96 protein-coding genes and 2 tRNA genes (2 of these 98 running past the window's edge) are annotated in these 115343 nt (G+C 32.6%); 32 read left to right on the forward strand and 66 right to left on the reverse strand.

The window, feature by feature from the left end; genetic code table 11:
* The 8 genes in view from purM to purE are tightly spaced (at most 2 nt apart) and all read right to left on the reverse strand, a layout consistent with a single transcriptional unit that may run on beyond the window.
* On the reverse strand, positions 1-842 hold the 5' portion of the coding sequence (purM, locus tag ACM591_RS10305; protein ID WP_029379091.1) for a phosphoribosylformylglycinamidine cyclo-ligase. The gene continues 187 nt to the left of window position 1, outside the view; only the first 842 of its 1029 coding nucleotides appear in the window; its start codon is at positions 840-842; its stop codon lies off the left edge, out of view.
* Positions 835-2322 (reverse strand): amidophosphoribosyltransferase, encoded by a 1488-nt coding sequence (gene purF, locus ACM591_RS10310; RefSeq protein WP_029379092.1) that lies wholly within the window; start codon positions 2320-2322, stop codon positions 835-837. Before purF ends, purM begins: the two co-directional genes overlap by 8 nt.
* Entirely contained in the window at positions 2301-4490 is a 2190-nt protein-coding gene (gene purL / locus ACM591_RS10315; RefSeq protein WP_029379093.1) for a phosphoribosylformylglycinamidine synthase subunit PurL, read from the reverse strand. Before purL ends, purF begins: the two co-directional genes overlap by 22 nt.
* Entirely contained in the window at positions 4483-5154 is a 672-nt protein-coding gene (purQ, locus tag ACM591_RS10320; protein ID WP_029379094.1) for a phosphoribosylformylglycinamidine synthase I, read from the reverse strand. The genes purL and purQ overlap by 8 nt, the downstream gene beginning before the upstream one ends.
* Positions 5154-5414, reverse strand: a complete 261-nt coding sequence (gene purS, locus ACM591_RS10325; protein WP_017724119.1) for a phosphoribosylformylglycinamidine synthase subunit PurS — start codon at positions 5412-5414, stop codon at positions 5154-5156. Before purS ends, purQ begins: the two co-directional genes overlap by 1 nt.
* Positions 5415-5416: 2 nt before the next feature.
* Complete coding sequence (purC, locus tag ACM591_RS10330; protein WP_029379095.1) at positions 5417-6118, reverse strand: phosphoribosylaminoimidazolesuccinocarboxamide synthase; 702 nt, start codon at positions 6116-6118, stop codon at positions 5417-5419.
* The gene (gene purK / locus ACM591_RS10335) at positions 6118-7251 is read right to left on the reverse strand and encodes a 5-(carboxyamino)imidazole ribonucleotide synthase (RefSeq protein ID WP_038678261.1); all 1134 of its coding nucleotides are present in this window, start codon (positions 7249-7251) and stop codon (positions 6118-6120) included. The genes purC and purK overlap by 1 nt, the downstream gene beginning before the upstream one ends.
* The gene (gene purE / locus ACM591_RS10340; RefSeq protein WP_029379097.1) at positions 7238-7720 is read right to left on the reverse strand and encodes a 5-(carboxyamino)imidazole ribonucleotide mutase; all 483 of its coding nucleotides are present in this window, start codon (positions 7718-7720) and stop codon (positions 7238-7240) included. Before purE ends, purK begins: the two co-directional genes overlap by 14 nt.
* 202 nt (positions 7721-7922) lie before the next feature.
* Between purE and folD the strand changes: the two genes are divergently transcribed.
* Positions 7923-8780, forward strand: a complete 858-nt coding sequence (folD, locus tag ACM591_RS10345; RefSeq protein WP_029379098.1) for a bifunctional methylenetetrahydrofolate dehydrogenase/methenyltetrahydrofolate cyclohydrolase FolD — start codon at positions 7923-7925, stop codon at positions 8778-8780.
* Positions 8781-9191: 411 nt separating this feature from the next.
* Here the strand turns inward: folD and ACM591_RS10350 are convergent, their stop codons facing one another.
* Positions 9192-10337, reverse strand: coding sequence for a globin domain-containing protein (locus ACM591_RS10350; RefSeq protein ID WP_038678257.1), 1146 nt, complete (start codon positions 10335-10337; stop codon positions 9192-9194).
* Positions 10338-10578: 241 nt separating this feature from the next.
* Between ACM591_RS10350 and ACM591_RS10355 the strand changes: the two genes are divergently transcribed.
* The 6 genes from ACM591_RS10355 to rihC all read left to right on the forward strand — a co-directional run bounded on the left by ACM591_RS10355 (position 10579) and on the right by rihC (position 16238).
* Complete coding sequence (locus tag ACM591_RS10355; protein ID WP_029379100.1) at positions 10579-10896, forward strand: immunoglobulin-like domain-containing protein; 318 nt, start codon at positions 10579-10581, stop codon at positions 10894-10896.
* A gap of 264 nt (positions 10897-11160) precedes the next feature.
* Positions 11161-12282: a cytochrome aa3 quinol oxidase subunit II gene (qoxA, locus tag ACM591_RS10360; RefSeq protein ID WP_029379101.1), complete on the forward strand. Its 1122-nt coding sequence runs from the start codon at positions 11161-11163 to the stop codon at positions 12280-12282.
* A complete protein-coding gene (qoxB, locus tag ACM591_RS10365) occupies positions 12282-14270 on the forward strand; it encodes a cytochrome aa3 quinol oxidase subunit I (protein ID WP_029379102.1) in 1989 nt (662 codons plus the stop codon). Before qoxA ends, qoxB begins: the two co-directional genes overlap by 1 nt.
* Positions 14260-14865 (forward strand): cytochrome aa3 quinol oxidase subunit III, encoded by a 606-nt coding sequence (gene qoxC, locus ACM591_RS10370; RefSeq protein ID WP_029379103.1) that lies wholly within the window; start codon positions 14260-14262, stop codon positions 14863-14865. The genes qoxB and qoxC overlap by 11 nt, the downstream gene beginning before the upstream one ends.
* Positions 14862-15152 carry a cytochrome aa3 quinol oxidase subunit IV gene (gene qoxD / locus ACM591_RS10375; protein WP_017724109.1) on the forward strand — a complete coding sequence of 97 codons (291 nt, stop codon included), beginning with the start codon at positions 14862-14864 and terminating at the stop codon, positions 15150-15152. Before qoxC ends, qoxD begins: the two co-directional genes overlap by 4 nt.
* A 177-nt stretch (positions 15153-15329) precedes the next feature.
* The gene (gene rihC, locus ACM591_RS10380) at positions 15330-16238 is read left to right on the forward strand and encodes a ribonucleoside hydrolase RihC (RefSeq protein WP_029379104.1); all 909 of its coding nucleotides are present in this window, start codon (positions 15330-15332) and stop codon (positions 16236-16238) included.
* A 108-nt stretch (positions 16239-16346) separates the two neighbouring features.
* Here rihC and ACM591_RS10385 read toward each other — a convergent pair whose 3' ends face one another.
* The gene (locus ACM591_RS10385) at positions 16347-17522 is read right to left on the reverse strand and encodes a serine hydrolase domain-containing protein (RefSeq protein ID WP_029379105.1); all 1176 of its coding nucleotides are present in this window, start codon (positions 17520-17522) and stop codon (positions 16347-16349) included.
* A gap of 19 nt (positions 17523-17541) precedes the next feature.
* Positions 17542-19203, reverse strand: coding sequence for a phospho-sugar mutase (locus ACM591_RS10390; RefSeq protein WP_326025697.1), 1662 nt, complete (start codon positions 19201-19203; stop codon positions 17542-17544).
* Positions 19204-19648: 445 nt separating this feature from the next.
* On the opposite strand from ACM591_RS10390, the gene ACM591_RS10395 reads away from it, so the two are divergent.
* The 4 genes from ACM591_RS10395 to ACM591_RS10410 all read left to right on the forward strand — a co-directional run bounded on the left by ACM591_RS10395 (position 19649) and on the right by ACM591_RS10410 (position 26802).
* A complete protein-coding gene (locus ACM591_RS10395) occupies positions 19649-20977 on the forward strand; it encodes an LCP family protein (RefSeq protein WP_326025696.1) in 1329 nt (442 codons plus the stop codon).
* A gap of 21 nt (positions 20978-20998) precedes the next feature.
* Entirely contained in the window at positions 20999-21469 is a 471-nt protein-coding gene (locus ACM591_RS10400) for a DUF2538 family protein (protein WP_017724104.1), read from the forward strand.
* A gap of 70 nt (positions 21470-21539) precedes the next feature.
* The gene (locus ACM591_RS10405; RefSeq protein ID WP_326025695.1) at positions 21540-21962 is read left to right on the forward strand and encodes a GNAT family N-acetyltransferase; all 423 of its coding nucleotides are present in this window, start codon (positions 21540-21542) and stop codon (positions 21960-21962) included.
* 232 nt (positions 21963-22194) lie between these two features.
* On the forward strand, positions 22195-26802 hold the full coding sequence (locus ACM591_RS10410; RefSeq protein WP_418354376.1) for a GW dipeptide domain-containing protein: 4608 nt from the start codon (positions 22195-22197) through the stop codon (positions 26800-26802).
* 97 nt (positions 26803-26899) lie between these two features.
* Here ACM591_RS10410 and ACM591_RS10415 read toward each other — a convergent pair whose 3' ends face one another.
* On the reverse strand, positions 26900-27322 hold the full coding sequence (locus ACM591_RS10415) for a MarR family transcriptional regulator (RefSeq protein WP_029379110.1): 423 nt from the start codon (positions 27320-27322) through the stop codon (positions 26900-26902).
* Positions 27323-27529: 207 nt separating this feature from the next.
* On the opposite strand from ACM591_RS10415, the gene ACM591_RS10420 reads away from it, so the two are divergent.
* Positions 27530-28534 carry an acyltransferase family protein gene (locus tag ACM591_RS10420; protein ID WP_029379111.1) on the forward strand — a complete coding sequence of 335 codons (1005 nt, stop codon included), beginning with the start codon at positions 27530-27532 and terminating at the stop codon, positions 28532-28534.
* A 123-nt stretch (positions 28535-28657) separates the two neighbouring features.
* Positions 28658-29821 carry an aminotransferase class I/II-fold pyridoxal phosphate-dependent enzyme gene (locus ACM591_RS10425; RefSeq protein WP_326025693.1) on the forward strand — a complete coding sequence of 388 codons (1164 nt, stop codon included), beginning with the start codon at positions 28658-28660 and terminating at the stop codon, positions 29819-29821.
* Between the two features lie 164 nt (positions 29822-29985).
* On the opposite strand, the gene ACM591_RS10430 is transcribed toward ACM591_RS10425, so the two are convergent.
* The 5 genes from ACM591_RS10430 to ACM591_RS10450 all read right to left on the reverse strand — a co-directional run bounded on the left by ACM591_RS10430 (position 29986) and on the right by ACM591_RS10450 (position 35408).
* On the reverse strand, positions 29986-30444 hold the full coding sequence (locus ACM591_RS10430) for a MarR family winged helix-turn-helix transcriptional regulator (RefSeq protein WP_029379113.1): 459 nt from the start codon (positions 30442-30444) through the stop codon (positions 29986-29988).
* A 332-nt stretch (positions 30445-30776) separates the two neighbouring features.
* Positions 30777-31595, reverse strand: a complete 819-nt coding sequence (gene menB / locus ACM591_RS10435; protein ID WP_029379114.1) for a 1,4-dihydroxy-2-naphthoyl-CoA synthase — start codon at positions 31593-31595, stop codon at positions 30777-30779.
* Entirely contained in the window at positions 31588-32394 is an 807-nt protein-coding gene (menH, locus tag ACM591_RS10440) for a 2-succinyl-6-hydroxy-2,4-cyclohexadiene-1-carboxylate synthase (protein WP_029379115.1), read from the reverse strand. The genes menB and menH overlap by 8 nt, the downstream gene beginning before the upstream one ends.
* Complete coding sequence (gene menD, locus ACM591_RS10445; protein WP_081224914.1) at positions 32381-34063, reverse strand: 2-succinyl-5-enolpyruvyl-6-hydroxy-3-cyclohexene-1-carboxylic-acid synthase; 1683 nt, start codon at positions 34061-34063, stop codon at positions 32381-32383. Before menD ends, menH begins: the two co-directional genes overlap by 14 nt.
* On the reverse strand, positions 34056-35408 hold the full coding sequence (locus ACM591_RS10450; RefSeq protein ID WP_081224913.1) for an isochorismate synthase: 1353 nt from the start codon (positions 35406-35408) through the stop codon (positions 34056-34058). Before ACM591_RS10450 ends, menD begins: the two co-directional genes overlap by 8 nt.
* 186 nt (positions 35409-35594) lie before the next feature.
* On the opposite strand from ACM591_RS10450, the gene ACM591_RS10455 reads away from it, so the two are divergent.
* Entirely contained in the window at positions 35595-36533 is a 939-nt protein-coding gene (locus tag ACM591_RS10455; protein ID WP_029379118.1) for a 1,4-dihydroxy-2-naphthoate polyprenyltransferase, read from the forward strand.
* A gap of 73 nt (positions 36534-36606) precedes the next feature.
* Here the strand turns inward: ACM591_RS10455 and ACM591_RS10460 are convergent, their stop codons facing one another.
* Complete coding sequence (locus tag ACM591_RS10460) at positions 36607-37176, reverse strand: GNAT family N-acetyltransferase (RefSeq protein WP_029379119.1); 570 nt, start codon at positions 37174-37176, stop codon at positions 36607-36609.
* A 180-nt stretch (positions 37177-37356) separates the two neighbouring features.
* Here ACM591_RS10460 and ACM591_RS10465 point away from each other — a divergent pair, with 180 nt between their 5' ends.
* Positions 37357-37569: a TM2 domain-containing protein gene (locus ACM591_RS10465; protein ID WP_029379120.1), complete on the forward strand. Its 213-nt coding sequence runs from the start codon at positions 37357-37359 to the stop codon at positions 37567-37569.
* 570 nt (positions 37570-38139) lie between these two features.
* Here the strand turns inward: ACM591_RS10465 and isaB are convergent.
* The 4 genes from isaB to ACM591_RS10485 all read right to left on the reverse strand — a co-directional run bounded on the left by isaB (position 38140) and on the right by ACM591_RS10485 (position 40475).
* Positions 38140-38631: an immunodominant staphylococcal antigen IsaB family protein gene (isaB, locus tag ACM591_RS10470; protein ID WP_058625864.1), complete on the reverse strand. Its 492-nt coding sequence runs from the start codon at positions 38629-38631 to the stop codon at positions 38140-38142.
* 961 nt (positions 38632-39592) lie between these two features.
* Positions 39593-39681: transfer RNA gene (locus tag ACM591_RS10475), tRNA-Ser, on the reverse strand.
* A gap of 2 nt (positions 39682-39683) precedes the next feature.
* A tRNA-Asn gene (locus ACM591_RS10480) sits at positions 39684-39758 on the reverse strand.
* 153 nt (positions 39759-39911) lie between these two features.
* Positions 39912-40475 carry a competence protein ComK gene (locus ACM591_RS10485; RefSeq protein ID WP_029379122.1) on the reverse strand — a complete coding sequence of 188 codons (564 nt, stop codon included), beginning with the start codon at positions 40473-40475 and terminating at the stop codon, positions 39912-39914.
* A 252-nt stretch (positions 40476-40727) separates the two neighbouring features.
* On the opposite strand from ACM591_RS10485, the gene ACM591_RS10490 reads away from it, so the two are divergent.
* Positions 40728-40946, forward strand: coding sequence for an IDEAL domain-containing protein (locus tag ACM591_RS10490; protein ID WP_029379123.1), 219 nt, complete (start codon positions 40728-40730; stop codon positions 40944-40946).
* 99 nt (positions 40947-41045) lie between these two features.
* Here the strand turns inward: ACM591_RS10490 and ACM591_RS10495 are convergent, their stop codons facing one another.
* The gene (locus ACM591_RS10495; protein ID WP_029379124.1) at positions 41046-42032 is read right to left on the reverse strand and encodes a lipoate--protein ligase; all 987 of its coding nucleotides are present in this window, start codon (positions 42030-42032) and stop codon (positions 41046-41048) included.
* Positions 42033-42231: 199 nt separating this feature from the next.
* On the opposite strand from ACM591_RS10495, the gene ACM591_RS10500 reads away from it, so the two are divergent.
* Entirely contained in the window at positions 42232-42417 is a 186-nt protein-coding gene (locus tag ACM591_RS10500; protein WP_002483735.1) for a YkvS family protein, read from the forward strand.
* A 5-nt stretch (positions 42418-42422) separates the two neighbouring features.
* Positions 42423-43025 carry a type II CAAX prenyl endopeptidase Rce1 family protein gene (locus ACM591_RS10505; protein WP_029379125.1) on the forward strand — a complete coding sequence of 201 codons (603 nt, stop codon included), beginning with the start codon at positions 42423-42425 and terminating at the stop codon, positions 43023-43025.
* 66 nt (positions 43026-43091) lie between these two features.
* Here ACM591_RS10505 and ACM591_RS10510 read toward each other — a convergent pair whose 3' ends face one another.
* From ACM591_RS10510 to ACM591_RS10540, 7 genes are all read right to left on the reverse strand, one after another.
* The gene (locus ACM591_RS10510; RefSeq protein WP_029379126.1) at positions 43092-44600 is read right to left on the reverse strand and encodes a bifunctional metallophosphatase/5'-nucleotidase; all 1509 of its coding nucleotides are present in this window, start codon (positions 44598-44600) and stop codon (positions 43092-43094) included.
* A 544-nt stretch (positions 44601-45144) separates the two neighbouring features.
* The gene (locus ACM591_RS10515) at positions 45145-46503 is read right to left on the reverse strand and encodes a TrkH family potassium uptake protein (RefSeq protein ID WP_326025691.1); all 1359 of its coding nucleotides are present in this window, start codon (positions 46501-46503) and stop codon (positions 45145-45147) included.
* A gap of 18 nt (positions 46504-46521) precedes the next feature.
* A complete protein-coding gene (locus ACM591_RS10520) occupies positions 46522-48309 on the reverse strand; it encodes a S1C family serine protease (protein WP_081224912.1) in 1788 nt (595 codons plus the stop codon).
* Positions 48310-48558: 249 nt separating this feature from the next.
* Complete coding sequence (locus tag ACM591_RS10525; RefSeq protein WP_029379129.1) at positions 48559-49356, reverse strand: TerC family protein; 798 nt, start codon at positions 49354-49356, stop codon at positions 48559-48561.
* A gap of 363 nt (positions 49357-49719) precedes the next feature.
* Complete coding sequence (locus ACM591_RS10530; RefSeq protein ID WP_029379130.1) at positions 49720-51282, reverse strand: peptide chain release factor 3; 1563 nt, start codon at positions 51280-51282, stop codon at positions 49720-49722.
* A 12-nt stretch (positions 51283-51294) separates the two neighbouring features.
* On the reverse strand, positions 51295-51534 hold the full coding sequence (locus ACM591_RS10535) for a YueH family protein (RefSeq protein ID WP_029379131.1): 240 nt from the start codon (positions 51532-51534) through the stop codon (positions 51295-51297).
* Positions 51524-53008: a UDP-N-acetylmuramoyl-L-alanyl-D-glutamate--L-lysine ligase gene (locus tag ACM591_RS10540; RefSeq protein WP_029379132.1), complete on the reverse strand. Its 1485-nt coding sequence runs from the start codon at positions 53006-53008 to the stop codon at positions 51524-51526. Before ACM591_RS10540 ends, ACM591_RS10535 begins: the two co-directional genes overlap by 11 nt.
* Positions 53009-53449: 441 nt before the next feature.
* Between ACM591_RS10540 and ACM591_RS10545 the strand changes: the two genes are divergently transcribed.
* Both ACM591_RS10545 and ltaA read left to right on the forward strand, forming a co-directional pair.
* The gene (locus tag ACM591_RS10545; protein ID WP_029379133.1) at positions 53450-54625 is read left to right on the forward strand and encodes a diglucosyl diacylglycerol synthase; all 1176 of its coding nucleotides are present in this window, start codon (positions 53450-53452) and stop codon (positions 54623-54625) included.
* A complete protein-coding gene (ltaA, locus tag ACM591_RS10550) occupies positions 54603-55790 on the forward strand; it encodes a lipoteichoic acid biosynthesis MFS flippase LtaA (protein WP_326025690.1) in 1188 nt (395 codons plus the stop codon). The genes ACM591_RS10545 and ltaA overlap by 23 nt, the downstream gene beginning before the upstream one ends.
* A 385-nt stretch (positions 55791-56175) precedes the next feature.
* On the opposite strand, the gene ACM591_RS10555 is transcribed toward ltaA, so the two are convergent.
* The 3 genes from ACM591_RS10555 to ACM591_RS10565 form a co-directional block, all read right to left on the reverse strand.
* Positions 56176-56685, reverse strand: a complete 510-nt coding sequence (locus tag ACM591_RS10555; protein ID WP_029379135.1) for a YjcG family protein — start codon at positions 56683-56685, stop codon at positions 56176-56178.
* Positions 56686-56770: 85 nt separating this feature from the next.
* Positions 56771-57517, reverse strand: coding sequence for an esterase family protein (locus ACM591_RS10560; protein ID WP_029379136.1), 747 nt, complete (start codon positions 57515-57517; stop codon positions 56771-56773).
* A gap of 95 nt (positions 57518-57612) precedes the next feature.
* The gene (locus tag ACM591_RS10565; protein ID WP_029379137.1) at positions 57613-59184 is read right to left on the reverse strand and encodes an alanine/glycine:cation symporter family protein; all 1572 of its coding nucleotides are present in this window, start codon (positions 59182-59184) and stop codon (positions 57613-57615) included.
* A 334-nt stretch (positions 59185-59518) separates the two neighbouring features.
* On the opposite strand from ACM591_RS10565, the gene cozEa reads away from it, so the two are divergent.
* The gene (cozEa, locus tag ACM591_RS10570; RefSeq protein WP_029379138.1) at positions 59519-60604 is read left to right on the forward strand and encodes a lipoteichoic acid biosynthesis protein CozEa; all 1086 of its coding nucleotides are present in this window, start codon (positions 59519-59521) and stop codon (positions 60602-60604) included.
* A 345-nt stretch (positions 60605-60949) separates the two neighbouring features.
* On the opposite strand, the gene fabI is transcribed toward cozEa, so the two are convergent.
* The 7 genes from fabI to ACM591_RS10605 all read right to left on the reverse strand — a co-directional run bounded on the left by fabI (position 60950) and on the right by ACM591_RS10605 (position 68063).
* Positions 60950-61720, reverse strand: coding sequence for an enoyl-ACP reductase FabI (gene fabI, locus ACM591_RS10575; protein WP_326025688.1), 771 nt, complete (start codon positions 61718-61720; stop codon positions 60950-60952).
* A 401-nt stretch (positions 61721-62121) separates the two neighbouring features.
* Positions 62122-63966 (reverse strand): monovalent cation:proton antiporter family protein, encoded by a 1845-nt coding sequence (locus ACM591_RS10580; protein ID WP_029379140.1) that lies wholly within the window; start codon positions 63964-63966, stop codon positions 62122-62124.
* Positions 63967-63975: 9 nt separating this feature from the next.
* Entirely contained in the window at positions 63976-65361 is a 1386-nt protein-coding gene (mgtE, locus tag ACM591_RS10585) for a magnesium transporter (RefSeq protein WP_029379141.1), read from the reverse strand.
* Between the two features lie 27 nt (positions 65362-65388).
* On the reverse strand, positions 65389-66243 hold the full coding sequence (locus ACM591_RS10590; RefSeq protein ID WP_038678240.1) for an RluA family pseudouridine synthase: 855 nt from the start codon (positions 66241-66243) through the stop codon (positions 65389-65391).
* On the reverse strand, positions 66243-67052 hold the full coding sequence (locus tag ACM591_RS10595) for an NAD kinase (protein WP_029379143.1): 810 nt from the start codon (positions 67050-67052) through the stop codon (positions 66243-66245). Before ACM591_RS10595 ends, ACM591_RS10590 begins: the two co-directional genes overlap by 1 nt.
* Before the next feature lie 11 nt (positions 67053-67063).
* Positions 67064-67699, reverse strand: a complete 636-nt coding sequence (locus tag ACM591_RS10600; RefSeq protein WP_017722299.1) for a GTP pyrophosphokinase — start codon at positions 67697-67699, stop codon at positions 67064-67066.
* 16 nt (positions 67700-67715) lie between these two features.
* The gene (locus ACM591_RS10605) at positions 67716-68063 is read right to left on the reverse strand and encodes a hypothetical protein (RefSeq protein ID WP_326025686.1); all 348 of its coding nucleotides are present in this window, start codon (positions 68061-68063) and stop codon (positions 67716-67718) included.
* Positions 68064-68251: 188 nt separating this feature from the next.
* On the opposite strand from ACM591_RS10605, the gene ACM591_RS10610 reads away from it, so the two are divergent.
* The 3 genes from ACM591_RS10610 (at position 68252) to yjbH (ending at position 70101) form a co-directional block, all read left to right on the forward strand.
* Positions 68252-68836, forward strand: coding sequence for a CYTH domain-containing protein (locus ACM591_RS10610; protein ID WP_029379145.1), 585 nt, complete (start codon positions 68252-68254; stop codon positions 68834-68836).
* Positions 68837-68923: 87 nt separating this feature from the next.
* Positions 68924-69295, forward strand: a complete 372-nt coding sequence (locus ACM591_RS10615; RefSeq protein ID WP_029379146.1) for a truncated hemoglobin YjbI — start codon at positions 68924-68926, stop codon at positions 69293-69295.
* Between the two features lie 17 nt (positions 69296-69312).
* Positions 69313-70101, forward strand: coding sequence for a protease adaptor protein YjbH (gene yjbH, locus ACM591_RS10620; RefSeq protein ID WP_326025685.1), 789 nt, complete (start codon positions 69313-69315; stop codon positions 70099-70101).
* Between the two features lie 399 nt (positions 70102-70500).
* Here the strand turns inward: yjbH and pepF are convergent, their stop codons facing one another.
* The 4 genes from pepF to spxA all read right to left on the reverse strand — a co-directional run bounded on the left by pepF (position 70501) and on the right by spxA (position 75018).
* Positions 70501-72309, reverse strand: coding sequence for an oligoendopeptidase F (gene pepF, locus ACM591_RS10625; RefSeq protein ID WP_029379148.1), 1809 nt, complete (start codon positions 72307-72309; stop codon positions 70501-70503).
* Between the two features lie 53 nt (positions 72310-72362).
* Positions 72363-73361, reverse strand: a complete 999-nt coding sequence (locus ACM591_RS10630; RefSeq protein WP_029379149.1) for a competence protein CoiA — start codon at positions 73359-73361, stop codon at positions 72363-72365.
* Between the two features lie 205 nt (positions 73362-73566).
* Complete coding sequence (gene mecA, locus ACM591_RS10635) at positions 73567-74283, reverse strand: adaptor protein MecA (RefSeq protein ID WP_326025684.1); 717 nt, start codon at positions 74281-74283, stop codon at positions 73567-73569.
* Positions 74284-74622: 339 nt separating this feature from the next.
* Positions 74623-75018 (reverse strand): transcriptional regulator SpxA, encoded by a 396-nt coding sequence (gene spxA, locus ACM591_RS10640; protein ID WP_002483765.1) that lies wholly within the window; start codon positions 75016-75018, stop codon positions 74623-74625.
* A 304-nt stretch (positions 75019-75322) separates the two neighbouring features.
* Here spxA and trpS point away from each other — a divergent pair, with 304 nt between their 5' ends.
* Positions 75323-76312, forward strand: a complete 990-nt coding sequence (gene trpS, locus ACM591_RS10645) for a tryptophan--tRNA ligase (RefSeq protein WP_029379151.1) — start codon at positions 75323-75325, stop codon at positions 76310-76312.
* A 69-nt stretch (positions 76313-76381) separates the two neighbouring features.
* Here trpS and ACM591_RS10650 read toward each other — a convergent pair whose 3' ends face one another.
* Genes ACM591_RS10650 through opp3b form a run of 5 tightly spaced genes read right to left on the reverse strand, consistent with a single transcriptional unit; the run spans position 76382 to position 82086 of the window.
* Positions 76382-78037: a peptide ABC transporter substrate-binding protein gene (locus tag ACM591_RS10650; RefSeq protein WP_186335350.1), complete on the reverse strand. Its 1656-nt coding sequence runs from the start codon at positions 78035-78037 to the stop codon at positions 76382-76384.
* A gap of 20 nt (positions 78038-78057) precedes the next feature.
* Positions 78058-79002, reverse strand: a complete 945-nt coding sequence (locus ACM591_RS10655; protein ID WP_029379153.1) for an ABC transporter ATP-binding protein — start codon at positions 79000-79002, stop codon at positions 78058-78060.
* Positions 78992-80074 carry an ABC transporter ATP-binding protein gene (locus tag ACM591_RS10660; RefSeq protein ID WP_038678235.1) on the reverse strand — a complete coding sequence of 361 codons (1083 nt, stop codon included), beginning with the start codon at positions 80072-80074 and terminating at the stop codon, positions 78992-78994. The genes ACM591_RS10655 and ACM591_RS10660 overlap by 11 nt, the downstream gene beginning before the upstream one ends.
* 18 nt (positions 80075-80092) lie before the next feature.
* Positions 80093-81160 carry an oligopeptide ABC transporter permease gene (gene opp3C, locus ACM591_RS10665; protein WP_029379155.1) on the reverse strand — a complete coding sequence of 356 codons (1068 nt, stop codon included), beginning with the start codon at positions 81158-81160 and terminating at the stop codon, positions 80093-80095.
* Positions 81160-82086 (reverse strand): oligopeptide ABC transporter permease, encoded by a 927-nt coding sequence (gene opp3b, locus ACM591_RS10670; protein ID WP_017722312.1) that lies wholly within the window; start codon positions 82084-82086, stop codon positions 81160-81162. The genes opp3C and opp3b overlap by 1 nt, the downstream gene beginning before the upstream one ends.
* Before the next feature lie 244 nt (positions 82087-82330).
* Here opp3b and ACM591_RS10675 point away from each other — a divergent pair, with 244 nt between their 5' ends.
* Positions 82331-82705, forward strand: a complete 375-nt coding sequence (locus ACM591_RS10675; protein WP_029379156.1) for a DUF3899 domain-containing protein — start codon at positions 82331-82333, stop codon at positions 82703-82705.
* Between the two features lie 231 nt (positions 82706-82936).
* Here ACM591_RS10675 and ACM591_RS10680 read toward each other — a convergent pair whose 3' ends face one another.
* The 3 genes from ACM591_RS10680 to ACM591_RS10690 form a co-directional block, all read right to left on the reverse strand.
* Entirely contained in the window at positions 82937-84169 is a 1233-nt protein-coding gene (locus ACM591_RS10680) for an MFS transporter (RefSeq protein ID WP_326007552.1), read from the reverse strand.
* A gap of 354 nt (positions 84170-84523) precedes the next feature.
* Positions 84524-85768 carry a beta-ketoacyl-ACP synthase II gene (fabF, locus tag ACM591_RS10685; RefSeq protein WP_058626073.1) on the reverse strand — a complete coding sequence of 415 codons (1245 nt, stop codon included), beginning with the start codon at positions 85766-85768 and terminating at the stop codon, positions 84524-84526.
* 11 nt (positions 85769-85779) lie between these two features.
* On the reverse strand, positions 85780-86721 hold the full coding sequence (locus tag ACM591_RS10690) for a beta-ketoacyl-ACP synthase III (RefSeq protein WP_029379159.1): 942 nt from the start codon (positions 86719-86721) through the stop codon (positions 85780-85782).
* Between the two features lie 194 nt (positions 86722-86915).
* Here ACM591_RS10690 and ACM591_RS10695 point away from each other — a divergent pair, with 194 nt between their 5' ends.
* Positions 86916-87110 (forward strand): YjzD family protein, encoded by a 195-nt coding sequence (locus ACM591_RS10695; RefSeq protein WP_029379160.1) that lies wholly within the window; start codon positions 86916-86918, stop codon positions 87108-87110.
* Between the two features lie 219 nt (positions 87111-87329).
* On the opposite strand, the gene clpB is transcribed toward ACM591_RS10695, so the two are convergent.
* The 3 genes from clpB to ACM591_RS10710 form a co-directional block, all read right to left on the reverse strand.
* Positions 87330-89939, reverse strand: a complete 2610-nt coding sequence (gene clpB, locus ACM591_RS10700; protein WP_326026927.1) for an ATP-dependent chaperone ClpB — start codon at positions 89937-89939, stop codon at positions 87330-87332.
* Positions 89940-90426: 487 nt separating this feature from the next.
* Complete coding sequence (locus ACM591_RS10705) at positions 90427-92256, reverse strand: acyltransferase family protein (protein ID WP_326007551.1); 1830 nt, start codon at positions 92254-92256, stop codon at positions 90427-90429.
* A gap of 222 nt (positions 92257-92478) precedes the next feature.
* Entirely contained in the window at positions 92479-92787 is a 309-nt protein-coding gene (locus tag ACM591_RS10710; RefSeq protein WP_017722322.1) for a metal-sulfur cluster assembly factor, read from the reverse strand.
* 113 nt (positions 92788-92900) lie between these two features.
* Here ACM591_RS10710 and ACM591_RS10715 point away from each other — a divergent pair, with 113 nt between their 5' ends.
* Positions 92901-93743: a Cof-type HAD-IIB family hydrolase gene (locus tag ACM591_RS10715; protein WP_029379163.1), complete on the forward strand. Its 843-nt coding sequence runs from the start codon at positions 92901-92903 to the stop codon at positions 93741-93743.
* 32 nt (positions 93744-93775) lie between these two features.
* Positions 93776-95098, forward strand: a complete 1323-nt coding sequence (locus tag ACM591_RS10720) for a CoA-disulfide reductase (RefSeq protein ID WP_029379164.1) — start codon at positions 93776-93778, stop codon at positions 95096-95098.
* A gap of 73 nt (positions 95099-95171) precedes the next feature.
* Here ACM591_RS10720 and ACM591_RS10725 read toward each other — a convergent pair whose 3' ends face one another.
* From ACM591_RS10725 to ACM591_RS10765, 9 genes are all read right to left on the reverse strand, one after another.
* A complete protein-coding gene (locus ACM591_RS10725; protein WP_029379165.1) occupies positions 95172-95561 on the reverse strand; it encodes a YisL family protein in 390 nt (129 codons plus the stop codon).
* A 230-nt stretch (positions 95562-95791) separates the two neighbouring features.
* Entirely contained in the window at positions 95792-96697 is a 906-nt protein-coding gene (locus ACM591_RS10730) for a fumarylacetoacetate hydrolase family protein (protein ID WP_418354377.1), read from the reverse strand.
* A 224-nt stretch (positions 96698-96921) separates the two neighbouring features.
* A complete protein-coding gene (locus ACM591_RS10735) occupies positions 96922-98058 on the reverse strand; it encodes a DUF418 domain-containing protein (protein ID WP_099265848.1) in 1137 nt (378 codons plus the stop codon).
* Positions 98059-98083: 25 nt separating this feature from the next.
* Positions 98084-101740: a helicase-exonuclease AddAB subunit AddA gene (gene addA, locus ACM591_RS10740; RefSeq protein WP_326025680.1), complete on the reverse strand. Its 3657-nt coding sequence runs from the start codon at positions 101738-101740 to the stop codon at positions 98084-98086.
* Positions 101737-105204: a helicase-exonuclease AddAB subunit AddB gene (addB, locus tag ACM591_RS10745; protein WP_418354378.1), complete on the reverse strand. Its 3468-nt coding sequence runs from the start codon at positions 105202-105204 to the stop codon at positions 101737-101739. Before addB ends, addA begins: the two co-directional genes overlap by 4 nt.
* Positions 105205-105530: 326 nt before the next feature.
* Entirely contained in the window at positions 105531-106124 is a 594-nt protein-coding gene (lepB, locus tag ACM591_RS10750; RefSeq protein ID WP_029379170.1) for a signal peptidase I, read from the reverse strand.
* Positions 106125-106142: 18 nt separating this feature from the next.
* Positions 106143-106661 (reverse strand): signal peptidase I, encoded by a 519-nt coding sequence (gene lepB / locus ACM591_RS10755; protein ID WP_029379171.1) that lies wholly within the window; start codon positions 106659-106661, stop codon positions 106143-106145.
* A 4-nt stretch (positions 106662-106665) separates the two neighbouring features.
* Complete coding sequence (locus tag ACM591_RS10760) at positions 106666-107241, reverse strand: TVP38/TMEM64 family protein (RefSeq protein WP_029379172.1); 576 nt, start codon at positions 107239-107241, stop codon at positions 106666-106668.
* A 475-nt stretch (positions 107242-107716) separates the two neighbouring features.
* Positions 107717-109048, reverse strand: a complete 1332-nt coding sequence (locus ACM591_RS10765; protein ID WP_038678222.1) for a glucose-6-phosphate isomerase — start codon at positions 109046-109048, stop codon at positions 107717-107719.
* Positions 109049-109387: 339 nt separating this feature from the next.
* Between ACM591_RS10765 and ACM591_RS10770 the strand changes: the two genes are divergently transcribed.
* The 3 genes from ACM591_RS10770 (at position 109388) to ACM591_RS10780 (ending at position 113167) form a co-directional block, all read left to right on the forward strand.
* Complete coding sequence (locus tag ACM591_RS10770; protein WP_029379174.1) at positions 109388-110593, forward strand: argininosuccinate synthase; 1206 nt, start codon at positions 109388-109390, stop codon at positions 110591-110593.
* Positions 110583-111959, forward strand: coding sequence for an argininosuccinate lyase (gene argH / locus ACM591_RS10775; protein ID WP_418354379.1), 1377 nt, complete (start codon positions 110583-110585; stop codon positions 111957-111959). Before ACM591_RS10770 ends, argH begins: the two co-directional genes overlap by 11 nt.
* Positions 111960-112192: 233 nt before the next feature.
* Positions 112193-113167 (forward strand): glycerophosphodiester phosphodiesterase, encoded by a 975-nt coding sequence (locus ACM591_RS10780; protein ID WP_029379176.1) that lies wholly within the window; start codon positions 112193-112195, stop codon positions 113165-113167.
* Between the two features lie 103 nt (positions 113168-113270).
* On the opposite strand, the gene ACM591_RS10785 is transcribed toward ACM591_RS10780, so the two are convergent.
* The gene (locus tag ACM591_RS10785) at positions 113271-114515 is read right to left on the reverse strand and encodes a Glu/Leu/Phe/Val family dehydrogenase (RefSeq protein WP_029379177.1); all 1245 of its coding nucleotides are present in this window, start codon (positions 114513-114515) and stop codon (positions 113271-113273) included.
* A 110-nt stretch (positions 114516-114625) separates the two neighbouring features.
* Positions 114626-115343, reverse strand: partial view of an ornithine--oxo-acid transaminase gene (locus ACM591_RS10790; RefSeq protein WP_029379178.1) — the 3' portion only. 473 nt of this gene lie beyond the right edge of the window; 718 of the gene's 1191 nt are visible here — the last part of the coding sequence; the start codon falls outside the window, past its right edge — the gene reads right to left on this strand; its stop codon occupies positions 114626-114628.

Below are 115343 nucleotides of genomic sequence, written 5' to 3' on the forward strand. Positions count from 1 at the left end.
TGCAACCAATCAAAAATTGGTAATGTCGGGAATTTAGTTACGTCTATTTTGGCAGTGACACCCTCTGGTAATGCTCTAGGAATATTTTCATAAAATCCACCGCCTGTAATGTGTGTCATAGCATGAATGTTAACAGCTTCTTTAACAGCTAATACTGGAGTAACATATAATCTTGTTGGTTCTAAAAACGCTTCTAAATATGTTTGTTCATCATTGTAGTTATCTTGTAAATCAATTTTAGATTTTTCGATTAATTTTCTCACTAAGCTGTAACCATTGGAATGAATACCACTAGATTCAAGTCCTAAGATAACTTGACCTGGCTTTACGGAAGAACCATCAATATATTCACTTTTTTCAACAGCACCTACAGCAAATCCTGCCAAATCATATTCACCTTCGTGATACATTTCACCCATCTCTGCAGTTTCTCCACCAATTAAAGCAGTATGTGTCTCTTCACAACCGTCACTTACCCCTTTGACAATTTGTTCGATGACTTCTGGGACAACTTTATGTGTTGCAATATAATCTAAGAAATACAGTGGCTCAGCACCTGTAGTTAAAATATCATTGACGCACATTGCAACGGCATCAATACCAATTGTGTCATGTTTATCGTTATCTATTGCTAATTTTAATTTTGTACCTACTCCGTCTGTACCTGAAACGAGTAATGGTTCTTTCATGTTTAATTGTGATAGGTCAAATGTTGCCCCAAAGCCACCTAAACCACCAAGTACTTCTTTACGCATTGTTCTCTTAACGTGACTAGACATACGATTTACTGCTTCATAACCTGCATTAATATCTACACCGGCTTGTTGATATGCTTTAGACATTTAAATTACCCTCTCTATCAAAGAATTGTTTATGATCTGCTATATATGCTTTTTGGCGGTCACTTAGATGTGCTATATAATCTTCTTCATAGTCATAAAGTCCTGCTGGATAGTCACCAGTAAAACTTTCTACACATAATCCACTGTATGGTGCATCTACTTCAAGTCCGATGGAATCGATCAATCCATCAACCGATAGATAAGCTAACGAATCTGCACCAATATGTTCGCTTATTTCTTCTGGCGATTTGTTGGCAGAAATAAGTTCAGCTGTTGTCGAAACGTCGATACCATAAAAGCTCGGGAACATAAACTCAGGCGACGCGATGCGTACATGTACTTCTCTTGCACCAGCATCTTTCAACATTTGCACGATGCGTCTACTAGTTGTACCTCGAACAATTGAATCATCTACAAGTACGATATTTTTATCTTGAACAATATCCTTAACCGCTGATAATTTTACGCGTACACCTTGTTCACGTAATTCTTGGGTCGGTTGTATAAATGTACGTGCAACGTATTGGTTTTTAACTAGGCCCATTTCATAAGGTAGCCCACTTTCTTCTGCGTAACCAGAAGCAGCAGATAATGAGGAGTTCGGCACTCCAATGACCATATCTGCGTTGTTAGCTGGACTTTCTTTAGCTAGTTGCTTCCCAGATTGCTTTCTAACAGCGTGAACATTTTTACCAGCAATTGTAGAATCAGGTCTAGCAAAGTAAATATATTCCATAGCAGAAATAGCTGTCGTCGTGTGTCTCGTGTATGACTCTACTCTAATACCTTCGTCATTAATCACAACGTATTCTCCTGCATGAATATCGCGTACAAATTCAGCACCTAATACATCAATCGCACATGTTTCACTCGCAATCATGTAAGAACCGTTTTTCATCTTACCTACAGCTAATGGTCTAATTGCATTAGGATCAACTGCACCATATAATGCATCTTTAGTTAAAATAGCAAAAGTAAATCCACCTTTTATCTTTCTCAAGCTTTCTTGGAATGCGTCTTCAAAGGTCGGCGCTTTACTTCTTCTAATTAAATGCATGATAACTTCTGTATCCGATGATGAATGAAAAATAGACCCCTGATGTTCTAATGAACGCTTTAAACTTTGTGCGTTTATCAGATTTCCATTATGACAAACTGCAACACTCATATCATAAAAGTGGTATAAAAACGGTTGGATATTTTCAATACCTTTATTACCAGATGTTGCGTATCTCACATGACCAATAGCATGCTGGTATGATTTGAAAGTTTCAAGTTGAATATCAGAGATTGCTTCTGTTAACAATCCTAAACCACGTTCACCAATTAACTTTTCACCATCAGAGCATACTATACCAGCACCTTCTTGCCCACGATGTTGTAAACTGTGTAAGCCCATATAAGTTAATTGTGCAGATTCAGGATGATCCCAAATTCCAAATACACCACATTCTTCATTTAGTCCGTTGCTGTCATACATTTAGGTATTGCTCCTTCCCATATATCAGTAAGGTTTTGAACATCACGTGTTACTTGAACCTCATCATTAGCTACTTTAAATTGACCATCATTTGTTAACTGACCAATTTCTACAGCATTTTCAATTTCTAACGTTTGTCCTTCTTTTACTGCAACAATATAGCGCCCTTGTGTTTCACTAAATAATTGCGCGTTCGTTACGTTTAATTGTACGTTTAATCCAAGTTGGTAATGTGCGCTCATACGTGCTAAAGTCAACAATAATCCGCCTTTTCCAACGGTTTGAACATGTGATGCAACACCATTACGAATCACTTGTTTAATAGATTCACCCTTTTGTACTTCATTAGATAAATCAATCGCTTCAAATTCATGATTTACTTTCTTATAAAGTAATTTCTCAACTTGGCTACCACCAAAGTCATCTTTTGTGTCACCTACTACATATAAAGTGTCGCCAGCACTTGGTTGGAAATCATTTAAATAATCGATGTCTTCGATTAATCCGACCATGCCTACAACTGGCGTAGGGAAGATAGATGTCTCTCTAGTTTCATTATAAAGTGATACGTTACCTGATACGACTGGCGTACTTAATACTTCACACGCTTCTGACATACCTTTCGTTGAATCCGCTAGCTGTTGATAAATTTCTTTCTTTTCTGGTGAGCCATAGTTTAGGCAGTCAGTCATTGCTAAAGGCGTAGCACCTACAGAAATCAAATTGCGGTATGCTTCTGCTACAACCATTTTTCCACCCTCATAAGGGTTGTTAAATACATAACGCGCTTCACCATCGATCGTAGAAGCGATTGCTTTATTCGTACCTTCTACTCGAACTACAGATGATTGTAACCCTGGTTTCACAATTGTATTTGCACCAACTTGTTGATCATATTGTTCATATAAGTAACGTTTAGATGCAATAGTTGGATGTTGTAATAGTTCATCAAATACAGACTCTACATCCACTTTGCTATAATCATTTTTACTCTCATTATAGTTTGGCGCTTCACCTTCTAATACATAAACAGGTGCTTCATCTGATAAAGGTTGTACAGGAATATCTGCAAACACTTCATCTTCGTACGTTAATACAAAGCGATCTGTATCCGTTACTTCACCTATCACAGCACTATCTAATTCGTGTTTATCAAATAAGTCTAAGAATTTTTGTTCTGTACCTTTTTCAACAACAAGCAACATACGCTCTTGTGTTTCTGATAACATCATTTCGTATGGTGATATACCTTTTTCTCTAGTTGGAACTTGTTCTAAACGCAGATGTAAACCACTACCACCTTTTGCAGCCATCTCTGAAGAAGATGAAGTTAAACCAGCAGCTCCCATATCTTGTATACCTACAAGTTCATCAAACGTAATCGCTTCTAATGTTGCTTCCATAAGTTTCTTACCAACAAATGGGTCACCAATTTGTACTGATGGTCGTTTACTTTCACTATCTTCACTTAGTTCTTCAGAAGCAAAAGTAGCGCCATGAATTCCATCACGGCCAGTTTTTAGTCCTACGTATATCACTGAATTACCTACACCTTTTGCTGTACCTTTTTGAACCATATCATGATCGATGATACCAACACACATAGCATTTACTAAAGGATTTCCATCATATCTATCATCAAACTCTATCTCGCCAGCAGTTGTTGGAATACCTATACAGTTACCATAACCACCGATACCAGCAACCACACCACGTAATAAACGGCGATTTTGTTTTTCAGTTAATTCACCAAAGCGTAAGCTGTTTAATAAATTAATAGGTCTTGCGCCAATAGACACGATGTCTCTAATAATACCGCCGACACCAGTTGCTGCACCTTGATAAGGTTCTACAGCAGATGGATGGTTATGAGATTCTACTTTAAATACGACAGCTTGATTATCACCTATATCCACAACACCGGCACCTTCACCCGGTCCCATTAATACATGTTCACCAGAAGTTGGAAATTGTGTTAAGAATGGCTTAGAGTGTTTATAAGAACAATGCTCGCTCCACATTACAGAGAAGATACCTATTTCTGTAAAATTAGGTTCTTTACCTAAAATTTCACAAACTTTTTCATATTCTTTTTCACTTAAACCCATATCTTTGTACAACTGTTCTAATTTAATTTCTTCTGCACTTGGTTCAATAAACTTAGACATTTTGTTCCCTCCAACTATTTACCATTGCTTCAAATAACTTCACACCACTGTCAGTACCTAAAATGGACTCAATTGCGCGTTCTGGATGTGGCATCATACCACAGACATTCCCCTGTTCATTTACAATACCAGCGATATCATTAAATGAACCATTTGGATTATCAACATATTTTAAAATAATTTGATTGTTTTGATCTAAAGCTTCATACGTATCTGGCGTGCAGTAATAGTGTCCTTCACCATGTGCAACAGGGTATACTACCACTTCATTTTCATCATATAAATTTGTAAATGCTGTTTGATTATTAACAACTTTTAAAGATTCGTTACGGCTGACAAACAAGTGCGAGTCATTATGTAATAACGCGCCAGGTAATAGCCCTATTTCTGTTAATATTTGAAATCCATTACAAACACCTAATACCGGTTTACCTTCTGATGCAAGTCTTTTCACTTCTTCAGTAATTGGTGCAACACTAGCCATTGCGCCCGAACGCAGATAGTCTCCAAATGAAAAACCTCCTGGAATTAACACACCATCAAAACCATCTAAAGAAGTGTTTCTATAATCAACATATTCTGCTTGTACACCAGACTTTATCGCCGCATTATACATATCTCTATCACAATTGGACCCTGGAAATTTCAGCACTGCAAATTTCATTATGCTTTCTCTCCTTCTTCCAATACTTTATAGCTATATTCTTCAATTACAGTATTAGCAAATAGTTTTTCACTTAATGTCGTAACCACATTGTGCACTTCAGCATCTGTAGCTTCATCGACCGTCATATATAAAACTTTCCCAACACGAATATCATTAACTTGTTTATAACCTAAATCATGTACCGCACGGTTTAACGCTTGTCCTTGTGTATCTAATACTTGTGGTTGTAATGTGATGTGTAGTTCAATTGTTTTCATTTTTATAAAGCCTCCAGTTTATTTAAAAAAGTTTGATATGTTTCAATGATTGATCCTCTATCTTCTCTATATACATCTTTATCAAAATTTGTATCGCTATCTTTATCCCAGATACGACATGTATCTGGAGAAATTTCATCAGCTAATAAAATTTGACCATCAGTTGTACGGCCAAACTCTATTTTGAAGTCTACTAATCTTAAGTTCATTTCATTCATTAATTGAACTAATACTGCGTTGACTTCTTTTGCCGCTTCTTTTAATATATTAATTTCGTTATCTTCAGCTAGATGTAGTAACTTAATATGATCTTCAGTAATTAATGGATCGTTTAGATCATCATTTTTATAAAAGAACTCAACAAGCGGTTCGTCAAATTCATGTCCTTTATCAAAACCAAGTCTTTTTGTTATAGACCCTGCAGCAATATTTCTTACTACTACTTCTAAAGGTATAATTTCAACTGATTGTACGAGTTGTTCTGTTTCAGATATCTGCTCGATAAAATGACTTTTAACGCCTTTTTCTTTTAAGTAATTAAAAATGTGAGAAGTGATTTGGTTATTTAAACGCCCTTTCCCTTCTATCAAATCTTTTTTAGCACCATTTCCTGCAGTCACTTCGTCTTTGTATTCAACGCGTAATACATCATTTTCACCAGTTGAAAATATTCTTTTTGCTTTACCTTCATATAATAAAGACATTATTCAGATCTCCCTTCAAATTTATCAAGTAGCATTTGTTCGTATCTATTTATGTCAGTAGTCAACACTGTTAGATGACCCATTTTTCTATTTGGTTTTCTAGATGTTTTACCATATATGTGCACATGCCACTCAGCATGATCACTAAATTGATCCTCTAACACATCTAAATCTTTACCTAATAAGTTCATCATTATTGCTGGCTTCAATAATTCAATTTGTGGTGGTAACTTTTGTCCAGTAATTGCTAGTATATGTGTATCAAATTGTGAAAAATCACAGGCCTCTATTGAGTAATGCCCAGAATTATGTGGTCTAGGTGCGATTTCATTTACATATAAACGATTTTCACCATCTATAAAGAATTCCACAGTAAAAGTACCTACGAAATGTATTTTTTTGATTATTTTATCAACTTCATTTCGAGCTTCTGCTTCTTTTTCATGTTCTGTACGCGCAGGTACTATTGTTTTAAACAGAATTTGATTTTGATGTTCATTTTCTTGCAGTGGAAAATACGTTATTTGGTTATCACTACCAATGGTTACTGTTAGAGATACTTCTTTCTCTAGTTGCAAATATTGTTCAGCAACACATTCTTGTTTTTCTACAAGTGCTTTTGCTTCATCTATATCTGATGTTGACTTAACTAATATTTGACCCTTACCATCATAGCCACCAAATCTTGTTTTCACGATAAAAGGATAACCAATTGTTTCAATTGCAATGTTCAAATCATCCGGCTCAGATAATTGTACAAATGATGCAATTTTACAATCTGCTTCTTGTAATGTTTGCTTTTCAGTCAATCGATCCTGAAGTAGCTGTATAGCTTGATACCCTTGAGGAATATTATATTTTGAAACAAGTGTCTTTAATTGATCTGCTGATATATTTTCAAATTCATAAGTGATGACATCAGATAACTCACCAAGTTGTTCCAATGCTTCTTGATCGTCATAGTCAGCATTGATAAATTCGTGTGCGACATGTTGGCATGGACATGATTTGTCAGGATCAAGTACGATCACTTTATATCCCATCTTTTGAGCTGATTGTGCCATCATCTTTCCTAACTGGCCACCACCAATAATGCCGATTGTTGAACCGAACTTTAATTTATTGAAGTTCATCTTGCATTTCACTCACTTTCTGAACCAATGATTTTTCATAATTTTCCAAATTCTTTTGGATTGATTGATTACCAATACTTAGTATTCTTGCAGCTAATACACCTGCATTTTTAGCACCAGCTTTACCTATAGCTGTAGTAGCAACAGGGATACCTCCTGGCATTTGGACAATTGATAATAAAGAATCTAAGCCTTTTAAACTTTTTGACTCAATTGGCACACCAATTACTGGTAATGTTGTCATCGATGCAACCATACCTGGTAAATGAGCGGCACCACCTGCGCCTGCAATAATGACATCATAACCATTCGCTCTTGCTTCTTTAGAAAAATCAACCATTAATTGTGGCGTACGATGTGCTGAAACAACTTTCTTATCATACGGAATTTCCAATTGGTCTAACATAGAACAACTTTCTTTCATAGTTTCCCAATCTGACGAACTACCCATTATGACTACCACTTTCAAAACGAACACCCTTTCAGAAATTTGAAATGTTACTACTATTAGATGTATATTACAGTTATAGCATAACAATTAAACTATGCTTTTTCAATCAAAAATCGAACTATAACCAAAAAAAAGTAATTAATTTACGTCTTTTGAGTGTTAATCGCTATAGTTTTTGTGTTAATGTTAAGTAAAGTTCATACATATAAGGAGGATTTTTATGGTCGCAAAGATTTTAGACGGAAAACAAATTGCTAAAGATTACAGACAAGGGCTCAAAGATCAAGTTGAGGCTTTACAATCTAAAGGTTACACACCTAAATTATCAGTAATTTTAGTAGGTAATGATGGTGCTAGCCAAAGTTATGTCAATTCAAAAAAGAAAGCTGCTGAAAAAATCGGTATGATTTCTGAAATTGTACATTTAGATGAATCAACATCTGAAGAAGATGTATTGAAAGAGCTTAAACGCTTAAACGAAGATGATAGTGTCAGTGGTATATTAGTTCAAGTGCCATTACCTGAACAAGTAAGCGAACAAAAAATATTGGAGTCTATAAATCCTGCTAAGGATGTTGACGGCTTTCATCCAGAAAATATCGGTAAGTTATACATTGACCAACAAACTTTTGTACCATGTACACCACTTGGAATCATGGAACTTTTAAATCATGCTGATATTGATTTGGAAGGTAAAGAAGCTGTTGTAATTGGCAGAAGTCATATTGTAGGTCAACCTGTTTCTAAATTATTACTTCAAAAAAATGCAACTGTTACAATCTTACATTCTAGAACGAAAGATATGCATAGCCACTTAAAAAATGCTGATGTTATCGTCAGTGCAGTGGGACGTCCAGGCCTAGTAACTAAAGATGACGTCAAAGAAGGTGCAGTCGTAATAGATGTTGGTAATACTCCAGATGAAAATGGTAAATTAAAAGGCGACATCGCTTATGATGAAGTTAAAGAAGTAGCTGGTGCAATTACTCCAGTTCCTGGTGGCGTTGGCCCAATGACAATAACTATGGTATTAAACAATACACTAATAGCTGAAAAAATGCGTAGAGGTATTGAATAATCGAATAATTAACGACTGTTGATTACTTAATAAGCTATGAACATCATTAATTTATGATCATATTAAAACAGGATAAATGAACAGACTCACTAGAATAGCAATTACAACTGATTGTCAAGCGTTTGTAAGAAACGTTTAAACACGCCTTACCTTGACTTTCTACTATTGCTAATACAAAAACAAAGAGGTTGAGACATAAAGTTTTCTACCTAAAAAATAAACGTCAATTTCTATTGGAACATTTTAGAAATTGACGTTTATTTGTTTTATGATGTTTATAACTTGTAGAATCCAGATGAATAATGAACAAACTACAGAATCGCACCACATAATCCTTTGGCAATCATGCACATCTATAATAGTAAAATTATAAAGAGTTTTTCATCAGTAAAGCATATTAATTATTTACAGTTATACGCCTACGCTTAATCTTGGAATAAATGATTCAAAATGTATACGTTGTTCTTCAATACCTATTTCTTTCAATGTAGTAATAATTGATTGAAGGAATTTAACTCCTCCGCAAACGTAAATTTCAGTATCTGTTGAAATAAACTGCTTTAGATAAGTTGCGTCCATATATCCACTTTTATGTTTATCGTGAATTATATACGACGTATTATCACTATTGTTTGCAATGTGTTCTATTTTACTGTTAAAAGGGATCTCTTGTACACTTTCAACATTTTGAATAAAGTCTGCTTTTACATTTGATTTTGCAGACTCATTAAACATTGAAATTAATGGAGTCACCCCTATACCTGAACCTATAAACAACTGAGGCGCTGTGCCATTAACTATTCCAAATCCTCCTACAGGAGCAGACAAATCTATCGTCCCACCTACTTGCATCTCATCATGTAAAATCGTCGATACTTCTCCCTCATGTGAATCTGTTACATCTCTTTTCACAGCAAAAGTTAATGTATGTTCACTACCTTCAATAATTGAATAGTGTCGTTTGGCACGATATTCCAATTTATCACTTTCTACATCAACTGTAATATATTGTCCAGCTTCAAATTTACTTAGATCATATTTATCTGACTTAACAGTAAACATTATTATATCTGAAGTGATTGATTTTATATTGATAATTTCAAATGGTTTAAAGCCCTCCCAAGCCATTTCATTATAAATATCTTTCTCTACATTAATAAATACTGAAGCTATTTCACCGTATGCTTTCGCCCACGTAGCAATAATCACATCATCTTCTGGAAGATGTAATACATTTTGAATAGCTGCTAACAAATTTTCTCCTACTATATCATACCCAGCTTCTGGCACTTGTAGCGCACAGTGTTTATAAGCTATTTCTTTAACAACTGGCATGATCCGCGTCAAATCATCTATATTAACCGCTGCAGCTAGTACACTTTGTGCTAATGCAGTAGACTGTAAACCTTTTTTCTGATTAGTCTGGTTGAACATATTCTTCAACTCAGGGTGTCTGGTAAACATTCTATTGTAGAAGTATGAAGTGATTTCTTCTCCCTTTTGTTGTAATACAGGAACTGTCTCTTTAATTATATCTCGTTCTTTTTCATTCAACATTTAATCAACCCCTAATTTTATTTACTCCTTTTTACATTTTTATCTTATTACAAAATTAAATATTGCAAAAGGTTTATGTGATAAAATTCACAAAAAGTTCAATTTACATAATTTTAATCGGAAATTACAATGAAATTTATAGAAATAAGATATATTAGGACTATAGTATGATGTGTATTGTAGCAAATTAAAGTATAGTAAGATTTAATAAAATTAATGTTTTGCGTTCGGAGGTTACGTAATGAATAAATTAATACAATCTTTGTCTGCATTAGGTGTATCTGCTACGCTTGTGTCACCTAACTTAAGCGCAGAAGCTACTGACAATTCAATTCCAGAACTTAAAGGAATTAATGATACAATTATCGATAAAGGCGACGACTACAATATATTAAATGGCGTACGTGCTTATGATAAAGAAGACGGAGATCTTACACACAAAATCACAGTTGATGGTAATATTAATACCAAAAAAGCTGGTAAATATAAGATTGAATATAAAGTTGAAGATTCAGATGGCGCAACTAATAAATCTATTCGTTATATAGAAGTAAAATGATTTTCCAAATTTAATACATATACCCCTAAATGATAATGTTTATCACTATTTTGTGAGTAATTTTGGTTTATTGTCTTAAATATGACACTTTTCACAAAATGTACACATAATTTTAACAAATCTTTAAAAGCCCACCAGACGTTGAGTTTGTTGGGTTTCTTTTAATTTTACAATATTTTTTTTCGCACAAACACTTGTAAATATTGCGTAATATCTTAAAATTGATGGTAAGCCCTACATTTGTAGTATTAGGAGGTCAAAAAAGTGTCAAAATTTAAGTCTTTGCTTCTACTCTTTGGCTCGCTAATTTTGCTTAGTGGTTGTTCTAACGTAGAAGTTTTAAACCCAAAAGGGCCGATGGCAAGCGATACGAAGTTTTTGATTATGTATTCAATCATCTTCATGCTTGTTATTATTGCCGCTGTTGTTATTTTATTCACAGTTTTCCTATATAAATATAGAATAGGAAATACAAAAGAATCAGGAAAGATGCACCACAATTCTTTAATGGAAACAATTTGGTTTATTATTCCTGTAATTATTGTAATTGCTTTAGCTATCCCAACGGTTAATTCGCTTTACAATTATGAGGAAAAACCACAGAAAGAAGACGATCCACTTGTTGTTTATGCGACAAGCGCTGGTTATAAGTGGTTCTTTAGTTATCCTGAACAAAAAATCGAAACAGTTAATCATTTAACTATTCCGAAAGATCGCCCTGTTGTCTTCAAACTCCAATCAATGGATATGATGACAAGTTTCTGGATTCCACAATTAGGTGGCCAAAAATATGCGATGACAGGTATGACAATGGACTGGACATTAACAGCTAGTGAAGAAGGTACGTTCAGAGGACGTAACTCAAACTTCAATGGTGAAGGCTTCGAACGTCAAACATTTGACGTTAACTCTGTAAGCCAAAGTAAATTTGAGGATTGGGTAAAAGATGCGAAAAGCAAAAAAGTATTGGACCAAGATACATTTGATAAGCAACTTTTACCAACAACTGAAAATAAAAACTTAACTTTCAGTGGTACGCATTTAGCATTTGTTGATCCTGCAGCTGATCCAGAGTATATTTTCTATGCTTACGATCGTTACAATTATGTGCAGAAAGATCCAAACTTTAACACTAAAGACGAAATGAAAGCTGATGTGTTAGATAAACCAGATAAACCTGCACGTAAGCCACAAATCACAAATGCAAACTATGAGCGTCATGGAATGAAAGCCATGATTCTAGGCAATAATGAACCATATGATAGTGAATTCAAAGATAATGAATCACATAATATGGACGAAATGGAAAAAATCTCTGAAGGTGTTAAAGATGAAAAAGCATCTAAAATAGAGAAAAAAGACCATGAAAATGGAGGTGGACATTAATGAATTTTCCATGGGATCAATTACTCGTTCAAGGTAACTGGATGATTACGATGGCACAAATTGGTGCACCATTTGCAGTCATTGCTGTGATCGCAGTAATTAGTTATTTTAAATTATGGAAATATCTATACAGAGAATGGTTCACATCTATTGACCATAAAAAAATTGGTGCGATGTACTTAATCTGTGCGGTATTAATGTTCGTACGTGGCGGTATCGATGCGTTAATGATGCGTACACAATTAGCAATTCCAGATAACACATTTTTAGAAGGAAACCATTACAATGAGGTCTTTAGTACACATGGTGTAATAATGATTATCTTTATGGCAATGCCTTTCATCTTTGGTTTATGGAATGTCGTAATACCATTACAAATTGGTGCACGCGATGTTGCATTCCCTGTATTAAATAACGTAAGTTTCTGGCTATTCTTCTCAGGTATGATTTTATTCAATCTTTCATTTATAGTCGGAGGTTCACCTGCAGCTGGTTGGACAAACTATGCACCACTTGCAGGAGAATTCAGCCCAGGACCTGGGGTTAACTATTACTTAATAGCAATACAAATTTCTGGTATCGGTACATTAATGACCGGTATTAACTTCTTTGTTACTATACTTAGATGTAAAACACCAACTATGAAATTCATGGAAATGCCAATGTTCACGGTTACTACTTTCATTACGTCATTAATCGTTATCTTGGCTTTCCCTGTATTAACAGTTGCATTAGCACTATTTACGACGGATAGAATATTCGACACTGCATTCTTCTCTGTCGCAAATGGTGGTATGCCGATGCTATGGGCTAACTTCTTCTGGGTATGGGGGCACCCTGAAGTGTATATCGTTATCTTGCCAGCATTTGGTATCTACTCTGAAATTATTCCGACATTTGCACGTAAACGTCTATTCGGTCATCAAAGCATGGTCTGGGCAACTGCAGGTATCGCATTCTTAAGTTTCTTAGTTTGGGTTCACCATTTCTTCACTATGGGTAATGGTGCATTAATCAACTCATTCTTCTCAATCTCAACCATGCTGATTGGTATACCAACTGGTGTTAAAATCTTTAACTGGTTGTTCACGCTTTATCAAGGCCGTATTACCTTTGAATCACCTATGCTATTTGCTTTAGGTTTCATACCTAACTTCTTAATAGGTGGTGTAACTGGTGTAATGCTTTCTATGGCAGCAGCAGATTACCAATACCATAATACGTACTTCTTAGTAGCGCATTTCCACTACACATTAGTGGCTGGTGTTGTATTTGCTTGTCTAGGTGCTTTAATTTTCTGGTGGCCTAAGATGACTGGATTTAAGTTAAACGAAACATTAAATAAATGGTGTTTCTGGTTATTCATAATCGGATTTAACGTTTGTTTCATACCACAATTCATTCTTGGTTTAGATGGTATGCCACGTCGTTTATATACTTATATGCCAGAAGATGGTTGGTGGTTACTAAACGTAATTTCAACTGTCGGTGCCCTAATGATGGCATTAGGCTTTATGTTCTTAGTTGCAAGTATCGTTTACAGCTTCTTCAAAGCACCACGTGAAGCTACTGGCGATAACTGGGATGGTTTAGGTCGTACTTTAGAATGGTCAACTGCAGCTGCAATGCCACCTAAATACAACTTCGCTATCACTCCAGATTGGAATGACTATGACACATTTGTTGATATGAAAGAACATGGTCGTCATTATTTAGACAACCATAACTATACTGATATCCATATGCCAAATAACACACCTGTTGGTTTCTGGATGGGAATTTTCTTCACTATCGGTGGATTCTTCCTTATCTTCGAAACAATTATTCCAGCAGTCATTTGTTTATTAGGTATCTTCGGTACAATGATTTATCGTAGTTTCCAAATAGACCATGGTTACCATATACCAGCGTCTGAAGTAGCAGAAACTGAAAAACGTTTACGTGATGCACGTATTAAAGAAAGGGAGGCTGTAAGTCATGAGTCATGATGCAAACACAATTGATCAACGTTCGCATGAAGGTAATTTAAATAGACTTGGCTTTTGGATTTTCCTTACAGCAGAATTCTCATTATTCGGTACGTTATTTGCAGCATTATTAACACTTCAACATGGTGGCGATTATGCCGGCAAAATGACTACTGAATTATTTGAATTACCACTTATATTAATAATGACATTTGCATTATTAATTAGTTCTTACACTTGTGGTATAGCAATATACTATATGAGAAAAGAAAAAGAAAAATTAATGATGATTTGGATGATTATCACAGTTCTTTTAGGTGCAGTATTCGTAGGCTTTGAAATATACGAGTTTGCGCATTACGTACACGAAGGTGTTAATCTAACTATTGGTTCTTATTGGTCTAGCTTCTTTATTCTATTAGGAACTCATGGTGCCCACGTATCATTAGGTATTGTTTGGATTATTTGTTTATTAATTCAAGTTGCAATGCGAGGATTAAATAAAGACAATGCTCCTAAATTATTTATAGTAAGTTTATATTGGCACTTTTTAGATGTTGTATGGATTTTCATCTTTACTGCCGTATATATGATAGGGATGGTGTTTAGCGGATGAATACAATTGTAAAACATACAGTAGGTTTCATTGCCTCAATCGTTCTAACAATCTTAGCAGTATTCGTAACCTTATACACATCTATGGCACTTAATGCTAAGATTACCATCATCTTTGGTTTCGCTTTTATACAAGCTGCAGTTCAATTATTAATGTTCATGCATTTAACTGAAGGTAAAGATGGGAATTTACAAGGATTCAAAGTTGTATTTGCGATTATCATTACTTTAATTACTGTCATCGGTACTTATTGGGTAATGCAAGGTGGACACTCAAGTCACTTATAATCTTAAAAAAGGCTTCTCTTCGGAGAAGTCTTTTTTTATTAATATCTTTAAAAGTTAAATTACATTACTCTCCCCTTTTCTTATTTCTATTATATTTAATACATTTTTTAAGCATTTAAACTACAAAAATTGTAAAATAAATATACACCCTATTTACTTAAAGGAGGTTAATTAATAATGAAACAACCTATAATTATAGACACTGATCCAGGTATCGATGATGCCGCGGCAATCAGTATAGCTTTAAATCACCCTGCATTTGATCTAAGAATGATTACTACTGTTAATGGAAACGTAGGAATTGAAAAAACAACAGCAAATGCATTAAAACTTAAGCAGTTTTTCTCAAGTAATGTCCCTATACATAGAGGTGCTTCCCAACCCTTACTTTCAAACATAGTAGATGCAAGTACAGTCCATGGAGAATCAGGCATGAACGGATATGACTTTCCCGAACCTAACTATAATGATTTAACTTCAGTGCATGCTGTGGAAGCCATGTATAAAGAATTAAAGACGAATGAGAAGCCCGTAACACTGATTCCTATTGGTCCGCTAACGAATATTGCGCTATTACTATCTACATATCCTAAAGCTAAAGATTATATTAAAGAAATTGTATTCATGGGTGGTTCCGCTGGTCGAGGTAACATAACGCCATCTGCAGAATTTAATATTTATTGTGATCCAGAAGCTGCACAAATTGTATTCAATTCAGGTTTGCCTTTGACTATGGTTGGCCTTGATGTTGCAAGAAGTTCCACATTAAGTCATAGTACAGTAAATGAACTTCAGGCATTAAACCAAACTGGATATATGCTACATCATCTTTTCAAACATTATAAAGGTGATGATTTTGAAAAAGGTATTAATGTTTATGATGTTTATACTGTACTGTATCTGCTTCATCCTGAAAAGTTTGAAGTAGAAGAAGCAGACGTTCAAGTTGAAACTAATGGCACATTGACGAAAGGCGCAACAGTTACAGATTTCAAATCCGCTTTCCCTAATTGTAGTGTAGTCATGTCTATTGAACCTAAAGTATTCAAAGAGATTTTTATAGATGCACTCAAGTATTGTAAATAACCCACAGTTTATTAGTATATAAAAAGACACTCCTTTTATGCTATTTAATCTATAAGTTTTAAACTTTGATTAAATAGTAAAGGAGTGCTTTTTTATATAAGTTTTACTTTAATATTTTTGACCGACAATATTATAAGGCCCGCCTTGTTTTAAGATGTCATAATAAATATGCTTGATTTTCTTTTCATTATTAGTCTGGCTATTTTCATAATTAGTGCCTAATACTATTATATATTTGTTGTTAAAATAAGCTGTGAATACTTGTCCAAAAAAGCCACCATTAATTCTATTTTTATCTGGAAGTGAATAAAAACCATATCTATATGGTTCAGGATACTGTGATGTTAAACTTTCATGTAAAAGTGGTTGAGTTATTTTATCATCAAAAATTTCGTTTTTTTGTAAGCTTAAAATTAATTGGCCCATATCGTATGGCGCCATAAAGAGGTTACCGGCACCATAATACTGGTCTAATATATTAGGTGTTTGCTTTACCGGATTACTAGATGCTTTATCTTTTTTATAACCAATTGCCATATTCTTTCGATAATCTTTATCATTGAAAAATGCTGTAAAATTCAAATTATATGGATTAGCTAGTCTATTTTCAAAGTTCTTTACATATGACTTACTAGTCGCCTCTTCAATAACACGTGATAATACTAAATAATTCGCATCGTTATATCTATTTTTATTATAATATTTGGGCTCTATTCCTTTTTCCTGTATAGCATGTACAGCTTCATCTAAACTCTTATATTGAGGTGAAGCACTATATTTATATAAACCACTTTTATGCTGCATCAATTGATTTAATGTGATAGGTTGAGCTGTTTTAAACCAAGGTAAGTATTTTGTGACTGGATCATTCATATTTAGTTTCTTTTCATTTACTAGTTGCTTTAGCATTAATCCGGTAGTGAATTTTTGAGAAGAACCAATTAAATATAAAGTATCCGCCCTATTCTTTTCATCTTCTTTAAAATTTTTCATACCGTAGCCTTTATTTAGTTTTAATTGTCCATTTTCAAATACAGCAGCTGTACCATTAAACTTGGTCTGCTCTAAATATCTATTAATTTCTTCTATGTCATGATTATTTGAATCAACAACGGTTTTTAATTCACCTATTTTTTTGTGATCTTTTGATGTCTCTTCATAAGTTTTAGTAGTATTATATTCTTGATTATAGCGTTGATAATGTTTATATATGATTAAAAATGTTATTGCAACAAGCAGTATGGTTAAAATAATCGTTACTCGTTTTAGTTTTTTCGTAGTCATCTTTTTTCCTTTGTTGTGCTCAGTCTATATGATTAATATAGTCTTTTTCAAATTGACCTGTTATGGCATCAATGTCATTTACATTAAGCGAGAAATATAGTTTGATTTTTGGTTCTGTTCCAGAAGGTCTTAGTGCAATAAAACCCTTGTCAAATATAAACCTAATTAAGTTAGTATTAGGCAATGATAATGATTCAGTTGTTCCCTCTTTCACATTCCTAATTTTACCAATTTGATAATCCTCAATTTGTTTGACATCCATACCACAAATTGAATCAATATCTTTATTTCTAAACTGGCTCATTATTTTAGAAATTTTTTCATTACCTTTTGAACCTTCAAAGCTTGGCGCGATTGTTCTATCTTTAAATTCACCAATATTTTGATAAATATCATTAATTGTATCTTTAAATGTTAAACCATTTTTGTTTAATAAATTTTTATATTTAATTAGAAGTGGTACCATTTGAATTGCATCTTTATCTCTGGATATTGGTTTTGCTAGGTATCCATGACTTTCTTCAAATGCTAACAACAATTGCTTATTAGATGTGTTATGATTTTGTTCAATTAAGTCCGAAATAAATTTAAACCCAGTTAATACATTCGCAACTTCAACGTCTAATGAGCTGGCTAATCTCTCGGCTAACTCACTCGTAACAATCGACTTTATAATATATTGAGGTTCATCAGATTCTACTAAATCTTGAAACCTCAATTTCATAAATAATAGCCCTATTTCATTGCCATTAAAATACCTATAATCGTTATCTCCATAACGTTCGATAAATCCTAATCTATCTGCATCTGGGTCTGTAGCAATAATGAGCTGTGCATCTGTTTCATCTGCCAATTTTTTCCCTAGTGCAAACGCATCTTCGTCTTCCGGATTAGCAATTGCTATAGTTGGAAAATGACCATCTGGTTTTGACTGATTTTCTTCTATTACATAATTATGATAATCCAACTCTGATAATATATCTGACATTAATGGTAAACTCGTACCATGTAAACTTGTGAGTATAACTTTTGCATCTTTTTCTTCGATTGTCCCTACTAATGATTTAACTTCAGCTTTGTATTTATCTGTCACTTCATTAGACATTAATTGAATTTTTTCTTCATTTAGCAATGTTTCAAAATCACCTTTTTCAATTAATAGTGGCGATTCAATTGAATTGATATAAGAACTTAACACTTCTGATGCTTCTGGTAATAGTTGTCCACCATGAACATCATAAATTTTTATACCATTATAGTTTTTAGGATTATGACTAGCAGTTATCATGACGCCAGCACTTACATTTAATTCTCTTACAGCAAAAGATAACTCTGGAGTAGACTTATAATTTTCTGATACTATTGTATTTACACCATTTTCAGCTAATACACTTGCCATTTCTCTAGAAAATTCCTTTGATAATAATCTAGTGTCAAAATGGATAACCACTGACGGCTCGATACTAACCTTATTTTTTAGAAATTGTGCTAACCCTAATGCAACTTTTCGGACTGTAAAAGCATTTAACCTTCCAGGTCCTAAACCAAACGTACTTCTTATACCTGCAGTACCAAAAGATAAAGTAGTTTCAAAACCTTCATTTTTTTCTTCTTCTGTTTGTAATTGATAAAATTCTTTAACTAAACTCTCATCAATTTTCTCTAACCAAGCTTGTTTCACGTTACTGTTTCCTCCTTATAGCTTTCAAAATAAAGACATATCTAATTTTTAAAAAGCTAATTCTTAATAAATCATCTCATACATTTTCTAACCAACTAAAACCTATTAATTATTCATTAAAATTGATATTGTCTACAAGTTTATATTTCCAATGTATATTATATCCTATGTTTTAAAATAAATCATTTTTAATCAAATGACATAAATGTAACGTCTATACCTAAACCTTATCTAATCAAGTCTTAACTATCACGAATATCTTTATATTTTACTTCAAATTTGTAAATAACATATTGATAGTTGATATTTTTTAATTATAGTAATAAAATTATAAGTTATAGTACATTTTCTTCTTTACAAATATTTAACAAAGTTAAAAACTATAACAACTTCAAAAAAATGATAGTTATATGTACCAAATCTTATTACATGGGGAGCTCCAAACATGAATAAATTTTTAAAATATTTTTTAATATTCCTATCTTTACTTCTTGTGGTTGTTCCAGTGATATTTGCCGTTATACTATTAAAATCTTCTCAAGGTGCTTTTGAACATTCTTACAATGATCAAGATTCAGCGAGACAGTCTAACATTCGTGAATCAAAAGTTGATCCTTCAAAAGATCCTATCTCTATCTTATTCTTAGGTATTGATGATAATAGTGGTCGTGAAAAAAACGGGCAAAGTACTGAACAATCAAGATCAGATGCAATGATTTTCTCTACACTCAACACCGAGAAAGAACAAATAAGAATGTTAAGTATCCCACGTGATACTGTCAGTTATATCCCTAAAGTAGGTTATTACGATAAAATCGCTCATGCACATGCTTATGGAGGTCCAAAATCATCAATGGACTCTGTAGAAGCGACGTTAAATGTGCCTGTAGATTACTATGTAAGAATTAATATGGAAGCTTTTGTCGATGCTGTAAATGAACTTGGCGGTATCGAATACGATGTCCCTTATGACATTGACGAGCCAAATACTGATGATTCAGGGAAAATAAAAGTTAAAAAAGGTCACCAAAATTTAAATGGTGATGAAGCATTAGCCGTTGCGAGAACAAGACATCAAGATTCTGATTTAAAGCGTGGTCAACGTCAAATGGATTTAATAAAAAAACTATTTGCTAAAGCTCAAAAAGCAGATTCAATTAGTAAATTAGATGATGTTGTTGAAATTGTTGGTAAAAATGCCAAACACAATTTAAGTTACAAAGAAATTAAAGTACTTGCAACATCATATCTAAAAGATGATATTGATATTAAGAGTACGCAGCTAGAAGGTAAAGATGACTACTTAAATGGTATATACTATTACAATCCTGATATAAAAAATATTCAAGATACTTCAAATCTTTTGCGTGATGACCTAGAATTACCTAAAATAAAAGATAAGTTAGAATTTTTAAACCAACGTGTTATTGATTTTTATGGTACACTCATACCACAAACTGAGATAGATAGTTCATTGCTAAGAAAATCTCAGAACGACAGTACGAGTGATGATGATAATCAATCGTCAGATTCTAATGCTACTGATTCAAACAATCAAGAAAATAATAATAATGATAATAGCCAACAACCTGAAGCTAATCAATATGAAAATCAGCAAGACAATTCGAATCAACAAGACAATTCGAATCAACAAGATAATTCGAATCAACAAAATAGCGAACAAAACACACAACAACAGATTGATCCAAATCAGCAACAGCCTGATCCAAATCAACAACCAAATTCACAAGAAACACCTACAAATCAATATTAACTTTAGAGAGGAGCTCACTGTATGTCACGTAAAACATATGACAAACTTAACCAAATTAATGGTATGTTTAATGTATTAGAACAACAATTGATTCACAGCAAAGATATGGCACTTTTCAGGAATGAATTTTTCTACGTCAATCATGAACATCGGGAGAATTATGAAGCACTACGAATTTATTATAAAGATAGTGACAATAATCCAATTGTTGATGGTGCGTGTTATATTGTTGCGCTTCCAGAAATTTTTGAAAAAGTTGATGTTTTTGAATCAGAACTCCCCTTCACATGGGTTTATGACCAAAACGGCATTACAGAAACAATGAAACAAATTAGTGTGCCAATTCAATATCTAATTGCTGCTGCTTTAGAAGTAACTGATGTAAACTTGTTTAAACCCTCCGGCTTTGCCATGGGAATGAATAATTGGAACATCGCGCAAATGCGTATTTTTTGGCAATACACTGCAATTATTAGAAAAGAAGCGTTATAAATACATTACCCTACCATATAATTTATGGTAGGGTATTTTTAATAATAAAAAATTGAAATGAGGATTATTTATGTTTGAAATTGTTACAACTCAAAATATGATGGAAGAAGCTCACAATATACGAAAGAAAGTCTTTGTTGAAGAACAAGGTGTGCCTTTAGAAAACGAAATAGATCTATATGAAACTATTGCGACACATGTAATTGGCTATGACCAAAATAATGTGCCATTTGCTACTGGTAGACTACGTCCTATAGCTAATGGCGTAAAAGTAGAAAGAGTGGCTATTTTAGCTTCGCATCGTAATAAAGGTTACGGAAAATTGTTAATGGGATTTTTAGAAACTGTAGCAATAAATAAAGGTGATGAAAAGTTAATGCTCAATGCACAATGTCATGCACAATCATTTTATGAATCACTTGGGTATGAATCTTTTGGAGAAATTTTCATGGAAGAAAATATCAAACATATTGCAATGTCAAAAATAATATAATATTATTCGTCTTATTTTTACAGTAATATTTCATCTAAGTTTTGTAATATACTTCAGTGTGTATTTTTTCAATATATTGTGAATAAGGCGTTATAACGCTTTAAATAGTATGTTAAATCTTTCCCAAAACTTAATAAGATTAATTTTATATTACAAATCGGTAAAAACACGTCGCTCAATCCATAGTCGTATTATAATGAAATTAAATTTATAAAGTTAAAGGGGCAGTTTAATGGCTAAGAATAAAAACACTTATAAGGTACCTTCAATTATAGCACTTACATTAGCAGGTACAGCTTTGACAACTCATCACGCACAGGCGGCAGATAAAACACAAGATCAATCGCCTAACAAGAACTTTTTAAATGATGATAAAGCACTTAATCAAAGTGAAGAAATTAAGTCTGAAATCAGTAAATCAACAACAAATATTTCAGGAACACAAGTCTATCAAGACCCTACACAAATCAAACAGACATCTACAGATTTAGAATCAAACTATGATGCTCAAATTGATGAGTTAAACAGTCAAACCTCTAATCAAACGCCAACTCAAGATACATATAACCAAAATGGCGAAGATCAAGAAGCGCAACATGATGATAATCACAATGTAGAAACAAATCAAAACACTGTTGAAAGTGATGTTAATTCTGGTGAAACAACTAATAATGATAGCACGTCAGATAATATGACAGAACAAGATACTGATGCTAGTCAAAATAATAGCGCTGTTACTGATAAAGATGATGTTACTTCTGACGACAATCAAGATGTAGCTAAAGACAGCGACAATTCTGATACTACTTCTACTGTACAAGATACTGACGCTGTTAAAGAGGATAACACAGACACTTCTGATAAAGATGACGTTACTTCTAACGACGACAATCAAGATGTAGCTAAAGATAGTGACAATTCTGACGCTACTTCTAATGTACAAGATACTGACTCTAGTCAAGAGGATAACACAGACACTTCTGATAAAGATGATGTTACTTCTGACGACAATCAAGATGTAGCTAAAGTCAGCGACAATTCTGATACTACTTCTACTGTACAAGATACTGACGCTGTTCAAGAGGATAACACAGACACTTCTGATAAAGATGACGTTACTTCTAACGACGACAATCAAGATGTAGCTAAAGATAGTGACAATTCTGACGCTACTTCTAACGTACAAGATACTGACGCTAGTCAAGAGGATAACACAGACACTTCTGATAAAGATGATGTTACTTCTGACGACAATCAAGATGTAGCTAAAGTCAGCGACAATTCTGAGGCTACTTCTAATGTACAAGATACTGACGCTAGTCAAGAGGATAACACAGACAATTCTGATAAAGATGATGTTACTTCTGACGACAATCAAGATGTAGCTAAAGTCAGCGACAATTCTGACGCTACTTCTAATGTACAAGATACTGACGCTAGTCAAGAGGATAACACAGACACTTCTGATAAAGATGGCGTTACTTCTGACTACAATCAAGATGTAGCTAAAGATAGCGACAATTCTGACGCTACTTCTAATGTACAAGATACTGACGCTGTTCAAGAGGATAGCACAGACAATTCTGATACTACTCCTACTGTAAAAGATACTGACGCTGTTCAAGAGGATAGTACAGATGACTCTGATAAAGATGACGTTACTTCTGACGACAATCAAGATGTAGCTAAAGTCAGCGACAATTCTGACGCTACTTCTAATGTACAAGATACTGACGCTAGTCAAGAGGATAACACAGACACTTCTGATACTACTCCTACTGTAAAAGATACTGACGCTGTTCAAGAGGATAGCACAGATGACTCTGAAGCAGCGAATGTTGCTTTCTATAGTGCACAAGCGACACCTAAACTTAGAATGGCTAGAAGTGCTGATTCAACAGTCGCAACACGTTCTGCAATTACACAAGAAGCAACAACACGTTCAACATTACCAAAATATTCGCCAAAAGTAAGTTCTTCAATTAACAATTACATCCGTAAGAACAACTTTAAAGCACCTAGTTACGAACAAGACATAGCATCATATTTACCAAAGTATAATTATCGCTATGGTAAGCCAGAAGGTATCGTTATGCATGATACTGCAAATGATAATTCAACAATTACTGGCGAAATCAATTATATGAAGAATAATTATCAAAATGCTTTCGTACATGCCTATGTAGATGGTAACCGTATTATTGAAACAGCAAATACTGATTACTTAGCTTGGGGTGGCGGAGCTGTAGCTAACCAACGTTTCATACATGTTGAATTAGTTCATACTCATGACTATGATTCATTTGCACGTTCAATAAATAACTATGCTGATTATGCAGCAACAAATTTACAGTATTATGGTTTAGTCCCTGATAGTGCTGAATATGATGGAGCTGGAACTGTTTGGACGCATAAAGCCGTGAGTACTTACTTAGGTGGAACTGACCATACTGATCCTCATGGTTACTTAGCTGCACATAATTATAGTTACGATGAATTATACGACCTTATTTATGAAAAATACTTAATTAAGACAGGTCAAGCAGCTGCATGGGGCACATCTTCTTCAGGTAGTACGAGTGGAAATAACTCAAATAATACAGGTTCAAGCAATACTGGTGTAACTTCCCCTACTAAAACAGGTAGCGTAAAAGTTACAGCGAACAATGGCGTTGGACGAATTAATACTACTAACGATGGTTTATATACTACTGTATACGACCAAAATGGTAAGAAAACTGATCGTACAAACCAAACACTTAAAGTTACAAAATCAGCTACTTTAGGCAATGAAAATTTCTATTTGGTTTCTGATTTTAATAAAGGTACATTAATTGGTTGGGTACATCAAGGCGATGTTAATTATAATACTGCTAAAACAGCAACTAGCATCAATAAAACTTATCAAATCAAACCTGGAGAAACGATTTATACTGTTCCTTGGGGTACAAGTTCTCAAAAAGCAGGTACAGTTTCAGGGAAATCTACACAAACGTTTAAAGCAACAAAACAACAACAGATTGGTAAGACTAACTATATTTATGGAACTGTTAACAATTTAACTGGTTGGGTAAGCTTAAGTAAGTTATCTTCAACTAGTAATACAGCTACATCCCCTACTACAAATTCAGGGAAATTAACTGTAAATACACTTACAAATCAACAAGGTACTGTTGCCAAAAACAATCACGGCGTATATACAACTGTATATGATAAACAAGGTGTCCAAAAACCATATGTTAGTGGCCAAACATATAAACTAAGTAAAAAAGCAACACTAGGCAATAATGCATTTTACTTAATTACTGATAATAAAACCAATACTAATTTAGGTTGGATGCAAACTGGTGACATTACAGTTAAAGAAGTAGCAAAAAAAGCGACTACTAACCCAACACAAAGTGTAAATAAAATTGGTCAGTTAAACACTAAAAACCCTGGCATTAAAGCGACAGTTTATGATCAAAAAGGTAAAGACGCAACAAAACTAGCCGGAAAAACTTATAACGTTACAAAACAACGAACTGAAGGAAATAACACTTATGTATTAATACAAAATGTTAATCAAAATACGCCAATAGGCTGGATTAATACAAAAGATATTAATACTCGTAATTTAAGCCAAACTAATGCTAAAAATGGTCAATATACTGTTAAAGCAACTAATAATGGTCTATACGCAGTGCCGTGGGGTACAAAATCACAACAACTTGATAAACTAAATAACCTTAAAAATAATCAATTCAATGCATCTAAATCTGTCTATGTTGATAAAGACGAATACGTTTATGGTATTGTAAATAACAAAACTGGTTGGATAGCTGCTAATGATTTGAATAAGGTACAACCATCTAATAATGCTAATGTTACAAATTCACAAAGTGTTACTAAATCAGCTGTAACACCGTATAAATACGATTATGTGATTATTAATAGAAATGGTAACTATTATTTAGATCCTACATCTAAGACTGCATCAGGTTCACTTAAAGATTTCTATCAAAGTATTTTCACAGTATATGAAACTCAAGTGATTAATGGTACTACTTGGTATCATGGTAAACTATCTAATGGTAAAGTCGTTTGGATTAAAGAAGCTGATTTACGTAAAGAATTAGTAAAATACTATGATTCAGGCATTACTTTAGATCAAGCTGTTGCTATCCAAAAAGGATTAACTGCTAAACCACAAATTCAACATACACCTGGAAAATGGGAAGATGCTACAGCAAATGAAATCAAAAATGCTATGGACTCAAGTAAGTTAATAAAAGATGAAACTCAAAAATATCAATTTTTACGTTTAGATAAAACTCAAAACATTGGTGCAACTGATTTAGATAAATTACTTGTTGGCAAAGGTATTTTAGAAGGTCAAGGTGCGGCTTTTAGTGAAGCAGCTCAGACTTATGATATCAATGAAGTGTATTTAATCTCTCATGCACTACTTGAAACTGGTAATGGTACATCAAAACTTGCAAATGGTGGCGATGTTGTAGACGGTAAAGTTGTTACTGATGGTAAAAACAAATATTATAATATGTTTGGTATCGGCGCAGTTGATAGTGACGCTGTAAAACAAGGATTTATAACAGCTAAAAATAATGGCTGGGATACAGTTAAAAAAGCTATAGTTGGCGGTGCTAAATTTATATCTGAATCGTATATAGATAAAGGTCAAAACACACTTTATAAAATGCGTTGGAACCCTGAAAATCCAGGTGTTCACCAATATGCAACAGATGTAGCATGGGCCTCTCATAATGCTACTCGTATTAAAGGGTTCTACGATTCTATGGATAAACTAGGTAAATATTTCGACGTAGATACGTATAAATAGTATTAGTTTAAAATATTGAATCAATTAAAAGAAGCGTACTAATGACAATGCTTAACGCAAGTTATTGTCATTATGTACGCTTTTTTTTATTAATTATCTAATGCATATATACTTGATGTACATTTAACTTATATAATAATTGATTTAAATTTTCTATATCTTTAGATGTAAGGTTTTGACAACGCGCTTCAATCAAAGCTACTCTAACCTCATTAATTTGCTGTACTAATTCTTTCGCCTTATCTGTAACCATCAAATCCTTACATCTCATGTCTTTATTAGATTGCTTACTCGTTATATACCCCATATGACATAACTTTTTTATCCAACGTGAAACAATCGATTGTTCTTTATTAATTTTCATAGTCAAATCATACTGAGATAACACTTCATAGTTATATAATATTCTTAACATTTCTAATTGTTCAGAAGTCAAATCAGTTCTCTGACCAAATCTTCTACTTACTAAATTTAAATCATTACCTGTAAGTGTAATTAACTGTTCTAGTTGTTTGTACATGTTGCTCATCTCCACTATCATTAATTTAACTTAGATAAAACCATAAGTTTTTCACACAATTTTATTCCTTAATATTATAATAGCATCCGTCATTATATACAATAATAAAAGACAAATTGTACTCTTTTGTTGCATTTCTCATAGGTTTTATAATAGATTAGAACTAGTGTATATAAAATTTATCGTACTACTTAAAGGAGAAAACGAATGTCACAATTGAAAGAAAGAGATTACTTTTTCGATAATGCTAGAGCTGTGCTGATTTTTCTTGTAGTCTTTGGCCATCTATTACAGCCATATACAGAAGCCAGCCCTCATTTATCTTCATTGTATTTAACAATATACAGCTTTCATATGCCAGGATTTTTATTTATTTCAGGCTATTTTGCGAAAAAAGCAGGTCAAGCTGGGTATTTAGAAAAAGTATCAAAAAAACTATTAGTTCCATATGTTATATTCTTTGGCTTTTTCTCTGTTTACTATTACTTAACTGGTAAAGAAGATAGTGTTCAGTTTGATCCTTTTGATCCGGTGTTCGCGTTATGGTTTTTACTCACATTATTCTTTTTCCATGTCATATTAGTAATAGTTAAGGATTATAAACCGTATTATGTACTACCTATAGCAGTAATCATTTCAATATTCGCTGGCTATTCAGAGAATATTGACAATTACTTAAGCTTTTCTAGGACGATTATGTTTTTCCCAATATTCTATATAGGCTATTTATTTACAAATAAACATACACAGCTTTTAAGAAATAAAAAGTTTCTACCTATAGCTATCATCACTTTACTAGCCTTTTATGTTATATACACCTATCATCCGATTAACTCCAATTGGTTGTTAGGCGATTCGCCCTATATGTCACTTGAAGGAAAGCTAGATTTCTACAGCCCAATCAAGAGATTGTTATTATACTTCATCGTTTTAATTTCGATGTTTGCTTTCTTTAATTTAATACCTGAAAAAGAAAAGTTTTTTACGTATATAGGTCGTAGAACCATGCATGTATATTTGCTACATGGTTTATTCATTGGTTTTATCCGTGGTTTTGGGATATATCCATTTAAAGATCATATCAGTATCTTAACTTATCTTTATTTAGTTATCGTTACATCTATAATTGTGTATATATTAACAACCAGATTAGTATCTAAATGGACAAACCCAATTATAAATTTACAATCTCCTTATAAATTCAAAGGGTAAATAAGTATTAAACCGAATTGTATTGATTTTAAATATGTTATGATAAATATTGAAGTACTTCCAATCAATCTATACATACAATAAATACAATTCGGTATTTTTAATTTTTGAGGTGAAAATATAATGCAACTTTCATTAAATAACAATTCTAAACATTTAACAGCCCCTAGCATCCGTCAATTTTCAAATCGCATTAAAGGAATTGAAGATTGTATTAACCTAACTATAGGTCAGCCGGACTTCCCTATGCCTAAAGAAGTTAAAGCTGCTTACATAAATGCTATTAATGAAGATCAAACGAAATATTCACATAATAAAGGATTAATTGAAACAAGGCATGCTGTGAGCCAATATTTTGAGCAACGCTATGGCTTTACATATAATTCAGAAGAAATCATTATCACTAATGGTGCCAGTGAAGCCTTAGATACTGCTTTAAGAAGTATCATAGATGAAGGAGATGAAATATTAGTTCCTGGTCCAGTATATGCTGGCTACATTCCACTCATCAAGACACTTGGTGGTATACCAGTTTATATTGACACGACAATATCTGACTACAAAGTAACACCTGAAGCACTTGAAAAACATATAACCAAAAACACCAAAGCGATACTACTAAACTATCCTACTAATCCAACTGGTGTAATATTGTCTTACAATGAAGTACAAGCTATTGCTAATATATTGAAAGATAAAGAGATTTTTATTATTAGTGATGAAATCTATGCTGAAAATACTTTCACTGGTAAACATACTTCTTTTGCCGAATTTGAAGTAATTCGCGATCAATTATTACTTGTTGGCGGATTAAGTAAATCTCATTCTGCTACTGGCATACGCATTGGTTTTTTAATTGGACCAGAGTATTTAATTGAAAAATTAACTTTTATGCATGCTTATAACTGTATTTGCGCCAATGTTCCTGCTCAAATTGCATGTATCGCAGCTTTAAATGAAGGTTTAGAAGCGCCGCAATACATGAATGAAGCCTATATTGAGCGACGGGACTTTTTGATTAATAAATTAGAGTCAATGGGATTTGAACTAAATGCTAAACCTGAAGGTGCATTCTATATTTTTCCTAGTATCAAGAATTTTACTGACAATGACTTCGACTTTTGTGTAGATGTATTAGAAAATGCACATATCGCTATTGTTCCTGGTTCTGCTTTTACCGATCTTGGTAAAGGACACGTACGTATTTCTTATGCATATGAACTTGATGCATTAAAAGAAGCTATGAGAAGACTGGAACAATATTTAGCCCTAAATTATAATTCATAACAAAAACCACCAACTAAATGTAAGTTTGAAATATGCCCTTGAAATTTCTTTTTAATAATTGATCTGGTGTAGATAAACTTCAACATTGATGTTGGTGTTTTCATTTTTAAATCGATATAATTATTAATTTACTTTGTTGTACTTATTAAATATAACTTTCATTTCTAAAGTTGCTCACTCTCATCTTTAGTATAGATATTTTTCTCAGCAAACGTTCTTAATATTCGATAATAAGCTAATGAATCTTCTTTCTCCATATCAAATTGCTGAATCACTTCTTCTGAAATTTTAGAAAATTCTTCCTTTAACTTTATCCCTTTTGTAGTTAACATTACTTTCACTCTGCGTTCATCATCTTCTGTTCTAAGACGACGAATCAATTCTTTTTTCTCTAGCCTTTTAATGATTGGACTAATTGTTCCTGAATCTAAGTACAATTCATCACACAACGTTTTTATGTATACTGGAATTTCGTTTTCAATATACAGCAAAACAATATAGTTAGGAAAACTTATATCATATCGTTTCAAATACTTATTAAATCTATTTACAATATCTTTGCTTGTTATATAAAACAAGTAACACATTTCTTTTCTCATTTGATCATACATATCTGTTGTCATATTTTCCTCCTTATCCCTTCTCAATTATAATATTAATCTAGGTTTTAATTTTAGTCAAATACAATAATTAAGTGTAAAAAAGTTTTCACATTAAAAATTTAACACTATATATTAGAGAGAGATTAGATTTATATTAACTTATCTATAATTTTTTGTATCTCTTATCATGTTACGTTGATAAAGTTAATAGTAAATAAATTTTTAACTTATATCACTTTTCTTAATAATATGTATCGTTTTACCTTTTTTACAAAAAAACTAGGTGAGGGATAGCCTCACCTAGTTAATCGGAATCTCATTATTGATTTTTAGTATTACTTTTCATTCAAATTCTATGGGAATTTTGGAAATTGGTCAAAGTCTGGATCGCGTTTTTCTTTAAACGCATCTCTGCCTTCTTTTGCTTCATCTGTTGTATAGTAAAGTAAAGTAGCATCACCAGCCATTTGTTGAAGTCCAGCTAAACCATCAGTGTCTGCATTCATAGCTGCTTTCAAGAATCTTAAAGCCGTTGGTGAATGTTGTTTCATTTCTTGACACCATTGTACTGTTTCATCTTCAACTTGATCTAATGGAACGACAGTATTTACTAAGCCCATGTCTAAAGCTTGTTGAGCATCATATTGACGACATAAGTACCAAATCTCGCGAGCTTTTTTGTGTCCTACTATACGAGCTAAATAACCTGAACCGTAACCAGCATCAAATGATCCAACTTTAGGGCCAGTTTGGCCAAAGATTGCATTGTCTGCTGCGATTGTTAAGTCACAAACGACGCTAAGTACATGCCCTCCGCCGATTGAATAACCTCTCACCATTGCAACTACAGGTTTAGGAATAACACGGATAAGTCTTTGTAAGTCTAATACATTTAAACGAGGAATTTGATCATCGCCTACGTAACCACCGTGGCCACGTACTTTTTGATCCCCTCCTGAACAAAATGCTTTGTCCCCTTCACCAGTTAAGATAATAACAGAAACACGTTGGTCATCACGCGCTCTTGTAAACGCGTCTATCATTTCTTGTACTGTATTTGGTGTAAATGCGTTACGAACCTCAGGACGATTAATCGTTACTTTTGCAATACCGTCATATATTTCATATTTAATTTCTTTATATTCTTTAATTGTTTCCCACTGTCTAGTCATTTTGCTCCTCCTTATGAATAAAACCTAATACTATTCTATCAAATTCTGCAAATTCTTCCACATGTACTGTATGACCACTTTGTTCTACTTCATTTAACTCCGAGTTATGAATCATAGTTTCCATTTGTTTAGCAATCTTACAGAATTTACCATCTAGAACACCTACTATAATACAAGTCGGTACTTTAATTTCCTTTAACTTTGGCCATAAATTAGGCATTTGTCCAGTACCGTAATCACGCAATGCCTTCGCTAAACGCAATGGATTTTGACGTAAGCGCATATCACGTATTTCTTTCTTAATAGATTTATCTAATTCATGCTGTGTATAGAAAAGCGGTAACTTTTCCCAATCATTAACAAAAATTTCTAAACCTGCAATTTCTAGTACTTTAGCTCTAGCCTGATCAACCAATTGCCTTTCATTACGGTCTTCTAATTCTTTAATTCCTGGTGATGTACTTTCTATAATCAATCCTGCTAAAGCGACTTGCCCTTCAATTCCATAATACAATGCAATTCTACCACCCATTGAATAACCGTGTAAAAACAATTGATAGCTTTGGAATGTTTTTAATAGCTCATCTAACTGGTCTGTAATAAATGGGAAATTCCATGTTTGATTTATATCTGAGTCATCTTGGCCGTGTCCAGGTAAATCTACAGTTAAAATATTCAACTTTTCTTGCAAGACATGCACATGTTTACTAAAAGCCTGTTGGTCACTGATAAACCCATGTAACATAACCAATAATTCATCTGTATCGCATTTTGATTGATAAAATTTATAATTTAACATTAACAATATCACTCAACTTTTTATAGAGTTTTAGATGCTGTTGTTTATTTTCTTCACGTTGTGTAATTATTTCGTAAATATGTGCACCAAATTTTGATAAATCAGCATATTTAAACGCTTCGATTGATTCATATCTATCAAATGCAAAATCATATAGCAAAGCTGTATGTTCAAAATTAAGTCCTGTTGGTGTACCAAACAAGCGTTCAAAATAATCTTCAGCTGATTCCTTTTGAGGTAAATATGAAAAAATGCCACCACCATCATTATTGAGTAGAACAATATTTAAATTAATATCATTCAATTTAGACATTAATAAGCCATTCATATCGTGATAAAACGCTAAATCTCCTATTAATAGAGTTACTTTTTTATGAACTGCCATGCCTAATGCTGTTGATATTACCCCATCGATACCGTTTGCGCCGCGGTTCGCAAATACTTCCGCATCACAATCGATAAAGAGATTATCAACATCACGGATTGGCATACTATTACTAACAAACAAGGCATCTGAAGTTGTTAATTTGTCTAATACATTCGCGACGTATGCAGCTTCATCTGTTGCCGTTCTTACATAATCTCTAATCTCAACAATAGCATGTTTCTCTAATGTCTGCCATTTCTCTAACCAACGCTTACGTTCGACAATTGGCGTTTCTGACAATTGTCTAAAGAAATCATTGGCTGACATTTCATAGGAAACATGTGGTGTGATTGGAAATGCATCCGGTTTATCATTATTTTGAATTAAAATTTGAAATGCTTCTGTTTCTTTTAACCATTGATTTAATTTTTTAGAAACAACTGGTTTACCAACTCTAATAATAAAATCAATATCTAACTGTAACCCTGCTCTAAATAATAAGTCATAGCTCGTCACAACATTAGGATGATGTTCACGTCTTAGTTGACTCAATGGATCAGCTAATATTGGTACATCATGTATCGTTGAAAAAGTTAGCACTTGATCAATATCTTGATGTTGCATGTCTCCAACGATAATCAAGCCCTTACTCTTTTTAATAATCGAACTAATTTCATTTAAACTAGTTGTTTTTTGATAATGTGGTAAGATTTTCATATCTGATGTTAACCATTCAACCTTCTCCATATTTGGAATTAATGGTTCTCTGAATGGTAAATTTAAATGAATTGGACCACGATGCGGTCCATATAAAAATTGACTCGCTTTTTGCAGTTGGAATTTGACGGTTTTCGTCATAAAATCTTCCGCTTCATTCGTATCAACTATTGGAAAATCAAATTGATATTGCACATAATTTTGAAACATATTCGTTTGGTTGATCGCTTGAGGCGCACCAATATTTCGGAGTTCATGTGGGCGATCACTTGTAAGCACTACTAAAGGTAAATGACTTAAACTACTCTCTGAAACAGCGGGTGTATAGTTTGCAGCAGCGCTACCTGAGGTACACAGAATAGCAACTGGACGTTCGCTTCCTTTCATTAATCCCATAGCAAAAAACGCAGCACTTCTTTCATCTGGATGAATCCAAGATTTTAATTTAGGATGTGCCTCAACTGCAATTGCCAATGGTGTTGACCGTGAACCTGGGCTTATTACTACTTCTCTTATGCCATAAGCATATAATTCTGAAACAAAAGTAAATACTTGTTTCGTTAGTGCATCTGTATGATTATTCATATTCCTCGACTCCTAAAGCTTTCATCATAGGGTTAAATTTAACTGCCGTCTCTTCTACTTCACTATCTGCATCAGAATCACTCACAATACCACAGCCGGCATACAATGTGGCTTGGTTGTTTTTAATCAACATCGAACGAATTGCCACAATAAACTCACAGTTGTCATACATATCAATATAACCGACTGGTGCGCCATAAAGTCCGCGTGTACCGAATTCATTTTGTTCAATATATTCTAATGCTTCAACTTTCGGATAACCTCCTAATGCTGGTGTCGGGTGCAGATTATCCAATAAGCCTATATAAGATTCATATTTTAATTGACCTTTTATTTTTGTATATAAATGATATAAATGGTCATTTGTTAATATTTGTGGTTCTTCGTTATAAGCAACGTCTTCTACATAAGGTGATATATCATTTAATATACTTTCAACAACAAAGCGATGTTCATTCAAATTCTTTTCATCATTTAAAAAAGCTTGGATATTTTCATTATCTAATTCACCTTGATGTGTGCGTTTTATCGTCCCCGCCACTGCTTTCGTCGATAGTATTTCATCATTTATTTCCATTAATTGTTCTGGTGTCTGTGAAAAGAAAACACTATCTTGTGACTCTAAAATAAATAAATAACTATTATGTTCTCCTTGAGAAGCCTTTTTCAAAATATAAGGTATTTTAATCTGTTTATCAAAGATTATTAAACGTTTTCTCGCTAATACAATTTTTTTATTTTCATCTAATATGTCAATCGTATCTTTTACTAAATCACGCCACTCATCTTTATATATGTCTTCAATACGCTTAATATCCCCTATTTCAAAGTCAGGATAAATATTTGTTTGAGTTAATTTATCTATAATCGATACAAACGTACCAATTTCAAATTGATCTGCTTTCACTGTATAAGTTATATAGGTATATCCTTGCTCCATTGTTACTAATACTTCAGGTAAGATAAAATGATTAATACCAAATTCGCGCCATTCATCACCAGATTTATGCGTAGAGAACTGGAAGCCTCCACATATTTTCAAATGATGTTTATCAGAATTTGGATGAATTAATTCAATGTCATTTTTATATTTTTCCCATTCACGGAAAATAGATTGTTTATTTTCAAAATCATTTTTAAATCTTGTAATAGCATGATAGCCAAAGAATGAAGTTTCGTTGTCATTTTTCTTAAAATAAAAACGGTCTCCCGCACAATCTTCCGTTATATGAAATAATATTGTAGGATCTAATTCATAATTCAATTTTGCTTCTACAGAGACCCAAGTATGATTACTTTCGTATACCGCTTCGACAATTTCACTTTCCTTGACGTCAAAAGTCATCTATTTCACTTCTTTCATTTATCAGTTTGTACTCATTATGATATTGTACCACTTTTCACAATGTGTGTATGGTTTCTAGCTTATTTCATTCATACATTTTTACGTAATTTGACCTTTCTAACTTCTTCCATTAAAATATATTTGATAAAAAATATTATAAATTAAAAGAATACGAGGTAAATCATTATGGCATCTCAATATCAACAATATTCTACTGTCAAAAAATACTGGCAGTTAATGCGACCACATACTTTAACTGCTGCAGTGGTGCCTGTACTTGTCGGTACTGCTACTTCAAAAATCTTTATCCTTGGTAGTGAAAACCAACTAAATCTTAGTGTTTTTCTAGCAATGTTAATCGCATGCTTACTCATTCAAGCTGCAACAAATATGTTTAATGAATATTATGATTTTAAGAAAGGACTCGACGATCACACTTCTGTAGGTATTGGTGGTGCAATCGTTAGAAATGGCATGAGTCCTAAGTTAGTCTTGAACTTAGCCATTGCATTTTATATCATAGCTGCAATACTAGGCATATTTATTGCCATACAAAGTTCATTTTGGTTATTACCTATTGGTCTTGTGTGCATGGCTGTTGGATATTTATATACTGGTGGTCCATTCCCCATTTCATGGACTCCTTTTGGCGAATTATTTTCAGGCGTATTCATGGGTATGATTATCATTTTAATTTCTTTTTTCATTCAAACAGGTAATTTACAAAGCTTAGTTGTTTGGATAAGCATCCCAATCGTTATTACTATCGGGTTAATTAATATGGCGAACAATATCCGTGACCGTGTTAAAGATAAAGAAAGTGGTCGTAAAACGCTACCTATCTTACTTGGCAAAAATAATTCTATTCGTTTCTTAGCACTAATGTATATTGTCGCTTATATACTAGTTATATATATCACTTTCTTCCAACCTGGTGGTTCAATCTTTTATTTACTAGCATTGTTATCATTCCCTATGCCTATTAAAGCAGTGCGTAGGTTCAAGAAAAATGACACACCACAAACAATGATGCCTGCCATGGCCGCAACTGGTAAAACTAACACGTTCTTCGGTTTATTATATGCGCTAGGTATTTATATCAGTGCAATATTAGGCGGTATTTAATAAAGTACGTTTTATGTTAAATCCCTATTAAATATACTTTATTATCGACCTTCATTAAATGAAGGTCGATTTTTTATTGTTTTTTATCACTGATTGGTAAGATCATGTGATAATGCATATGACCATATAAGTCAAACTCGCTAACAATTTGGAATCCTAGTTTTTTATAAACGTAAAGTGCCCCATCATTATGAACATCACAATTTAAACTCCACTTTTTATCACTGTATGCCTCTATAACATGTTGTACTAACTGCGTTGCTACACCTCGACCGCGATATTGAGGGAAAGTCGCAACAGTTTCGATATACCATTCATCATCATTCGCTTCTTTCATCGGCATAGGAGTTCCGTATGCACGAATATCATCATCTAGATCCATATCCAACCATGCCTGTTCAAGCGCAATTTCTTTGTCCCCAGGATATGCGATTAAGCAACCAGCTACCTCGCCTTCTATTTCATAGACCCACGTGTTACTATAATGTCCTCTATAAGGTACTTCAATCATACTCTGTTCCATAATTTTAAGCAGTCGTGATTTATCTATATCTTCAACCATTTGTATATCAAGTTCACTCCAAATGATATAACATAGTTCAGCAATTTTCGGTGTATCACTTGGTTTTGCTTTTCTAATCATCAGTAACGCTCCCCTTATTCATAAGTTCTTTGATTCTATTATATACGAATCAACTGAAAAATTCGAAGTAATCATGATACTACATACTGATTTTTATAGGAACAATAGTTTTTTATTGTTGTAAACTTAGATTTAAGAGATAATTAAAGCAATTAATTTAATACGAAAGGATATGGGCACATGAAAGTAAACAAAGTAATCTATGTTGTACTCGCATTCATATTAGGTTGGTGCGGAATCCATAAGTTTTACTCTAATCAACTTTTACAAGGCATTATCCATCTCATTTTCTTCTGGACGGGGATTCCATATATTATTGCAATAATAAGTGGAATTATTACTATTTTCTTTCATAAGGCTGATGAAGATGGTTTAATTACTTTTGAAAAATAATACGCATTGTAGAAAATAATTCATAAATTTACAAAAACATCTATATTTCACTTAGAACAGGGTAAAGAAAATATAATCCAAATTAAAATTTCGAATTGTAACTTAGGAGGTTTAAAATGAAAAATATAATTCAACGCATATTTAGAGCATTAGCTGTAGGCTATATTGTTAGAGCGATTAGAAATCTAATAAGTAAAAAATAAAAACTATCTCATTATATAATTAGCCACTTAATAAAAGTGCAGTATACAAATTATCAAAATAGAAGGGAGTGAGACATTATTTAAAGTCTCACTCCCTTCTTTAATTTGCGTGTAATAAGTCTCTCATAAAATTAATCCTAAAATCGCCATATAAACAATCATTACTTTTTTGAATTAAAATACTCCTCTAAAGGTAGTTTACTTTTGCATTTGAAGTAACTACCCTTAGAGGAGTTTAATATTTATATAAAAGTTCTAAGACATGTACTAAAAAATGTTTGTCATTAAGTAAAACAGAGACCTATCAGCACCTCGATTTACTATTTAAAGAAGCTTACTACAATAAAAAACACTAATAGAGTAGTTTTTAACTATTAATTTGCGCTCTATATACGTGTCCTTTATCTACAAAAAATTGAACAGTTTTATTGCCTACTTTATATTTATAAACTTTACCTACAGCAGTTTCAACGGGTTTCTCTACTGGTTGACCATAAACATTTATTAATTTTTGTGGCGTTACAGTTCGTCCATCTAGGTTAAATGCGACTTGATCTGCTTTATGATTACTCACTTTGTAAAAAATTTGATCATACACTTTTACTTCATTAGATGCGTCTGACTTATTGCTAGTAAGTTTATAACCATTAATCTTTACATTATCGTATTTCAATGCTGTTTTAAAATTCTTATCTAATACAAAATTACTACTTGGAGCTGTGTAACCGTTATAATTATACCATGGTGTTTGTGCAGCTTCTGCTTGCTTCTCTATACCTTCTCCATTTACAACATTAGCACCTAAGACAGTCCCAAAAACAATACTACTTGCTAAAACAATTTTTGATAATTTCTTCATTTCAAAGTTACCTCCTCAGTTTTTGTTTTAAATCTTTAACTCACACTATTATATTACGATAGCATTACAAATATTACAACTATTTTTATAATATTTATCACAATATTTTAGAATTTCTAATATAAATTTTTAAACTGAATACTTACAGACTTCTTTATTTTATTGTTGTGAAATTTACTTTTATTTAAATTATCAATATCTTAACTTAAAAATCCATAAAAACATAGCACAATATATAGTAATGACTGATAAATTAGGGATTATCGTACTTAAAGATATCTTAAATGCTATTATCACTACCATTAATATTATTATTGATGCTATCTCTAAGTAACAAATCTAATTAGTTCTTTTCATTTCAAAAAGGCTAAATCAGAAATCACTCTGATTTAGCCTTTTTATTTTTATACAATAACAATTATAATAAATAAGTAATTTCACCCTATTTTTTAAAATTTAGAAATAAAAAAACAAACCAAAGCTCCTATATTAGCTTTTAGTTTGTTTTGTTTTTGTAATATCAAGTAACAAAAACGTAACATTATAGTAATGTAATATTGCTACTTAACAGATATATGTAGATGTCTGAAGTCCACTTGCTATAGCTTATCACATTAATTATATTAACCAAATTAGGGAATCTCCTTATTTTTAAATAGAAAAACTCATCATATTAGTAAAAATCACTTTCAATAGTTATATAATACATGCTCGTTGGCATATAATAAACAGTAGTAATGTCTTTAAAATACAAAAAAACCATCCCAAAGGATGGCTACGAAAAGATACTTTCAGGTGGTTAAGGGGGGACACCATATACACCCTACCACTAATACGAAAACTCTCATATTAGTATATTCCCTTAACTTTTTAACAATTAATAATATAAACTCATCAAAACAAAAAACTCCCGTTAAACCAACGCTTCATTTACGTCAATTTAACGAGAGTTCTTTTCTTACGGAAACGGAGGGATTCGAACCCTCGCGCCGCTTTCACGACCTACACCCTTAGCAGGGGCGCCTCTTCAGCCAACTTGAGTACGTTTCCAATGGCTCCACAGGTAGGACTCGAACCTACGACCGATCGGTTAACAGCCGATAGCTCTACCACTGAGCTACTGTGGAATAATCAATGCCTTTAATCAAGCACAAATACTATTATATCAACTATCTTTAATTTTTCAAGAGGTATACAAAAAAAATATGCGGAATATTTACACTAAAGTAATATAATATTCCACATATGTCTTTTTTACATTTTTTATTTACTAATTTTTGCTATTTCGATTCAAACAACGAATATTTAGCCAACGCTTCATATATATTTAATTGTGGTTTAGTATAATCAATTGGCGAATCAGGATCAAATGTAGCGACTCTTGCTGCCCTATCCATCATGTAATAATAATATATACCATTTAAATATTGATGATGCATGCTATGAGCAGAAATGTTAGCTACAATACTTTGATTATCTACAAAAGTAACCTTACATTTCTTTTCTTTAAGTGGTCTAATATTATGTACATAATGGATATTAATCCAGGTATTATCTGCTTTACGATCAGAGTGTGTGGGAAAGAAATAAGTGGGAAATAATGGAGTGAATAGAATGGGTGGCTTACTGCTTATACCTGTAATACGCATGGTATCTTCTTTTTTAAATACATAACTGCTACCATAAAACCTACATGAACGGTCGATTATTTTTGATACTCGTTCTTTAATAATTTGACTGTCGGCTTTATACCTTAGCAAGTAACTACCTTCATAATGTCCAGTAGCTAAATTGCATGGTTGTAAAACCATATCACCTTTTTTAATAATATATGGTTGAATCATTGTTGTTACCTCCTTCATAACTTTTGGTGATACTCAAATAATATATCATCAACATCTTAAAATCAATAAATAATATAAATACTTTTATAAATTTCCTGCAATTAATTTTTAGTATAATGCTTTTTTCGATTTCTCATTTTCAGTAAACTTGCATGTAACACTATTTTTTCGGAAAAATCAGAATATTCATTGATTTAAAAATTAAAACCTTGTATACTATATGTAAATAAAGATAGAAAGGCTGTGACGTTTATGAAACACAATACACATGTAAAATACAATACTTTAGAATCATTTGTATCAACAATTAACGACTTAGGTATTGAATTAATCATCGATGAATCTTTACGCAATGTTCGCAAGCAAGAGTTGGAACGACTTATCGATAATGCGCTTAAAAATAAAAACGAGAATGATTTCAAACGTTATACTGAAGAATATAGAAACTTGGAGGAATTCCTCGTTGGTTAATTTAAAGGCTTGTTATTTAAAATAAGGTCTATTCCCTACTTATCAATTAAGTTAGTGAATAGACCTTTTACATTTTCAAAATTATTTTTATCTAAAGTTTTATGACATGAGTCTAATTAGTTCATGCCGATCGATATCTCCAAAATAATGATAAATATCATAATTTGAAAGCGCCTCTTCAATACTATCAAATTCATGCATTGTACCTTCTAACGCATTTTCTAATTCCGTAATATCACCTTCACCAAAGAAATCACCGAAAATTTTTGCGTGTTCAATACGTCCTTTCTTTACATCTAATTTAATCTGTACGAAACCTTTTTCAAATTTTTCTTCTCTTTCAAAGTTATATTTCGGGTTTCTTCCATAATTCCATTCCCAGGTACGATATTTTTCATTGCTTAGCTTTTCTATTTTTTGCCAATCTTCATCTGTAAGTTTATATTCTTCTACTTGAGTTTCGCCAAAAATACTTTTTAGAATTATTTCTTTGAATTCATCTATATCTATTGGCTCATCTAAGAATTCAGAAATATTTGCAACTCTACTTCTTACAGATTTAATACCTTTAGACTTAATTTTTGCTGGGTTCACTTTTAAAGCATTCTGAACTTCATCTAGTTCACTATTCAACATTAAAGTACCATGACTAAACATACGATCTTTTACTTTTACCATAGCATTTCCTGATATTTTAGCTTCACCAACTTGTATATCATTTCTTCCACTTAATTTTGCATCAACACCAAGCGATTTCAACGCTTCAACAATTGGTTCAGTAAATTTTTGGAAATTATGGAAGCTATTGCCATCATCATCCGTAACAAAACTAAAATTTAAATTCCCTGTATCATGATAAACTGCGCCCCCACCAGATATACGTCTTACAACATCGATACCTTGTTCATCAATATATGATTGGTTCACTTCTTCAATAGTATTTTGATTTTTGCCAATAATAATGGATGGTCTATTTATATAAAATAAAAAATAACTATCATCTTTAGGCATGTTTTTTAATACATACTCCTCCATTGCTAAATTAAGCGTTGGATCTGTAATATTATTGTTACTAATAAACTTCATTTACTACACTCCTTTTCCATATTATATACCCTTACCTTATTTATGCTATATTTTCACAAAAATTGCCAATCATTCACTTTGAGAATAAAGTAAAATTTATAAATTGTCTTATATCAAGCAATTTAATGGTTATTTGTTTATTTGTAAGAGGATTTTTTGTATAATATTATCTAGTTAGCATTTCTAGGGAGGACTAAAAATGACTGTTGCAGAAGTTGGAAATATCGTAGAATTTTATGATGGCTTAAAGGGTCGAGTAGAAAAAATTAATGACAACTCAGTAATTGTTGATTTAACAATTATGGAGAACTTCGAAGAACTAGACTTGCCTGAAAAGACTGTCATTAATCATAAACGGTATACAATCGTTGAACAAGAAGGATAGTTAAAATGAATAGACTTTCTAAGGCATTAATATGGTTTATTGTAAGTTTTCTTGTATTCCACATTATCTTATATGTTATGTGGGGCGAAAAACAAGAATATTGGTATCTATATACCGGCATCATGCTAATCGCAGGTGTTAGTTATGTTTTTTATCAAAGAGATATAGAGTCTAAACGGCTACTGACGTCTTTAGGTATAGGTATCATTACAGGTATTGTGTTAATCGTTATTCAACTTATTATCGCAGCTATAGCTACCGATATTAAATATGCTGAATTAATAAAAGAACTAACACGTACAGGTGTGTATTATAAATGGCAAATGCTAGTTACATTAGTTTTTGTAATACCTTGCCATGAATTATACATGCGTACTGTATTACAAAAAGAATTACTAAAATTAAATTTACCTAGTTGGTTAGGTATTATAATTACAGCATTTTGTTCAGCTTCTTTATTTTACTACCTAGATAATTTATGGATTGTATTCTTTGTGTTTATTGTACAAATCGTACTTTCATTAAGTTATTTTTATACACGTCGAATCGCCACAACGGTTATTGCACAAATTGTAGCTGTTGTCATCTTATTAATATTTAACGCATAAACCTTAAAAAAGCATTATTTGTTTTAAAAACAGGGAGATTCATTATAAAATGAATCTCCCTGTTTTTTATTTTATGACCTCAAATGTTTGTTTTTGTTGAATCTGATAGTCTTGATTTTTTAAATTACGCGAAATTAACTCTACCATTGTGATTTCACCAGTTTCATGAATCACAGCATCTTCTAAATACTGTCTATAATTTCTATAGCAGTAATCTGTCATACTTACACGATACATATGATCTAGTCTAATATTTTTAAGAGTAACACGGTTAAACGGTTCGGCATTCATATCTATAATGTAATCTACACCTTGCCAGAATGTACAAAGTGTCTCATCTACAATAGTTAGGCTAAGCTCTCCTTGGCTAAACTCAATATGACCATAACAATATTCTAAAATATCTTTAATTTGTTGACCTTTAATCGTTAAATCAATTGGAATATCAGGATGAGGGTGCGCATTATATAGTTCCTCATTCGTAATTGTACCTGACAATCCCTTTTCACCGCTTATAGGTAAATGTACACATGAAATATCGTAATCAAATGCTAATCTTATACTATCATGTAAGAGCTGTGTAAACTTATGAGGTTTTGTGATAACATCGCCTAACCCCTCAACTTTAGCGTCAATATCTGTGTTCGTTAAAACTTCCTTACTCCAATGTTCAACCGTTTTCCTATCATAAAAAGTTAAATTTAATAAATCCTTATCTTCATGATATTCATTCAAATCAATAATTTGAGATTGGATATCTTCTAATTCATATGAAGTTGTGCGCTTTTTAAAATTAATTTTCACATGAATTAACTGTTCAGCATTTTGCCCTGCTTGAACATAAACCGTTTTATCATTTTGACCTATAAACGTTTGATGTTGGTGTCCAGTAATCAATAAATCTATAACTCCTAATGTCTGCATTAATTTTTCCGCTTCATTCACATTCTGTTCATGCTCATTAGCTGACTTATTTAACTGATTAAGTCCACCGTGATAAATCACTATAAGAAATTCTGGTTTCTCTGTTTCATGTATAAAACGAATCCAACGTTTAGAAGATAATAAAGTTTTTTCAATTTGAACATCTTTTTCCATTTCAAAATGTTCTCTTTCCATTAATCCATCAGAAGTTAAACCTACTATAGCAATCTTCACGCCTTCAATTTCTTTAATAGTATATGGCGTAGAAAAATAAGGCTCCCGTGTACGCTTATATTCAATATTTGCTGATAACCAAGGAAACCTAGATAGCGACACTGCTCTTGAAAAGAATGACAAACCAAATTTAAATTCATTTGGACTAATACCACTTGCATCATAGTTCATTGCATTCATCAATTTTATCATTGGATGACGTTTGTACGGTGCAACTACCGCATAATAGAATGCTGCTAAAGAACCTGCTAAACTACCGCCACTATCTAATAGAATGACGTGGTCGTTTTCTTCTCTTATCGATTTAACATAAGTACCTGCTCTATAAATATTTGAGCTATAATCTCCATTAAGAAAATAACTATGCATATCTGAAGTTGTGATAACGTCTATTGCAATCTTTTCACTTTTTTTCATATGCCTCTCTCCTCATTAACCACAGTTTAACATGTTTTGAAAATACCATGATACTAAAATACCATTTTTATAACCTCAAATAGTTTAATTTTAATTAAGTAGCTTTATTTTCTAAAAGGTCTATTTTACATATCAAATAACAATATCAATTTAGTATTAAATTTTTAAAATTTTACTTATGAGTCACTAGCTCAATTTTTTGAGAGTGGTCGTTCGTTCACCTGAGCTTTCGCTCATGCGTTAGAGTCACTAGCTCAATTTTTTGAGAGTGATTGTTCGTTCACCTGAGCTTTCGCTCATGCGTTAGAGTCACTAGCTCAATTTTTTGAGAGTGATTGTTCGTTCACCTGAGCTTTCGCTCATGCGTTAGAGTCACTAGCTCAATTTTTTGAGAGTGATTGTTCGTTCACCTGAGCTTTCGCTCATGCGTAAGAGTCACTAGCTCAATTTTTTGAGAGTGACTCTAAAAAAGGTCCGAAGCATATATCTATGCCCCGGACGCTCATACAATAGTTATTTCATTACGCTACTTATCTCACTTTGATTAACCAATCTGTACACGCTCTTTTGGATAATGATATTTTTCTGGTTCACGACGTCCACCAATCATAATGATGAAACTAATTAATCCAACACGACCGATAAACATCAATATCATAAGTGCCGTTTTTGACATATCATTAACATCACCTGTTACCCCTAAAGATAAACCGCATGTACCAAATGCTGACATTACTTCAAAAAATGCTTGTAAAAATGTTATTTTTCCATTCTCCACAACAAGTATAAAAATCATACTTGCAAAGGTTAATATTCCTGCCATCGTAAATACTGCAAATGAACGTTGAACATCTGTAGTATGAATTTCACGATTAAATGCTTTAATTGATAATTTTTCTGTATTATTTCTAAAGTTAAATAGGAATAATATTAAAATGGCAAATGTTGTTGTTCTGATTCCTCCACCTACTGAACTCGGAGATGAACCAATAAACATTAAAATACTCATAACCACATTTGTACCTTCACCAAAATGGCTTACATCAATGGTCTGCAATCCAGCACTTCTAGTAGTTGCCGATTGGAATAACGCATAAAATAATGATTTATGCCAACTCATATTTTGAAATGCATGATTATATTCTAGCAATAAAATCATAATCACTCCGAATACAAATAAAACTAAATATGTAACGGTTGTGATCTTCGCAAATAATGAAAACCTAAAATTTGGGATCCTATTTTTAATATAAGCCTTTACTTCAATCAAAACTGGAAAACCAATTGAACCTAAAATAATCAAAAACATTACAATCGTTTGCACAAAATAATCATTTGCATACGGTATTAAAGATTGACCAGTTATATCCAAACCACCATTTGTGGTTGCAGACACGGCAACGAAGAATCCTTGCATAATAGCATATTGTAAATCTGGTGTATCTCTATAGAAATAGAAAGCCAGAAGTGCTGCACCTACTACTTCAATAATTAAAATCGTACGTACAATATCCAAAATGAGTTTAACTGTACCACTCATAGTGTCTTTGTTATTATCTAGCATAATCAATTGGCGTTCCCGCATACCTATATGTTTCCCTAATACAACCCATAACATGGTTCCTATCGCCATTACGCCGATACCACCAATATTAAGTATAATCATAATAATGATTTGACCAAATGTTGTATAAGTTTCGACTATATTAACAGGAGAAAGACCAGTAACACTTACACCAGAAACAGCAACAAATAATGAATCTATTGGATCTACCTTTATACCTGGTTTATGAACAAAAGGTAAATTCAGCAATAAAAACGCTACAATAATTGCTATAATATAATACATCACAATACCTTGTTGAGGGCTTGATTTTTTAAATAATTGATTGAAAATGGACAACGTTTATTCACCCCAACGCTACTTCAATTTAATATTAATATCTTGTACTTTTCCATCTCTATATACTTTTGCGGTTAGTGTTTTTAAATCATCTTTATGACTAAATATGATTTGTCTATATCTAAGATTATCTTCTACTTCTTTACCATCTAATTCTACTATTACATCATTTTTTTGCAACCCAGATTTTTCTCCAATAGAATCATCTTTGACATTCCCAATCAACACCCCATTATTTACATCATCAGGTAAGTTGATTGATTGTCTTGTCGTATCATCAATATCTGCAATATTAGCCAATTCTACACCAGTATTAGGATATATTACTTCACCTTTAGCTTCAAGTTGTTTCGCAATAGATTCCGCATCATTAACTGGGATAGCAAACGCAATACCTTCAACATTATCCATGTCAATTTTTAGTGATGCAATACCAACTAATTTACCATTTTTATCAATTACACCTCCACCAGAATTACCTGGATTTACAGGCGCATCCATCTGGAAAGCACTCATTAATACATCGTATTTATCGTCTTTATCAATATCTACTGGCACATGTCGATTTAATCCAGATACAATACCTTCTGAGACACTACCTTTAAAATCAACCCCTAAAGGATTACCTACCACAATAATAGGTTCTCCTAGTACTAATGTACTTGAATCTCCCATTTTAATGGCTTTCACGTCGCTATCAGATTTCACTTTCGCTTTGATGACTGCAATATCTGAAAATCTATCTGTACCAATCACTTTACCTATTGAATAGTCATTATTACCGTATGTAATCTTTTGTTCTTTTTTATCACCAACAACATGTGCGTTTGTCATAATAAAAATAGAGTCGCCTACTTTTTTGTAGACGACACCTGAACCTAATTCGTTTTCTTTACCTGCTTCTTGTGTCTCTTTCTCTGCAGATGATGATTCATTACTTGTATCATTTTCTACTGTTACAACTGAATGAATCGCACTATTTGCACTTTTCATTGTAGCAGTATAAGTCTTATCTTTATCACTATTGTTTTGAAATACATGATCTTTTGTGTTTCCATTATTATCTACATTATTAAAGATTGCTTGAATTAATATCAATAATAATACAACTGCAACAACAATTAATATTTGTGCCCATTGTTCCATAAAAAAGTACTTAACTCTATCCATAAATGACTGTGGTTGCTTATCATTTTGTTGGTAAGCCGTTTTTCTATGAGAATTTGATTCATCGCTCACACCAATATTGAGTTGTGTTTTACTTTCATTTTCGTCTTCTATATAGTTATTTACACGTGATTGTTGTGCTTCTTCAGAGTAAAAATGGTCGTCTTGTATATTTTTCGGTTCATCTTTGTTTTCTGAATGATCGTATTTTGCTTCATTATTATGTTTTACTTTATCATTTGAATAATCTGTAGTTTCTGTAATATTATCATTTAAAGATGTATCAGATGGTTTTGCTGATTTAACTGTAGCATTTGTCTCTTTCTGTTGATTTTCATTAGATGATTCATTAATTTGATTTTGGCTACTTGTAACACCATTATTATTGCTACGTGCTTTCATAACTTGTTGTTGCTGTTGAATCTCTTCCTGAGTCAATTTCTCTATACGTGCTTTCCTCAAATTTTCTTTCACACGCTCTTCATTATTCTTAGCTAGTTCTTCTGCTTTTTTTGCACGTTGTTTTCTTGCTTTACGTTCAAATTGTACACGTTGTTCCCGTTCTTCATTATGAAAATACTCGCGTCTTTTACGGCCGTATTTTTCTTTTGGGATTACATGTTTTTTATTATCTTTCACCATTACTCCCCCTAAAACTGCATGTTTCATTAACTTCCATTATGACATATCACATAAAATATTTCTGCTTTATTTTTATTTTATTACTATATATATGTGATTATAAGCACTTTGAGTATATATTTCTATCATTAACATGTCTTTACGCTTAAATTATTATAAAAAAACTCCTCCCAAAATTTCCACTATTATAGTGTCCACTTTAGAAAGAGTATTTTAATAAGTTAGCTCTCTATTTTGTTATCAAGTTTATTTTTCTTGTTGTTTATTTTTACGAACAGAACCTAACCATCCGATAAGAACTAATAAGATCATTATCGACCAGAAGATGGACTGCCATAAAACTCCATGTGGGAAATGCTCATCTAACACTCCAATATCAGGGTGAGCAAGCACCATAACAACTAATTTGACGCCTACCCAACCAACAATCGCAAACGCTGCACCTTCCAAACCAGGATATTTATTCAATAAGTTTACAAACCAAGTTGCAGCAAAACGCATAATGATAACACCTAACATACCACCTAAGAACATAACTATAAATTGGCCTAAATCCATGCCACCAAAATGGATACCCACTGTCGGCAAGGTAACTGCTATAGCAAGTGCCGCAAGCATTGAGTCAATTGCAAAAGCTATATCGGCAAATTCTACTTTTAACACAGTGCCCCAAAATGATTTAGCACTTGCATGTATCTCTTTTCCAGATTCATCAAAGTGATGATCATCATTTCCTTCGTTGTTATCATGATCTTTTTCGTTAAAGAAGGATATCAAATTCCGTATAGACATATACAATAGATATAAAGCACCTAGTGCTTGTATCCACCAGAAATGTGCGATAACACTAATTAAGAATAAAGATATGAAACGGAATATAAAAGCACCAAGCAAACCATAAAATAACGCTTTTTTTCGTTGTTCCGGCGGCAAATGTTTAACCATTACTGCCATTACGACTGCATTATCTGCAGCTAATAAACCTTCTAAAAATACGAGCACTACTAACACCCATAGGTAAGGTAAAATCAAACTCGGATCCATATAGGACATCTCCTTTAGTTTTTTTACATAAAAATAGAGACCTAAGCTAAGTCAATGCATGTGGCACCTCTTCATCGTATTTTAATAAACATATAGTAAATTAAATACAATTCACAGATAATATACACTGTTAGCAAAGGTCTCACTCGACAGTTTTATTCTGCCCATCTTACCGGAAGTATTATACTTCGTAATGACGATAAAAATGACTAAGTTAAAAAGTATATATCAATATGCATTCAACTATATATAGGCAATACTTGCATGCTTCATATATCAATTTAACTTTAGTTAAGTTACTCCCCTCTGACTACATAGTCATAGGTATTCTATTAATATGGTCATTATACACAAAAACAAAATTTATAACAATCCATATAATTTAATTTCTGGAAATTTCTCTTCGAACCATCTTGTAGCAAACTCATTTTCAAATAAAAATACATAGTTATCATATACGTCTTTTACTAAAATAGAACGTGTAGAACTCATCTTATCTTTGATGTCTTCTTCGTTTTCTATCCAGCGCGCAATTTTTTGACCAACTGACTCCATAACAACATCCACATTATATTCATTTTTCAAACGGTGTTCGAACACTTCGAACTGTAACTGTCCTACAGCGCCGATGATAATTTGATTCGTGTGTAATGCTTTATAATATTGGATTGCGCCTTCTTGTACTAATTGCTCAATACCTTTATGGAAGTGTTTTTGCTTCATCACATTTTTGGCTGATACTTTCATAAATAATTCTGGTGTAAACTGTGGTAATTCTTGGAAACTAAATTTTTGATTGCCACCAACTAGCGTATCACCAATTTGATAATTCCCTGTATCGTATAGTCCGATAATATCACCAGCCACCGCGTGATTTACAGTTTCTTTATCGTCCGCCATAAATGACGTTGAACGAGTAATTTTTTGCTTTTTGTTTGTTCTTTGCAAGTTAACATCCATGCCACGTTCAAATGCACCACTAACAACACGCATAAAAGCGATTCTATCTCTATGTTTCGGATCCATATTTGCTTGGATTTTAAATATGAAACCTGAAAAATCTAAATCAAACGGGCTTACTTCTATATCTTCTTTTGTTTGACGTGCATTTGGCATAGGCGCGTGGTCTACGTATGCGTTCAAGAAATTTTGAACACCGAAGTTTGCTAATGCCGAACCAAAGAATACAGGAGTTAAATCACCTTTTAATAATGCTTCGTTATCAAAGTTTTCACCCGCTTCTTCAACTAGCATAAGCTCATCAATTGCTTGGGCAAAGGCACTATCATTTTTCATAGCGTGGTCTTCTTTGAGTTCATAATTATCGTCTAAGTGTAGGATGTTTTCTTCATCTCTAAACGGTTCAATTGTATGGGATTCTCTATCAATAATTCCGAAAAAGTTTTGACCCATTCCAATTGGCCAATTCATAGGATATGTTTCGATATCTAATGTAGATTCTATTTCATCTAACAATTCAAACGGTTCTTTCCCTACTCTATCCAACTTATTAATAAATGTAAAAATAGGGATACCTCTCATTTTACAAACTTTAAATAGCTTTAATGTTTGTGCTTCAATACCTTTTGCACAGTCAATAACCATAACTGCGCTGTCTACCGCCATCAAAGTTCTGTATGTGTCTTCAGAAAAATCTTCGTGACCCGGCGTATCTAAAATATTTATTTTGTAATGATCATAATCAAATTGCATTACTGAACTGGTAACAGAAATACCACGTTCCTGTTCAACTTTCATCCAGTCACTTGTAGCAAACTTCCCACTTTTTTTACCTTTAACCGTACCTGCTTCTCTAATTGCGCCACCAAACAACAGTAATTTTTCTGTTAGTGTTGTTTTACCAGCATCTGGGTGAGAAATAATTGCGAAGGTTTTTCTTGATTCTACTTCTTCCTTTATATTCATTTATAATCTCCTTTAATTCTCAAATATCCATTTAACGATGTCATCAGCAAAATGCGAAGCTGTTGACTCGTCAAGTAATGTAAATAAGTGTATCACAAGTTCCTCTTTCATATCATCTTCATTTAAAGTTGATTCTACTTCTAATGACCAATTTATTTCAGGCATTGCTATAAGAAACAATTGCTCAACTACATTTTCATATATATACACATTAGCCTGAATGTCATTGAAATTGATTTTCTTAACCTTCATGGGGACCTCCACCAAATTTTTTATAAGCAGCTTCTAATCCAATAAGGTCATCACGATGCGGTACTTTGATGTGGCCAGGCATAATTTGATATGGTTCTCGACCTTTTGAAGCCAATACCACAGTATCTCCTGGCTCAGCAATATCTATAGCATGTCTTATGCCCTCTGCACGATCATAAAATTCAATATAGTTATCATGTGTTGCGCCTTTAGCTAATTCTTGTGTTAATTTTTTAGGATCATCGTCTGCAGGGTTGTCGGGTGTATAAATAACATAGTCTGCTCGGCATGCTACACGTCCCATTTCAGGTGTCTTAGTCAGATCACGTTCACCTGCCATACCACATAAGAAAATTAATTTCTGTTTAGCAAATGGCTTAACCGCATCAATTAATTTATCCATGCCATCTGCTGTATGTGCATAGTCTATGATTAGATCAATTGGTAATGAAGGATCTAATACTTCTAATCTTCCTTCTACAGGTTCTAAATTTTCAACAGCTTTTACAATTTCACTTAACTCAATACCTTTACTCCACACAGCGATCATAGCAGCCATAATGTTAGAAACATTAAACAGACCTACATAAGGTGATTGGACATGAAATTTTCCTTCAGGCGTATTAAAGATAAATTTGACACCTTGTAATGATTCTTCGATTTGTTCCGCTGTAAACTGTGCATCATTATTGACACCATAAGTAAATACTTCATAAGGTGTTACAGAGCTTAGATATTCTGAAAAAGCATCATCATTATTCAACACCACGTATTTATCTTGTGATAAATCTTCACCTAATTGGCTAAATAGTAATGATTTAGCATGTCCATAAGACTCCATTGTGCCGTGAAAATCTAAATGATCTTGTGTTAAATTTGAAAAAATAGCTACATCAAAATCTACACCACGAAGACGACCTAAAGATAAACCATGACTAGATACTTCTAATGTCATTGCTTCAGCGTCCGCTTCAACTGCTTCATTTATTTTCTTTGTTAATAATACAGTTTCAGGGGTGGTATTTGCACCTTTTGATTTAACCTCATTTATTTGAAACCCATTTGTTCCTAAGTAAGCACTGCCTTTATTTAATTTTCTATAGATATGATGTATCATCGTAGCGATTGAAGTTTTACCATTTGTTCCTGTCACACCATATGTTACGAGTTGCTTACTAGGATAATTGAATAACATATTAGCTAACAAACTTGCTACACGTAAAGTGTCTGGGACAACGACTTGCGTTACATCTCCTAGAACTTGTTGTTTTTGGTTAACAATGATAACCTCACACCCCTGATTCACCACATCTTGGCAATATCTATGACTGTCTACTGTATAACCCTTCGATGCTACGAATATACTACCTCGTTGTGCAGTACGAGAGTCAGTTGTTATATCTGTTATATTTCTATCTAACGTGCCGAAAACTTGTTTCACTCTAATTTTTTCAAACAACACATTTGCTTCCAACATATATCGCTCCTTTATTTCCAATACTTCTATTATACACATTTCCGACTGTTTTTATAGAATCTAATGGTTTGATATTTATAATTTCTTCCTATTGTATTAAGTTGATTATTCATTTAAATATACTCAAGTACTATTTACCTAAGTTTTATAATCCTTATTTTTAAGAACATTAACTATATGTTATCAAAGTGTTAATTCTTTCTATATATTTTGTTATTTGCAGAATATAAGCTTATAGTCCTGGCGAAAGTGGTATTATATAGATATATAACAACTTTATTTTATTAAATTTTAATTTCCCAATTTAGTATGAATCATTTCACAAGTGTTTGTAAAATGATATAATCAAAATTAATTGTGTGTTTTTTCTTTCACACCTCAAGTAAATACGTTAAAATTACCTTGAGCTAAATATAAACTATTGGAGGGTGGCTTTTAATGGTTACTCAAAATAAAAAAATACTGATAATTACTGGATCTTTTGGTAACGGGCATTTACAAGTTACGCAAAGCGTAGTAAACCAATTTAACGAAATGAATCTAGACAATTTAACAGTTATTGAACATGATTTATTTTTAGAAGCACACCCGATTCTGACTTCTATTTGTAAAAAATGGTACATTAATAGTTTTAAATATTTTAGGAATATGTATAAAGCTTTTTACTATAGTCAACCAGACCAATTAGATAAATGTTTCTATAAATACTATGGACTTAATAAATTAATGAATTTACTTTTAAAAGAAAAACCAGATCTTATTTTACTAACTTTTCCAACACCGGTTATGTCTGTATTAACTGAACAATTTGATATGAACATACCTATAGCAACAGTCATGACAGACTATCGCATGCAAAAAAACTGGATTACACCACACTCACATAAATATTACCTTGCTACAGAGGAATTAAAAGATGAGTTTGCAAGCATTGGCATCCCTCGAAATAAGTTAAAAGTAACAGGAATTCCAATTTCAGACAAATTCGAAGCGGATATCAATCAAGAAGATTGGTTGCGTCAAAATAAGTTGGATCCTAGCAAACCTACTATATTAATGTCTGCAGGTGCATTTGGAGTTTCAAAAGGATTCGGTCAAATGATACAAGAAATTTTGAACAGAAGTCCTCATGCACAAGTAGTTATGATTTGTGGTAAAAATAAAGACTTAAAACGTTCGTTATCTAGTCAATTTAAAGCTAACGATAACGTACTTATTTTAGGTTACACAAAACATATGAATGAATGGATGGCTTCAAGTCACTTGATGATTACAAAACCAGGTGGTATCACGATATCAGAGGCATTAACGCGTCAAATACCAATGATTTTCTTAGACCCCGCGCCCGGACAAGAACTTGAAAATGCAGTTTATTTTGAAGAAAAAGGCTTCGGAAGCATAGCGCTTACACCTGAGGCGGCAATAGAACAAGTTGCTACATTAACAAATGAACCAGCTAAATTAGCTGCAATGTCACAAGCAATGGATTCTTCTAGAATCCCGTATTCAACATATAAATTATGTAAAGATTTATTAAACTTACTTAATCATTCATCTCGATACGAGGAAGTTTACGGAAAGGTTCCTTTATATGCAAAGCTCTTCGTTAAATAATCATGGTACAAGTAAAAATTTTATAATCATGTTAATCATCTTATTCTTAATGGAATTTGCTCGAGGAATGTATATTTTGAGTTATTTATCGTTACTGCCAACAGCAACTTCAATCGCAGTAGGTATAACATCTATCGCTATTTCTATACATTTTATTTCGGATGCAGCTACAAATTTCGTTATTGGTTTCTTACTTAAACGCTTAGGTGCAAAATTTGTACTAACTTTAGGGTTTTTACTTGCTTTTGCTAGTTTATTTTTAGTGGTTTGGTTCCCTACTTCACCAATAGTATTAATCATAAGTGCAATCTTGTTAGGTATTGCTGTAAGCCCAATATGGGTAATTATGTTAGCAAGCGTTGATGAAAAGAATCGCGGTAAACAAATGGGCTACGTATATTTCTCTTGGTTGCTAGGCCTACTAGTAGGTATGGTTGGTATGAATATTATATTTAAATTTCATCCGACGCAATTCGCATTTCTAATGTCTCTTGTTGTATTAATTGCATGGATATTATATTATTTTGTAAAAATTAGACTCACAAATTATAATACTCGCCCTGTTAAACAGCAATTAGGTCAGATAGTAAATGTTACAAAACGACATTTAATTCTGTTTCCTGGTATTTTGCTACAAGGTGCTTCAATTACTGCCCTTGTTCCTATATTACCTACATATGCAACAAAAGTTGTCGGTGTATCCACAGTAGAATATACGATGGCAATCGTATTTGGTGGTATTGGCTGTGCGATTTCAATGTTGTTCTTATCTAAAATAATTGATAATCATGGCACATTATTTATGTATAGTGTAATATTTGGCGGCTTTGTACTCTATACACTCATGATATTTGCTTTATCACTAATTACAGAAATTACATTAGTTTGGGTTTTAGCAGTATTGATTGGTCTCATGTATGGTATCTTGCTGCCAGCATGGAATACATTCATGGCAAGTCATATTCATTTGGATGAACAAGAAGAAACATGGGGTGTATTTAATAGTGTTCAGGGTTTTGGATCTATGATAGGACCACTAGTCGGCGGTTTAATTACTGAGTTTTCAAATTCAGTAAACAACACATTTTACTTTTCAGCTTTTGTATTCTTATTCCTAGCTGTCTTTTATGGCATCTATTTTATCAAACTTAGAAAGCACACTTAAATTATTCATAAATTTTAATGTTTATAGAAAAGTATTATTGAGCATATACAATTTATTATAAAAATTATTAGCCACCCTCAAACTTAGATGTACACATGAGTTATAATAATAAAAAAAATTGAGAACATGAGACATAAAAAATCGTTAGTAAAAAGCATCAATTTCTATTAAAAACTTATAGAAATTGATGCTTTTTAGTTTCATGAAACCTTGTTCAGGCACACGAAGGGGATACACTGAGAAAATTATACTATTTTAAATACAAAAGAGAGCTAACCTAAGTTGATTAGCTCTCTTATTTGGGAGATGGGCATTTATTCCACAAACCCTATATTTTTAATGTCTAATCATGCTATGTTTAGACATTAATCAAAATGGAACACGTTTATGCTAAATTAAAGTCTTCTAAAACTTTCCATTTATCTTCTTTTTCATCGTAATAAACTAATGAAAGTTGCTCAATAGTTTCTTTATAGTCAATCCCCGCTAACTTCAATTGTCCATAGATATCTTCAAATTCTTGACTCGTTAATCCTTGGGCAATAGTAAAATGTGGAACAAACGAATGATCTGCCACCCCATAAAAATCGCCTTTGTTAAATTGATTAAATAAGTTTTCTAAAGTTTCTGTTTTTTCAACTTTAAAATAAATAACGTTTGTTATCGGCGCAAAATTAGATGCTTTTGTTGCGTGAACATCAACTGTTGGAATGCCTTCGATTCTTGATTTGATTGTCTCTTTTACAGACTCTAAATCACCATCGTTTATTTTAAATTGCCCCTTTATCGTAATATGCGGCATAATAGACGCATAATGAGCATCATAACGCTTACGATATGCATTCACTTCATCTTGAAATGCTTTTGACGGAATTAATGCCAATCCTAAAATCATTTAAATTCCTCCTTTGTTTAACATAATTACATTATATCAAATTTCTGAAAAATTCGTTACTCTAAAGTCAATTTATTTCAGAATATTAAAATGAAATATTATCAGATAAAAAATATTTTAACATTTCATCAAGCAAATATTGCCATGACTTCCATCTATGTCCACCTTCAAATTCTAAATAGTGATACGTAAAACCGTTTGCTTTAATAATAGAATTTAATTCGCGATTTGGCGTTAAAAAATCTGCCGTTTTACCGGTTGTAGGTAACTTGAAATCCCCTTCTTCTAATCCTATCGCATGCCAAATTGATAGCTGATCTTTAAATTGGCAACGTTCAATTAATGTTTGAATAGCCTCATCATGTTGCGGACTTAATAAGCCTACCTGGCTAAATACACGCGGGTATGACAATGCAGTAATTAATGCAGCACTACCAGCTAAACTATCTCCTAATAAAACACGCCCATTACCTACTTTGAATGTTGGGAAGGTCTTATCTATAAACGGCAATATTTCATTAGCCATAGCTTTCACAGTCAATGGTGTACGAGCGCCTTGCGGATGAAATTCTGCCCTTCTTTTATCAACATCTTCATAATGAAAACCTACAAAAATTGCTCGCTCAACTTCATTGGTTTCTCTTAACTTTTCATAAGTACGATGAATCCTGCCAAAAGCAAAAAAGTCTGCGCCATCGAAACAAAAAACAACTTTATATTTAAATAATGCTGTAAAATCCTTAGGTAAATAGATAGATAATGTCACATCTCTATCTAAAATATCGCTAGGAAAATTAATCTTATTGATATTTCCTGGTTGAAAGTCATACATAAATCATGCGCCCCCTAGTAGTCTTATAGACATTGTACCAAGAGACGCATGATTTTAAAATATTTCAACTTAATTTTTACAAATTGAATAATGAGTTAATCATCAATTTTTTCTTTTTTTAGTCGCTGTGGGTAATCTTTTAGCCAGAAAACAGCATTCGGTACTTTACTAGGATCTGGTTTATAAATTGCTCGTTTACCTGATCCAAGTTTTTTCTTTTGCTTCTCATAATCTTTCAGTGCATTGATTGCTGGCTTATGTAGTATCCAAATAGCAATAATATTTAACCAAGCCATCATACCTACACCCAAATCACCCATCATCCATGCTAAATCCGCAGTTTTAACTGCACCATATACTGTAGCTAAAATCAGAACGATTCTTATAAAATTAATATATATAAAAGTAGTTCTCTTCGAACTTCGTCTAGTTAAGTACGTAATATTGGTTTCAGCAATATAATAGTATGCCAGTATTGTTGTAAAGGCAAAGAAGAATAACGCAATTGCAATAAAGTATGATCCAAATCCTGAGAATGTAGGATCAAAGTGATATCCACTGCCTTGGAAGGCTTTATCAATACCAGCTTGTGCATACATTGCTGTACCTGAATAATCCTTATCACCATTGGACATTTCTACAAATATACCATTGTCTTTAATCATACTCGCTTTACCGTCTGACATCGAACCACCATCAGTGACATTATATGTACCTGAAAGTAAAATAATTAAAGCGGTTGCTGTACAGACAAATAATGTATCTATATAAACTGAAAATGATTGTACTAATCCTTGTTTAGCTGGATGAGATACTTCTGCTGCTGACGCAGCATGTGGACCTGTACCTTGTCCTGCTTCATTTGAATATAGACCTCTTTTAACACCAATTTCAATCATAGCCCCTACAATACCTCCAAAGGCTGCTTCAAAACCAAATGCAGATTTAAATATTAATGCAAATAAAGCTGGAACTTGTTCAATATTTATGAATATAATTATTACTGCCATTAAAATGTACGCAATTGCCATAAATGGTACTACTGCAGTTGCTGCATTTGCAATCCACTTAATACCTCCAAATATGATTAAACCAATTAAAAGCGCCAAGAATATTGCCACTATCCAAGGTTCTAAACTGAATGCATTTTTCATCGAGCTTGAAATAGCATTAGACTGTACACCTGGTAATAATAACCCCACTGATATAACAGTAACGATTGCAAATATTAAACCGTATATCTTTCCTAATTTCCCCTTAATACCATATTCAATATAGAATGCTGGACCGCCTCGATATTGACCTTTCTCTTCACGTTTATAAATTTGTCCAAGTGTAGATTCAATAAACGCACTACCTGCCCCTAAAAATGCTGATGCCCACATCCAAAATATGGCACCAGGCCCCCCAATAAATATAGCTGTCGAAACACCTACAATATTACCAGTCCCTACTCTCCCTGCTAAAGATAAAGCAATTGCCTGGAAACTAGAAATACCTGTCGGTGATTTTTCCCCTTGAAACATTAAGCGTATCATTTCTTTAAAATGCCTAATTTGGAAAAAGCGCATCATAAATGAAAATAATACTCCTGTAAGCAATAAACCATAAACTAAAGGTTTGCTCCAAACAATATCATACAACCACGTAAGTAAGCCCTCTAACATAACGTATCCCCCTTGTTGTACCATTATGTAAAATGATATATTTTTCATTATTATACACATATATAATATTCCGCGCAACGTATTCATTAAGTTATACTTTTCACACTTTATATATTATATAAAATAATTTATATTAAATTTCCAGATAACTATATTATAATATCGAAATAGTTTTACACTATTTAACACAAATAACTCCGAATTATAACAATAACTTTCTATTTTTTTATAATTGTGCCACAGAAATTATTGAATTCTATTTTCATCTTTTGTTCTTTGTTTATTTGAGATATACTTAATAGTACTTAAAAAAGAATTTAGGAGGAACTGTCCTATGCTAAATAAGGTTTGGTTTAGAACAGGCATCGCTTTATTAATCCTGTTTTTACTAATCAAATTAGTCATGGAAGTCCATAGTGTATTTGTACCTTTTGTAATTATTATTCAATCGGTATTATTACCATTGTTATTAAGTGGCTTCTTATTCTATATTTGCTTACCTTTTCAAAAAATATTGGAAAAAAACAAAGTCCCACGTTGGGCTAGCATAACAATTATCTTTATCGCTTTATTCATCATTATCGGTATCATTATTAGGTTTATCGCACCACCAATTGCAGAGCAAATTGAAAACTTAATCAATCAAATACCAGCATTACAGCATGAAATTCAATATATTATCAACTTTGCTTTAGATCAAATGGAAAGATTACCTGCTGATGTAACAGATAGAATAAATAAAATGGTTCAATCTATGAGTAATAGTACTGCAGATATATTATCTAATTCATTTAGTTATTTAACTTCATTTATCTCAACACTATTTTTACTTATCATGGTGCCATTTTTCTTAATTTATATGTTAAAAGACCATGAACGTTTTATACCTTTTATTGCTAAACTATTTAAAGGTGATAGAAAAGTTTTTATTGTTGATTTATTAAAAGATTTAAATCATACAGTACAGTCTTATATTCAAGGTCAAGTAACAGTTAGTATTATTTTAGGTGTTATCTTATATATCGGATATTCAATTATTGGTTTGAATTATACATTATTATTAGTTATGTTTGCCTGTGTAGCTAATATGATTCCATTCCTTGGTCCATGGATGGCATTTGCGCCGGCAGCCATTATCGGAATTATTCAAAGTCCAACTACATTTATATGGGTATGTATTATCACATTAGTTGCTCAACAATTAGAAGGTAATGTTATTACACCAAATGTTATGGGTAAATCTTTAAATATTCATCCATTAACAATCATTGTTGTCATCTTAGCTGCTGGTAATCTCGGTGGTTTCGGCCTAATACTTGTAGCTGTCCCACTTTACGCAGTAATTAAAACGATTGTGCGTAATGTTTTCCAATACAGACAGCAAATTATAGAAAAAGCTAATAGTGATGTTAAAGAATAGCATAAAATAATAGCTTAGTTATGATATCAGTGTTAAATTTCGACTTATAAATTAAAGCACCTAGACAAATCGTCTAGGTGCTTTAATTTATATATTGAGGTCATAATAAATGCCTGCCCTGATCTCAATTTTTTAATACAAAAACCTCTAATACTAAGTATCAGAGGTTTCAGGCTGTCGACATAGGTCCACGACTTTGTTGGCAGTTTTTTTATGCATGTTTTCTTTAGATACTGTCTTACCTACAGCTTCATATAGCGCCCTTCCCACAGAAGTCGCCCCATATCAACGCCAAATTTTATAATATATTAACTGTAGTGTTATTTATTATGAGATTTCATAATATTATTTAACGATATGATAACCGCTGTCTACATGAATATTTTCTCCGGTAACACCACTTGAAAAATCACTCAATAGATAAGCTGCAGTTTTACCAACTTCTTCTTGATCGACATTACGTTTTAACGGTGCACGTTCTGAAATTTCATTTAAAATGGAATTAAATCCACCTACACCTTTCGCACTCAATGTACGGATAGGTCCAGCTGAAATCGCGTTAACACGAATATTTTCTTGTCCTAAATCTAATGCTAAATAACGAACATTTGCCTCTAAACTTGCTTTTGCAACACCCATTACATTATAATTTTGAACTGCGAATTCGCCACCTAAATAAGTTGTAGCTACAATACTACCACCTTCAGGCATAAGTTTTTTGGCTTCACGTGATACAAGTGTTAATGAATAAGAACTTATATCTTGTGCTAATAAGAAGCCATCTCTTGATGTATCAATAAAGCGACCACGTAAATCTTCCATATTTGCAAATGCAATCGAATGGTAAACGCCAGCTATGTTGCCAACTTCTTTTCCAATTTCAGCAAAACCATTTACTACATCTTCATCACTTTGAACATCAATTTGATACATATGATGTGTTTCTTGATTTAATTGTTCAACTAATTTTTCTAATTCTTTTTTACTACGGTCTTTACGGTATGTAAATACTAATTTTGCACCAAGTTGGTCCAATACTTTAGCAACGCCAAAACCAATACTACGTTTGTTTGCAATACCCATAATGACGAAAGTTTTGTTTTCTAAATTTAACATGAAAATAACTCCTTTATTTAAATTTTCATTTTTTACTGGTTCGAATTCAGATGACACAGATATATACTTTTTTACTCGATACCAATATCAACATTCTTTATTTTAACATTGGTTATAATGAATAAACAATTTATTTTAATATCAATTGAATTTTTTATGCGTTTACATGGCTAAATTGAAATATTCATCTTATAAGGAATATGATAAAAAGATACGAACATACATTTATGTAAGATGAATTTAATAGTCATTCTCACAAAATACTACTTTTATAAAATTTGTTTTAATATAGCGAAGGCTAAGACATTTCTAGATGATATGCCTTAGCCTTCGCTTTTAAAAGTTAAATATATGATTTGTTAGATAATATGAGATAAAAGATGAGTTATTGTCCTGATCTTTTAATAATAAAACTCTAATTCACGTTTCAATTCGTCAACATATTCTTTAGAACCTGTAACAATAACGCGGTCTCTGTATCGTAGCTGAGTATCGCCATGCGGGACAATAGATTCGTTATTTCTAATAATACGAACAAAGATAATATCCCCACCGAATGGGAAATTGCGCAGTTGAATTTGGTCATATTGATGATTTAACATCGCAATTTCATATAATGATGTTTCGACATTACTTAACAAGTTAAGCATATTAGGCGTTTCTATTAAGCCTTTTAATAAAATCTTATTACTCATATAGCTACTAAACACTTCAATACCTTCTCTATTTAGAGCCTCATCATTAGAGCTAGATTCTAATCTGCAAATAACTCGTTTCACACCATGAGCTTTCGCCATTAATGCTACTTTGCGGTTAATGTCGTCATCGTTTGTCGAACATACAACAATATTACGCTTAAATAAGCCAAGACGCTCAAGTAATCCTTCTTCATAATCTGCAATTTCAATCATTGAAATCGCATCAGATAATTTACGTTTATCACTTAAATCATTTCGATAATACAGGGAAACTTGATACAGTTGTGAAGATAAATTTTGAGCAATTGGGATAGTTAATTGATTCTTTCCTATCAAGCTTACTTCAATCTGTCTTGTTGCTTCGTCAGGCATTGGGAACATTTTCTTAAAGACAATTGGTACAAATACACAAGTGATAACGGCACTTAATATCAAAATACCAGATATCTCTGGCGAAATTGTGCCAAGTTGTTCTGCAATTTTAGCAGAAGCAATGACTAATGATAATGTAGATGTTAGTAAAAATGCAGAAGAAATTGTAGTTTTCATATCGAACCATCTACGTATATAAAATACTGGTATCAATTTAGATATTAGAAAAGCTAATATTAGAAACGGAATAATCAGCAATAATGCCGGTTCCTTAATCAACTCAGGGATATTTAAATCTACACCGACCATAATAAAGAAGATTGGAATAAAGAAACCATATCCAAACGAATCTAACTTTTCAACCATATCTTCATCTGGATTAAGAAGAGAGACTACAACCCCCGCTAGAAACGCGCCAAGTATGTTTTCTGCACCAACACCTTCAGCTAAAGCCACTAATAATAGGATAAGTGCAAAGACAGCACGTATACCGATTTGAGTGGTACCATCCATTAATTTTTGCAAGAACTGTGCTTTCTTGAAGAAACCACCTAAAAAGTAAAAAACAATTGTAAATACCACTAAACTACCGATTAACCACAAGGATGTATTACCTGAAGCATGTAACGTTCCGTATGCTGTTAATAAGATCATTGTTACTAAGTCTGCTAATACAGCGACCAACAAGATAAATTGTCCAATTGTCGTACGCATGATATTCATTTCTTTTAATGTTGGTACAACGACACCTAATGAAATCGTAGATATAATAATAACCATTAGTAAAACATCATCTATTAAGCCGAACCATTTGAACATGTATGCAAAGACAATAGATATAATCATAATAAACAAAAATACAACTATGGCAAGTTGTAAATGACCTGGTTCTTGCTTTTTAGCTTTTTCTTCTTTTTTAGTTGAACTTTTGTCTCTTTTAAAGGCTTTAAAATCAATTTCCAAACCACTTAAAAACATTAAGAATATAAAACCTAAAGTCGATAATATATTAAGTATTGAATCACGTTCTACTAAATTCAAAAAAGAATGACCTATAATAATACCCATTAATATTTCAGCTACTACTATAGGTAAAAATGTAATCCTCAGCCTATTGACTATAATTGGTGTGAAAAATGCCGCTAAAACTACGACAACAAGTGATACAAATTCCATATAACCCCCTTATGTTAAGTAAGACATAAATGATGTTGCTAATCCAAAATAAATCAACATACTGACAATATCATTAATTGTAGTGATAAACGGACCACTTGCGACTGCAGGATCAATTTTTAATTTGTTCATAACTAATGGGATCATTGAACCTACTAATGTACCCACTGTCATCGCGATTGTTAAACTACTGCCTACAATAGTTGCTAAGATTGGTTGGCCATATAAGACCATAATAATGATAAATAACAAGATTGCGCAGACCAATCCACTTAAAAATCCACTACCAGTTTCTCTTAATGCAACTTTAAATTTACTTTGTTCATCAATTTCACCTGTTGAAATATTACGAACAGAAACGGCAAGCGATTGTGTGCCTGAGTTTCCGGACATCCCACTAATAATTGGAATAAACGCAGCTAATAATGCAACTTTTGATAGTGTATCTTCAAATGATCCTAAAATTGTCGCGGTAATCATTCCTAAGAATGTAAGTATAATCAACCATGGCAACCTTTTTCTAGCTGTTTTAATTACAGAATCATTTGTAGCATCAACGTCTGAGACACCGGCTAAACGAGAGTAGTCTTCGCTTGCTTCTTCGTCCATAACATCTAAAATATCATCGATTGTGATAATACCAAGCAAATGGTCTTGATAGTCGACAACTGGCATCGCAATGAAATCGTAATCTCTCATTTTTTGAGCTACATCCTCTTGGTCATCGGCTGCATTTGCACTAATGACACGTTCACTCATGATATCTTCAATGTATGCATCATTTTCAGCTACAATTAAGTCTCTAAGTGAGAGCACTCCGGCTAGTTGCTTATCATCATTCACTGTAAAAATAACATAAATCGTTTCTGCATTAGGGGCTTGTTCTTTTACATGAATAAGCGCTTCTTTTACAGGCATTGTCGCTTTCAATGAGATATATTCAGTAGTCATGATACCACCAGCAGTATCTTCATCATAATGTAATAATGCTTTGATTTCTTTAGCGTCTTCACGCTTCATTAATGTGAGGAGACTAACTGTTTTTTGTTTAGACAACTGATTCATAATATCTACGGCATTATCGTAAGACATGTCTTCTAGGATCTTACTAGCATAATTAGCATCCATCGTATCAAATAATGCTTCGTATTCATCTTCATCGATTTCTAATTGTTCAAAGAAGTCGGCAACTTCTTCTGGTGATAGTACTTCAAAGATACGTTGTCGAATATCTTCATCACTATCTTCAAAGTATTCACTTTGTTCATATGTATGCATAGATAAGAATTCATCTCTAAATTCGTCTATATGGTTATTAACCAACAAATCATCTAGCAATACTTTATCATAAACTTTCTCATCCTCTAATGTAATTGACTCTTTTTCATTAGCCATTAGCCCCACCTCCATAGTTCTTTTAAATTATATCATATTGAATATAGTTTCAATCGTGTCATATCTATCGTTTATTATAATTTTTTGCTTTTTAATTGGGTGAATAAAAGATATTTGGATACAACGTAATAATTGATGATGATAAGTTTCATCTTTACCGCCATATAAATCATCACCTACTAAGGGGTGACCAATGTGTTGAAAATGCACACGTATTTGATGTGTTCTTCCTGTCAGCAAAGTCACTTCACATAAGGTGTGATTGCTAGTATGTTCAAGTGCTATATATCTAGTCTGTGAGGCCTTTCCTAACCCACTGACTTGGCGCTGTATAATACTATCTGGATGTCTTGCGATGGGAGCATCAATTAAATCTTCGCCATCTAATATACCTTGACAAATACATAGATATTTTTTATCGATTTTAAGTTGGCTCATCAAATGATGAATAAATCCATGCTTTGCTAACACAACAATCCCTGAAGTATTACGGTCTAAACGCGTAACAATATGTGGGGTCAATGATAACTTTCTATCATTAAAATAACCTAACACTTGCTCTACTAAACTAAAATGTAAGTGATCTCTAGAAGGTGCACAATTTTGTTGGGCAGGTTTCGATACAATAATTAAATATGAATCTTCATATAAAATATTTAATGCGTCGCTATATGGTTTTAAATTAGAGCTTGGTGTTTCATCACTTAAAAATACTTCCAATTTATCATTTATAGCTAATTGCTTTCTGACAGTAACTGGTTGTCCATTAACTAATAAAGCGCCATTATGCTTAATGGCGCTTATCGTCCGTTTAGAAAAGTTTTGTTGCTGTAAAAATGTGCGCAGCATTTCTGGCCGCTGTATTATATAAGTAAATTTCATTATTCATCTTCTCCACTTGAAATGAACGAGTCATGAACTCTTTTCCAAAATGGAAATGGTCTAAATCTAGCAAATCTAATCTTTTCATTGGCTACGCGATATTGTATCGCATTGACATTTTTATGTTTTATACTAACGTGGTCAATCGTCGTTAAAATAGTATCATGATTGACTGGTGTTATTAAACAGGTATGGTGTTTTGGCAATACTAAAGGAGAACCCACCGTTCTAAATACACGGTTGTTTATTGATGCAATTTCAGCAATTTGCATTGCTTCTAATGAGGGATGTATCAGTGCACCACCTAGCGCCTTATTATATGCTGTAGAACCTGATGGCGTAGAAATACACAAACCATCACCTCTGAAGCGTTCAAATTGGTTACCTCTAATATTCACATCGACAACTAAAGTAGAACCATTTTCAGTTTTCATAGTAGCTTCATTTAATGCTAAATGACGTGTCTCGTATCCATTATCATTATAGCGCACAATAATTTCTAATAAAGGATATTCAATGACTTGGAATTCAGAGTTATTAATCTCAATTATGAGTTTTTCAACTTCATGTGGCACCCAATCAGCGTAAAAGCCTAAATGCCCTGTATGAACACCTACAAACGCACAGCGTGATAGCATATGACTATACTGATGAAAAGCCTGTAACAGTGTTCCATCTCCCCCAACAGAAATGACGATTTCTGGATTATCCGGGTCTTCAACCATCTGGAAATCTTTCATATGGTTAATCATTTTATGTTTTAAAGCATTCGATTTTGAATCACCTTTAGATAAAATCGTATAACGCATCGTAACATCCCCTAGTCATTATTATGCTTTTTCGCACGCTTTTTAGAATAATATTTCTGAGCTTCTTGAATTTCTTCTTTAATTTCTGACATCTCTTCATCTAGCAAAAATGCCGCTTCTGCAGCTCTTTCCAATCGATGTTGAATCTCTGGTGGATAATCTCCATCATATTTATATCTCAAAGTATGTTCTATCGTTGCCCAAAAGTTCATTGCTAACGTTCTAATTTGAATTTCTGCTAATATTTTCTTTTCCCCATTTAATGTTTCAATAGGATATTCAATAATAACATGGAATGAACGATAACCACTTTGCTTGGTATTACTAATATAATCCCGTTCTTCTACAACTTTAAAATCTTGACGCTGTCTTAATAAATTAACCACAATATCAATATCATCAACAAATTGGCACATTAAACGTAAACCTGCAATGTCGTACATTTCTTCATGTAAGCGATCAAAAGAAATTTGACGTTTATTAGCCTTATCGATAATGCTTGTCATGGGTTTGACTCGCCCTGTTACAAATTCTATAGGAGATGCATTATCTTCTACTTCATATTGTTTTCTAAGTCCTTTTAATTTAATTTTCAATTCGTCTACTGCTTGTTTATATGGAGATAAAAACTGATCCCATTGATTCATTGTGCCTCACTCCGCTTCAATCTAATTCGAAAATATCCTCTACAACGGAAACAAACTCCTTACCATAATTTGAATTTCCTTGAATATTATCCAGTATGTAATTAAACTCATTTTCGAATTGTTTTAATTCTAAGTCGTCATTAACAATAATTTTTTTACCTTTGTTTTCACGTAACATAGACCACGTTTCTTGAACAAATATCAAGTAAGAATAGTTTTGACCGTCGTCTAAAATATATGCAAAGCTGTAATTATCACTATCAACAAGCATTTGTCCTGCTTCTTGAAAACCTTCTGTAGATTGTTCTGTATAGCAATTAATACTATCTTCTGTAATTTTTATTTCATTCACATAAATACGCATGCTTGTTCCTCCTTATTCTTCATCATTTTAACATAATTTCACACTACATAACACGTTACAACATAATGTTATATCAACATCAATACATCAATTTCATCTATTTATGTCATCATAAATGCAGTTCAATTTAAATTAAATAAAAAGTGTTTTAAAATAAAGTAATATACGCACCAGAAGGAGAGATTATAGTGGCCACAAATAATGAGATTGAATTCAAACAATTGTTAACAGAAAAACAATACAATGTTATCCATAAAACTTATTTCAACGAAATTGAACCTTTTAAACAAACAAATTTCTATATTGATACGCCAGACTTTGATTTAAAAGACCACAAATCAGCTTTAAGAATTCGAGTGAAGGATGAATACTTAGAGATGACATTAAAAATACCAGCTGAAGTTGGTCTTACTGAATACAATTTTGAAACACATGTCGTTCCAGAATTAAACAAACCTATTCCAGAACAATCATTACCTTCTGAAATTGCAGATCAACTTACAAAGATGGATATTGATTTAACTAAATTAATTATTCTTGGTTCACTTAAAACGGAACGCTTAGAGAAAGAAATAAATGGAAACTTACTTGTACTGGATAAAAGTACTTATCTAGATTTTGAAGATTTTGAATTAGAATACGAAGTCGAAGATTATGATGAAGGTCTAATTCAATTTAAATCAATTCTTGAAAAATTTGATATGAAACATGAAATTCCAGCTAATAAAGTACAAAGATTTTTTAATCGTAAATCAAATTTATATCATAATTAATCACATGCAATTGTAAGAAGTCGAATTACTTCCAAATGTAAAAATTCATGTTATATTAGTATTATATTAACAGGATACGGTGATATTATGACGCAAACACCATATGAAATCATTGGCCAAGAAGCCTTATATGATATGATTGATTACTTTTATTATTTAGTAGAACAAGATAGTAGAATTAGTCACTTGTTTCCTGGAGATTTTCCAGAAACAAGCAGAAAACAAAAACAATTTTTAACACAATTCTTAGGTGGTCCAAATCTTTATACACAAGAACATGGTCATCCAATGTTGAAAAGACGTCATTTAGATTTTATTATAACAAATCATGAACGTGATGCTTGGCTAGAAAATATGTATAAAGCTATACAGCATGCTGATTTTCCCGAAGGTGTCGGTGATTATTTATACGAGAGATTACGTTTAACAGCGAATCACATGGTTAATTCCGAAAATTAATTGTAGGTGGAATAGACATGACTGAAGAATTAAGATTAATACAACCCAATAGTCGTGAAGATGTAAATCTTTCACCTGTTAGTAAGATAGAAATTTATTCCTTTTTTGATCCATTCAGTAAGGAATGTTTTAAATTATCTGCAATCCTTTCTAAATTACGCATTGAGTATAAACAATATCTAAGCATTAGACATATATTGAACCCTTCATTACGCGTTTTGACAAAATGCCAAGCGCAAAGTACATCTGATCTAGATAATATCGCACTTGCATATAAAGCCGCTGAACTTCAGGGGCGCATACGTGCGGAGCGATTTATACATCTTGTACAAAATGAAATTATACCCAAGCGAGATATTATTACAGAATCGATGGTTAATAATTGTATCAGTAACGCAGGACTAGACTACGAAGTTTTTAAAGAAGATTTGCAAAGTAACTATTTAAAAGATAGCTTACAAGTAGATTTGCATATCGCACGAGAAATGGAAATCGAAGAAGCCCCTTCCCTCGTATTCTTTAGCGAGGACGTACATGAAGAAGGATTAAAAGTAGAAGGATTATATCCTTATCATATTTACACTTATATTATTAACGAACTCATTGGTTCAACAATTGAAAAAGAATTACCACCGAGTCTTGAAGAATATATTCAACAACAACAATTAGTTACTAAAGAAGAGTTATTAACAATATATGAGTGGCCAGAGAAACTAATGAATAAAGAACTTAAAAAATTAGCAATCCAACAAAAGATTGAAAAACTTAAGTCTCCAGATGGTAAATTTTGGAAAGCTAAAAATTAATGATTCTAAGTTTTAACCTTATAACCAATTAGTCTTTATTAAATTGATATAGACATAAATTGAACTACTTAAATTAAAACCGATGATTTTTACTACAATACTGTAAAAATCATCGGTTTTTTTATATTTTTCTACTCAAAGTTGATTGAATAGTTATTCAATCGTACTCATTTTTAAAATAATTATTAAAAAAGGGTATAAAAAAAACGCCGTGTCTGATTACACGGCGCTAAACAAAGGGGATGGGAGAAATTTTTCACTTCAAACAAAGGGGTATGTTTGTTATGTGATTAATTTCATGTTTATAATATAACACGGTAAAATACACCTTTCAACCTTTTAAATTAAATAAATTTGGTTTGTCACAAACTTGTCATATTGTAAACGAATACATTCATACTAAGCTTTCATTAACTTTTCAAAAGCATCTAATTTTTGTTCAAATACCTGGCAAGCTTGTTCAATTGGTTCAGGTGTTGTCATATCTACCCCAGCATTTTTCAAGATTTCAATTGGGTAATTTGAGCTACCTTTTTTCAAGAATTCATTAATATATCTATCCACAGCTGGTTGCCCTTCAGTTAATATCTGATGACTTAAACTTTGTGCAGCACTATAGCCTGTTGCATATTGATACACATAATAGTTCATATAAAAGTGAGGGATTCTTGACCATTCTTTGCTAATATCTTCATCTGTTTCAACCGAGTCACCAAAATAAACACGATTCAATTCAGCATATTCTTCGTTCATACGATTTGCTGTTAATGGCTCTCCCGCTTCTTCTATTTGATGAATTTTGTGTTCAAATTCAGCAAACATCGTTTGTCTAAATAATGTGGCACGGAAACGCTCAAGCTCTTGGTTTAATAACAACAACCTACGCTCATCATCTAAATGTTTATCCATATAATCGCTTAATAACGCTTCATTACATGTAGATGCTACTTCCGCGACAAATATTGTATAATCACTTGAATTAGATGGTTGATTTTTACGACTGAAATAACTATGCGCTGAATGACCAAATTCATGAACTAAAGTATATAAATCAGACACAGTATTTGACCAATTTAATAAGATAAATGGATTTGTTAGATGTGCTCCTGAAGAATAACCGCCTGAACGTTTACCTTTATTTTCATATACATCTACCCAACGATTAGTTAATCCTTCATTTACTACTTCCATGTACTCTTCACCCATAGGTTGTAAAGCTTTAACCATCCAATCTTTTGCTTCCTCGTATGGCATTTCAAACTTCACATCTTTAACTAAAGGTGTATATAGGTCGTACATTTTCATATCTTCAAGACCTAATAATTCTTTACGTAATTCTGTATAACGGTGTAATAACGGTAAATATTTATGGACTGTTTTTACTAAATTGTCGTAAACAGCTTCCGGGATATGATTATTACTTAAAGCTGCTGCTCTTGCTGATTCATAGTTATGTGTACGTGCATTAAATACATTCTTTTTAACTTCCCCTGCTAATGTAGCACTTAAAGTATTATTATAGGCTCCATAAGCTTTATATAAATTTTCAAATGCAGATTTTCTTAATATACGATCATCTGATTCTAAACATTTTATGAATGTACCTTGGGTAAGTGAATGACGATTGCCATCCTTATCGATTGCATCTTCAAACTCTAAATCAGCATTGCTGAACATACCATATACATTGTCAGCTGTTGATAAAGCATCTTGTGCTTCTGTAAGTAACTTTTCTTTATCCGCACTCAAAACATGTGGACGTTTTTCATTAATTAATTTCAAATCAAATGCATATTGCTTTAAATTGTCATTTTCATCAATAAATGATTGGATCTTGTCTTCATCAATTTGCAAAATTTCAGGTACTAAGAAACTCCAGCCTGAACTAAACTTAATTATTAATTGATGCGCACGCGCTTCATAACCTGTGTATTTATCATTTGCTGTATCTTGATCTTGTTTTAAATGTGCGTATACATAAACTTTCTCTAATTTAGAACCTAATTCATCTTCTAAAGCTAGCGCTTGGTATAGAGTATCAGCACTATCAGCTAAATGACCTTTAAATTGTTGTTCTTTCCCTAAATTTTGTTCTGCTTCTTTAAAAGCTTCTTCAAAAGCTTCATCCGATTCAAATATAGTAGTTAAATCCCATGTATACTCAGGATATTTACGTTCTTGTTCTTCTCTTGTTAATTGTTGTGTCATAATTTTAGTAAACCTCCTATTAAATTCAATACTATAATTTTCTCATGTAAGGCTCAATTTTGCACGTTATTATACCCAATATTTTGACATGATTTTTGAAACTTGCGGATAATTGCTTGAACTATTACTGGACTATTAACATCATAATTATAAAAATGATTATATCTAATAATATCTAAAAATACCCTTTTATTAATCTTATTTTTATTTATCATATTCAACAATTGCAATTGCCAATAAATAGGATGTGATTGTATGAATATTTGTTCTGGATATACCATACCTAGATTTTCACAAACCCATGATTCCTCTAGTTGTAAATTATAAATGACACTTAAACTAGGCTCATGAACAGTGCCTTGACGCCTACAATTCTTGATATATTGTTTTATAGTAGACTTCGTTAATTTAAAATGACATGGTAACTTCGCAGAGTCACTATTAATAAAATAATATGTAAATTGTTTGTACGAAATTTGTTCCCTAATCGCTATGTAACGATTTCCACCAATAAATTGTATTATTTTATATCTATATAATATAGATGTGTCACTATGCCATGAAAAGAGTTGTCTTTTCTTCAAATTAATATAAGTACGTTCACACTTATTTAAAAATAAAATTTTTGTTCTTTGGTTATATTTCAACTTACCGATAATCCAAATAACGTCAAAACCAATATTAGCTAATCCATTACTTCGTTTTTTTATATTATCTATAGTTATATTTGAAAATTGTATTTCAATCGCAAATTTATTATTAATGATTAAATCAGGATATTGGTAGCACTGCGATATATAAGGTTCAATTGTGACGTGATAATCTAATTTATTTAACTGCTGTGCCAACTCATGTTTAAACATATAATGTTCATAAGTTTCGCCTTTGTTACAAAAGTTTGAATCTCTGTGAGCATGAGCAAAATGCGATGTTTTTATTGATCCTTTTTTTAGAATGACTGTATTTTGACAATGTGGACACTTATAAGCACAATATTTATTAGCGTTATACGCAGTTATTAATTTCCCTTTGCAATCTTTAGCATACAACATGTCTTAATCACCTCATTTAATATACACGGTAATCTTTCATAAATTACTTTAGCAAAATTATAAATTCCTCTTACCTGATATAAAAAAGCCGACAAAGTCTATACTTTGTCGGCTTTAAATCTTTTTCAAAAACATAACCCTTACTATAAATTGCAAATCAATTCTAGAAATGGTTATATCATTCAATTTATTTTATTCATATTAATTATTCTACAGTGTTTGGGAAATAACGACGCACTTGTGACGCGACATTATGGCTCATGATTATTTTAGCATAGTCATTTAAATAAACTTCAGATTTATCAGTAGGATATGCGAACTCAAGTAATTGACTATAACTATCATTAATTGTTTCTTGATCTACATTTTCGTCAAAATGCACAGCATAATAATAAATATTGTTAAGACTATATAATAAATCTTCAAATGCATCTGTCACTTGATCGTTGTGATGTGCATAGTCGATTACTTCTTCTAAATCACTAAATTTAACAACAACAGTACGTGTATTTTGCTGTTTATGGTCATTTCGTTCTTGGCTATGGTTACTTTCTTTCTGTTGTTGACGTTGCTCAAATAAATCTTCTAAACTATCATCTTGATCAAACGTCTGTGATAATAAATCGTTCACTTGATAATCAAGTTGTTCATTATCTTCATCTGACATGTTAATTAAATCTTCATTTTTAGATTTAGATATCGTTACCTCAACACCTTTTTCAAAAGCGTGTACTTGAATCCATAACGGGCCTTCAACAACAAAATCTTCTTCTTCATTGATTTCTTCCATCATATTCCAAAAGAATTCTTCTCCACGTTTGCGATTAGTCCACAAATCTTCACGTTTAAAACCTCTTGCTTCAATATCACTATATGTTATAAATAATTTAACGGTAGTATCGTCAACGCGCTCTATTCTCATATCATCTCACTCCTTACAGTCGATGAATAGTAATCATATTGTATTAGAACATAGCAATAATTACAATTGATTTGTTTGATTAAATTTCACTAAATTCCAATTAGTACCTTATATTAACACATACCCTTATATTAGCCAAAAAAACAGCACTAACCATTCAAGCGTGCTGCTTCAAAACTAACTTAACTCTATATTAAATCGATTTTTTCAGTCAGACAACCTTTTTGTTTGACCTAAGCCCATGAGTTTTTGTTATGTTGAATATAATAAAACCATAAAGCAATTTTTCAATTCATTACTTTATGGTTTACGATTTATTTATTTCACTTGTAATTTGTCTTAGTCAACCATACGTTGCGCTTCTTGCAATTGGAACGTACGAACTTTTCTAGGTAAGAAACGTCTGATTTCATCTTCGTTATAACCAACTTGTAGACGTTTTTCGTCTAAAATGATTGGACGACGTAATAAACCAGGGTTATCTTGAATAATTGAATATAAATCTTGAAGTGGTAACGCATCAATATCTACGTTTAATTTTTGATAAGTTTTAGAACGTGTAGATATAATTTCATCAGTACCGTCTTCAGTCATTTTTAAAATTTGTTTGATTTCGTCAATTGTTAAGTGTTCTGAAAAAATGTTACGCTCCGTATACGGAATGTCATGTTCTTGTAACCATGCTTTCGCTTTACGGCAAGATGTGCAACTTGGTGAAGTAAATAATGTTACCATACATCTCACTCTCCTATTTTTCATGAATGTAAATTCATTTGATTTCAATATTTATATGATTAGGAAACTTTATAGTTTTCTTCGCCTTCCTTAACCTTACAATGAAAGTATACCCTTTCAACATTAAAATTAAATGAGAATTCTCTAATTTTTTTCAAAAAATTTAAAATAAAAGTATTTCTCAATAAATTCAACTAGAAATATTGATGTACATGTAGTTTAACATAACTTACAAATGATTGAAATACTGTTATAATATACGTATTGTGTATTAAATTAAATTTCAGAAAGTAGGCATCATAAAATGGAAACATTATTTTCAGGTATCCAGCCTAGTGGGATTCCAACAATTGGTAATTACATTGGCGCATTGAAACAATTTGGTGAAGTACAAGATGATTACGACTGTTTCTTTTGTATCGTTGACCAACATGCAATCACGGTACCCCAAGATCGATTAAAATTACGTAAACAAATTAGACAACTTGCTGCAATCTATTTAGCTTCTGGTATAGACCCAGAAAAATCAACACTATTTATTCAATCTGAAGTTCCTGCGCATGTTCAAGCAAGTTGGATGCTCACTACGATTTCTTCAATTGGTGAATTAGAACGTATGACACAATTTAAAGATAAAGCAGGAAAACAAACTGAAGGTGTACCAGCAGGATTGTTAACATATCCACCATTGATGGCTGCTGATATCGTTATTTATAATACTAATATCGTGCCAGTTGGTGATGACCAAAAACAACATATGGAGTTAACACGTAATCTAGTAGACAGATTTAACTCCCGTTATAATGATGTATTGGTCAAACCAGAAATCCGTATGCCAAAAGTTGGTGGCCGTGTGATGAGCCTTCAAGAACCAACTAAAAAAATGAGTAAAAGTGACGATAACCAAAAAAACTTCATCTCACTACTTGATCAGCCAAATGTTGCCGCTAAAAAAATCAAAAGTGCTGTAACCGATTCTGACGGTGTCATTAAATTTGATCGTGAAAACAAACCAGGAATTTCTAATTTATTATCTATTTATTCAAGTTTAACTGATGAATCTATTGACTCACTTCAAGAAAAATATAAAGATTCAAACTATGGTGTGTTTAAAGCAGACTTAGCAGAAATCGTGAAATCATTCTTAACTAATTTCCAAGAAAAGTATGACTATTATTTTAATTCTGATGAGCTTGATACAATTTTAGATAATGGTCGAGATAAAGCACAAAAAGTTTCATTTAAAACTTTGAAAAAAATGGAAAAAGCTATGGGCTTAGGTCGTAAAAGATAAGTACCGAGCTTGAAATTTCCACAACATAAAAAGGAGAATCCAATACGTCGGATTCTCCTTTTTTAATACTTACTTTTCTTTCTTTTTACCAGTTTTAGGGTCGATACTCTTATCAATTTTCACATGTTTTAATGTCGTGTCTCCACCAATTTGATGATATACCAAACCTTTAACTTGAGGGTTAGTTAAATGCGCTTCCCCTTTTTGATAAACTGGTGCAACTGGGGCTTCTGCTAGCAATAACTCTTCTGCTTTCTTCATTGCTGCATTTCGTTCTTCAGGTTTCTTCAATAATTTGCCATTAGCATCTTTAACTAATTTATCGAATTCTTTATTACCCCATCCTGTATTATTAGATGGATTACCTGTAGTCATAATATTCAAGAACGTTAATGGATCTGGGTAATCTGGTCCCCAACCAGATAATGATGCTTCAAATGTTTCCGAATGTTCTTGGTTCACTCTTTGTTTAAACGGTAATTGTTTAATATTCATTGTAACTCCTGGCAAATTACTTTCAATTTGAGATTTAATAAACTCTGCTGAAATTTTTGAACTTGGAGTATCTTCCGTGTTCATTGTAAATGTTAATTCTTTAATGCCTAAATCTTTTTTTGCTTTCTCTAAATGTTGTTTTGCTGCTTTAGGATTATATGTTAATGGCGAATCAATTGATTCGGTAAAATCCTTACCATCTGGTGATTTAGCTGTTAGTTTAGATGTAAAGCCATCTGTAGCTTCTGAACCGTCATTTTTAACTGAATTTACATAGCCCTCTTTATTAATTGCTTGAGAAATTGCTAATCTTAAGTCTTTGTTTTTAAATTCCGGCACATTGTCTCGATTTAACTTAATATAAAATGTACTTGCTAATAAACGTTTCTTTAATCCCGGATTGTCTGCATATTTATCAACTTGATCGGCAGTTATTACTGTATCATCTACAGAACCTGTGTCATATAATGACGCCCCTGCTTGCTGATCTTTCAACACTTTGTAATTTACACGATCTAAATTCACTGCCTTTTTATCCCAATAATCATCATTTTTCACAAGCTGTATTTTATCTTCAACTTTCCAATCTTTTATTTTAAATGGCCCATTATACACTGTTTTATCAGCTGTAGTACCATATTGTTGTCCAGCTTTCTTTACAGCTTTTTCATTTTGTGGCATAAACGTTGCAAAGGCTAGCATCTCATTCATATATGGTATAGGTTTTGTTAATTCTACTTTTAAGGTATGGTCATCAACCGCTTTAACCCCTAGCTCATCTACGTCCTTTTTGCCCATATTTATTGCTTCAGCATTTTTTAAATCATACATAATATAAGCATATTCAGATGCTGTGTCAGGATTAACGACACGTTTCCACGCATATTCAAAATCATGCGCTGTAACTGGATCACCATTAGACCATTTTGCATCTTTACGCAAATCAATCGTTAAGGTTTTACCACCATTACTTTCTTTTGGCATAGCTTTTGCCACACCTGGTTTCGCTTTATCATTTTTATCTAAGGTATATAATCCTTCATATACCTGGTTATATATATCAAATGAAACGGTATCAGTAGCTAAGGCCGTATCTAAAGAAGAAATATCTTGTGGTATCACTTTTCTAAATACATCTCCTTTATCAGAATAAATTCCTTCAGCATTGCCACAACCCGCTAACACAACGGATAGCGCTACTAAAATAATTAAAAACTTAAATTTTTTCATCATTTGCCCCCCTTTCCCTGTTAAACAGAAGCCTCATGTGTTTGAGATTTTAATTCTTCAGCTTCTTCATCTGTAGTAAATACATAATGATTCGCTCTAATTTCATGTAATGAGCGTTGATTATTCTTAGTGTCATCCTCTTTAAATTGAGTTCTTTTTCTAACTCTTTCACTTTCAGGGTCAGGCTGAGGTACAGCAGAAAGTAATGACTTCGTATAGGGATGCATTGGGTGATTGTATATTTCATCCGCACTACCTATTTCTACAATTTTACCAAAATGCATAACCGCAATTCTGTCCGAAATGTATTTAACCATTGATAGATCATGAGCAATAAATAAAAACGTTATGCCACGCTCTCTCTGTAATTTTAATAATAGATTAACGACTTGTGCTTGTATTGAGACGTCTAACGCCGAAATAGGTTCATCAGCAATAATAAACTCAGGCTCAACTGCTAGTGCTCTTGCAATCCCGATACGTTGGCGTTGACCACCTGAGAATTCATGAGGATAACGATTGGCATGCTCTTTGCTTAAACCAACAGTTTCTAACAAATCATAAACACGTCTTTTTCGGTCTTTTACCCCTGTTGAAAGTTTGTGTATATCAATACCTTCAGCTATGATATCCATTACCTTAAGTCTTGGGTTTAAAGAAGCATAAGGATCTTGGAAAATCATTTGAATCTTTTTATTGAATTTCAAAGAATCTTTACGATTTTTAATTTTTTGGATATCCACGCCTTCATATAAAATCTCGCCATCCGATATTTCGTTTAATTTAATAATTGCTTTTCCTGTCGTTGACTTTCCACATCCTGATTCACCAACAAGTCCAAATGTTTCACCTTTATAAATATCAAAAGAAATGTTTTCAATAGCTCTAACTTCGTTTCTTTTACCTTCGTTAAAATATTGTTTTAAATTTTTCACTTGCAATAATAACTCATTACTATTCTCCATTGAAAGACACCCTTTCTACCTGTTGTGGTTTATCAAAGTTATTTGGCATATTACGCAAACGTTTTTTAACCATTTCGGGTGGTTCTACGCTAGGTGCACGATCGTCCAGCAACCATGATTTCACAAAATGTGTTGGCGATACTTGATACCACGGTGGTGGTGTCTTAAAATCAATATCTAAAGCAAATTGGCTACGATCCGCAAACGCATCACCTTTTGGCGGATGTAACAAATCAGGTGGTGTACCAGGGATCGCTAGCAATTCTGTCTCAGTGCCAGTTGTTAAGTCTGGCATTGAAGAAAGTAAGCCCCAAGTATATGGATGTTTTGGATCATAGAATATTTCATCTACATCACCTGTTTCTACCATTTGACCGCCATACATTACAGCAACTCTATCCGCTATGTTTGCTACAACACCTAAATCATGTGTAATAAATATGATAGACGTACTGATTTTATGTTGAAGCTCTTTCATAAGCTCTAATATTTGCGCTTGCATTGTCACATCCAGTGCAGTGGTAGGCTCATCTGCAATAAGCACTTTCGGTTCACATGCGAGTGCCGTTGCTATAACGATTCTTTGTCTTTGTCCACCTGAAAATTGATGGGGATACGCATTAAATCGTTTTTCAGCATTTGGTAAACCAACTAGATTTAGAATTTCAAGCGCTCTTTTTTTAGCGTTTGCTTTATTATAATTTTTATGTTTAATTAGCGGTTCCATTACCTGTTTTCCAATTTTCATTGTTGGATTTAACGATGTCATTGGATCTTGGAAAATCATTGAAATATCTTTACCACGTAATTTAATCAATTCCTGTTCTGATTTTTTCGCTAAATCTTCACCTAAGAAATTAATTTGCCCTTTTTTAATTCTTCCGCTGTCACCTTGGAATAATTTCGTAATAGCTTTTGTTGTCACTGATTTACCCGAACCAGATTCACCAACAATTGCTAATGTCTCTCCTTTATCGATAACAAAGTCAACGCCTCTTACCGCTTGTACTTCCCCTGCGTCGATATCAAAGGAAACATGCAAATCACTAACTTCTAATATTCTTTCTGACATATCTGTTGCCTCCTTTTATTATCTACGCATTTTCGGATCAAATGCATCACGTAATCCATCACTAAATAGATAGAAGAATAAGATTAGTAAACTCAATACTAACGCTGGTATAAATAGTTCATGCGGGTGGATGAGCAACATAGCTCTTCCTTCATTTACCAAGGAGCCCAATGATGTTCTTGGTGCAGGTACTCCAATACCAATAAAGCTTAAAAATGCTTCAAAGAATATTGCGTTAGGCACTGTAAACATTGAAGTGACTACAATAACACCTAACGTGTTAGGTAAAATATGTTTGAAAATCAGTTTAAATTTTGATGCACCTAATGTTTTTGAGGCCAATACAAATTCTTGGTTTTTCAACTTTAAAAATTCTCCACGCACGACACGACTCATACCAATCCATCCAGTAATAGCCATCGCTAAAATAATCGTCCAAATAGATGGTTCAAAGATCAGCACAAATAAAATCACAACGATAAGTGTTGGAATAGAAGCAACAACTTCTATTATACGTTGCATAACATTATCTATTCGTCCCCCAAAGAATCCTGATATAGCTCCGTATATGACGCCTATAAATATATCTAGTAAAGCAGCGACAACGCCAATAAATAATGATACTTGGGCACCTTGCCAAGTTCTTGACCATAAATCTCTACCTAATTGGTCTGTACCGAACCAGAAGTTCTCTTTAACTCCAGCTTCTTTATAAGCATCAACGCCTTGTGCACCCTCACCATCAAATGGTAAGAATGAAATTTGGTCTAGCACTGGTATCTTAGCCGGTAGATTACGACGCTCAACATCTTGTTCAGCATAATCATGTGAACTTAGCAGTGGCCCTATTAACGCTAATATCACAATAAAAATCAAACCAATCATCCCTACTACTGCGAGTTTATTGCGTTTCAATTGTGTCCATGCATCTTGCCAAAAGTTTTTACTCTCTCTTTGCATTTCAGGTTCTTTTTCAATATCATTGTTACTTCTAATAAAATCGGATGCTGGAATAGCTTCAGAGGTAGTAGTCATCACTGCATTTGAATGATCATCATTTAATTTTTCATCTCTTTTATCAGGCATTATTTTTTACCCCCTTGTACACGTATACGTGGATCAATAACACCATATAATATGTCTACAAGGAAAATGGAAACAATAAATAGTGTACTGAATAAAATCGTCGTTGCCATGATAACTGGGAAATCATTTGTTGTTATTGATCTAACGAATTGGTCCCCTAAACCAGGCACACCAAAGATATTTTCAATTGTTAATGTACCTGTCAGAATACTCGCTAACATAGGCACAATAATTGTTATAACTGGAATTAATGCATTCCTTAATGCATGCCCAAATAGCACTCTCATTGTTGAATTACCTTTGGCACGTGCTAACAAGATATAATCTGAACTTAATACTTCAATCATTTCCGCTCTTATGTATCTAGCCACGGTTGCCAGTACTGCTGCAGATAAAGCTAGTGAAGGTAACACTGCTGTTGATAGCCCTTCCCAACCCGCAACAGGAAACCATTGTAGTCTTACCGAAAAGACATACTGCAATAATACTGCTAATACAAATGATGGTACTGAAACCGCAATAACCGAAATCACTGTTGCAGAATAATCCACCCAGGTGTTTTGCCGCACTGCTGCTATGACCCCCAAAATCAAACCTAGTATTACACCGATAACCATCGCTGTCATCCCCATCTCGAACGACGGTAATAACCTCGGTTTTATTAAGTCCCAAACAGGTTGATTGTCATATTGGAATGAGTTACCAAAGTCCCCCGTAACAACATTCTTTAAATAACTAGCATACTGTACAGGTACCGGATCATTCAGACCATATTTTTCATTTAAAATTTGTTTCTGCTCTTCATTTAATTTTTCATCATTAAATGGCGAACCTGGCATTAACTTCATTAAGAAAAACGTGATCGTTATGATTATGAATAATGACAAAATCATATACCCTAAACGCTTCATAATATACTTAAGCATATTTTATCCCCCTTTAATTTCAGAATAAACATTCCCTTCAAAATATTCAGAAATATTTAATAACATTATACTTTTAGTTCATATTTTAATCAACATTGTTTTACTTTACATTATTAAAGTAATCATTTTTTAAATAATTTTATAAATCTTATAAGTATTGTTATAAAAGAAATTCCATCAATTATTATTCATTTCCAAGTAATTTTAAGTTACAATAAATTTATTAATTAAAGGAGACAAAATAATGAAAAACATAACTTCTATATTAGGTTGGGCGCTTTTAACACCAATTCTATCTTTGCTATTTTGGTTTTTTGTTTCGCATACTTTGATATACTTCATTAATATTTTCTTCTATATATCGATTTCGTTAACTATATTCTTTTTTATTATTATTATTGTGCAAGAAGGTATTTTCGATCCTACGAGTTATGGCTTTAGGCGATTAAAATATCAACTTTCTAGTAAAAAACACAAAGATACCATGGAAAATGATGAATTTTTTAAACCTAAACAAGTTAAAAAGGATGACTATTTTGTATCTTCATGGGTAAAGATTGCATTTAGTTTTAATTTATTTTATTTAATACTCACAATTGTCATATCATTTTCAATTTAAAATCTGACCTAATTAGTTAATTTAATTAAAATAGTAATACCTTTTTATATAATTTGTAATACTGTCAACCATTGAAACAAAATTTAGTCCGAGACACCTACTTATGTCTCGGACTAATGCGTTATAATATCACTAAATGATTATAGTTTTACTGCTAGTTAGCTTTGCTAAAAATAGATTAATACAATTAAATCATTTTAGCTAAAATTGATTTCTTGCTCTCTTTTTCCATTATTGTGTTTCAATGTTTGGGTTACAAAACAAAGCATAATATAACAACACAAAGCCTATTAAAACAACGATTGCAACGTATACCGACATCATCCATGGTAAAACAAAAGCCCCTATAATCAACCCAGAACGTGCTAATAAGTTACCACCATAAAATGAAATCATACCAAATGTATTATATGTACTTCGTTTATCATCTGGTATCATTAAAAACCTTTGTGCGTTTTGTATAGGCGAATATATCAATTCTCCTAGTGTGGCAATAACTGAGAATAAGCATAAAATCCAAAATGAACTCGCAGATGTCAACACACTATAACCAATGGTATATAATATAATACCTAAAATAAATGCAATTCTTTTGGATGTTGATTCCACGATTCTATTTACTGTAAAAGTTAAAGTAGCTACAACAAGTGTGTTGATTATCATAATAACAGTAAACATTCTCACTCCATCTATGTAAAACCCAAAAAAGCTTAATGGTTCAAAATCAGACTTCAATCTAACCACAACATAAGAATTCAAACTTAATTCCGCCATAATTACTAACATGAAACCTAAATTTAGCATCATAAAATATTTATCTTTTATAACTGTATGATAACTATTAATAAAATCTTTAAATTTTGATGTTAATTCTTCTTTTTGCTTATAAACTTGCTCTACATCGTAGTATTTCTCAAAAAGGTACCAACTTATGAGCATTGCTAAGAAAAATATCATAAATAATAATCGTTTATGACCTAAATAGAGTAAAGCACCTAGCACCATACCAATTGCTGTACTAATATTAAACATCCAATAATTTAGTTGATAAACGTATTCACGAACTTCTTCATAAATTGCATCCATAATTGCTGCCTCAAAAATAGGTTCGCTCGCAGCAAACATAATTTCAAAAATAAAAACTGTTATACAAAAAATAACTAATCCTATACCGTCCATAGTAACGGTTATACTTAAAATAATGAGACAAATTGCATAAAGAAAATGAATATAATTTACTACTTTCTTCCTGTTATAATTATCCCCTATATACCCACCAATGAAAGACACAATAAAACTTACAATAAGATTTGTTATTAAGAAAACACCCGCAAACACTGCATTCACTTTACTAGTTAAATATAATGCCAAAAAAGGTATAATTGCTTGGCTCGCAATGATTAAGATAAAATCAGCTAAAAGTCGTGTTTTTAATGTTGTAGATAGTGTCAAAAATCTTTTCATCTTGTGTCCCCTTTTTTAATTATATGAATGCTCACTATTATACATTAAATATATAATATGAATAGATGATTACTAAATATATTATATTTTTAAATACTAATATTGCCAATAAGCAAATGTTTTAACTCTTTAAATTTTCATAACATTTTATTTGCTTATATAAGTATAATATATAGTAATAAGTGGCGTTCATAAATATTAGACTGCTTATTTTGAATAAAAATCAAATAGATATTAAATTTTCCGGTAAACTTTTGAAATATCTCCGAACACAAAAATAAACCAAACACTAAAAACATAGCGTTTGGTTTATTTTTATATTTATAACTTAACCGTATAAAATACTATACAATTTTAGTCATTAAATTTTTTCAATACAATTACTGCATTATGTCCGCCGAAACCTAAACTGTTACTCATTGCATAAGTAATATCTAAATCTTCTGCTTGGTTAGGGACGATATCTAAATCACACTCCGGATCTGGTGTGTTTGCATTAATTGTAGGTGCAATGCGACTATCTCTAATTGAAAGAGCAGAAAAGATTGCCTCAATACCGCCTGTTGCACCAAGTAAATGGCCTGTCATTGATTTAGTTGAACTTACTTTTAATGTAGAAGCAGCTTCACCAAATGTATTTTTTATAGCTTGGATTTCAGTCAAGTCACCTACTGGCGTACTTGTACCATGCGCATTAAGATATTGAACATCTTTAGCTTCAATACCAGCATCATCCATAGCAGCTTGCATAGCACGAGAACCACCTTCACCTTGTGGTGCTGGAGCTGTAATATGATATGCATCTCCCGTTGAGCCATATCCTACAATTTCTGCATATATTTGGGCACCGCGTGCTTGCGCTGATTCTAAAGATTCTAATACTACAATACCAGCGCCTTCACCCATGATGAACCCATCACGGCCTTCTTGGAAAGGACGGCATGCTGTTTCTTTATCAACGTTTGTAGATAATGCACGACTAGCACTAAAGCCTGCGATTGCCATATGTGTAATTGGCGCTTCAGCTCCACCCGTAACCATTGCATCTGCATCGCCACGTTGAATAATCTTAAACGCTTCTCCAATTGAGTTCGTACCAGTTGCACAAGCTGTTACCGTCGAACCGTTTGGCCCTTTGGCACCAATATCAATAGATACTTGACCAGTAGCCATATCAGGTATTAGCATGGGTACAAAAAATGGGCTCACTTTTCTTGGACCACGATTAATTAATTGGCTATGAGAAATTTCAAATGTTTCCATACCGCCAATCCCTGAACCAATCCATACTCCAATTCTATTAGCATTATTCTCATTAATTTCAAGTTTAGCATCTTGAACCGCTTCTCTAGCAGCTACTACCGCATATTGCGTGAAACGATCCATTCTGCGTGCTTCTTTTTTCGAAATATGGTCTTCTATATTAAAATCTTTTAATTCTCCAGCTAAATGAACACTGTAATCTGTTGTGTCTACTCTTGTAATATTATCAATACCACTAACACCTTTTAATGCGTTATCCCACGATGTTTTAGCATCGTTGCCTAGAGGTGATAATGCGCCAACTCCTGTTATTACAACACGCTGTTCTTTGCTCATAATTTATCCTCCTATTTTCCCCATCTTAGTGTGATAGCGCCCCATGTTAAGCCGCCACCAAAACCGACTAATACAAGGACATCGTCATCTTTAATTTTGCCGTTTTCTAATTCTTGACCGATACTTAATGGAATAGATGCTGCTGACGTATTTCCGAATCTATCTACAGAAACACTCATTTTTTCTTTGGGAATACCCAAACGCTCTCTAGCAGACTCCATTATTCTAATGTTTGCTTGGTGTGGTACAAACATGTCAACATCATCAGGTGTTAAATTTGCTTTAGCCACCGCGTTTGTTGACGCTTCTCCCATGATTCTTACAGCAAACTTAAATACTTCACGACCGTTCATAAATATTTTGCCATTTTCTGGGTTTAAAAATAAGTGTTTTGCTCCTGAGCCATCTGAACCTAGTTCATAACTTAAAATACCGCGCCCTTCTGATACTTCACTAATAACTACTGCGCCAGCACCGTCTCCGAATAAAATAGCTGTTGAACGATCTGTAAAGTCAGTGATTTTAGATAATTTATCTACGCCGACAACTAATATATTTTTATAATCACCAGATTGTACAAATTGTTTTGCATTAATCATTGCATACATAAAACCACTGCATGCTGCAAGTTGATCCATGGAAGCAACTTTCCCCACGCCTAATTTTTCTTGTAAAATATTAGCTACTGTTGGAAAAGGAAAATCACCAGTCGATGTCGCTACAATAATCATGTCGATTTCTGAAGCTTCAATCCCTGCATCTTTGATTGCTTTTAAGCTCGCTTGATAAGCCATGTCAGAAGTTTCTTCATTTTCATCTGCCCATCTACGCTCTTTAATACCAGTCATTTGTGAAATCCACTCATCTGAAGTTTCTAAAAATGATTCAAAATAGGTATTTTTAACAACTTTTTCAGGTGCGTATGCACCAAAACCTTTAATACCCACATCCATGGTTGTACACCTTCTTAATCTTAATTTTAATTTTTATTTGAATTAAACTTTTAATACCAGGTATTAATTTAACATAATACACATTTCAAATACAAGAACAACACATCGAAATTTTAAATATTACTTCTCTCTATACAAACTACACTTAATTATTTATAATGAAGTTATATATATTATATTGGAGGCATTACATAATGAAATACCTCGCAGTTTTATTTTGGTCTATTGTTTTATTACAAATGATTAATTTCGTACTTAATAGCTTGAATGGTGGCGGTGAACTTAACTATGTAACACCAATCTTTGGAGCGATTGCTTTTACAATTATTATCGCTTTATTTGATATGATGATCAAACCTAGTAAACATGAGGCCAAAGAACATCACTAAATATGGCGCAGGACAATAATCTTATGATTCCATTGTCTCATTCCGTCAAAGATTACTATAACATTAAACAAGTCCAAGACATTTATATGTCTTGGACTTGTTTTTTTTATATAAAAATGGGAACGCCTCAGAAAACAAATGCTTACTTTGCTTTCAATTACGCGTTCCCCACTAAATTATTTTAATTAAAGAAATTGTATTCTATATTAATAGTATTTGTTAAATTGCTTCGGGTTTATTTTCAGAAAATGTTAAACCATCATCAGTCAACTCTATATCAATAGTTGTACCTTCAGGTAAATTTTCTCTTATCATTTTACGTGCCAATGGCGTTTCAATTTGTCTTTGGATAAAACGTTTCAATGGTCTTGCACCGAACTGTGGTTCATAAGCTTCTTCACCTAACCAAGCCTTCGCCTCTTCTGACACATTGATTGAAATACGTTGTCCCATTAATCTTATATTTAACTCTGTTAATAATTTATCAACAATTAAACTCATGTCATTAATAGATAACGGTTTGAATAAAACAATGTCATCCATACGGTTAATGATTTCAGGTTTGAAATATTGATTTAAACTATTCATCACAGCTTTTTCTGTTGTTTCAGTTATCACACCTGAGTCTTTAACATTTTCTAATAATATTTGCGAACCTATATTACTAGTCATTATAATAATTGTATTTTTAAAGTCTACTTCACGCCCTTTAGAATCCGTCAAGCGACCTTCTTCAAGTATTTGTAATAATACGTTAAATACATCACTGTGAGCTTTTTCAATTTCATCTAATAAAATTACAGAATATGGATTACGGCGAACTGATTCAGTTAATTGACCACCTTCGTCATGACCTACATAACCTGGAGGCGCCCCAATTAGTCGAGAGACAGAATGTTTCTCCATATACTCACTCATATCAATGCGAATCATGTGTTTCTCTGAATCAAATAATGTTGATGCTAATGATTTAGCTAATTCTGTTTTACCTACACCTGTAGGACCTAGGAATAAGAAGCTACCAATAGGTCTGTTAGGATCCTTGATTCCTGCACGTGCTCTTACAACTGCATCAGAAACTAAATCTACTGCTTTATCTTGTCCTACAACACGTTCATGCAATATATCTGATAGATTTAACAGTTTCTCTCTTTCAGTTTCAACAAGTTTCGAAACTGGAATACCTGTCCATGAACTAACAATATCTCCAATCTCTTCATCAGAAACAATTTCACGAATAATACGTTCATTATCTCCATTTTGTTTATTTTGGAATGCATCCTCTAATTCGCGTAATTCTTTTTCTAATTCAGGAATTGTACCATGTTGTAATTCAGCTGCTCTTTCTAAGTTGTAATTATTTTCAGCATCTTCTAATGCCTTTCTGTTTTCATCTAATTCCGTACGTTTTTCTTGTAACTTAGCAATTTTTTCTTTCTCTTCTTCAACACGAGATTGAATTGCGTTTTGTTTTTCTTTTTCATTAGATAATTCTTGTTGTAACTCTTGTAAACGCTGTTTACTTGCATTATCGGATTCATTTTTCAATGCGCTTTCTTCTATTTCTAATTGCATTACACGACGATTAACTTGGTCTAATTCTGTTGGGTTGGACCCCATTTCAGTTCTGATTGTCGCGCACGCTTGGTCAACTAAATCGATTGCTTTATCTGGAAGAAAGCGATCTGTGATATAACGGTCTGAAAGTTCTGCGGCTGCTACTAACGCCTTATCTTGTATACGTACACCATGATAAACTTCATAGCGTTCTTTCAAACCACGTAAGATTGAAATTGTGTCTTCTACATCTGGTTCTGATACATTTACTTTTTGGAAACGACGTTCTAAAGCTGAATCTTTTTCAATATATTCTCTATATTCATTTAGTGTTGTAGCCCCAATACAGTGCAATTCACCTCTAGCAAGCATAGGTTTCAACATGTTACCAGCATCCATTGCACCTTCAGTTTTACCAGCACCTACAAGCATATGAATTTCATCTATAAATAATAAGATTCTACCATCTGAATCTTTCACTTCTTTCAAGACTGCTTTCAGTCGCTCTTCAAATTCACCACGATATTTTGCACCTGCAACAAGTGCACTTAAGTCTAATTCAAATATCGTTTTATCTAATAATGACTCAGGTACGTCTTTTCTAACAATTCTCTGCGCTAAACCTTCAACAATAGCTGTTTTACCTACACCTGGTTCACCGATAAGCACAGGATTGTTTTTTGTTTTTCTACTTAAAATTCTTACGGTATTTCTTATTTCTTCGTCACGTCCAATCACTGGATCCATATTACCTTGACGAACTTCTTCAACTAAATCTCTACCATATTTTTCTAATGCTTCATAATTTGCCTCTGGATTTTGTGTCGTCACATGGTTTCCCCCTCTTATTTTTTTAATAATTTCTACGATAATTTCTTTTTTATTATCTACGTATTGTTTTGTTGTATCATCAACATCCATTGCAGCTAATATGATATGTTCCATTGAAATGTATTCATCTTCATATGATTTCATATATGATTCTGAACTATTGAATAATTCATTTGCTTTTGGACTGATATATTGTCCGTATTGAACGTTATCTCCTTGTACGGTTGGATAGTTTTTCAATTTATTAGTATATGCATTGCTTAAATGTTCAGTATCAATATTAGCTCTTTCTAAAACACTTTTAAATAAACTTTCGCTTTCTTCAAGCGCTGCTTTTAATACAGCTTCAATTTCTATATTTTGGTTTTCATTTGCTTTTGCTAATTCAACAGCTTTTTGTAAAGCTCCTTGAACAGCATAGGTCATTTGATTAATATCCAAAATGATTCACCTCACCATTTAGTATTTGATCAAACGTCATTAAGTTTGACTTTGACTTTCTTTGACCTTAAGTTAATTATAATCCTTTCAATGTTACTTTTCAACACTTATGATTATAATTCTTAAATTTTTTTAACATTATTAAAGCTTGTTATATTAATGTTTTCCCCATTATTTAAATTAAATAAACACCCCTTTACCTCCATAATTTTTACAAAATTATATCATTAACTATTTTATTATTAATAAAGTACTTAACGTTTTAGTAGTATTTTAATAAGTTTTAATTTAATGAATAATTAAAACTTAAAAAAGCGAGAATATCTATTCATTTTTAAAAATGAATAGATATTCTCGCCAAGCTATGCTAGTAAACTAGCTTTAAAATTGAAATGAGAAGTTATTACTTACTAACTTCAAATAATAATTCTTTATAATAGATTCAACCAACCCTACTGTCATTCTCTTTTGTATAGTCATGCAAACTCTATTTATCTTTTTTAGGAGTAATATGTTTTAATATTTCATCTATCATTGCTTTGATACCCGCATTTTCTAAATGTATACCATCAGGTGCAAAATATTCTGAATGACCTTCAGATCTTTTGTACCAATCAATTAAAGTAACATTATCATGCTCTTTGGCAACGTCCGACATCAACTCATTAACGTGACTTTCATAACTTCTAGGTACTCGAGTATTCACTAAATATACTTGAGCATCACCGAATTTTTTAATTAATTCATTTAATTGTTCTTCAGAAAAATCTCCATTTGTTCCCAACTCTAAGATAACTTGGTCTGATTTTTGATTATAGTTTTGATATTTTTGATCAACTAATGGTGCCGCTTCATATAAATTCCTACCAACTTGGCCATCAATATTAGCATGTGGCACTTTCATTTTAAAACTTTCCCCAATATCAACCATTACAGAATCTCCAATTAGCAATGGTTTTAAATCTGTATACACTTCATTATCCTTATCTTTTTTAGAGTCAGAACCTCCTAAAAAGTTAACATCATCAACTGGAATTGGTCTGACCAAATATTTATCTATTTCATTCGTATTGTACGATGTTGCTTTGTGATTTATATCATTTTTCCCTAGTTTGTCAAAGCTGCCTACAAAGACAAATATTGCAGGCAATAAAAATAAAATTAACACGATTGATCTAATTACTGCCTGTTTATTTCCACGTGAGATACTAAATGCTCTTATGCCTTGTTTTCTAAACGGCGTCTCTATATAACGATAAGATATTTCTGCCAACACAATAGTTAAAATAATATCAATAACATAAACATAAGCAGGTAATTGACCATCTACATAATATGAATGTATAAAGCTAATTACAGGGAAATGCCATAAATATAAACTATAAGAACGTTCCCCTATGTATATAAATAACGGGTTACCTAATATTTTAGCAAAATAACCAGATGGATGTACTGAGCTAATAATTACAAATAACGTCAGTAAAGAAATTAAATAAAAACCACCATGATATATCCAATTACTATTATCATTCACTTTAAAGAACAGCATTAACAATAGTGCGATGGCAACAACGCCTATGCTATCAATGATAGTTCTCAATATATAGTTTGGATTTCTCTTTAATTTAAACGGAGGCCAAACAAATGCAAAAATCACACCTAATAACATGGTCTGTAACCGTGTATCAGTGCCAAAATAAACGCGTGAATTTCCTGTTTGATATTGGCTTATAATAATCATTGCTAATAAAGAAATCAAAGAGATTATCCAAAACACTAAAGTTACATTTCGATATTTCTTTATTGTGAGCAGTAATAAAATAAATACGATAGGAAAAATAATATAGAATTGCTCTTCAATTGCAAGTGACCATAAATGTTTTAATGGCATAAAAGCAAACTGTTCAAAATAATTAACATCTGTTGCTATATACCACCAATTCGAAACATAAAAAACAGCTGCAAACACATCTTGTTTAATATTTACAATTTCACCAGGTTTAAATATTAACGTTGCTACCGTTACTACTATCACGAGGACTAACATGGCTGGAATTAATCTTCTAATACGCCTTAACCAAAATTGTTTTAAATTAATAATACCCGTGGACTCATATTCAAAAAGTAATAAGCTAGTAATCAAATATCCAGAGATCACAAAGAATGTATCTACACCTAAAAAGCCACCAGTTAACCATTGTTTGTTTAAGTGATAGATTATAATACCGATCACCGCAATTGCTCGCAATCCATCTATGCCTGGCATATAGCGCGTGCTATACTTTAACTGCTTATTCTTATTTAAATTATTGTTCATTTCTATTCATTCTTTCATCCCCAAAATAAATTATTTCATATTACTCCTTATCATTCACCCAATCATTGTAATACTTCTGTAATATAACTGCAATTATTTTAATGAATTGCACTACAGAAAAAATATATTTTTAAATACTACACCCTCTAAATTTCCAGATAAAAAATAGCCCAATGTACAATTAAGTACATCAGACTATTTTATAGTTGCTATTTAATTTGTTTAGCCAATACCTAAAGCAATTTTAGCGTAACGAGACATCATTTCTTTGCCCCATGGTGGACTCCAAACAATATTCACTTCTGTATCTGAAATCTCTGGAATTTCTGCTAATACCATTTTAACTTGGTTTACTATTTGAGGGCCCATTGGACATCCCATAGATGTTAATGTCATCTCTACAGTACATAAACCTTCGTCATCTACATCTACATTATATATTAAACCTAAGTTTACAATATCAATACCTAACTCAGGGTCAATAACCATTTCCAAAGCATTTAATATGCTATCTTTTAATCCTTCATCCATACATTTCACCTCTTCGTAATTAATCATACTAACAATATATCAAATATCTTACAAAACGCCAATAAAATGCTATGATATTCATACGTCAATTATTAAACATTAAGGAGAATTCAATGGAACCTTATTTAATTTGTCTAGATTTAGACGGAACACTTTTAAATGATGAAAAAGAAATCACACCTTATACAAAACAAGTATTAACTAAATTACAAAATCAAGGGCATAAATTAATGATTGCTACTGGTAGACCATATAGAGCTAGCCAAATTTATTACCATGAACTAAATATGGACACGCCGGTTGTGAATTTTAATGGTGCATTCGTACATCATCCTAAAGATGATCAATTTGAAATAAAACATGATGTATTAGATTTAGACCTATCTAAAAATATTATAAAAAGTTTGAATGATTATGGTGTATCTAATATTATTGCAGAAGTCAAAGACTACGTATTTATTAATAACTATGATCAAAGATTATTCGATGGCTTTTCAATGGGTAATCCAAAAGTAGAAACTGGAGATTTACTAACTTCATTAACTGAATCCCCTACATCCATTTTAGTTGAAGCAGAAGAATTCATGATTCCTAGGGTTAAACAAATGTTGACACGCTTTTACGCAGAAAATATAGAACACCGTAGATGGGGATCACCATTTCCAGTCATCGAAATTGTTAAACAAGGGATTAGCAAAGCACGTGGTATAGATTACGTAAAGACTCATTTGGATATCGACAGAAATCATATTATCGCGTTCGGTGATGAAGATAATGATTTAGAAATGATTAAATATGCTAAATATGGTATTGCCATGGACAATGGCTTGGACGAACTTAAACATGTTGCAAATCAAGTTACATATTCTAATAATGATGATGGTATTGGACGCTATTTAAATGATTATTTCCAATTAAATATGCCTTATGAAGAAACTATAAAATCTCAAATTTAATTTAGGATTTTAATTTAAGGAGGCCTTATATTATGACTAAAATTGTAGTCGTTGGTGCAGTTGCTGGAGGTGCAACTGTAGCTAGTCAAATAAGAAGATTAGATCAAGAAAGCGAAATTGTTGTTTTCGAAAAAGATCGTGACATGAGTTTCGCTAACTGTGCGTTACCTTACTATTTAGGCAATGTCGTAGATTCACGCGATAAAGTTCTTGAAGCAACGCCAGAAGCTTTTTATGATTCCAAAAATATAATTGTAAAAACGTATCACGAAGTGACATCTATCAATGATGATTCACAAACGATTACAGTTTACAATCGCGTAAATAATACTTCGTTTGAAGAACACTATGATACTTTAATATTAAGTCCTGGCTGTAGTGCAAATTCGTTAAACTTAAATAGTCCTATAGCATTTACATTAAGAAATATGGAAGATACAGATGCAATTGAGACTTTTATTGAACAACAAAATGTAAATAAAGCGCTTGTTGTAGGTACGGGTTATATAGGCTTAGAAATTCTAGACAACCTTTATGAACGGGGTATCACGCCTACCCTAATCCATCGCTCAACGCACATTAATAAATTGATGGATCAAGACATGAACCAAGCGATTATTGATGAAATGGATAAACGTCATATCCCATATCGCTTTAATGAAGAAATAACAAAAGTAGATGGTAACGAAGTATATTTCTCCTCTGGTAAAGTAGAAACATTTGATTTAATTGTCGAAGGTGTAGGCGTAAAACCAAATTCAGAGTTTATCAAATCATCGAATATTACTTTAGACGACAAAGGTTATATCCCTGTTAATGACCAATTTCAGACTAATATATCAAATATATATGCGCTTGGTGATATCATAACATCACGTTACAGACACGTTGATTTAAATGCACACGTGCCTCTTGCATGGGGAGCACATCGTGGCGCAAGTGTCATTGCTGAACAATTGGCAGGTAATCCTAGTGTGAAATTTAAAGGATTTTTAGGTTCAAACATCGTAAAATTCTTCGATTATACCTTTGCTAGTGTAGGTTTATCGCCACAAGAATTAGAACATTTTGATTATGGAATAGTCGAAGTTAATCAAGGGGAACATGCGGGATATTACCCTGGAAATAAAAAATTACACTTACGCGTTTATTTTGACAAAGCTAACAGACGTATTATTCGTGCTGCTGCAGTTGGAGAAAAAGGTGTAGACAAACGTATCGATGTCTTATCGATGGCAATGATGCAAAAGTTAACAATTGATGAACTGACAGAATTTGAAGTTGCTTATGCACCACCTTATAGCAGACCTAAAGATATCATTAATATGATAGGCTATAAAGCTCGAAATAAATAAAATCAACTTTATTTTACTAACACGAAAACAATAAGAGGCTATAACAATGAAGTCATAGCCTCTTTTATATAACTTATAAACCAAACATTTGTGTAATTGGCCCCATCGGTAAAATAATACCAATAATGATAGTCAGGATGATAACTACAACAGTAGTCCATAACAAACTATGACTTGGTTGGCCTTTTTTACGTTTAGTAATTGTCACTTCCATCAATGCAACGACTGCTACACCGCAAATCATTTTCAATGTCAGTAACATATGTCCACCTGCGTTATCAGATGAGAATGATTGAATCCATACCCAAAAACCTGAAATTAACACAAGTAACATAAATAATCTTAAAACCATATGAATTGGTTTAAAATAAGGTGAAGCACCTTGTTTTTCAGAAAAGTTAAAGTAAGCTGCAAAAAATAAAATAATTAATAATACCCAACTTGCTATATGCATATGTAACATATAATATAACCCCCACACATTTTTCACTTCAAAAGTATATAAAACAGAAGTATATTGTAGTCTTTTAATTATAAAATCAAAAGATTACTTACCTTATCATACTTAAAATCACTTAATTTTTCAAAAAGAATTCTATATAACTCTACTAAAGATTAAGTAAAAAGAGCGGGATACAAATCAAAATTTAATTTTTGATACATATACCCGCACTTTATATTATCTTAATATTTTTATTTATCAGCAATAAAATTAGTTAATGTACCAATATTATCGATAGTAACTTTAACCTCATCACCTGGTTGTAAAAATTTAGGTGGATTCATACCTGCACCAACGCCTGCTGGTGTACCAGTCGCAATAATATCCCCTGGATGTAGTGCCACAAATTTAGAAATTTCTTCTATCAATTCATCTATTTTAATAATCATTTGACCTGTATTACCATCTTGACGGATTTCATTGTTTACTTTCGTAACAATGTTCACATCTTCTGGTGTAGGTAATTCATCTTTTGTAACAATATAAGGACCTATCGGGCAACCACCAGTTAAACTTTTAGATAAGAATGCTTGGTCTTGTTCATTCTGAGCTTTACGGTCTGTAATATCATTAATAATAGTATAACCATATACGTAATCTAGTGCTAAACCTTTAGGAATTTTTTCACCAGATTTACCGATTACAATACCAAGTTCACCTTCGTAATCTAACTGTTCAGTAATATCTTTATGGTTAGGTATCGTGCTATTATCACCAGTTAATGACGAAGCAGCTTTTGTAAACACATATAATCGTTGAACTTCGTGATTTAGCTCACTAGCATGATCCTGATAATTACGTCCAAAGGCGATCACATTATTTGTTGGCGTGACTGGCGGTAAAAACTCTATTTCACTAAATAGTACTTTATAATCGTCACCTTTGCCACTATCTTCTGCTGCAACAACAGCTTTACGAACTTGTTCTTGAAAATCGACAACTTGGTTTTGTTGAAGTCCGTTTAATAATGTTTTCGGGTGGAATTCGCCTTCAGCAAAATCTGCAAAAACTTTTTTCAAGTCCCATGCAGCCTCTTCACGTTTAACTTTCACACCATAAGATGTCTGTCCTTCATGTCTGAATGATAGGAATTTCATTCAATATCAGCTCCTCATCTATATCTTATTACATATTATAACTATATTTACCCATAAATAACAAATAAATAACTAGCGCTTACAAAAATTCTCCTGAACTCAATGAAAACGCATTTATTTGTTGCATGTAAAATTTGATTACAGCTTCAACTTATTATTTTTCCTTTTAAATATTAGAAAACAATTTTTAAAATTAACAAGTGAGAGTAGAACAGTAATCTAATTTATTTAAGGTAAGTGACCTTTCGCCATATCCATTCAAATGGTCCCATTTTAAAATATTTTAAATAGAAGTAACAGCCTGCAAGTTGTAGGCCATAAACAAGTAATGCAATGGTATAAGATTGGTATAGTGACAATTGGTTATATAAACCTCCCCCTATACCTAAAAATACAATTGATAAGACAATGCTCTGGGTTAAATATACAGATAGACTTAATTTACCTGGATATGTAAATACTTTGAGCACCTTTGCAAGATGTGCACTTTGGTACATAGCAATAAAAATTAATATATAGCCAGCAGCAACAATTGGGCCCCCAACAATATTGATATTTTGGTACGCACTATTTGAGAAATCAAGTGCAAAAGGTATTTTAACTATATAACCTGTAATAAGGCATATTATTCCCCATTTAATTGCACTTTGTTTTCGTAATTGAATTTTCTTAACTAGTTTTAGTTTTTGTGCAGCTATACCTAAGAGAATGTACGGTAAAAATTCCAAATAGGCAGATCCTGTCACAACATCTAGCACATTATATAAATTTTCTAGTGCGTTTATTTTCAGAAATTCAGTATAAAGTCCTTGTTGTTTAATTTCTATCAATTTAGCTAAGGATACACCACTAAAATTATGCTGGGTATATGGATCATTTAATAAAGAAAATACTACAAATGGTATAACTAGCAATAAAATTTTTAGGATAAACAAGATAATTGCTGCTTTTATTAAACGCTTGGCTTTAGATTTAATAAACAACACCGCTATTAACCCTGTATATGCATAGCCAAATAAGATATCTCCTGAAAACACAAAAAATCCATGTAACACACCCATAATCATAAGAAAAATTAATCTTCTAAGTATTATTGGGTAATAGTTAATACCTTTCATCTGACAATTGTCGTACATAATGCTCAAGCCATAACCAAATAAAAACGTAAAAATTGGGTAAAATGAACCAATAATTAATAAAGTAATTCCATGTAATAAAGTAGCATCGAACCCGTGCACAACATCAGACAATACACTCTCCTCATACGGAAAACTAAAAACTAATATATTCATTAAAATAATACCTAGCAAACTTAATCCACGTAATGCATCTATTTCATATAACCTTTGCTGCGATGACACAACAAGCACCCCTTATAGTCTAGTTTTATTCATCAATAGAAAGTTGTCCAAATTTAAAGAAATATAAATAGCCCTTAACATTTGTTTTCAGTATAGTTTCTAAAGTGTTTCGATAGTATTCCATTTGAACCTTATAGCGTTCTCTTAGCTGTGCACCTATTGCTTCGTCTGACATATTACGACGTCTATTAAAGGCATCTGTCTTATAATCTACAAAGTAATATTGGCCATCCTTCTCAAATATAAGGTCAATCATACCTTGTATAATAGAAGCATCTTCTTCCATATTTTCAATACGATCTACTTTAGCTTGATTGACGACAAAGGGTAACTCACGATATATACGTTCACTCATAGCAATCGTTGAATATAATTCACTTTCAATAAACTGATAAATATCTTCAAATCGAACATCGTTTTTAGCATCTTCGTCAATAATATGCTTGTCTATTAACTGATTGATAAGTACATCCACATCACTACGAGACAGCCCTTCTTTTTTAAACGGTAAATGTTGCATTACCGTATGCATAAGCGTACCAATTTCATTTGCTTTTCGTTTCGTAGTATGTCTTAAAAATCCTGGTCTATCATATGAAGCTGAGCCAATTCGGTATTGTCTAACTCTATCGTAGTTAGTGTCAGCTTGTTCTGTTTCAAGTTGTCGTTTCAGTTCTGATACGGATTGTTTTGATGGCTTTTCAATCGCTACTTGATGTGGGTATTTAAAACTTAATTGTTTATGAATCTGCGCCTTAAGCTCATCATTATTAGTCTGAGCAGACTGTATATCCACTAACGTACGTTGTTCACTTTCAGCTATAACGATTTCTGATGCTATATCTTCATAGAAGTCTGTTTTCAACTGTACAAAAGGCTTCATTGAGTCATCAATGTCATTGATTGTTGCTTCAAACCGTAATTCTTTTGGCAGCGATGTAGATTGATATTTAGCCAATATTGGATAAATCATATCAATTGGTCGTTGCGCGGTTAAACGATAACTCACGGGTAAATGCGTCTGCGACACTGAAACCTGTTCAAATTGCGTTAATTCTTTTTCGTCTTTTACGCGCCCTATTAAAAACAATTGTTCTTTAGCACGTGTCAATGCAACGTAGATTAACCTCATTTCTTCTGATACCATTTCTTTTTCGGCTATCGCTTTATACGTAACGGAGGATAACGATGGATAAGACAAGCGACTATCAACATCATAATAGGTCATACCCAAACCATAGCTTTGATTTAAGATTACTGGTCTGTGTAAATCATCTCTTCTAAAACGTCTTGATAATCCAGAATAAATGACGAATGGGAATTCTAACCCTTTACTACTATGAATGGTCATCATTCGCACAACATCATCATTTGGTCCGACAATATTTTCTTCACCAAAATCTTTACCTCGCTCGATCAATTCATCTATAAAACGAATAAATTGATATAATCCACGGAAACTAGAATTTTCAAATTCTACTGCTTTATTGAACAGTCCGTATAAATTTGCACGTCTACCTTTACCACCAATGATGCCACTAAAATATTGAATAACATAATGATCATTATAAAACTTATCAATTAATTGATAGACAGGATGACTTTGGCTATAGTGTTGATACATTTCAATATCTTTCAAGAATGATTCGAGTTTAACGACTAATTTTTTATTAGCAGCGTTGTTGGCTATATAGTGCTGTATCGATTGATAAAAATAATCATCATTTGGACTAAATACTCTGATATTTGATAACTCATCCTCAGTAAATTGATAAATTACAGAACGCATAAGCCCAACTAAATAAATATCTTGTAAAGGATTATCTACTGTTCTTAAGAAAGATAATATGAGTTGAACTTCAGTCTGTTCAAAGTATCCCTCTTTACTATTTACATGAAAGGGAATGTTATGATCTTTAAACGCTTGTTGTATCTTGCGTGCCTGGCCATAAGAACGTTCTAAAATGACAATATCTTTATAACTTGGTTTACGATACTGCTCAGTTGTCATATCATAAATCTCATGTTCTGACATAATCTTTTCCACTTGTTGAACAATATATTCTGCTTCTTGTTCTGAACCATTTAAGTCCGAAGAAGCATCTTCAACTAACATGTTCAACTGGACATTATGTGGCTCATTATCGAAAGTAGCACCATAATAAAGTTGGGCAGCATCGTCATAGACGATTTCTCCAACCGCTTCATCCATCATATGCTTAAATAAATAGTTCGTTGTAGTCAAAACTTCTTTTCTAGAACGGAAATTTTGCGATAAATCAATACGCATACCATTCTCTGAACCATCTAATGTAAAACGATTATACTTCCCTATAAATAAACTAGGATCTGCTTGCCTAAATTTATAAATAGATTGTTTAACGTCACCTACCATAAATAAATTTCCATCTGTCTCGTTACCCCGTTTAATACATGCAATAATTTGCTCTTGTACACGGTTGGTATCTTGGTATTCATCGACAAGTATTTCTTTGAACTGTTCACGATACATATCAGCAATATCTGATGGTGTACCATCTTCGTTCATCAATACGCGCAATGCAAAATGTTCATAATCTGAAAAATCGAGTAGGTTTCTACTACGCTTCTTCTGATTAAATAGCTCAATTACATCCCCTGTTATTTGTGCTAAATATGCTACTCTAGGCGCTAAGCGCTGCATATCTATTTTTAAATCTTCAGCATTACGTGAAAAATAATCTTCTTGTACCTTAGTCACCAATGCTTTGTATTGATCGTAGTGTTTTTTTCCATCATCGTATGCATCTAACATCATTTCATTGGCTTCTTTTATTTTTTTATTCTTAGCTGGAAAACGTGCTTCAAACTGGTGTTCTGCAATAACTTGTGTGTTTAACGTACCACCTTCCATTGCTTGAGCAATAAAACGACGCTCTTTTTCTAACACTTCAACTTGCTTATCTACTTCTTCAAGCATCATGAATAAATCATAACTTTTATTCAACGCTTCTAATGCAGAATTCATAAAAATCATAGCTAAATCATTTAATAATTTTAATAAATCTGCTTGCTTTGTAACATCATCATATGGTGCTGATAGCTGATTCAACCAAGCTGTTGGATTTGGATTTGCCACACTAAAATAAAACATTTCTTTAACAGTGTTACGCAGTTGATTATCATTACGATCTGAAGATAATTGTTCAGTTAGATCAATAAAATTAGGATCAAGTTGGTCGTAATGTTTTTCTAACACTTCATCTATTGTCTGTTCAAGTAGCAGTATATTTTCAGCTTCGCTACTTGTTCTAAAGTTAGGATCAATATCTAGTACATCATAGTGGTGTTGAATTAATTTTAAACAAAAACTATGTAACGTAGAAATTTGTGCTTGATGTATCTTCACACGCTGATTCTTTAAATGTGTATTGTTTGGGTCCTCATTTGAGGCTTCTTGAATCCTTTGGTCTACACGGTGTTTCATTTCTCTCGCACTTGCATTCGTAAATGTAACAACAAGCAGTTTATCCACATCAATTTCATCTTTAATAATACGTTGTATAATGCGCTCTACCAATACGGCAGTTTTACCAGAACCTGCGGCAGCCGCAACAAGTATATCCTGACCTTTTGCATAAATACTCTTCCATTGGTTATCTGTCCATCTCGTATTCTCAGGTTTCACTGGTATTTGACTCATTCTCCATCGTCCTCACTTTCTAAAACTACATTTTGCACTGCTTCTAATGGATCAATAGATTCGTCAACTGTACGATAGCGTTTACTATCTATCATACCGTCTACATGACAGACTGATTTATAGCTACAAAAATCACACGGTAAAGTCTGATTGTATTTCATTGGTGCCACTTCTGTATGTCCATCCATGATATTTGATGCCGTTTCAATAAAGTTTTGTTTATTATGATGAATTAATTTGTAAATGGTGTCCTCGTCTGCAACCTTACTATTACTCTTAATACCGCCATCCTTTTTCATTCCTAAAGGCACAATATCAGAATTATAACTTGGCTCCAGTCTAGTATCAAAAGCATCTAATACTGATTTATCACTATTTAGTAAGCCGCTCAATTTGAATGACTGGATAAATTCAGAGTCTCTTTTTTCTTCCGACAATTGATTCCATGCTAGTTTAATGCGCGGTTCATGTACATGAAAGTATAATAGCCCACCAGGCTTAGTTAGTTCTGTTAATCCTATACGTGATTTATTTTGAAGTACGATATCCATATATGTCATCATTTGCATTTGCATACCATAATAAACTTTTGTTAAATCCAACGTACCACTATATTTAGATGACTTATAGTCAATAATATTTACAAAACTCTCTTCCCCATTTTTATACGTATCTATCCTATCAATTTGTCCACGTATATTTATAGGTATACCTTGTTTTGTATGTAACGGTTCAGCTAATAATTCACTATTATCTCTTGGTTTTCTTCTAAAACCAGCTTCAAATCGTTGTGGTGTAAATTTAGTATAATTACCTTGATATTTTAATGCCGTTAAAGTCGTTTCTACAATTGCACCAATACGTTGAGATAAATAACGGTAATAAGCTGTTGAATTTAATAAGTTGAATTGGACTTCAGGCAATATTTCACTTAATGCTTCAACTGTTAGCTTATGAATTTTTTTGGGGTCTAAATTCTTAAAATCACCATTTACTTTTTCTGAGATAAATTTCAACACTTGATGGAAGATATCTCCTAAATCAAAGTTTTCTAACTTGTATTTTGTACGTTCATTTAAACGTAAACCATGTGATGCAAAGTGTTTAAATGGACAAGCTTGATAGCCTTCAAATCTAGAAACACTTGCGTTAATCGTAGAACCATACAATTCTTTAGATAATGATTCGTTTAATTGAACCGTTTCATTATCATAAGTTAAAGCAGTTAATAAGTAGTCTAAACCATCATTTAAGCTTTCATCGTCTCGCATCACTTGATATGTATCTAACCAAGTTTCTGCAACAATTTCATCATCTAACCAAGCTTTTAACGATTCAAATAAAGCAATTTTAGTTTGATGTGGATGTTCCATTAAAGTAAGTGGTTGTGCTTGATGCTGATGATTTATATTTTGAATTTCTAGATTAGTAAATAATTGTTGAATTTGGTTTAAAAATGGACTCGGTTCTTTTTGATCTCCACTAGAACCCATAAGCGAATATGAAAACGTAACCTGTTTACAACTACGCGTCATTGCGATATAACATACAAATGCTTCATCCATTTGCAATATATCCGCTGTAGGACTTAATTCTATAGAGGATTGTTCTTGGAAATATTTCTTCTCGTCGTCTGTAATTAAACTTGAAGATGAAACGGTTTGTGGTATAACACCATCATTCGCTCCTACTAGATATACATGTTGTTTGTTATCTACTTTTGCTAAATCCATAGTACCAATACTTACCTGATCAAGCGTTTGAGGAATCATAACAAATTCTAATTGTTCTAAGCCAATATCAAACAATTCAAGAAAACGCGATTTAGACATTGTTTGCTCACCAAATACCGTAACTAAGTCGTCCAACGTTTGAATAAAGCCATGCCATATCTGGTCAATTTCCTCAGCAGCTCTATGTTGACCGTTAAAGTCTAACGTATCACGTTCAGTCATTAATTGGCTTGGTAAGTCGAATGCTTCCATCGATTCGTAGAAAGCAGTGGCAAATTCAATAGCTGTAGTTGCACGGTTCATACTTTCTTCAAATAACATCACTTTATTGATAACATCTGTTTTCATTTGAATAACACGCTCAAAGGTCTCGCGTTCTTCATCTGATAATGGTTGACGTTTTAGCCCCATTTTTCTAAATTGCTCAATATCAAAATATTTTTCATCCAACCAGCGTTTGCCATAAATACCACGTTCTAGAACGAAATTTTCTAATATATCTATCAAGTAATTACTATCTTTAAATTTCTTCGATAGAATATCTGTTTTAAAGAGTCGCATAAGCGGATCAAAATTCCAATTGGTCTGTATTACTTCAATCAGTGATCTTATCATTTCCATTATAGGATGATGTGTCATTGACGGCTTCACATCGATGTTATACGGTATGCCGAATTGTGGCAAGATTGATTCCATGAGATAGGCATAAGCTTCATCTCTATATAAAATTGCTATATCTTGAAATCTATAACCTTTCTCACGTGTTTCTCTTAAAATACGGCGAGCAACTTCATTTATTTCTTCTCTCATCCCACTCGCTTCTAAAATCGCTATATCGCCATTTGCAACTGTAGGCTCAAATTGTAATGCATTAAAATTACGTTCTAGGTTGGCTAGGTCAGCATTATCAAAGCGATATACTTCGTCAAAACGCTTCGTATGTAATTGTATATTGAGATCGTTCGCAATTTCTTCTATGTGTGTCAGTGATTCCGAAGGTTTTCTAAATAAACTAAACATATCTTTATCACCATCAGTTGTTAATACGACCGTAACTTTTTTAGCGTATTTAACCAAACTACGGATAATTTGATATTCTAATGTCGAGAAGTTATGAAAGCCATCAATATAAATTTCCGCTCGTTTTAACCATTCAGATTGATCCATCATCGTAATGAATCTTTGTAAACTATCTTCAGTGGATACATATGTGCCGTCAATTCTATCTTCTAAATGTTTATAAACTAAGGCAATATCTTGTAATTTATGCTTTGTTCTTGTTTGTAAGTCATTTTCTGAAATATAATCACTTAATTGTTGAGGCGTTACTGCATATTTTTTAAAATCTTGTATTTGTTCATAGAGCTTTTCACTGAATCCATAATACTTAACTTGAGAACGATATAGTTTCAATTCTGATTGATGTTGTTGTATGATGTCATAAATCATCATTTCAGTGCCTGCTTTAGATAAGTGTTGTTCTATCAAACCACCAACTTCCTGGAACACACGATAACTTAATCGTTCAAAGTGTAAAACTTCTGTTCTCAAACTACCATTTAATGATTCATCGCTTACGAATGATTGTTCAAGCTGAAAAGTATTTTGTGTAGGCGCAATTAAGACAATAGGATCGCCTAATGGATCTTCTCGCATTGCTGTTTTAATTTCTTCAATTATTGTTTTCGATTTACCTGTGCCTGCTCTGCCGATATATGCATTTAATTCCATGGTTTACGCCAACTCCTTTGACTCACATTTTAACATATATATGGTTGTGTATAACTATTCTTACACCTTGAATGTCGAACAAATTAAAATATGACTTTACTATAAATTTAATGATGTGTTTGTAGTTTATAATAAAAAGAGGCCCGAGACACAAATAGTTATCTCGATCCTCTTTCTATACTCTTTACAAAAGTAACTGCATTATGAATATTCTTGTTAATCAATAAACGTTGTTCTAATTTTAGATATTTTACGTTATTAATAAAGTAAGGCAATGAAATCTTATTTGATTAATAAAATTTCATTGCCCTACGCTCATTGCTTTATTATTCATATTTTGTGTCTGGATTAAATCCAAATTTCATTTCGCTTAACGGCCAAAAACTAAATGACACTTTACCAACAACTTGGTCTTCGTCAATTAAACCGAACGAACGACTATCTTTACTTACTTCACGATTATCTCCAAGTACAAGTAATTTACCTTCTGGAATTTTATTTTTATCTTTTACATTATCTGTACCTTCAGATTGTTCGTTCATTTCTTTTGTTGTAAAACTACCAGTTATATAATTATAATCTTTATGTTTTTCATTATAATCTAAGTATGGTTCATCTACTTTTTTACCATTAACAAATAACTTATCTTCTTTATATTCAATGTTATCCCCAGCTGTACCGATAACACGTTTGACATAATCATTATCCTTAGTTGCATGGAAGACAATCACATTGCCTTTTTCAACATTTCCAAATCTTTGTCCAATTAAATTGACAATAACGCGTTCTCCGTCTTTTAATGTAGGATCCATAGAGTCACCTTTAACTGTATATGATTTCCCCACGAAGTTAACAATTAGCAATACTAAAGCTATTGCTACAACGATGGACACAATCCATTCTACGATTTCTTTTCTCAATTCCTTCACCTCGTTTATTTAATTAAAAGTCACTGTAAATTTTTCAAACGGATAATACCTTAAACTTGTGTTGCCAATGATATCTTTCTCATGCACGAAACCCAATGTTCTAGAATCGTTTTTATTATCACGATTATCATTAAGTACAAAATAAGCATTCGGCGGAATAATATCACTTTCAGAACCTTTGATGTTTCTAAGTGACAAGTTATTGATGCTGTTATTTGTATATGGTTCATTCACTTCTCTATCATCTCTGTACAATGAGCCGTCTTTAAATGAAATAGATTGTCCAGGTTTTCCAATAATTCTACTAAATTGGATTTCTTTTCCATTACGATACATAATAATATCATTATTATCTAAAAAATTAAATGTCGTTTTTATTTTATTAACAATAACACGATCACCTTGTTTTAGATTTGGGGCCATTTTATCATCTTTTATAACTGATCCTGTAAGCACAAATGCCTGAATCAATAGTACAATAATAAGCGCAAATATTATGGAAATCAAATGTTTTAATAATTTTCGCAAGTTGTCACTCCTCTGACGAATGCATAAAATGTTTCTCTAGTTTTCTACCAACGAACCATACTATAGCAATTACTATCACTATTGTTATCAGCCTTATCGGATTAGTAAAAAGTGTTGTAATATCGTTACCTAACCAACCTACAAGGCCAATCATTATAAATTTAGATGCTATTAGTACAATTAGATAGGCATGCGCTTTAATATGCGATAAGCTTGCCACAATATTAACTAGAGCACTTGGCGTAAACGGAAAGCACATTAAGATAAAAATAGGTATAACCCCTTTTCTATCAATAAAATGTATTAAGCGTTTAACTGATGTCCGTTGCTGAATTTTTTGCATATATTTTGTATGTGTTAACCTTCTAAAAAATAAGAATACAATATAACTTCCAACCACAGTGCCTAACCAAGCTAATAAGGTACCAACGAACCAACCAAATGCATTAACGTTTACAATTACAAACACAATGATTGGTAAAATAGGAATAAAAGCCTCAATAAATGGCAATAGAAATCCTGCGATGTATCCTAAACTCCCGAATATATCAAACCAATACTGTACTTGTTCCTCTGTCATCAAACCCATCCTCGTCATCACTATTCATTATAAGTATAAGTGTAAAGTTGTTTTTTTAAAACTATAAAGCGTTTCATATAATATAAATCAGTCTTAAGAACGACATGCTTTTGAAACCATAATTGAAAGACTATCCACGCTTTCAATGAGCATTAATTCTAAAGGTTGATCAAAGTCTTACTATTGTAATATGAACTTTGATTTACTAGAGTTACGAAACGGTCGTATGTATTTGTATTATAAAAGAGAATAAGAAAGGAATCTAATTTATTAAAAAAGTTTCATCTTCCTACCTTGATTAAGATGTCTAAAGTTGAAAGGGATAAAAACTTACCTGAGTCGCATCTTATGCATCAGCCCATGTCACACTATCTCTATATAATAATTAAGGCTGAGACAATTAATTGTCCCAGCCTACTCAAAATATAAATTTAACATCAACTATTTATACGAGATATAACACTATGTTGAAAAATTATAAGCGTTTTTCCAATTCTTCTTTTTTATCTTCAAAACCTGGTTTACCTAATAATGCAAACATATTTTGTTTATATGCTTCAACTCCAGGTTGGTTGAATGGATTAACACCTAATTGATAACCGCTCATAGCACATGCTAATTCAAAGAAGTAAACGATATAACCAAATGTCTCTTCATCTAAACGAGGAATATTAACAACAATATTAGGCACGCCACCATCAGTATGAGCTAATAATGTACCTTCAAATGCTTTCGTATTTACTTCGTCTATAGATTTACCAGCTAAATAATTTAAACCATCTAAATTATCACTGTCTTCTTCGATAGTAATATCATGTTTAGGATTATTAACTTTCACAACTGTTTCAAATAAGAAACGACGACCTTCTTGAACATATTGTCCAAGCGAATGTAAATCAGTTGTATAGTTAGCGCTAGAAGGATAAATCCCTTTATAGTCCTTACCTTCTGATTCACCAAATAATTGTTTCCACCACTCATTAAAATATTGCATTGATGGTTCATAGTTAATCAACATTTCAGTGTCATAACCTTTTGCATATAAAACGTTACGAATCGTTGCATATTGATACGCGATGTTATCTTCTAAGTCTTCAGAAGACAATTCTTGACGTGCTTTTGCTGCACCTTCCATCATTGCTTTAATATCAATACCCGCAACAGCGATTGGTAATAAACCAACTGCAGTTAATACTGAATAACGACCACCGATATCATCAGGTACGACAAATGTTTCATAACCTTCATTCGTTGCAAGTTGCTTTAACGCACCTTTTTCTTTATCTGTTGTAGCAAAGATACGATTTTTCGCTTCTTCTTTACCATATTTATTTTCTAATAATTGTTTAAATAATCTGAATGAAACTGCTGGTTCAGTCGTAGTACCTGATTTAGAAATAACATTCACTGAAAAATCTTTACCATCTAAATAATCAATTAACTCTTGTGTATAAGAAGAAGATAAATGATTACCTACGAAGACGATTTCTGGGAATTCATTACTATTTCTAAATGTTGATGTTAGCATTTCGATAGCTGCACGTGCACCTAAATAAGAGCCACCGATACCAATTACTACAAACACCTCTGAATGTTCTTTGACACGTTTTGAAGCTTCTAAAATACGCGAGAATTCTTCTTTATCATAGTCTACAGGAAGATCAATCCAACCAAGGAAGTCACTACCAGCACCAGTTCCTTCATGAATTGTTTTGTGAATTGACTTAACTATATCTTTTTGTTGCTGTAATTCATGTTCGCCGAAAAATTCTAAAGTTTTACCATAATCTAATTGAATATGAGTCATTTTGAATTGCCTCCAGTGTTTTTAATTTCATCATTATTTTACTAAGTTTATTTTGAGTATTCAAACAACTAGCCTATATTATAGTGAAAAGTTAACTATTAAAATGCTAAACCACTCAATAAACGGAATTTAATATTCAACTTTTTATACATAAAACAATTATCCCCAAAGTCCAAAAAACCTTTTAAAACAACGATAAACAATAAAAACAAAAAGAACGACATTATTTTTTTGTATATTTATGTATTAAAATGGTTTTATTTTCATTTGTTTTCTGTTATACTAATCAATATCAAATTCTTATTAATAAATTATAAAAATTCAATTGAGGTGTAACTTATGAAAGAGAAAATAGTATTAGCATATTCAGGTGGTTTAGATACAAGTGTGGCAGTAAAATGGTTATTAGATAAAGGTTATGACATCGTAGCTTGTTGTTTAGATGTCGGCGAAGGTAAAGATTTAGACTTAGTACATCAAAAAGCGCTCGATATGGGTGCAATCGAATGTCATATCATTGATGCTACAGAAGAATTCAGTGAAGATTTCGTGTCATACGCAATTAAAGGTAACTTAATGTACGAAGGTACATATCCTTTAGTTTCTGCATTATCAAGACCTTTAATTTCAAAAAAATTAGTTGAAATTGCGAGCAAGACAAACGCAGTTGGTATTGCCCATGGTTGTACTGGTAAAGGTAATGACCAAGTACGTTTCGAGGTAGCAATTAAAGCCCTAGATCCAGAACTAAAAGTTTTTGCACCAGTAAGAGAATGGGCTTGGAGTCGTGAAGAAGAGATTGATTATGCAATCAAACATAATATCCCTGTTCCAATCCAACATGATTCTCCTTATTCTATCGACCAAAATTTATGGGGAAGAAGTAACGAATGTGGCATACTTGAAGATCCTTATGCTGCACCTCCAAAGGATGCATTTGACTTAACAAACGAACTTGAAGATGCACCGGATGTAGCTGATGAAATTGTACTTTCATTTGAAAAAGGTATACCAACTGCGCTAGATGGCAAACCTTATAAACTTAGCGAACTTATCTTAGAACTCAATAAACTTGCTGGTAAACATGGAATTGGTAGAATCGACCATGTTGAAAATAGACTTGTTGGTATTAAATCGAGAGAAGTTTATGAAACACCAGCTGCAGAAGTAATTGTCAATGCTCATAAAGCACTTGAAACAATTACACTTACTAAGGATGTTGCACACTTTAAACCAGTAATTGAAAAACAATTCTCAGAACAAATTTATAATGGTTTATGGTTCTCACCTTTAACAGATAGCCTAAAAATATTTGTCGATAGTACTCAAGAACATGTAACTGGCGATGTACGTCTTAAATTATATAAAGGTAACGCTACTGTTAATGGCAGAAAATCACCACATACACTTTATAATGAAAAATTGGCTACTTATACAAAAGAAGATGCATTTAATCAAGAATCAGCAGTTGGCTTTATTGATATCTTTGGCTTACCAACTAAAGTAAACTCAATGTTACATGGCGGATATAAAGATGAGCAGTAAAGCTTGGGGTGGTAGATTTAGTGAGCAACCAGAAGCATGGGTTGATGAATTTAATGCTTCTATACACTTTGATAAAACATTAATTAAATATGATGTTCAAGGTAGTATTGCTCATGCAACCATGTTAGCCAAAAAAGATATTATTTCTGATTCAGACTGCAAACAAATTATTGAAGGTTTAAATGCAATTTTAGCTGATTATGAACAAGGTAACTTATCTCTTGATGTTTCATTAGAAGATATTCATTTAAATATCGAACATGAATTAATAAAACGTATTGGTGATGCTGGCGGTAGATTACATACAGGACGTAGCAGAAACGACCAAGTTGCAACTGATATGCATTTATATACAAAAGCAGAAGTATCTCAATTAATTGATTTAATTATTTCGTTTCAACAGACAATTGTAAAAATTGCTGAGTCTCATGTAGACACAATCATGCCTGGTTATACACATCTACAAAGAGCTCAACCTATTTCATTTGCGCATCATATCTTGACGTACTATTGGATGCTAGAAAGAGACAAATCACGTTTTCAAGATAGTTTGAAACGAATTGATATCTCTCCACTTGGTGCTGCTGCGTTAAGTGGTACTACTTATCCAATAGATCGTCACGAAACGCAGTCATTGTTAGACTTCTCTGCTGTTTATGAGAATAGTATGGATGCCGTTAGCGATAGAGATTATATAGTTGAAACACTGCATAATATTTCATTAACAATGGTTCACTTGTCACGTTTTGCAGAAGAAATTATTTTCTGGTCATCTGCAGAAGCAAACTTTATTACATTATCAGATGCATTTTCAACTGGTTCATCAATTATGCCACAGAAAAAAAATCCTGATATGGCCGAACTAATCAGAGGTAAAGTTGGACGTACAACAGGTAATTTAATGAGTATGTTAATGACACTTAAAGGATTGCCTTTAGCATATAATAAAGATATGCAAGAGGATAAAGAAGGTCTATTTGATGCAGTTCATACACTAAAAGGTTCTTTACGTATCTTTGAAGGTATGATAGACACAATGACAGTAAACGTAGAGCATTTACAAGAAACTGTATACAATGACTTTTCTAATGCAACAGAACTTGCTGATTACCTAGTCAATAAAGGGGTTCCTTTCAGAAATGCTCATGAAATTGTTGGTAAAATAGTACTTTGGGCTATTCAGCATAACGTCTATTTATTAGATGTGCCTTTAGAACAATATCAAAGCGCACACGAAAGCATTGAACCAGATATCTACAGTTATTTAAAACCTGAAAATTGTATCAGCCGTAGAATAAGTCACGGTTCTACAGGACAAGAAGCTGTAAAAAAACAATTAGAAATTATAAAACAAAACTTAAATTAGAATATTTGCACGGATGCCCTATCTATAGTTATATAGGTGTATCTGTGCTTTTTTGTATGACAATTCAAACACAATATTTCTAAGTAGTGAAAACATTGTTAATGAATTCATTGATTGTATGTAATGTTTAAATTAATTTTTTATAGTTTAAATTAGAATATTGTAAATACTATTTTCAATTTAAGTTTTTTTATGTACTGTAAAAGTAAGTTCATAAAAAGGAGTGACAGCTTGTGAAAAATTCGAGTAAACTTTTGATTTCAAGTATAGCAATATTGTCTTTATCTGGTATAGGAAGCTCAACCATTACTGAAGCATCCAGTAACACCAACGGTATAAATAATCAAAATGGAAATACTTCAGTTCAAACAGTTACTGGGGATAATAAATCAGATCAACAAAATTGGATACATAATTTAACGGGCGAGAAATTCACAACAATTGCACATAGGGGTGCTAGTGGCTATGCTCCAGAACATACATTTTACTCATATGACAAAAGCCATAATGCTATAGGCGCATCATATATTGAAATTGACCTACAAATGACTAAAGACGGTCAACTAGTAGCCATGCATGATGAAACAGTAGATAGAACAACTAACGGTACCGGTCGGGTTGATCAATATACACTTGAGGAATTAAAACAACTTGATGCAGGAAGTAAATTTAATGAGCAAAATCCACAATATGCTAATTCAAATTATAAAGGTGCAAAAATACCAACATTAGACGAAATATTAGAGCGTTATGGTACTGATGCTAATTATTATATAGAAACAAAATCTCCTGATGTGTATCCTGGTATGGAAGAAAAATTATTAGATACACTTAATAAACACCAATTATTAAATGAACAGTCTCTCAAAAAAGGTCATGTCATGATTCAATCTTTTTCACAAGAAAGCTTACTTAAAATGAAAGATTTAAATTCAAATGTGCCACTTATACGATTATTAGACAAAGGCGAACTACCGAATATGACACAACAAGATTTGGATTATATTAAAGAATATGCCATCGGTGTCGGTCCTGAATATACAGATTTAACTAAGCAAAATGTTGCCAATCTTAAAGATACTGGATTCCTGGTTCATCCCTTCACCGTGAATGAAGTAGCCGACATGGAAAAACTTAATGAATATGGAATAGATGGACTATTTACGAATTATCCTGATTTATATAAGCAAGTCATAAATGAACAATAATTGATAACTTCCATTGAGCAATTTATTTATAAAATCCAAAAAAGTCCGAGACATCTGTTGATGTCTCGGACTTTAAACTTACTACTATTATTCAAATATTTATTTATGCCCATCCACGGTAACGTGCTGCCTCTGCAGTACGCTTGATACCAACTATATAAGCTGCTAAACGCATATCAATCTTTCTGTTTTGAGCTAATTCATATATTGTGTCAAATGCAGTTGTAAGTTTTTCACGTAGTTTCGTGTTTACCTCTTCTTCAGTCCAATAATAACCTTGGTTATTTTGTACCCATTCGAAATAAGAAACCGTTACACCGCCGGCACTAGCCAATACATCTGGTACTAGTAGTTTACCACGTTCAGTTAAGATACGTGTACCTTCTGGTGTCGTTGGTCCATTTGCCGCTTCAACCACAATATCGGCTTTAATGTCATTTGCATTTTCTTCAGTAATTTGATTTGCAATTGCTGCCGGCACAAGAATGTCGCAGTCAATTTCAAACAACTCTTTATTAGAAATTGTTTCATCAAATAAATTAGTCACAGTTCCAAAGCTATCTCTTCTATCTAAAAGATAATCAATATCTAATCCTTCTGGATCATGTAAAGCACCATAAGCATCTGAAATACCAACAATTGTTGCTCCCATATCATACAAGAATTTCGCTAAGAAACTACCCGCGTTACCAAATCCTTGAATAACAATACGAGAACCTTTAAGTTCTAAACCTCTTCTTTGTGCAGCTTGTTCAATAGCAATAACAACACCTAATGCAGTCGCGCGGTCACGTCCTTGCGAACCACCTAACACGATTGGTTTACCAGTGATAAATCCTGGTGAATTGAATTTATCTAATGAACTATATTCATCCATCATCCATGCCATAATTTGAGAGTTTGTAAATACGTCTGGCGCTGGAATATCTTTTGTTGGTCCAACGAATTGAGAAATTGAACGCACATACCCACGAGATAAACGTTCTACTTCGTGAATACTCATTTGACGTGGATCACAAATGATACCACCTTTACCACCACCATATGGTAAATCAACAATGCCACATTTCAATGTCATCCACATTGATAATGCTTTAACTTCTTCTTCGTCCACATCTGGATGGAAACGTACGCCACCTTTTGTAGGTCCAACAGCATCATTGTGCTGTGCACGATAACCAGTAAAAGTTTGAACAGTACCATCGTCCATGCGCACAGGAATTCTAACTTGAAGGAATCTTAAAGGTTCCTTTACTAAATCATACATCCCATCATCAAATCCCAGTTTGTGCAATGCTTCTTTAATAATTTGTTGCGTCGAAGTAACTAAATTATTATTCTCAGTCATGATTCATTTCGCCTCTTTTTCGTTACTAATGATTTCGCTTTCATGATAATTGTAACATAAGATTTTCCTTTTTAAAGGGTTTTCAAAACATATATTACAGAACTGTGAATTTACTCAAAAACGCTTCTAATTTTGTCTAATGCAAAGTCTAATTCTTCTTTAGAAATAATAAGTGGCGGTGCAAATCTAATGACCGTATCATGCGTTTCTTTACATAATAAACCTTTTTCTTTTAATGATTCACAATAAGGTCTCGCTTCCTCATTTAATTCAACCCCAATAAACAAGCCACGTCCGCGTACCTCTTTAATTGATGGATGGTTTATTTTTTCTAATTCTTCTTTGAAATAGTTACCTAATTCCAATGAACGCCCTGGTAGATCTTCGTCAATTATTACATCTAATGCTGCGTTTGAAACCGCACAAGCAAGTGGATTACCACCAAAAGTAGAACCGTGAGATCCTGGTGAGAACACACCAAGTACTTCTTCGTCAGCTAATACTACAGATATTGGTAATACGCCACCACCTAATGCTTTACCTAAAATGTATACATCTGGTTTAACGTCATCCCAGTCCGTAGCAAATAATTTACCTGAGCGTCCTAAGCCAGCTTGGATTTCATCAGCAATAAACAATACGTTATGTTCATCACATAGAGCTCTTATTTCTTTTAAATAACCTTCAGGTGGAACATTAATACCCGCTTCCCCTTGTATTGGTTCAATTAAAATTGCTGCTGTATTTTCAGTAATAGCATTTTTAACAGCTTCAATATCGCCAAAATCTACTTTACGGAACCCATCTAATAATGGACCATAACCGCGT

The organism is Staphylococcus sp. Ze2, from assembly GCF_048568365.1.
GTDB classification, from domain to species: Bacteria; Bacillota; Bacilli; order Staphylococcales; family Staphylococcaceae; genus Staphylococcus; species Staphylococcus xylosus.

Bases quoted from the DNA above. Each gene is read 5' to 3' on its own strand.
- ACM591_RS10605 (WP_326025686.1), bottom strand. From the start codon at position 68,063: ATGCGTATTTATGTGAATGAAATAAAAATTACAGAAGATAGTATTAAT.
- menD (WP_081224914.1), bottom strand. From the start codon at position 34,063: ATGAATAATCATACAGATGCACTAACGAAACAAGTATTTACTTTTGTT.
- folD (WP_029379098.1), top strand. From the start codon at position 7,923: ATGGTCGCAAAGATTTTAGACGGAAAACAAATTGCTAAAGATTACAGA.
- ACM591_RS10415 (WP_029379110.1), bottom strand. From the start codon at position 27,322: ATGTACAAACAACTAGAACAGTTAATTACACTTACAGGTAATGATTTA.
- ACM591_RS10490 (WP_029379123.1), top strand. From the start codon at position 40,728: ATGAAACACAATACACATGTAAAATACAATACTTTAGAATCATTTGTA.
- ACM591_RS10525 (WP_029379129.1), bottom strand. From the start codon at position 49,356: ATGGATCCGAGTTTGATTTTACCTTACCTATGGGTGTTAGTAGTGCTC.
- ACM591_RS10530 (WP_029379130.1), bottom strand. From the start codon at position 51,282: ATGAATATAAAGGAAGAAGTAGAATCAAGAAAAACCTTCGCAATTATT.
- opp3C (WP_029379155.1), bottom strand. From the start codon at position 81,160: ATGCCTGATAAAAGAGATGAAAAATTAAATGATGATCATTCAAATGCA.
- ACM591_RS10630 (WP_029379149.1), bottom strand. From the start codon at position 73,361: ATGTTGTATGCTAAAGATTGCAAAGGGAAATTAATAACTGCGTATAAC.
- ACM591_RS10655 (WP_029379153.1), bottom strand. From the start codon at position 79,002: ATGGAGAATAGTAATGAGTTATTATTGCAAGTGAAAAATTTAAAACAA.
- ACM591_RS10355 (WP_029379100.1), top strand. From the start codon at position 10,579: ATGAATAAATTAATACAATCTTTGTCTGCATTAGGTGTATCTGCTACG.
- purF (WP_029379092.1), bottom strand. From the start codon at position 2,322: ATGTATGACAGCAACGGACTAAATGAAGAATGTGGTGTATTTGGAATT.
- ACM591_RS10770 (WP_029379174.1), top strand. From the start codon at position 109,388: ATGAAAGAGAAAATAGTATTAGCATATTCAGGTGGTTTAGATACAAGT.
- ACM591_RS10405 (WP_326025695.1), top strand. From the start codon at position 21,540: ATGTTTGAAATTGTTACAACTCAAAATATGATGGAAGAAGCTCACAAT.
- ACM591_RS10595 (WP_029379143.1), bottom strand. From the start codon at position 67,052: ATGCGTTATACGATTTTATCTAAAGGTGATTCAAAATCGAATGCTTTA.
- addA (WP_326025680.1), bottom strand. From the start codon at position 101,740: ATGAGTCAAATACCAGTGAAACCTGAGAATACGAGATGGACAGATAAC.
- ACM591_RS10650 (WP_186335350.1), bottom strand. From the start codon at position 78,037: ATGAAAAAATTTAAGTTTTTAATTATTTTAGTAGCGCTATCCGTTGTG.
- ACM591_RS10410 (WP_418354376.1), top strand. From the start codon at position 22,195: ATGGCTAAGAATAAAAACACTTATAAGGTACCTTCAATTATAGCACTT.
- ACM591_RS10675 (WP_029379156.1), top strand. From the start codon at position 82,331: ATGAAAAACATAACTTCTATATTAGGTTGGGCGCTTTTAACACCAATT.
- fabF (WP_058626073.1), bottom strand. From the start codon at position 85,768: ATGAGCAAAGAACAGCGTGTTGTAATAACAGGAGTTGGCGCATTATCA.
- ACM591_RS10555 (WP_029379135.1), bottom strand. From the start codon at position 56,685: ATGATTTTAGGATTGGCATTAATTCCGTCAAAAGCATTTCAAGATGAA.
- ACM591_RS10565 (WP_029379137.1), bottom strand. From the start codon at position 59,184: ATGTTAGAGGGCTTACTTACGTGGTTGTATGATATTGTTTGGAGCAAA.
- ACM591_RS10730 (WP_418354377.1), bottom strand. From the start codon at position 96,697: ATGAAATTCCTATCATTCAGACATGAAGGACAGACATCTTATGGTGTG.
- ACM591_RS10785 (WP_029379177.1), bottom strand. From the start codon at position 114,515: ATGACTGAGAATAATAATTTAGTTACTTCGACGCAACAAATTATTAAA.
- ACM591_RS10385 (WP_029379105.1), bottom strand. From the start codon at position 17,522: ATGACTACGAAAAAACTAAAACGAGTAACGATTATTTTAACCATACTG.
- ACM591_RS10455 (WP_029379118.1), top strand. From the start codon at position 35,595: ATGGCATCTCAATATCAACAATATTCTACTGTCAAAAAATACTGGCAG.
- yjbH (WP_326025685.1), top strand. From the start codon at position 69,313: ATGACTGAAGAATTAAGATTAATACAACCCAATAGTCGTGAAGATGTA.
- rihC (WP_029379104.1), top strand. From the start codon at position 15,330: ATGAAACAACCTATAATTATAGACACTGATCCAGGTATCGATGATGCC.
- mecA (WP_326025684.1), bottom strand. From the start codon at position 74,283: ATGAGAATAGAGCGCGTTGACGATACTACCGTTAAATTATTTATAACA.
- ACM591_RS10450 (WP_081224913.1), bottom strand. From the start codon at position 35,408: ATGACTTTTGACGTCAAGGAAAGTGAAATTGTCGAAGCGGTATACGAA.
- ACM591_RS10505 (WP_029379125.1), top strand. From the start codon at position 42,423: ATGAATAGACTTTCTAAGGCATTAATATGGTTTATTGTAAGTTTTCTT.
- ACM591_RS10705 (WP_326007551.1), bottom strand. From the start codon at position 92,256: ATGAACAATAATTTAAATAAGAATAAGCAGTTAAAGTATAGCACGCGC.
- menB (WP_029379114.1), bottom strand. From the start codon at position 31,595: ATGACTAGACAGTGGGAAACAATTAAAGAATATAAAGAAATTAAATAT.
- pepF (WP_029379148.1), bottom strand. From the start codon at position 72,309: ATGACACAACAATTAACAAGAGAAGAACAAGAACGTAAATATCCTGAG.
- ACM591_RS10495 (WP_029379124.1), bottom strand. From the start codon at position 42,032: ATGAAGTTTATTAGTAACAATAATATTACAGATCCAACGCTTAATTTA.
- fabI (WP_326025688.1), bottom strand. From the start codon at position 61,720: ATGTTAAATTTAGAAAACAAAACTTTCGTCATTATGGGTATTGCAAAC.
- isaB (WP_058625864.1), bottom strand. From the start codon at position 38,631: ATGAAGAAATTATCAAAAATTGTTTTAGCAAGTAGTATTGTTTTTGGG.
- ACM591_RS10560 (WP_029379136.1), bottom strand. From the start codon at position 57,517: ATGTATGACTTTCAACCAGGAAATATCAATAAGATTAATTTTCCTAGC.
- ACM591_RS10425 (WP_326025693.1), top strand. From the start codon at position 28,658: ATGCAACTTTCATTAAATAACAATTCTAAACATTTAACAGCCCCTAGC.
- qoxB (WP_029379102.1), top strand. From the start codon at position 12,282: ATGAATTTTCCATGGGATCAATTACTCGTTCAAGGTAACTGGATGATT.
- mgtE (WP_029379141.1), bottom strand. From the start codon at position 65,361: ATGGCTAATGAAAAAGAGTCAATTACATTAGAGGATGAGAAAGTTTAT.
- ACM591_RS10460 (WP_029379119.1), bottom strand. From the start codon at position 37,176: ATGATTAGAAAAGCAAAACCAAGTGATACACCGAAAATTGCTGAACTA.
- purL (WP_029379093.1), bottom strand. From the start codon at position 4,490: ATGTCTAAGTTTATTGAACCAAGTGCAGAAGAAATTAAATTAGAACAG.
- ACM591_RS10430 (WP_029379113.1), bottom strand. From the start codon at position 30,444: ATGACAACAGATATGTATGATCAAATGAGAAAAGAAATGTGTTACTTG.
- ACM591_RS10510 (WP_029379126.1), bottom strand. From the start codon at position 44,600: ATGAAAAAAAGTGAAAAGATTGCAATAGACGTTATCACAACTTCAGAT.
- ACM591_RS10680 (WP_326007552.1), bottom strand. From the start codon at position 84,169: ATGAAAAGATTTTTGACACTATCTACAACATTAAAAACACGACTTTTA.
- ACM591_RS10660 (WP_038678235.1), bottom strand. From the start codon at position 80,074: ATGTCAGAAAGAATATTAGAAGTTAGTGATTTGCATGTTTCCTTTGAT.
- ACM591_RS10715 (WP_029379163.1), top strand. From the start codon at position 92,901: ATGGAACCTTATTTAATTTGTCTAGATTTAGACGGAACACTTTTAAAT.
- ltaA (WP_326025690.1), top strand. From the start codon at position 54,603: ATGCAAAGCTCTTCGTTAAATAATCATGGTACAAGTAAAAATTTTATA.
- purS (WP_017724119.1), bottom strand. From the start codon at position 5,414: ATGAAAACAATTGAACTACACATCACATTACAACCACAAGTATTAGAT.
- purK (WP_038678261.1), bottom strand. From the start codon at position 7,251: ATGAACTTCAATAAATTAAAGTTCGGTTCAACAATCGGCATTATTGGT.
- ACM591_RS10465 (WP_029379120.1), top strand. From the start codon at position 37,357: ATGAAAGTAAACAAAGTAATCTATGTTGTACTCGCATTCATATTAGGT.
- ACM591_RS10760 (WP_029379172.1), bottom strand. From the start codon at position 107,241: ATGACAGAGGAACAAGTACAGTATTGGTTTGATATATTCGGGAGTTTA.
- opp3b (WP_017722312.1), bottom strand. From the start codon at position 82,086: ATGCTTAAGTATATTATGAAGCGTTTAGGGTATATGATTTTGTCATTA.
- qoxC (WP_029379103.1), top strand. From the start codon at position 14,260: ATGAGTCATGATGCAAACACAATTGATCAACGTTCGCATGAAGGTAAT.
- ACM591_RS10600 (WP_017722299.1), bottom strand. From the start codon at position 67,699: ATGAATCAATGGGATCAGTTTTTATCTCCATATAAACAAGCAGTAGAC.
- ACM591_RS10725 (WP_029379165.1), bottom strand. From the start codon at position 95,561: ATGTTACATATGCATATAGCAAGTTGGGTATTATTAATTATTTTATTT.
- argH (WP_418354379.1), top strand. From the start codon at position 110,583: ATGAGCAGTAAAGCTTGGGGTGGTAGATTTAGTGAGCAACCAGAAGCA.
- ACM591_RS10545 (WP_029379133.1), top strand. From the start codon at position 53,450: ATGGTTACTCAAAATAAAAAAATACTGATAATTACTGGATCTTTTGGT.
- cozEa (WP_029379138.1), top strand. From the start codon at position 59,519: ATGCTAAATAAGGTTTGGTTTAGAACAGGCATCGCTTTATTAATCCTG.
- ACM591_RS10765 (WP_038678222.1), bottom strand. From the start codon at position 109,048: ATGACTCATATTCAATTAGATTATGGTAAAACTTTAGAATTTTTCGGC.
- spxA (WP_002483765.1), bottom strand. From the start codon at position 75,018: ATGGTAACATTATTTACTTCACCAAGTTGCACATCTTGCCGTAAAGCG.
- purQ (WP_029379094.1), bottom strand. From the start codon at position 5,154: ATGAAATTTGCAGTGCTGAAATTTCCAGGGTCCAATTGTGATAGAGAT.
- purC (WP_029379095.1), bottom strand. From the start codon at position 6,118: ATGTCTTTATTATATGAAGGTAAAGCAAAAAGAATATTTTCAACTGGT.
- ACM591_RS10420 (WP_029379111.1), top strand. From the start codon at position 27,530: ATGTCACAATTGAAAGAAAGAGATTACTTTTTCGATAATGCTAGAGCT.
- ACM591_RS10500 (WP_002483735.1), top strand. From the start codon at position 42,232: ATGACTGTTGCAGAAGTTGGAAATATCGTAGAATTTTATGATGGCTTA.
- ACM591_RS10350 (WP_038678257.1), bottom strand. From the start codon at position 10,337: ATGTTGAATGAAAAAGAACGAGATATAATTAAAGAGACAGTTCCTGTA.
- addB (WP_418354378.1), bottom strand. From the start codon at position 105,204: ATGGAATTAAATGCATATATCGGCAGAGCAGGCACAGGTAAATCGAAA.
- ACM591_RS10395 (WP_326025696.1), top strand. From the start codon at position 19,649: ATGAATAAATTTTTAAAATATTTTTTAATATTCCTATCTTTACTTCTT.
- menH (WP_029379115.1), bottom strand. From the start codon at position 32,394: ATGTTAAATTATAAATTTTATCAATCAAAATGCGATACAGATGAATTA.
- ACM591_RS10400 (WP_017724104.1), top strand. From the start codon at position 20,999: ATGTCACGTAAAACATATGACAAACTTAACCAAATTAATGGTATGTTT.
- ACM591_RS10580 (WP_029379140.1), bottom strand. From the start codon at position 63,966: ATGGAATTTGTATCACTTGTTGTCGTAGTTTTAGCGGCATTTTTCACA.
- ACM591_RS10710 (WP_017722322.1), bottom strand. From the start codon at position 92,787: ATGGATGAAGGATTAAAAGATAGCATATTAAATGCTTTGGAAATGGTT.
- ACM591_RS10695 (WP_029379160.1), top strand. From the start codon at position 86,916: ATGAAATACCTCGCAGTTTTATTTTGGTCTATTGTTTTATTACAAATG.
- ACM591_RS10720 (WP_029379164.1), top strand. From the start codon at position 93,776: ATGACTAAAATTGTAGTCGTTGGTGCAGTTGCTGGAGGTGCAACTGTA.
- qoxD (WP_017724109.1), top strand. From the start codon at position 14,862: ATGAATACAATTGTAAAACATACAGTAGGTTTCATTGCCTCAATCGTT.
- ACM591_RS10590 (WP_038678240.1), bottom strand. From the start codon at position 66,243: ATGAAATTTACTTATATAATACAGCGGCCAGAAATGCTGCGCACATTT.
- ACM591_RS10690 (WP_029379159.1), bottom strand. From the start codon at position 86,721: ATGGATGTGGGTATTAAAGGTTTTGGTGCATACGCACCTGAAAAAGTT.
- ACM591_RS10485 (WP_029379122.1), bottom strand. From the start codon at position 40,475: ATGATTCAACCATATATTATTAAAAAAGGTGATATGGTTTTACAACCA.
- ACM591_RS10535 (WP_029379131.1), bottom strand. From the start codon at position 51,534: ATGAAGGTTAAGAAAATCAATTTCAATGACATTCAGGCTAATGTGTAT.
- ACM591_RS10615 (WP_029379146.1), top strand. From the start codon at position 68,924: ATGACGCAAACACCATATGAAATCATTGGCCAAGAAGCCTTATATGAT.
- trpS (WP_029379151.1), top strand. From the start codon at position 75,323: ATGGAAACATTATTTTCAGGTATCCAGCCTAGTGGGATTCCAACAATT.